Raw genomic sequence first — 115,343 nt, forward strand, 5'->3', positions numbered from 1 at the left:
TGCGGCGTGCATCGTTGCACTTTACAAGCCGCCGGGTAGACAACGAAGAACGGCTGCGCCACGAGCTGCGTGCGAGCGTGCCGGACATCGTCCTTTCAGATTTCAGCATGCCCCGCTTCAATGGCATCGACGCGCTGTCAGTGGTCAGGGAGATGTGCCCAGACGTTCCTTTCATCTTCGTATCTGGAACGATTGGAGAAGAGAACGCCATCAGCGCTCTCAAAAGCGGTGCAACGGACTACATCCTGAAGCATGACCTGGGGCGTCTTGCCCCGGCAATCCATCGCGCTCTCAACGATGCCGAGTTGGCGCGGGAGCAAAAACGCACCCAGGAAGCTTTGCGGCATAGCGAATTGCGGTTTCGTCTGGCGGCCTCCACGGGCGATGTCTGGGACTGGAATATCGACACGGGTATTGCACAGATTTCAGCGCAGTGGAAGTTTCGCCTGGGTTATGCGGACGAGGAAATCGAAAATACGGCAACGGCATGGCTCGGTCTATTGGAGCCCAACGATCGACAGATGGTCCTGAGCGCTTTTGCCGCCCACATCAAAAACCGTGCTCCGTACGATGTGGAATACCGGGCATTGGCCAAAGACGGCTCCTACCGCTGGTCACATGCCAAGGGCCAGGCGGTATGGGATGCCAATGGCTTGGCGACCTATATGGCCGGCTCTGTCGTTGACATCACCGAGCGAAAGAATGCAGAACTCAAAGTCAAGCGCCTCAACCGGATTTATGCGGTATTGAGTAGCATCAATTCTTTGATTGTAAGGACACAAGATCGCAAGGATTTATTTCAGGAGGCCTGTCAAATTGCTGTGAATGCCGGGGGCTTTTGCCTGGCATGGATTGGAATTATCGACATTGAGGTGCAAAAAATTACCGCTGTCGCATGGGCAGGTGCGGGAGAGGATTATATTGATCACATACCGATGGGAATCGATTCCGATCGGCAGGACTATGGGCTTATTGGCGAATGCATTGAAAATGCAAAAACCATTTTAGTTCAAGACATCAAGAGTGACACCAGGATTTTATTGCGACAGCAGGCAATCGCCCGAGGTTTTCAGAGTTTTGGCCTTTTTCCACTTTCTGTCAAAAAAAAACCTATCGGGCTCATGGCCCTATACGCCTCAGATCAGGATTTTTTTGATGAAGCCGAAATTCAGTTGCTCCAGGAACTCGCATCTGACATCGCCTTCTCCGTAGATCATCTCGAAAAATCAGAACGGCTCAACTATCTGGCTTACTATGATGCACTGACAGGACTTCCCAATCGAAGCCTGCTGCAGGATCGCTTTCACCAGCTGATTAAAAATACCATTCGAGAAGAAGATGACGGCTACATTGCATTGATATGGATGAATATCGAGAGATTCAAAAATATCAATGATACTTTGGGACGGCATGCCGGAGATGCGATGATTCAATCGGTCGCCAGGCGATTGATTGAAGCACTGGGCTCCAGCGACAAAATTGCACGAATGGGATCAGATCAGTTTGGAATCATCGCAACGTATCGGAGCGTTCCTGCAGAAATAGCCCACCTTCTGGCTGAAAAAATATTTCCCTTGATGGAGCGTCCTTTCATCTTTGAAGGGAAAGAGCTGTATTTGTCTTTCCGGACTGGGATATCCCTTTTTCCCGACGATGGAAAAGATGCAGACACATTGTTCGCACACGCTGAAGCGGCTTCGCGTGAGGCCGGTGCGGCCAGTGGCCGTTACCAGTTCTACACGCCGTCCATGAATTCCCAAGTGCACAATCAACTCAACATGGAGAGCAAGCTTCACAAGGCGCTCGAAAATGAAGAGTTCGTATTGCACTACCAACCTAAAGTTTCGCTTTGGGACGGAAAAATTACCGGAATGGAAGCGCTTATTCGATGGAACGATCCCGATGCCGGGCTTGTGTCGCCTGCGGTTTTCATCCCCATTCTGGAAAAAACCGGTTTGATCATCGACGTTGGGCAATGGGTTCTACAAAAAGCTATTCAGGACTATGAGAAATGGCGCAGCCAGGGTCTGGCCCCATCACGGATCGCTGTCAACGTTTCGGCAGTCCAGATACGCCGATCAGAATTCGCCAGTGTTTTGAAATCCTGCCTGAAAGGTTATCAAGGGTCGGAGGTGCCTCTTGATATTGAAATCACCGAAAGCCTTTTCATGGAGGATGTGGACATCAACATCCAGCGGCTCCACGACATCCGTGCAATGGGTGTCCGCTTGTCCATTGACGATTTTGGAACCGGTTATTCTTCACTCGCATATTTAAAACGATTTCCTATAGATTTTCTGAAAATCGACCAAAGTTTTGTGAGGGAAATAATCTACGATCCCGATGCGGCTGCAATTTGTAGCGCAATCATTGATCTTGCCCATAATCTCAAATTAAAAGTGATCGCAGAAGGTGTGGAAACTGAAGCGCAAATGAATTACTTGCACCGCAAGAATTGCGATGAAATTCAGGGGTATTTCTTTAGCAAGCCGATATCGGCTACGAATCTTGGTCAACTGCTTGCAGATGGGACTGCGCTGAAAATTGCAGTGCAGCCCTCTGCAGGTGCCAAGAGAATTTTGATCGTAGATGATGAACCAAGCATTCTTTCATCCATGCGACGACTATTGAGGCGCGATGGATATGAAATATTGACGGCCAACAGTGCAAAAGAAGGGTTCGAGATCCTAGCGCAGCATGAAGTTCAGGTCATCCTCTCGGACCAACGAATGCCTGAGATGTCAGGAACAGAGTTCCTCTCCAGGGCGCGCGAGCTTTATCCCGACACCATCCGAATAGTGCTTTCGGGATACACCGACCTGGAATCTATCTCAGATGCCATTAACAGGGGTGCAATCTATAAATTTCTGACAAAACCCTGGGATGATGAGTTGCTGCGGGACAATATTCGCGAAGCGTTTAGGCACCATGATGCAGCACAGCGCAAAAAGGCGTAATTTTCTAGCTGTGCGATTTCTTAGCCATCGGGTCCCAAGACTTCGCCATTGGGTCCCCACGTTACCTGGGTCAGCCCCGGTTCCAGCGCTTCCAGACGGCGGCGCTCTAGTTCCGTCGCATTCAGCTTCCCGAATTCATGGCGCCCGACGTCAGCCAGTTCGCTTTCATGGCGCAGTTGGTCCGCCCTTTCGAGGGCAGAGCGGACATGGCCAAGCAGGTCTTTTTCGTCCCAGGGTTTCAACAGATAACGGAAAACTTCGGCGTCATTGACTGCGCGCATCAGGTTCTCCGAATCGGAGGATGCACTTAAAACCATCCTGACGGCCTTGGGTTGAATGGCCCGGACCAAGCCCAGAAACTCCACGCCGGTCATGAGCGGCATTCGAAAGTCCGAGATCACCACATCAAAAGCAACCTCCCTCAGTCTGGCCAAAGCGACTTCTGGATCGGCGGTCTCTTCAATGCGAAGGTCGGAACCAAGTCCGGCACGAAGGCTCCGCTTGATCGCTGCCAGGACATGGTGTTCATCATCCAGTAAAAGAATTCTCTGCATGGACGGCTCCCTCCGTTACGGTTTTATCGGCAAGATCATTTCCACGTCGTCCCGTCCTTCGCGCAATCGCAGCCGCTTGATCAGTTCGGCAGTGAGCACGTGGTCGGCAGCCAGCAACACCGCACCTTCACTGGACAGCAGGTCTCGCGCCAAGACCATGCCGGGTCGAAGTTGCTCGGTGCGCAGCATGCGCGGCGGAGTTTCTGCTCCGGGCGCGGCCTTCAGAAGCATCTGCAGGAACACGTCCACCACCTCAGGATGAAACTGGGTTCCCCGGCCCCGGGCAATCATCGACCGGGCATCCGCAGCACTCAAGGGGGTGGAGCTGAGGTGACCGATTTGCAGATCGTCGTAGGTGTCTGCCACCGCGAGGATGCAGGCCCCCATGGGAATCATCTCGCCGACCAAGCCATCTGGATAACCCAGTCCATCGTGCCGCTCGTGGTGGCTTCGGATAATGTTGGAGACCGTCTGCATGTCGTCGAGGGCCATCAGTGCCTGCTCCCCCAACACGGCATGCCGTCGGTACTGCGCCGTTTCTTCTTCGGAAAGCTTGGGCACGGGCTTGGCCAGCAAGGTGTCGGGCAAGGCAATCTGCCCTATGTCATGCATGAGCCCTGCGATAAATGCGTCTTGCTGATCCGCCTCCGCCATGTTCATAGCCCGTGCGGTGCGGCGGGCCAGGTCCGCCACACGGCGTGAATGACCGGAGAGTTGCCCGCCTCGCCACTCCATGAGGTTTGAAAACACCTTGATGGAAGTGAGATAGTTCTTCTTGATTTTTTGACTGAGCTGGAGCAATTCGCTGGTGCGCGCCGCGACCTTTTCCTCCAGGGTTTCATTCAATTCCATCAAGGCCTGGTTTTTGGACCTGAGCAGTTCCTCCAACCGGGCCTTTTCGTCTTCCAGGGCATGGCGCTCAAAAATCTGGTGCGCCGTGGCAAGCACCTCACCGTCATCCCACGGCTTGGTGATGTACCGATAGACTTCCCCGCTGTTGATGGCCGCGATGGTTGAACCAATGTCCGCGTAGCCCGTGAGCAGTACGCGCGTCGTTTTGGGCCACCGCTCCCGTATCTGCTCCAGCAACTGGGCCCCGCTCATGCCGGGCATTCTCATGTCGGAAAAGACCAGGTCCACAGGCTCTTGCTCCAGGTGCGCAATGGCTTCTGCACCACTCGTGGCCGTTGCCACCTGGTATCCGCTGCCACGGAACAGCCGCCTGAGCGAAGCCACAATATTGGGCTCGTCGTCCACGCAGAGAATGCGCCAGACGCGCTGGCCACCGTCCTGCTTTAGGCTGGCGCCCTCCTCTTGCAAAGCCGCCCCTGACAAGGCGGTGACGTCGATAGGGGAATTCACACCTCAAGCCTCCTGCGGGTGACGAATCGGCAGCGTGACACGAAAACGTGTCCCAACCCCCTGCTCACTGAACACGTCAATGCTTCCAAGGTGCTTCTTGACGATCCCATAGGAAAGAGACAGTCCGAGACCTGTGCCTTTGCCCACCGCTTTGGTGGTGAAGAACGGATCAAAGATTCTTCCCAGATTTTCCTTGGCGATGCCCTCCCCTGTGTCCTGTATTTCCACCCACACCTGGTTGTCATCAGCGCCGGTGCGAATGGTGATAGTGCCTCGGTCTGCCTGGATGGCATGTGCGGCGTTGACCAGAAGGTTCATGAACACCTGGTTGAGTTCAGAGGGCAAGCACTCGATATCCGGGATTTCTCCATACGCCTTCACGACCTCTGCCTTGTATTTGATTTCGTTGTTGACGATGTTCAGCGTGGAATCGATGCCGTGGTGCAAATCGGCCAGAACCCACTTTTGCGAGGTGTCCACACGGGAGAAGTCCTTCAGGTTCTGGACAATATTGCGCACCCGGGTAATGCCGTCTTTGGACTCCGTCATCAACGAGGGAATGTCCTCTTTCAGGAAGTCGAGTTCAATCTTCTCGCGCAAGGCCTTCAAGCGTGCGGCTACGGGAGTGCCCGCCAAGGCGGACTCGGCCTCTTCGTAAGCGGCAAGCATCTGAAACAGATCGCCCAAATAGCGCTCAAGGGTTCCGAAATTTGAAAATATGAATCCAATCGGGTTGTTGATTTCATGGGCAACCCCTGCGGCCAATTGCCCGATGGAGGCCATTTTTTCAGATTGCATCAACTTGTCCTGCGCATCCGAAAGCTTGGCGTTGAGCTGCATCAGCTCTTCATTGGAGCGCAACAGCTCCTTGACCCTGTCCGCCGTGACATCGATGGCAGAGAGCGAGGATGTGGTGTTCATGGCATCAGCCAATAGTGGATCGTGAGAACTCATATCAACCCCTCTTCAGGCCAGCAATGCGTGGCAGACCACTTCGTGTTGTTCAGCCACCGCATCAAAAACTTCTGCATAGTCCTTGTCGCCCAGTGCCAGCCTGCCCCATGCATCCAGGGACAGCAGCGGCACCATATCGTCTTCCTTGTGCGAAAGATCGAGGCCGTGTGCAATGTTGTCGGCAACATGGACGAGGTCTGCGAGCCCCCTGTTGCGCGTGGAAGGCGGCCGGTGATGGCATGCGATGGCGGTGACGATCTCTGGGGCAAAGTGCCAATGCTCTGCAATAACACCACCGACCTCCGCGTGATCCACACCAAAATGGTGCCGCTCCGCGGCATGCATAAGACAGTCATGTTCTGCCCGGTAGGCAATGGCGTGGGCATATTCCTCCTCATAGGAACTGACCAGGACCAGGCGCCCGATGTCGTGTACCAGACCCAGCGTAAATGCAGCGTCCTCGTCCAGTCGGGTGCGCTGCGCCAGGGCTCGGCAGGTAAGCGCGGTACCGATCGAGTGGCGCCAGAACGCATCAAAGTCGAAACCTTGGCAGCGTGACTTGGAAAACCCGCCGACCAGGCCAGCGGCAGTTGCCACGCTGCGCAACGTGCGCAGTCCCAGGATCGCAGTTGCCTCGGCGATGGAGGTGACCTGACGCGGCAGGCCATAGAAAGACGAATTCGCAAGCCGAAGGGTTTTGGCGGCAATGGCCTGGTCGTGCGATATCTTCACGGCCAGTTGCTCGGCAGAAATATGGCTGTCGCCAAAGGACTGGATCAACTCCAACACCACCGCTGGCAGCGCCGGCAGTTCGTGGACGCTGCGCAGGATGGCATCCGTAGTGAGTTGCTTCATGGCCTCTCCCCGGACCGATACCTCAAGATGAGGTGCAGCAACGGGTTGAGTTGCCCGACCTGCATGGCGGGCCTGAACAGATGCAGCAAACGCTTTTCAGTCTGTGCCTGCTGAGCGGCAGGGTCCAGCGTCTCGCCCCGGTGTTCTACCTCTTCGGGGGCATTCACAAAGATGGTGTCGATTCCCCGGTGCTGCAAGCTGTTCAGAATCCCGCGCGTGACAGGCGTACCTGCTGGCAACAGAAGCTGTGCATGCGCATCCAGCACTGGCTGCGCCAGAAGCAGCCCCTCGGGGAGCAGTTCAGTCGTTGTGGCAAGAGCTTGCATGGGCGCCCATATGGTTCAGGCCACACTGCTGGGGACCAGGACCAGCAGACGACCTCGTGAATGATTCTCCCCTCCTACCGAGCGGCAAACAACGCGAAAAGTCCCTCCAGCCAGTTGCACGTCGTGATAGCTCTGGTCCGCGGCCCGCCACACATGGCGCAAATCGGCCGGTAATACCTCGTCAGCATCCTGTCCCAACAACGCCGTGTTTCTGCCAAACAGGACTTCAGCGTCTGCATTCACAAAGGCCACCATGCCTTCCAGGTCTACCCCGATGACCGCAGCAGGAATATGGTCCAAGACCTCCCGTGCAACACTCAGGCTACTCTCTTCGCGGTGAATTTGCTCCCGTTGATTCGTGAGCAACTGTTGCAAGCGGTCGTTCACGGCACTGAGTTCCTCGTTGGCACTGAGAACGGCATTCGCAAGGCGCCGATTGTCATCAGCCATCCCTTTTTGAGTGAATGCTTCGGCGACGTGGCCGCGAAGCCGTTCGTCATCCCACGGTTTCGTGAGGAACTTGTAGATGGCACCCTCATTGATCGCGTCGGTGATGGACTGCAATTCCGTGTAGCCAGACAGCACCATCCGCACGGTGTCCGGATACAGCTCCTTGGCCCGGCGCAGAAACTCCACCCCGGTCATACCGGGCATTCGCTGATCCGAAACAATCACATCCACCGAGTTTTCGGCCAGCCTTTGCAAACCTTGCGCTCCGCTGTTGGCCGTCACGATGTGATAACCATCCCTGCGCAGCAATCTGCGCAGCGCAGAAACAATGCTGTCTTCGTCATCAACCAGCAACAAGGTGCGTTGGTGGGTGCGGCGCAGCAGCAAGTGCTCTGGCAGCGCCTTGCTCTCACGCAATAGCCCCCCCATGGCATCGGCTGTGAGCAAGCCGCTGAAATAGTAGCCCTGCATCTGGTCGCAGCCGTTGGCGATGAGCAATGCCAGTTGCCCCTCAGTCTCCACGCCTTCCGCCAGCACCTTCATCTGAAGGCTGTGCGCCATGTTGATGATCGCGCGCGTGATGGACACATCCTGCGATGCCGCCGTGACGTCATGAACAAACGAGCGGTCCACTTTCACCACGTCAATGGGCAGGGTGCGAAGGTAGCTCAGGCTGGAATAGCCGGTACCAAAATCATCGAGCGAAATTTCAATGCCCAGCGCCTTGAGGTCGCCCAGAATGCGCGCTATGCGGGCACTTTCTCCCATCAGTGCACCCTCGGTAATCTCCAGCCCCAGCAGCCTGGGGTCCAGGCCGGTTTCAATAAGAATTTTCTGTATTTTCTGGGTCAGATCAGGCTGCTGAAGCTGGCGAGCCGACAGGTTGACGGCAACCCGGCACATGACATGGCCCGCGCGCTGCCACTCCAGGGCCTGGAGGCAAGCCGCACGCAAAACCCACTCGCCAATGGGTACGATCAGGCCCGTTTCTTCTGCAACCCGGATGTAGCTGGACCGGGGTATCAAGGTGCCATCGGGGGAATTCCATTCCAGGAACGCCTCGGCACCAATAACGGTGCCGCTGACCAATTCGAGCTTGGGCTGAAAATGCAGTTCGAACTCGTTGCGCTCCAGCGCCCGGCGCAACCCAGATTCCATGGCGAGCCTGGAGATCGCCTTCGAATGCATGCCCGAGCTGAAAACGCAGATCTGGTTCTTGCCCAGTTCGTGGGCACGATACATGGCCGCCTGAGCCTGCTGGAGCAGCTTTTCCGGGTCTTCCCCGTGCACGGGATAGATCGATATTCCGATATCGCACGTCACCTTGATCTCGTTGTCACCGATGGCGATCGGCAGAGACAGTGCGTCCACCCATGAGGCCGCGATGCCCCGAGCCAGGGTCTCGTCCACGGTCTCTTCCCGCGCCAGCACCAGCAAAAACTCGCCGCTGCCAAAATGCGCCAGCAAATCGTCCTGCGACACCTGGGGCTGCAGCCGTCTTCCTACCTCCATGAGCAACTGGTCCCCGGCTGCGTAGCCCAGTGATTCACTGACGAGCTTGAGTCGGTCGATCTCGACACTCAGGACCGCAATTTGCCGCCCTTGCCGCGCCGCCTCGCGCATTTTTGTATCCAGATACTCCGTCAGTGCGTTGCGGTTGGGCAGTCCGGTGATTTCGTCGGTGTTGGCGAGCTTGTCAAGTTTCTGTTCCGCCGCGCGCTGCAGCGTGATGTCCTGCAAAAGCGTAACCGTTCTGACTACTTTGCCATCTTCATCGGCTTCGGCCAGGACCCGGTGCAGTACCGTGCGCAAGCTGCCGTCGGCGTGAACAATGCGGTGCTGAAACTCGCAGACGTCATCGGGAGAAACGCCTTCGCTGATGGCCTGAACATACGGCCGCTCCACGGGGGGAACTTTGGCCAGCAGCCAGTCTTTGTCGGGGGGGTCCTCGGTTTGCGGGATGCCGAAGATGGCGTGCATGCCGGACGACAAGGTGACGGAGCCAGAAACCAGGTCCACCTCGGCAGAACCTATGCGAGCAAGCTCTTCGGCGTTGCGAAACAACTGGACGCGCTGCTGGGCGTAGCGTGTCGCCGCCTGGATGGCACTGACGTCATGCAGCGTGACCAGATCTGCAGCTTGCGCCGAGAGAAAAATTCGCGCCCCCCAGACCTGGGCGCCGAACCGTTCGCCATTCTTGCGCTGGCATTCGATCTCATAGGCTTTGCCAGGAACGCCCGCCACCCGCGCGCTGGCCTGCTCCCGCACCATGTCCCGATGCTCGGGCACGCACAGCAGCATGGGGTCCATGCCTCCCAGCATTTCTTCCTGCGTGTACCCAAACAGTTCCAGAAGCTTTGGATTCACAAAAAGGAATCGACCCTTTTGAATCACAAAGACGGCCGCTTGCACCTGCTCCACCAGCAGCCGATAGTCGGCTTCAGACAGCGCGATCTCCTGTTCAAACGACCGGTCTTCAGTATCGTGACTATCCATTGTGATAAGCCTTGGCTAACACGGAAATGATGCAACGAAGCCCATCGATGGCGGGGCTTCAGGCTTGCCTTGGGCCGCCTCTGCCTTCACCCCTGTGGCGCTGCGTTGCGAAGAATGGTGTCGATGGTTGCAGGGCTTTCCGTCGGCCAGTGGCCTCCTCCCGATTCATTTGCGCAGTTTGCCCGCCTGCCCTGGAGCGTCGAGTCTGCGGCCCACTGTACCTATCCAGTTGCCGGTTGTCACGACATTGCCGCGAGTGCGCATGGTGTCCCCTCCTGCAATGCCGGGATACCCGTGGTTCTCCCTCAATATGGGGCGCGCCGCTCCGTCGTAGCCGCACCACAAGACCAGTCCTGCTATAAACCTATTTACATTTTGAGCAACTGTCTGTGAGACTGTTGCAAAAAGAGAGGGTCGATATGCACACGAGTCTTTCAGTGGCACGCCTCGTCGCCCGAGGGCTGGCAATGGCGGTTATTGCTGTTGCGATGACCCTGCCCCAGGCCCAAGCCCTGGACAAACCCACGGGCACCGTGGTGCTCACCATCGATGGTGCGATCAGCCAGACGAACAACGGCTCACAAGCCCAGTTCGACATGGCGATGCTGGAGAAACTGCCCCAACACAGCTTTTCCACGCAGACCCCTTGGTACCCCAGCGCAGTCACTTTCACAGGCCCGCTGCTGCGTGATGTGCTGGCGGCCGTCGGTGCCAAGGGCAAGAACATCACGGCGGTGGCGCTCAATGATTACAAGACAGAAATTCCCATTGACGACGCCACACGCCACGACGTCATCGTTGCCCGGCTCATGAACAACCGCCCCATGCGTGTGCGCGAAAAAGGGCCGCTTTTCATCGTCTACCCGTTTGATACCAAGGCCGAGCTGCGCAGCGAGCTGTATTACAACCGCGCGGCCTGGCAACTGCACATCCTGCGGATCCGCTAGCCCACACGCACTCCTTACAGGCACTCCACCATGATCCGGGGCAAAAACGTTCTGCGACTGATCATTGCGGGCCTGGTGGTGGCGTATGTGGCCATTGCGGGAGTGCAATACCACCAATACCGCAGCGTGGAAGCGGTCATGCGCCGGGGCGACGTCAATGCCTTGTGGTCTTTCCTGCAGCTCAACGTGGAGTACGAGAAGCTGGACCACGCGCTTCACCAGTTCGAGATGGACCCGGCCAGCCTGCCCATGGACCGGCTGGAGCTGCGTTACGACCTGTTCCTGAGCCGCTTCAGTGCGCTCGAAAGTGGCACCGCCCGCACGCTGATGCAGGAGGAGCCAATCTACAGCACCGCCCTCGACGCGTTGCAGAAATTTGTTGCCGCAGGCGATGAGCATTTCGGGCAAAGCGTGGATACGGTGTCCAGCCGCATGAACATGCGGCTCCTGCGGGCCGAGCTGAACAAACTGCGCGACATCGTTCAGGAACTGTCGCTCCAGGCGTCGCGCATCTCCGCTCTGCTGGGCGACCGGCGCAACGAAGAGGTCAAGCACCAGACCCTGCTGACCACCGGGCTGACCGCCTTCCAGGCCATTCTGACCTTCCTGTTGGCCTTTGCGATGGCGCGCCAGTTTCTTCAGCGTGAAAAGGCCACCTCCCAGGCCATGGAGGCACAGGCCGAACTGGTGGATGCCCTCAAGCGCAGCGAAGAGGCCCTGGAGGCCCGGGTGGCCCAGCGCACTACAGAACTGCAGCAGGTCAACGCCGCACTGCGGGAACATGAGGACGAACTGGTGGTGGCCCAGGCTAAGGCCGAAGATGCCTCGCGCATGAAGTCGGACTTTCTGGCCAACATGAGCCACGAAATCCGCACGCCCATGAACGCCGTGATTGGCATGAGCCACCTGGCGCTGGCCACGGAGTTGACCGTGCGCCAGCGCGACTACATCCAAAAGATCCAGCGGTCCGGTCAGCACCTGCTGGGCCTGATCAACGACATCCTGGACTTCAGCAAGATCGAAGCGGGGAAGCTGGAAGTCGAGGTGGTCGATTTCGACCTGCACGGCGTGCTCGATAACGTGGCCAACCTGCTCGGCGAAAAGTGCGCCAGCAAAGGGCTGGAGCTGATGTTTGACGTGGACTCCCACCTGCCCGCCGACTTGCGCGGAGACCCCCTGCGGTTGGGGCAGATTTTGGTCAATTACGCCAACAACGCCGTCAAGTTCACGGACGAGGGCGAGATCATCGTGCGGGTCCGCGAAGCCGCGCGGGATGCGCAGGGCGTCCTGCTGCGTTTCGAGGTGCAAGACACCGGCATTGGCCTCACCGACGAACAGCAATCGCGGCTGTTTCGCTCGTTCGAGCAAGCTGACACCTCCACCACACGCAAGTACGGCGGCACCGGCCTGGGATTGGCCATTTCCAAAAAACTGGCCAGTCTGATGGGCGGGGACGTGGGTGTGCAAAGCGCGCCGGGCCGGGGCAGCACGTTCTGGTTCACGGCCCGGCTGGGCCTGGGCGCTTCCACACAGCGGCCGCTGTTGCCGGAGCCGGACCTGCGCGGCCGCCGCGTGCTGGTGGTAGACGACAGCGAACAGGCGCGGCAGATCCTGGCGGAGCTACTGTCCAGCATGAGCTTTTCGGTGACGCTGGCCAGCTCAGGAGCACAGGCCGTGGACCTGGCGCGAGCCGCCGATCAGGCCGGCCGGCCCTGCGAAATTGCCTTTCTGGACTGGAAGATGCCCGGCATGGACGGTTTTGAAACCGCCCGCCAGCTGGCCCAACTGCCCCACCCACCCCGCCCCGTCATCGTCACCGCGCATGGCCGCGACGACGTTCTGAACGAACTCACACGCTCAGGCATCGGGCTGATGCTGACCAAGCCTGTCAACCCATCGCAGCTTTTTGATGCTGCGATGCGTGCGTTGGGCGGGGCGCAGCGGGTGGACGATGGGCGGCGCCTGCCGGCCCCACCACGGGGTGCGGAGCTGGCGTCGATCCGGGGTGCGCGGGTGCTGCTGGTGGACGACAACGATCTGAACCAGCAAGTGGGCCGCGAACTGCTGGCCAGCGCCGGGCTGGTGGTGGACGTGGCCGACAATGGCCAGGCCGCGCTTGACATGCTGGCCCGTGGTACCTACGACATAGTGCTCATGGACATGCAGATGCCAGTGATGGATGGCCTTACCGCCACCCGCCACCTGCGCCAAAACCCCACCTGGGCGCGCCTGCCGGTGCTGGCGATGACGGCCAACGCGATGAGCAGCGACCGCGAGCAGTGCCTGGACGCGGGCATGAACGGGCACATCGCCAAACCCATTGACCCCGAGGCCCTGTTTGCCGCCCTGCTGCAGTGGATTGCGCTGCCGCACACCGGCACAGACTCCGGCGGCATGACCGCTGCAGCGCAGCCTGCGGTGGCTGACGCCCCTTCAGTGGCGACGCGGGGTACAGCAGACCCGCTTGCACACATCGAAGGCCTGAATGCGGCCATCGGGCTGCGGCGCGTGCTGGGCAAACGCGCCGCCTACGAAGGCCTGCTGCGCACGTTCGTCACCGGCCAGGCCAAAGCAGTGCAGGAAGCGCAGGCGCATCTGGCCTCAGGCCGGCCGCAGGCAGCGCAGCGGGCCATGCATACCTTGAAAGGCGCGGCAGGCACCATTGGCGCGCTGCGTCTGGCCGAACTGGCCAATGCTGCGGAGCAGGCCATTGCGCACAAGGCGGTGACCGAGGCCCTGGATGCCCTGCTGCAGCCTGTGGACGATGCCTGCCGGGCCCTGGTGGTTGCCCTGCAAGGAGCCTTGCCTCCCGAGCCTGACACACAGCACGCGGCGGGAGCTGCGGGAGCCCTGGTGGACGAGGCGCGCACCCGAGAGCTGGTAGCCCGCCTGGACGCCTTGCTGGCAGACAGTGATTCCGAAGCCGTAGAGCTGTTCAAGGACTCCGGCCCCAGCCTGAAGGCCCTGCTGGGCCCCGCCTACGTCGACATGAAACAGCGGCTGGACAACTACCTCTTTGCCGATGCGCTGGACGTGCTGCGCAAGGCGGGGAACAACAACACACAACACAAGGAGGACCCAGTTCATGAATAGTCCATTGGAATTGAGCGGCAAATGTACGGTGCTGGTGGTGGATGACACACCCGGCAATTTGTCGCTGATGAGCGACCTGCTGCGCCCCGACTACAAGGTCAAGCTGGCCCCCACCGGCGAGCGTGCGCTGCAAATCGTGGCGGCCGAAAAACCCGACCTGATCCTGCTCGACATCATGATGCCGGACATGGACGGCTACGAGGTGCTGCGGCGCCTGCAGTTCAACCCCGACACCGAGGACATCCCGGTGATCTTCCTGACGGCCATGAGTGCCACCGACGACGAAACCGTGGGGCTGGAGCTGGGCGCCGTGGACTACATCACAAAACCCGTCAACCCCGCCATCACCATGGCGCGGGTGCGCAACCACCTGCAGCTCAAGCGTGCCCGGGATCTGCTGGCCCACCACAACCACTTTCTGGAGCAGGAAGTGGCCAACCGCACGCGCGCCCTGGCCGAGCTGCAGGACGCCACCATCCGCGCCATGGCATCGCTGGCCGAAACGCGCGACAACGAGACGGGCAACCACATCCGTCGGACCCAGCACTATGTGGAGGCGCTGGCCCGCAAGCTGCAAGACCATCCGCGCTTTCGCGACGAACTCACGGAAGACGCCATCCAGGTGATCTTCAAGTCCGCCCCGCTGCACGATATTGGCAAGGTGGGCATCCCCGACCGCATCCTGCTCAAGCCGGGCAAGCTCACGGTGGAGGAGTTCGAGATCATGAAGACGCACACCACGCTGGGCCGGGACGCCATCGTGGCGGCAGAAACCGAAACCACGCAAAACAACCCGTTCTTTCGCTACGCCAAGGAGATCGCCTACAGCCACCAGGAAAAGTGGGACGGCTCAGGTTATCCCGAAGGGCTGGTGGGCAACACGATCCCTCTGTCGGCACGGCTCATGGCCGTGGCCGATGTGTACGACGCGCTGATCTCCGAGCGCGTGTACAAGCCCGCCTTCACCCACGAACACGCGGTCGATATCATCCGCGACGGCCGGGGCAGCCACTTCGACCCCGACATGGTGGACGCCTTCCTGGCACTGTCCGAAGAGTTCCGGCGCATCGCGCAGCGTTTTGCCGACGGGGAACATGCCCTGCAAGCGCAGCTCGACCGCATTGCCCAAGACCTCTCCACCGACAGTGCGGTCATCGGCGACAGCAGCGGCAACCATGGCAGCGGCGGTTAGCCGCAGGCGCCTGCGGCGCTTTCTACCGCCCCACCCTCCGAGGTGGTGGTGGTGCGGTGTCCGTTGAGGCCCAGCTTGGCCAGCAGTTGCAAGTCGGCTTCCACATCAGGGTTACCGGTCACCAGCAGCTTGTCACCATAAAAGATCGAATTGGCACCAGCCAGGAAACACAGCGCCTGCACCGCTTCACCCATCTGCTGGCGCCCGGCAGAGAGGCGTACCCGGGCCTTGGGCATGGTGATGCGGGCCACGGCAATCATGCGCACAAAGTCCAGCGGGTCGATGGGTTCGCTGTCAGCCAGCGGCGTGCCGGGCACCCGCACCAGGCTGTTGATGGGCACCGACTCGGGGTACGGCTGCAGGTTGGCCAGCTGGGCGATCAGGCCAGCGCGGTGCACTGGCGCCTCGCCCATGCCCACAATGCCGCCGCAGCACACGCTGATGCCCGCGCTGCGCACATGCTGCAGCGTGTCCAGCCGGTCCTGGTAGGCGCGGGTGCTGACCACATCGGTGTAGTACTCGGGGGCGGTGTCCAGGTTGTGGTTGTAGTAGTCCAGGCCCGCGTCCTTGAGCGCCTGCGCCTGGTGCGATTCGAGCATGCCCAGCGTGGCGCAGGTCTGCAGGCCCAGGCCCTTCACGGCGCCGATCAAGGCGCTGACTTTTTCGATGTCGCGGTCCTTGGGCGCACGCCAGGCGGCCCCCATGCAAAACCGTGTGGCACCGGCATCTTTGGCCGCCTGGGCGGCGCGCACCACTTCGTCCACCTCCATCAGCTTGTCGGCCTTCACGCCGGTGTCGAACTCGGCGGCTTGTGGGCAGTAGCCGCAGTTCTCTGGGCAGCCGCCGGTCTTCACGGACAGCAGCGTGGCCAGCTCGATGTCTCCTGCGGGCCAATGCTGGCGGTGCACCGTCTGCGCCTCAAAAAGCAGGTCCATCAGCGGCTTGTCCAGCAACGCCTGGATAGCGTTCACCGTCCAGGGGCCTTGCGGCGCGGGGACGGGTGTGGCGCGCCGGTGCAGGTGAAGGGGTTGCACAGGTTGCGCGGCGGGAGCGGCAAGGGTCGTGGAGGACATGGCGGTCAATTCCCTTCAAGGCGTCTGCCCCACAGTGGCACGGGGCCGCGAGGGAGCAAGAGGTTGGTTACACAGCGCGCACCGCCCGAAACGGGGTGGTCCCACACGGTACGCAGCGAGGTGGGCGGATTCTGGACGAGAAAAAGGCACAAACACACGCCACAGGGTCACAAAAGGTGCCAAGAAAAACGTGGTGCCAATAGCCGTCAAATTCAGAATTTTTTGAGCACAGAAGACGGTGATTTGGAGATATTTACCAGGTTTTCGTGCGTTGAATTTTTTGCCTGCATCAAAATTCCGGCAGCGGTCGTTATCTGTACCTAACAGGCGCGCGATCTGCCGGACATACGCCTGAAGATGGCCGACGTTCAGGCGTTTGCCTGCAGCCCTCCGTCAGCCCAGCGCAGCAATCACGTCGGCCGGGGCCTGGACCAGCTCGATCAGCACGCCCTCGCCCGCAATCGGAAACTCGTCATTGCTCTTGGGGTGCAAAAACGTGATGTCGTAACCCGCCGCGCCCTTGCGGATGCCGCCGGGCGCAAACCGCACCCCTTGTGCAGTGAGCCATTCCACAGCCCGGGGCAGATCGTCGATCCACAGGCCGATGTGGTTGAGCGGCGTGGCGTGCACGGCGGGTTTTTTTTCGATGTCGAGCGGCTGCATGATGTCCACCTCGACCTTGTGGACGCCCTGCCCCATGGCCAGGATGTCTTCGTCCACGTTCTCGCGCTCGCTCTGGAACGTGCCGGTCTGCGTCAGGCCCAGCATGTCCACCCACAGGGTTTTCATGCGCTGCTTGTCGGTGCCGCCAATGGCGACCTGCTGGATACCCAGGACTCGGAAGGGCCTGTGGGATGCGGTCATGCTGATTGCTCCTTGATTGATAGCTAAAAATAGAGTCCCATTAAGCGCCAGGGGCCAATTTCATTCAAAAAATGGTCGACTTGAGTGGCTTGCGACCTGCCGCCTACCCCTCGCGCAACACCCAACTGCTCAGCGTGGCGAAGTATTCGCGCAGCCAGGCGTTGTAGCGTGTGGCCAGGGGCGTGGGTGCTGCCACCGGCACCATGTGGGTAAAGCCGTGGCGCTGGGCAATGCGCAGGGCGCGCGGCAGGTGGAAGTCGCTGGTCACCAGCGCCAAGGGGGCCGTGACGGCCACACCGCGCGCCTGCAGCAAGGGGCGACTCCATGCCAGGTTCAGTTCGGTGCTGGTGCTTGCCTTTTCCAGCACCAGGCGTTCAGGTGAGATACCGTGGTGTTCTTGCAGGTAGCGCGCCATCACCTCGGCTTCCGTGTCCGTTGCGCCCCAGACCTGGCCACCACACACCGCGATCAGGGCGGCGGGCTGCAATCGCGCCAGCGCGGCCGCCGTGTCCAGCCGCGCTGCCAGCGCCGGGCGCGGTTGCCCGTTCTGGATGCCAGCCCCCAGCACCACAATGGCCTGCACCGGCGGCGCCTCCGCCGGAGACACGCCAGCATCCAGCAAAAAGGCCCAGAAAACCGCCACGCTGAGCATCCATGCCGCCAGACCACACCAGCCGGCATACCACCACTGCTGGCGCCGCCGGTCATGGTGCCGCCAGCGCGCCAGCGGAGCCCACCACACCGCCAAAGCCAGAAAAAGGGCTCCCAGCGCAACGGGCAGCATGGTGCCCAGGTTGAAGTGCCCCAGAACCATCAGCACCGCACCATCCAGCAACAGCGCGCCGCCAGCCAGCGCGAGCAGCATGCGCAAGCCCCTCGTCATTGCGGGAATGGACCCAGGTGACGGATTGTTCGGGCCGCAGCCGCAGTGCGTTGCCGCATCACTGGAACTCAATGATCACGTCGTCCACCGCCAGCGACTCGCCCTTGCCCGCCACCACCTTGCCCACCACGCCATCTTGCGCGGCAAAGAGGATGTTCTCCATCTTCATGGCTTCGATCACGGCCAGCTTCTCGCCAGCCTGCACCTTCTGGCCGGGCTGCACCGCCACATCCACCAGCAGGCCAGGCATGGGCGACAGCAGAAACTTGGACAGATCTGGCGGTGCCTTGAAAGGCATCAATTGGTGCAGGCGTGCGCCCAGCGGCGACAGCACGATGGTGTCGATCTGCGTGCCGTTGTGCGCAACGCGCAGGGCCAGTGGGTTCTTGCCAGCGCCCCGCTCCACCTGGGCGGTGAAACCCGCGCCATTGCACTGCCCCTGCACACGGATCTGGCCCAGCGTGGCGGCGCTGCTGATCTGGTAGCTCTTGTTGCCCACGGCCACCACACTGGAGCCCGACTTGTCCTGGAAGTCGGTGACCGACACCGCATGGTGCTCGTTCTGGCCCTCGGCCCCCAGCGTGACCACCACAAATTGCTCGCCCACCTTCACTTCGTGCCCTGCCAGCTGCCCGCTGATGCCCGAGGCGCGCGCGCGGTAGCGGCGGTTCATGAAGGCCGCCAGCGCCACCAGGAACAAAGGGTCCTCGTGGGGCACGTCTTCAGAGTGAAAGCCCTTGCCGTAGTGTTCGGCGATGAAGCCTGTGTTGAACTCGCCGGTCACAAATTTAGGGTGGGCCAACAGGGCCGCCTGGAACGGAATATTGCTGCTGATGCCGCGGATCACGAAGCCATTGAGCGCCGCGCGCATCTTGGCGATCGCATGGTTGCGGTCCGTGCCGTGCACGATGAGCTTGGCGATCATCGAGTCGTAGTACATGGGGATTTCGCCGCCTTCGTACACGCCAGTGTCAACACGCACACCGTGCTTCTTGTCGGTGTCGCCCTGGAACATGCTCTCCTCGGGTGGCTGAAAGCGCACGAGGCGACCCGTGGACGGCAAAAAGTTGCGGAACGGGTCTTCCGCATTGATGCGGCACTCGATGGCCCAGCCCTCGCGTTTCACGTCGGCTTGCGTGAGGGGCAGCTTCTCGCCCGCCGCCACGCGAATCATCAGCTCCACCAGGTCCAGGCCGGTGATGCATTCCGTCACCGGGTGCTCCACCTGCAGACGGGTGTTCATTTCGAGGAAGTAGAAGTCCTGGTCCTTGCCGACCACGAACTCCACCGTGCCCGCGCTCTGGTACTTCACGGCCTTGGCCAGTTGCACGGCCTGCTCACCCATGGCCTTGCGGGTGGCATCGCTGATGAAGGGCGATGGCGCCTCTTCAATCACCTTCTGGTGGCGGCGCTGGATGGAGCATTCGCGCTCGTTCAGGTAGATCACGTTGCCGTGGCTGTCGCCCAGCACCTGGATTTCGATGTGGCGCGGCTCCTGCACAAACTTCTCGATGAAGATGCGGTCATCGCCAAAGCTGTTGCGCGCCTCGTTCTGGCAGCTGGTGAAGCCCTCGAACGCTTCCTTGTCGTTGAACGCCACGCGCAGACCCTTGCCCCCGCCACCGGCCGAGGCCTTGATCATCACGGGGTAGCCAATGCCCTTGGCGATCTCCACCGCCTGCTCGGGGCCAGCGATGGCGTCGTTGTAGCCCGGGATGGTGTTGACCTTGGCTTCGTTGGCCAGCTTCTTGGACGCGATCTTGTCGCCCATGGCGGCAATCGAATGCGCCTTGGGGCCGATGAACGCAATGCCCTCGTCTTCGCAGCGCTTGGCAAAGGCCTCGTTCTCGGAGAGGAAGCCGTAGCCGGGGTGCACGGCCTGTGCGCCGGTTTGTTTGCAGGCGGCAATGATCTTGTCAGCCAGCAGGTACGACTCGCGCGAAGGCGCGGCGCCAATGTGCACGGCCTCGTCGGCCAGCTTGACGTGGCGGGCTTCCTTGTCGGCGTCGGAGTAGACGGCCACAGTCTTGATGCCCATCTTGCGGGCAGTAGCGATGACGCGGCAGGCGATTTCGCCACGGTTGGCGATCAGGATTTTCGTAAACATGTTCTTATGCTCCTTGTCCGCTCACAGTGGGATGTTGCCGTGCTTGCGCCACGGGTTCTCGAGCTTCTTGTCGCGCAGCATCACCAGCGAGCGGCAGATGCGCTTGCGTGTCTCGTGCGGCAGGATCACGTCGTCGATAAAGCCGCGAGCACCTGCCACAAATGGGTTGGCAAAACGCTGCTTGTATTCCGCCTCCCGGGCGGCCAGCTTCACCGGGTCGTTCTTGTCTTCGCGGAAGATGATCTCCACCGCGCCCTTGGCGCCCATCACCGCGATTTCGGCGTTGGGCCAGGCAAGATTGACGTCGCCGCGCAAATGCTTGGAGCTCATCACGTCGTACGCGCCGCCGTAGGCCTTGCGGGTGATGACGGTGATCTTGGGCACGGTGCACTCGGCGTACGCGTACAGCAGCTTGGCGCCGTGTTTGATGATGCCGCCGTACTCCTGGCTGGTGCCGGGCATGAAGCCGGGCACGTCCACAAACGTGACGACCGGGATGTTGAACGCATCGCAGAAGCGCACAAAGCGCGCGGCCTTGATGCTCGACTTGATGTCCAGGCAGCCCGCCAGCACCAGCGGCTGGTTGGCCACGATGCCCACAGTCTGGCCTTCCATGCGGGCAAAGCCGATCAGGATGTTCTTGGCGTACTCGGGCTGCAGCTCGAAGAAATCCCCGTCGTCCACGGTCTTGAGGATCAGCTCCTTCATGTCGTAGGGCTTGTTGGGGTTCTCGGGCACCAGGGTGTCCAGGCTCAGGTCCATGCGGTCGGCCGGGTCGTTGCTGGGGCGCACGGGGGCTTTTTCGCGGTTGTTGAGCGGCAGGTAGTTATACAGGCGGCGCAGCATCATCAGCGCCTCCACGTCGTTCTCAAACGCCATGTCGGCCACACCGCTCTTGGTGGTGTGGGTCACGGCGCCGCCCAGTTCCTCGGCGGTGACTTCTTCGTGCGTCACGGTCTTCACGACCTCGGGGCCGGTCACGAACATGTACGAGCTGTCTTTCACCATGAAGATGAAGTCCGTCATGGCGGGCGAGTACACGGCGCCACCGGCGCTCGGGCCCATGATCATGCTGATCTGCGGAATCACGCCGCTGGCCAGCACGTTCTTCTGGAACACATCAGCATAGCCGCCGAGGGACGCCACGCCTTCCTGGATGCGCGCGCCGCCCGAGTCGTTCAAGCCGATGACAGGCGCGCCGACCTTCATGGCCTGGTCCATCACCTTGCAGATCTTCTCGGCGTGGGTTTCGCTGAGTGCGCCGCCGAACACCGTGAAGTCCTGGCTGAAAACGAACACCAGGCGGCCATTGATCATGCCGTAGCCCGTCACCACACCGTCGCCGGGGATCTTGTTGTCCTCCATGCCAAAGTCGGTGCAGCGGTGCTCGACGAACATGTCCCATTCCTCGAACGTGCCGTCGTCCAGCAGCAGCTCGATGCGCTCGCGCGCCGTGAGCTTGCCCTTGGCGTGCTGCGCATCGATGCGCTTTTGCCCGCCGCCCAGGCGTGCCAGCGCACGCTTTTTCTCCAGTTGATCCAGGATGTCTTGCATGGTCGTCCTTTGGTGAATGGGTTTGTTTACTACTTATTTGATAGCTGCTTGCGCTTGATGGGATTGCGCCAACAGCAGATTTCGTGCTGCAGTCGATGCCGCGATGCGCCCGGCTGCCACATCGGCCTGCATCTGGGGCAGCAGCTCACGCACCTGCGGATGCTGGCGAAACGCGAGCTTGAGGCCCGCGTCGATGCGCTCCCACATCCAGGACAGCGCCTGCTTTTCGCGCCGCGTGGCCAGGCGGCCATTGGCGGATTGCAACTGGCGGAACTGCGTGACGGCGGCCCAGAAGCTGTCCACGCCCTGCCCCAGCAACGCGCTGATTTGCACTACTTTCGGGTGCCACAGCGTTTCGTCGTGGTGAGCGTTTTCCGGGTTGCCGTGTTGGCTGAGCAGGCGCAGGCTCGATGTGATCTGCGCCTCGGCGCGCGTGGCGGCATTCTTGTCGATGTCGGCCTTGTTAATGACCACCAGGTCCGCTATTTCCATCACGCCCTTCTTGATGGCCTGCAGGTCGTCGCCCGCGTTGGGCAGCTGCATCAGCACAAACATGTCCGTCATGCCTGCCACTGCAATCTCGCTCTGGCCCACGCCCACAGTCTCGACGATGACCACGTCGTAGCCTGCGGCCTCGCAGACCAGCATGGCCTCGCGGGTCTTCTCTGCGACTCCGCCCAGGGTGCCGCTCGACGGGCTGGGGCGGATGTAGGCTTTTTCGTGCACCGACAGGTGTTCCATGCGCGTCTTGTCGCCCAGGATGGAGCCGCCCGAGACGGTGCTGGAGGGGTCGATGGTGAGCACGGCCACGCGGTGGCCCTGGCCGATCAGGTACAGGCCCAGGGCTTCGATGAAGGTGGATTTGCCCACGCCGGGTACACCGCTGATGCCGAGGCGGAAGGCCTTGCCGGTGTGGGGGAGCAATTGGGTGAGTAGCTCATCGGCCTGCGCGCGATGGTCTGCCCGTGTGGACTCGAGCAGGGTGATGGCCTTGGACACGGCGCGACGCTGCGTGGGGCCGGGTTGACCGAGCACACCTGGGTAGAGGTTCATGCCAACACCTCCACTGCGGCCTTCTCGAACGCCGGGTTCCACAGGTATTCCAGGTCGAACTCTTGCTCCTCCACCAGCTGAAAGCCATGGCGCAGGTAAAAGCGGTTGGCATCGCTACCGCGCAAGGCGCTCAGGGTGATGTCACGTGCCTCTGCCCTGGCCTGTTCTTTCGCCCAATTCAGGGCCCACGCACCCGCACCGCAGCCCTGCTGACCCGGGCGGATGTAGAGGTGATGCAGCCGCGCCTGCGGCAGCGTCGCATTCGGTATGAGGGTGAGATAGCCAATGCGCTCGCCGCTGCGCACGATATGCCGCATGCAGGTAGGCACAAATGCGCTGCGCAAACGCTCTCGCACGCGCACCGGGTCAAACCGGCCGAGGCGCTCCAGGCTCTCTTGCAACGCCTGTGCGCGCAACTCAGCCATTGCCTCGAAGTCCGTGTCCTGGACGTCTTCAAAACTGAACATCAGGTTAGGCATTTTTCTGCGGCACGTGAGCAGAGAGCGGTGACCCACTGCCATCCTGAACCAGGATCGCGTGGCGCGTTGTCTCTGTGACTCCAACCAGCGTGCTGTTGCGCGGGAGGATGGTCGTGGTTGCATATTCCATTCGTGCTATTCGGCAGCCGCCAACATGATCCACACCGCTATGGCAACCCCGGCCAAGATGATGCAAACGCCGAGAAATCGCCAGCCGTTCCAAATCAACGTGGCGCCTATCCCGCCGATGCTGAGGCACTCCATGGCCGCCGACATTGCACGCCCCCCCGGGTTCGACTTCTTCATGCCACTCCTTCTGTGCGACGCAACAGCACTCGTACTGAACCTGCTTGATAGACGAAATTTGCACGAACTCAAGCAGCCACAGCCTTGCGAATCTGCTCCAGCACATCCTTCGCACTGGCCGGGATGGGCGTGCCGGGGCCGTATATGCCCTTCACACCCGCTTCGTACAGGTGCTCATAGTCCTGCGCCGGGATCACCCCGCCCACGAAGACGATGATGTCGTCCGCCCCCTGGTCCTTGAGCGACTGGATGATGGCGGGCACCAGCGTCTTGTGGCCTGCCGCCAGCGTGCTCACGCCCACGGCGTGCACGTCGTTCTCGATGGCCTGGCGCGCGCATTCTTCGGGCGTCTGGAACAGCGGGCCCATGTCCACGTCAAAGCCCAGGTCGGCAAACGCCGTGGCCACCACCTTAGCGCCGCGGTCGTGGCCGTCCTGGCCCAGCTTGGCGATCATGACGCGCGGGCGGCGGCCCTCGGTTTCGGCAAATGCGTTGATCTCGGTCTTGAGTTTGTCCCAGCCTTCGGCCGAGTCATAAGCGGCTGCGTACACACCGGTCACCTTTTGCGTATCGGCGCGGTGGCGCCCAAAAACCTTTTCGAGCGCGTCAGACACTTCGCCCACGGTGGCGCGCAAGCGCACCGCCTTGATGGCCAAGTCCAGCAGGTTGCCACTGCCGTCTTCTGCTGCAGAAGTGAGAGCATCCAGCGCTTGCTGCACAAGCGCGGAGTCGCGCTTTTCCCTGATATTTTTCAGGCGTTCGATCTGCCCGTCGCGCACCTTCACATTGTCGATCTGCAGGATGTCGACCGGGTCTTCCTTGGCCAGCTTGTATTTGTTGACGCCGACGATCACGTCCTTGCCGCTGTCGATGCGCGCCTGCTTCTCTGCCGCAGCAGCCTCGATCTTGAGCTTGGCCCAGCCGCTGTCCACGGCCTGGGTCATGCCACCCATGGCCTCGACCTCTTCGATGATCTTCCAGGCGGCATCCATCATGTCCTGGGTGAGCTTTTCCATCATGTAGCTGCCGGCCCAGGGGTCGACCACGTTGGTGATGTGCGTCTCTTCCTGGATGATGAGCTGGGTGTTGCGCGCGATGCGCGAGCTGAACTCGGTGGGCAGCGCGATGGCTTCGTCGAGCGCATTGGTGTGCAGGCTCTGCGTGCCGCCAAACACCGCGGCCATGGCCTCGATGGTGGTGCGCACGATGTTGTTGTAGGGGTCTTGCTCCGTCAGCGACCAGCCCGAGGTCTGGCAGTGCGTGCGCAGCATCAGGCTCTTGGGGTTCTTGGCGCCGGTCGCTTTCATGATGCGGCACCACAGCAGGCGCGCGGCGCGCATCTTGGCGACTTCGAGGTAGAAGTTCATGCCGATGGCCCAGAAGAAGCTCAGGCGCCCGGCGAACTCGTCCACGTCCAGGCCCGAGGCGATGGCAGTCTTCACGTATTCCTTGCCGTCAGCCAGGGTGAAGGCCAGCTCCAGCGCCTGGTTGGCGCCCGCCTCCTGCATGTGGTAGCCCGAGATCGAAATCGAGTTGAACTTGGGCATGTTCTTGGCCGTGTAGCCAATGATGTCGCCGATGATGCGCATGCTCGGCTTGGGCGGGTAGATGTAGGTGTTGCGCACCATGAACTCTTTCAGAATGTCGTTCTGAATGGTTCCCGAGAGCTGGTCTTGCGACACGCCCTGCTCTTCCGCCGCCACCACGTAGCCCGCCAGCACGGGCAGTACAGCGCCGTTCATGGTCATGGAGACCGACACTTTGTCCAGCGGTATCTGGTCGAACAGGATCTTCATGTCCTCCACCGAATCGATGGCGACGCCGGCCTTGCCCACGTCGCCGGTCACGCGCGGATGGTCGCTGTCGTAGCCACGGTGTGTAGCCAGGTCGAACGCCACGCTCACACCCTGCCCGCCTGCAGCCAGGGCCTTGCGGTAGAACGCGTTGGACTCTTCCGCAGTCGAAAAGCCAGCGTATTGGCGAATCGTCCAGGGCCGCACCGCGTACATCGTGGCCTGGGGGCCGCGCAGGTAGGGCTCGAAACCCGGCAGCGTGTTGGCGTACGGCAGGCCGGCGGTGTCTTCGGCTGTGTATAGCGGCTTGACGGTGATGCCGTCGGGTGTCACCCAGTTGAGCGCTTCGACATTGCCACCAGGGGCGGACTTGGCTGCGGCCTTGGCCCATGCCTCCAGCGAAGCGGCAGCGAACTCGGGAGCATTGTTGGGGGGCGTGTCACTCATGGCGAAGGCTTCTCCGAAGATGGCGTTGGTGCGTCAAGTTAGTGCGTCAAACACGACGCGCGGGCGGCTGCCGCCCACTTGCATTGATGTGGCGGCGAGTTTACATCATTCATAATTATTGATTCAAAATATTCCACACAGCTTACAATCCGCCCATGTCTGCCCTCACCCTCACGCCCCGTGCACTCTACGAAGAAGTGGCGGAGCAATTGCGCCAGCGCATCTTCCGCCGCGAACTGGAGCCCGGCAGCTGGATCGACGAATTGAAGATTGCCGAAGAATTCGGCATCAGCCGCACCCCCCTGCGCGAGGCGCTCAAGGTGCTGGCGGCCGAAGGCCTGGTCACGATGAAGGTGCGCCGTGGCGCCTATGTGACCGAAATGAGCGAAAAAGACCTGCGCGACGTGTACCACCTGCTCAGCCTGCTGGAGAGTGATGCAGCAGGCGTGGTGGCCACCACCGCCACACCGGCCCAGCTGCAAACGCTGCAAGACCTGCATGCTGAACTGGAGGCCGCCGCTGGCGAACGCGAGCGTTTTTTTGCGGTGAACGAGCGTTTTCACATGCTGCTGCTGGAGCTGGCCGACAACCGCTGGCGCAGCCAGATGGTGGCCGACCTGCGCAAGGTGATGAAGCTCAACCGCCACAACTCGCTGCTCAAGCAGGGGCGGATTGAAGACTCGCTGAACGAACACCGCACCATCCTGGCTGCGATGGTGGCACGCGATGCCAAGGGCACGGTGAAGGCCATGCAGGCGCATTTTGCGCAGGGGCTGGAAGCGGCGACCTGATTGAAAGCCACCAGCACAAGCCGGCTTGTCGCGGGCTTGTGCTGTATCGGCTCAGTTTTTGGCCGGCTCCACGCGGTTGCGCCCACCGGCCTTGGCGGCATAGAGCGCCTCGTCGGCGCGGCGCAGCAGGTCGTGAAAGCTGCGGTCCCCTTCGCCCGCCGCGGCCACCCCCAAGGAAATGGTCATGGGGATGAACACCCCGCCCGCATACAGAGGCTCCCCAGCCACCAGCGCGCGCAGGCGCTCGCCAGCCGTCAGGGCGGCAGCAGTGTCCAGCCCCTCCCACAGCACCACAAACTCCTCGCCACCGTGGCGTGCCGCCAGATCGCTGCCCCGGCATGCTGTGCGCAGGTGTACGGCCACATGCCGCAGCGCCACGTCCCCCACTTCATGTCCGTGGCAGTCGTTGATGGCCTTGAAGTGATCGATATCGATCACAGCCAGGGCCAGACCGCGTGCCTGTTGCGGCCTCTCGGCAAATCGCCGCTCCCCCACCGTGACCAGCGTGCGGCGGTTGGGAAGGCCCGTGAGGTAGTCGGTGGAGGCTGCCAGCTCCCACTGGCGGCCAATGCGTTCGGAGCACATGAGCAAAAAGGCCGTCGTCCCCACCACGGGCAGCAATGCGGTGATCATGGGGCTGGCCATGTTGATCCAGGCCCCATCGCCCGTGATGTCAAAGGACGGACTGATGCCACGCCCCAAAAAATAAGCCGCCCGAAACACTGTGAACCCCGCCACAAAGGCAAACAGGCTCGCCATCACGCGGCGGCTGTGCGCACCATCAGGTGATTTCTGCGACACCAGCAACACAAAGCTTGCCAGCAGCAAGAACACGCAGCAGGTCGAAAGAATGAACACACGCATGCGCGTGTCCGGCCGGAGCACCGCGAACCAGAGTATTCCCAGGATGCCCACCGCAGCCGGGGCCAACATCCAGCGCAGATCCGGCAGGCCATAAAACTGCCGCAGCGCACGCCAGTAGCCCGTGCACCCCAGCAGCACCAGCCCGTTGGCCAGCGGCGACGCCAGCCCCAGAGGCATATGGTCGCGCGACGCGTACATCACGGCACTGCCCGCCAGCAGCAGCGTAGCGATGCGCCAGGTTTCGGTGCAGGTGCGCAAGGCCACAGGGAAGCTCTTGCGCATCAGGCCCAGCACCCACCCGTTGGCCAGCATCATCAGCGTGGCAACAATGAAGATGGTGACGGGATCCATGGCGGCGGGAGCGAAATGGCAGTTTGCGGCGGGGTGGCGAACGACGAGGTGGCTTCCCCTTTTGATATCGGCGGAAAGTGGGACATTGTGGCTGACCCGGCTTGCAATCAGCCCGCGCATCGTGCGAATGCCCTTCGGCAGCCCGGCTCCGGGGGTCGACCGAACCCCTTGGCGTCACCCAACGCACTGCGGAGAAAGCGCAGCGACCCGCCCCACAGCGCGCCAAAGCACAGGCGCGGAGCATTCCGAAAATCGGAACGCACCATTTGCAACACAAGAGGTCTCGGCGCGGGCGTTTCCAGCAGGTTCGATCGGTATGATTCTGCGGGTTTTCACTGAGGCTGTGCGCCTTTGGCGCGCACAGCCTTCACCGCAGGTTCCATGTCTCCCATCCCCTCCGATATCGCCAGCGTCCACACGCTGCCCCAGCTCCTTGCCTACCGCGCTGCCTGCACCCCCAATGCCGAGGCGTACCGCGCCTTCGACCCCACCACCCAATCCTGGATGAGCCTGACCTGGGCGCAAGCTGCACAGCACGTCGGCACCTGGGCACAGGCCTTGGCGGCCATGCAGCTTCCGGCTGCGGCGCGCGTAGCCATCCTGCTGCCCAATGGGCTGAACGCCATGTGCGCCGACCAGTCTGCGCTGGCCACGGGCTGCGTGCCCGTGCCCCTGCATGCCATCGACAACCCCGGCAGCATCGCCTACATCCTGGCCGACTGCGAAGCATCGATGCTGATCGTGAGTCACGCCGAGCAGTGGGAAAAGATCCGCGCCGTGGGCACGCGGTTTCCGGCCTTGCGCGCGGTGGTGATCACCGATGACGACACGCCATCTTTCAAGGCCGCAGCCGGCTCTGGTGAAGACCCTGCGGTGGGCTCGCTCGCCCAGTGGCTGGCGGGCGCGGCACATGCAGACGGCGCTCCAGCACCCAAGGCCCCGGATGCGGACGACCTGGCTGCCATCGTCTACACGTCCGGCACCACCGGCAAACCCAAGGGCGTGATGCTGACGCATCACAATGTGGTCAGCGACGTGAAGGCCGTGCTCGACCGCATTGCACCCACGGTGGACGACGTGTTCCTGTCGTTCCTGCCGCTGTCGCACACCTTTGAACGCACGGGCGGCTATTACCTGCCGATTGCCGCCGGCAGCTGCGTGGCCTATGCCCGTTCAGTGCCCCAGTTGGCCGAAGACCTGAAGACCGTGCGCCCCACGGTGCTGGTGTCAGTACCACGCATTTACGAACGCATCCACGCCAAGCTGCTGGAAAAGCTATCGCCCATGCCCTGGAAGATGCAGTTGTATGAAGCCGCACAGCACAGGGGCTGGGCGCGTTTTTGCACCATGCAAGGGCTGCCCGCTCCTGCGGCCGAGGACGGCCGCGCCGCGGGCTGGATGGCCGCCCTGCCCTGGCCGGTGCTGCAGGCTTTGGTGGCAAAGCCGCTGCTGGCGCAGTTTGGCGGCCGCGTGCGCGTGGCGGTCAGCGGTGGCGCGCCGCTGTCACCCACCATTGCCAAGTGCTTCCTGGGCCTGGGCCTGCCGCTCATCCAGGGCTACGGCATGACCGAAACCGCGCCCGTGGTGTCGGTGAATTCTCTCGATGACAACGACCCGGCCTGCGTGGGCAAGGCCCTGCCGGGCGTGGACGTGCGCATCGGCGAGAACCACGAGCTGCAGGTGCGTGGCCCCATCGTGATGAAGGGCTACTGGAAGCGCCCCGAAGACACGGCCAAGATCCTGAGCCCCGACGGCTGGCTGGGCACGGGCGACCAGGCTGAGCTCGTGAACGGCCGCATCTATATCAAGGGCCGCATCAAGGAAATCATCGTCACATCCACCGGCGAAAAGATCCCTCCGGGCGACCTGGAGCTGGCACTGCTGGCCGACCCGCTGCTGGAGCAGGCCTTCGTGGTGGGCGAAAACCGCCCGTTCATCGCCTGCGTGGCGGTGCTCAATGCGGGTGAATGGCAGCGTCTGGCGGCGGACCTGGGCCTGTCTGCGCAAGATACCGACGGCCTGAACCACCCCAGCGTGCACCGCGCCGTGCTGGCCCGCATCGAGAAGAACACCGCCAGCTTTGCCCGCTATGCCGTGCCGCGCGCCGTGCACCTGACGCTGGACCCTTGGACGATTGAGAACACCTTCATGACGCCGACGCTCAAGCTCAAGCGCAACAACCTGATGGCGAACTTTGCGCAAGCGATTGACGGGATGTACCAGAAGCCGGGGCGCTGAACCCCGGGGTGTCAAGTCAAAGCACCAGCTCGCCCTCTCCCGCATACACCACCCCAAACCGGTTCGCCACAAAATCCGCCAGCCCCACCGCCTCCTGCCCCACAAACCCCTGCTGCGGCAACTGCCCCTGTGCCACCAGATCCAGCGCCGTGCAGATGCCCGCGGCCGTGGTGAGCTGGATGGCGCTCAGCGTGTGCCCCGCCACCTGGGTGCCCACGATATGGGCCGAATACGAGTCCTGCACCAGCCGCCCGCCCTTGAGGCCCGATGCGGTGGCAAACACCACGATCACGTCCTGGTCCGTGGTGGGGATGGCGGTTTCGAGAATGTCCTTGAGCAGATCGCGCCGGTCGCGCAGGCGCAGGTCGTTGAGCAGCAGCTTGAGGATGGCGTTGTGGCCCGGGTAGCGAATGGACTGGTAGTCCACCTGCCGCGCCTTGCCTGCCAACGTTTCTGTCAGCGTGCCCAGCCCGCCCGAGGTATTGAAGGCCTCGTATTCCACGCCGTCCAGGGCAAAGGTCTCCAGCCCCTCCAGCGCGGGCACCGTGGTGCGCACGCCGTCCACAATCGCCTCGCAGGGGTTGCAGTATTCATTGATGAGGCCTTCGGTGCTCCAGGTCAGGTTGTAGCGCAAGGCACCTTGTGGGTAGCGTGGGAGCGCCCCCACGCGCATGCGCAAAGTGTGCAGCGTGTCAAAACGGCGGGCCAGGTCATTGCCCACGATGCCGATGAAGCCCGGGGCGAGGCCACATTGCGGCATAAGCACGCTGCGGGCGTTGGCGGCCAGGGCGCGGATGGCCTGGGTGCTGGCCACGTCTTCGGTCAGGTCAAAGTAATGCACTCCCGCTGCGGCGCAAAGCGTCGCAACCGGCACAGCGCGGTGAAACGGCAGTGCATTGAGCACGGCAAAACGGCCGTCGATAGCGGCCTGCAGGCTCGCATCGTCGGTGGCCAACTGGGTAGATACGCCCAGAGCCGCCACTTCGGCCAGGCGTGCAGGGTCGCGGTCCACCACCAGGGTGTCGTAGTCGCCGGCCTGCTGCAGCAGCAATGCCATGGCAAAGCCGATGTGGCCTGCGCCCAGGATGGTGATGGCGCGGCGGACAGTCTTGTGGGATTGGGTGGAAAAGGTGGTCATGGCGGAGCTCCCGGTAGTGCTCACTGCGTGCAGCGGTGATAGGTGTTGTAGATGCCTTGATGCTAAGCAATGATGCTGTCAATGTGTAGCACCTATAACGTCGAAAACCGCTCTTTGTCTCGCCACAACGGCGAATATGATGGCCGTTATGACTTTTTGAGGAATTGCCCATGACCCAGGCCCTGGACGACACCGACCGCCAACTGCTGAGCCTGCTGCAGGCCAACGCCCGCGAGGGCACGGCACAGCTGGCGCGCAAGCTGGGACTGGCCCGCACCACCGTGGTGGCGCGCATCGCACGGCTGGAGCGCTCGGGCGTGGTCGCTGGATATGGGGTGCGGCTGGGCGCCCGGCTCGACGCCACCACCGTGCGCGCGTGGTGTTCCATCAGCGTGTTGCCCAAAACTGCGCCCGCCGTGCTGCGCGCGCTGGAGGCCATGGCCGAGGTCGAAGAGGTGTCTGCCGTGAGCGGGCCGTTTGACTACCTGGTGTTCTTGCGCTGCACGAGCCATGAGCAGCTTGATGCGCTGCTCGACAAGGTGGGGCAACTCGACGGCGTGCACCAGACCCAGACCAGCATCGTGCTCAGCCGCAAGATCGACCGGCGCAGTGTGGGCGCGTGAAACCGTCTGCCGCCAACGCATTCACTTCATTTTTCATAGCTGCTAGCGCTTTATAGATAAGCGCTAGAGCCCAATTTTATTGAAAACTTTGACTGACAAACTCAGGCCTCGAACTGCTTCGGGTTTTTCCCTTGGATCGGCGCATAAAACGCCTTGATGCGCACCATGTCGCCGTCCAGGTCGCCCGTGGGCTCGAACACCGGGCCCAGGCCGCCCACCTTGCGGCCGTAGTCCACAAAGGCCAGCACGATGGGCACGCCCGCCTGCTGGGCGATGAAATAGAAGCCCGTCTTCCAATGCCGCGTCTTGCCGCGTGTGCCTTCGGGCGGCACGATGAGCTGCATGGGCCCGTCCGCATCCCGCATGGCCTGGGCGGAGCTGGCCACCAGGTTGTTCGCCTGCTCCCGATTCACCGGAATGCCGCCCAGCCAGCGCATCACCCCGCCAAACGGCGCACGGAACAGGCTCTGCTTGCCCATCCAGTACACCCGCAGGCGCAGCGAAAACGCCAGCATCAGCGTGTACGGCAGGTCCCAGTTGCTGGTGTGCGGGGCGGCGATCAGCACGCTTTTGGCGGCGTGGGCGGGCAAGGTGCCTTCCACCGTCCAGCCCGTCAGGCGCAAGGTGGCGCGCGACAAGGCGCGCAGCAAGGTGTTGACAACCGGCGTGTCAAAAATCGTGTGGTGCATGGGGGATACAGCGGCAGACAGGGCCCGCAGGACGCGGCAGCACGACCGGCCACATCGGCATCGGGTCGCACATCAGAAAAGCGCCGCGAGTATCGCCGATGCCGCCTTGGCCCTGCCTTGCGGCAGGACAAGGGCTGGCGCCATTCCCAGAACGAGCACACTGCATTACTATTATTTTTATAGCTATCAGCGCTTATCCATCAAGCGAAATGGCCTATTTCCCCCATATCCACAGGCTGGCGCAGCTTGTGGGTCGATGGGATAATCGCGCCCTCCTCCCCCTGCAGCCTCGTGGCGGGCCCGACCAGGGCGCGCCGCTGCAGCCCGTACTTGTCTTTCGTTTGCCCCCTTTGCCTGCTGTGGAATCCCCCGTTTTGAGCCCCTGGCGCATGTCCGTCGCCCCGATGATGGACTGGACCGACCGCCACTGCCGCTATTTTCACCGGCTGCTGACCCGCCAGACCCTGCTGTACACCGAGATGGTGAACGCGGGTGCCATCATTCATGGCGGCACCGAACGGCACCTGCGTTTCAACGCCGAAGAGCATCCCGTGGCCCTGCAACTTGGCGGCAACGAGCCCGACAGGCTGGCCGAGGCCGCGCGCCTGGGTGCGCAGTGGGGCTACGGCGAGATCAATCTCAACTGCGGCTGCCCGAGCGACCGCGTGCAGCGTGGCGCGTTTGGTGCCAGCCTGATGAAGTCGCCCCAGTTGGTGGCCGACTGCGTGAAGGCCATGAAGGACGTGGTCGACGTGCCCGTCACAGTCAAGCACCGCATCGGCATCGACAAGGTGGAGGACTACGGCTTTGTGCGCGACTTCATCGGCACCGTGGCCGACGCTGGCTGCACCGTGTTCATCGTGCATGCGCGCAATGCCTGGCTGCAAGGTCTGAGCCCCAAGGAAAACCGCGACATCCCGCCGCTGCGGTATGAAGTGGTGCACCAGCTCAAGGCCGAGTTTCCGCAATTCACCATCGCCATCAATGGCGGTATCGCGACCGATGCCGTGGTGCAGGAGCAGCTGGAGCATCTCGACGGCGTGATGATCGGCCGCGAGGCGTACCACAACCCCTGGTGGCTGGCCCGCTGGGACCAGCTCTACTACGGCGGCGCCCCCTGCCCTCTGACCCGCGAGGAGGTGGAGCTGGCAATGGTCGAATACATGGAACGTGAGGCCGCCCAATACGGCACGCCCTGGCCCCACATTGCCCGCCATATGCTGGGCCTGCGCCACAGCCTGCCCGGCGCCCGCATCTGGCGCCAGGTCTGGAGCAACCATCTGCTCAAGGACCGCCCTGCGCGCGAGGTGCATGCGCTGGCGGTGCAGTCGTATGCCAGCGCTGCACCTGAGTCTGCGTCCGAGCAAACAGCCCAGGCCTTGCCGGTCTGACGCCGCCCTGCGGTGGCCACCGAGGTACAGAGCAAATGCACAAGCGCGAGAAGATGCGCGTAAAACCCCCCGTGCCTATCTCCCTGCGCGCCCCCGTGGCGGCCGATGAAGAGCGTTTTATCGCGCTGGCCCAGCGCAGCCGCGTGCTGCATGCGACCTGGACCTCGGCGCCATCAACCCCCGAGGCGTTTGCCGCCTACCTGGCGCAAATGGACGCGCCTGCGAACCAGGGGTTTTTGGTGTGCCTGCCGGACAAGGATGGCGGTGGGGATCAGATCGCGGGAGCCTTCCATCTCTCACAGATCGTGATGGGCAACTTTCGCAGCGCCTACCTGGGCTACTACGTCTTTGCAGGCTACGAGCGCCAAGGTGTGATGCGTGCAGGCTTGCAACAGCTGCTGCGCCACGCCTTTGGACCATTGAAGCTGCACCGGCTGGAGGCGAACATCCAGCCCGGCAACGAAGCGTCCATCGCGCTGGTTCGAGCCTGTGGGTTTCTACAAGAAGGCTTTTCGCGCCGTTATCTCAAGATCAACGGCCGCTGGCGCGACCATGAGCGCTGGGCCATCGTGGCCGATGGGGCCACTTCGCACATCTGATCGCACGGTGTAGCCCCTCATTCAGCGCGCTCTGCGGCTCAGGGTGGTGGGGTCAATCGCCCCAGCCATACCGCCAGCGGCTCCGGCCGACCGAACAGGTAGCCCTGCAGGCATTCGCACTGGCTCTCCACCAAAAAATCCGCCTGGGCGCGTGTCTCCACGCCCTCTGCCACCACACGCAGGTGCAGATGGCGGGCCACCGAGATGATGGACTGCACGATGGCGGTGTCGCTCGGGTCGTCGGGGGTGTCATCCACAAAGCTCTTGTCGATCTTGAGCTCGTACAGTGGCAGCCGCTTGAGGTAGGCCAGGCTCGAATAGCCGGTGCCAAAGTCATCGATGGAAAACCGCACGCCCAGGCCCACGATCTCGGTCATGCGGGCAATGGTGTCGTCCAGGTTTTCGATCAGCAGGCTTTCGGTCACTTCCAGGATCAGGTTGGCAGGATGGGCGCCGGTGTGGGCCAGCACATGGCGCACGCGCTCGACAAAATCGTCCTGGCGGAACTGCCGTTCGCTGACGTTGACCGACAGCGACAGCTCGCGCCCCGCAGCCTGCAAGCGCGCCAGGGTTTCGCAGGCCTGTTGGATCATCCAGTCGCCCATGCGCAGGATCAGGCCCGAGGCCTCGGCGATGGGGATGAAGCGGCTGGGCGGCACGTTGCCGCGCACGGGGTGGTCCCAGCGCATCAACAGCTCGCCGCCCACCACGGTGCCCGCAGCGTCCACCTGGTTTTGCACAAAGGCGGCCAACTGGCCCAGGGCGTGGGCTTTCTTCAGGTCCTGCTCCAGCGCCAGGCGCTCCTGCACGTCGGCCTGCATGGCCGCTTCATAAAAGCGGATGCGGTTGCGGCCCAGGTCCTTGGCGCGGTACATGGCGGTGTCGGCCTCGCGCAGCAGGTCTTCCACACCCTCGCCGCGCTTGGGGAACAGCGTGATGCCAATGCTGCCCGTGGTGCTGTAGAGGTGGGTGTCGATGGTGTACGGGGCCTCCAGCGCGGTACGGATCTCCTCGGCCACCAGCAAGGCCTGGCGCCCAGCGGCCTCCATGTCGGACGCCACGTTGTGCGCCAGCACCACAAACTCGTCCCCGCCCAGGCGGGCCACGGTGTCGCCGGGGCGCAATTGCTGCGTGAGGCGGTGCGCCACCTGCATGAGCAGCGTGTCGCCCAGCGTATGCCCACGCGCGTCGTTGATCTGCTTGAAGTTGTCGAGGTCGATGTACAGCACGGCGCCGACCTGCGCCGTTTGCTGGGCGCTGAACAAAGCGTGCTCCATGCGGTCGAGCAGCATGCGCCGGTTGGGCAGGCCAGTGAGCGCGTCGAAATAGGCCAGCTGGTGCGTGCGCGCCTCGGCCCGCTTGCGCTCGGTGATGTCGCGCGAGAGCGCGATGAACCGGGGGGCGTCGCCGGGCGCAGCGCTTTCCTTGCGGGCAATGGACAGCTCGAACCAGTGTGTGGCGCCATGGAGTTCCAGCCGGTACTGGTGGCCTGCCGAATAGCCCGTGCGGTGCGCGGCCTCCAGCGCTGCATGGCAACCGGCGGCGGCTTCGGGGGGCACAACGTCTCGCAGCAGCCGTCCGAGAAGCATGTCGGGGGGCACGGCCAGCTCTTCAGAGCGTGCCGATCGGTAGTGGTGAATGCGTCCGTCCAGGCCCAGCTCAAAGAGCAGGTCGGGGATGGCGTTGAGCGTGCTTTCCAGATCATCGCGCGTGGCGCGCAGCTCCGCCGTCATGTCGCGCGCCAGCGCCACAGCCCGCTCGCGCCCGGTGGCAAGCAGCCAGGTGAACCAGGCCAGCAGCAGGCTCAGCACCGATCCCATCAGGGCCACGGGGTGGTGGCCTTCGTCCTGGAAGCGTTCGGCAAACGCTGGCTGGGGCGACATGTGCAGTACCCAGCGCCGGCCGCCCAGCTCCAGCACACGCCGGGCCTGCAAAGCCTGGATGGCGGTTTCAGTGCCCTCAGCCGGCCGCGCAACGTTGGTGAAAAGCAGGGTCTCGGCGGCGCCAGCTTGGGTGCCGTCAGAGATCCGGAAACCGATGTCGGCATCGAACTCGCGCGACATGCCGCGGACCACGTCTTCCAGCCGAAACGGCGCCGATACCCAACCGGCCAGCCCGGTGCGCCGGCCCTCCACCGTGCGCGCATCGGTGCCCGCGCCATACAGCGGCATGTACATCACCAAGCCTGGGCTGTTGTCCTGCAGAAGTGTCAGCTGGCCGGACAACGCCAGCATCCCGGTGTCGCGGGCGCGGTCCAGCGCTTCCTTGGCGGGGGGAAGGGTCAGCACATCAAACCCCAGCGCCTTCAGGTTGTTGCCCTCCAGGGGCTCGATGTGGGTGATGGGGGCCAGCACCTCGCGTGCGCCTTCGGGGCGCACGGTGTATTGGGCGTACCCACGTTGGCGCATGTCATCCAGGTGCGCAGCCAGCGCGGACGCAGGCAACTGCAGGATGAGTGAAACGCCCTGCAGGCCCGGGCGCGTTTCCCGCAATTGCAGGGCGCCCACATAGGCCTGGAACTCGGCCCGGTCGATGCGCTCGGACCCTTCAAAGTACCCCTTGACCCCACGAAGCACCACCTCGTAGGTGGCCATTCGGTCCTTGAGGTTGTAGGCGATCTGGTCGGCCGCGGCCTGAAAGTTCTGCTCCCGCTTGGCGCGGGCGCCGCCTTCTTCGCTTTGCCAATAAAGAAAGGTCAATCCCAGGGTGAGCAGCCCCACCAGGGGCGGCAGCAACACGGGCAGCCACCGATGGTTGGTGGCCCCACTCCATCCATCCGGGGACGGTACGGCTGGCGCCGACTCAGCGGCTACCTCGGTCCCTTGGTGAGAATGTTGCGTCATGGCGTTCTTGGGGGTGATTCCGCTGCGGTCAGCGAAAGCCGCCACCGTGGGCGAACTCCACCATTATGAGCACCTGTCCCGCACAAAAAAGCAGTATTTGCGCACACACTTTTCACCCAGGCGCAGCGCATGGTCGGCATTGTTGGATATGCTTCCTTCGCACCGTCGCCAATACTTTCCAGGAGCCTGAGCACAGCTCCCCCCAACCACCCTCGCACACCAAAGACCTGGCATGCCATCGCTTGATTTCGACCTGGAGGAATCCCATTTCCGTGCGTTCTACGCGCAGCAGTCTGTGGCGCTGGACGCGGCCTGCGCCGCCCTCACCGACATGGTCGCCGCCGTGGTCACGCGTGCGGGCGGCGTGGAAGTCGCCAAGGTGGAGGGCCGCGTCAAGGATGCGGACGAGTGCATCCGCAAGTTTGTGCGCAAGTACCGCCCGGCGCTGGAGGAAAACAACACGCCCTACGAGATCCAGAGCTACATCACCGACCTGGTCGGCGTGCGGGTGGTGTGCCTGTACGAGGACGAGCTGGAGAAGATCGCGGCCATCGTGCGCGGGCACTTTGCCGTGATCGATGTCACCGACAAGGTGACGGCGGTGGAGAGCACCGAGGCCTCGTTTGGCTACAAGGGCCTGCACCTGGACCTCAAGCTCAGCACCACGGAGCGCACCCAGCCCGAGCACGCCGCCTATGCCCACCTGCCCTTCGAGCTGCAGGTGCGCACCATCATCCAGGACTCCTGGAGCGTGCTGGACCACCGGATCAAATACAAGAAGTCGATTCCCGGCGAACTCAAGCGGCGCATCAACGTGCTGTCTGCCCTGTTCGAGCTGGCCGACCGCGAGTTTCGCCAGATCCGCGACGCCACGGCCGCTGAATTGCTGCAGGCACCCGACGAAACCGCAGAGCCGCTGCCCGACCCCGCTGCCGTCGACAACCCCCAGGCCCCCAGCAAGGCGCAGGCTCCCAGCAGCGAGCTCAATGCGTTCACCTTCCTCAAGATTGCGACGCACTTCTTCAAGGATTTTGAGTTCGAGCCTTCCAAGGTGGACGGTTTTGTGGACGACATCCAGGCGTGGTCGCGTGGCATGACGCGGGCACGCTTCAATGCGCTGATGCGCGAGACCGTGGGCGTGGTCAAGCGCTACAAGCAGCACTTTGAAGAACACAACCCCCAGGCCAGCTTCAATCCGTACACCGTGATCCGCCACTGCTTGTACCTGAGTAACAAGGCTGCGTTCCGCCCCGCGTTGCGCAACTCGGCCCGGGAGTCTTTCGAGGCATGGCTGCAGGAGCAGACCGAACCAAAGCTTCAGTAATTTGCTTTTAGAAGGGCTTTCCGCTTATCTGGATTGAATTTAATGCTATTTATTTTATAGCAATTCAATTTCCCCCTTTTGTGGAGCAAGGCACCTGCCGACTACACCAATTTGTCGCATAGGTGACTAGGGACTGGTGGTTTTCCTCCATGCGCTTGTTACCAAGTGCTGCTATATTGCACTGCAACATAACGGAGTTTCGCCCATGCTGTATCACATTTACGAAACCCAGCGCTCCCTGATGGAGCCATTTACCGATTTCGCACAGGCTGCTGCCAAGCTGTTCAGCAACCCGATGTCGCCCTTCAGCGAAAGCCCCCTGGCGCAGCGCATGTCTGCGGGCTACGAACTGCTGTACCGCCTGGGCAAGGACTACGAAAAGCCAGCCTTCGAGATCCATTCGGTGGATGTGGACGGTGTCGGTGTGGCAGTGCACGAACGCATCGAGGTCGACAAGCCGTTTTGCGAACTGCGCCGCTTCAAGCGGTTCTCGGACGACACCGCCACCCTGACCAAGCTCAAGGAACAGCCCGTGGTACTGATCGTGGCCCCCTTGTCGGGCCACTACGCCACCTTGCTGCGCGACACCGTGCGCACCATGCTCAAGGACCACAAGGTCTACATCACCGACTGGAAGAACGCACGGCTGGTGCCCCTGGCCGATGGCGAGTTCCACCTGGACGACTACGTGAACTATGTGCAAGAGTTCATCCGCCACCTGCAAGGCATCTACGGCAACTGCCACGTCATCAGCGTGTGCCAGCCCACGGTGCCCGTATTGGCAGCCGTGTCCCTGATGGCGAGCCGGGGCGAAACCACACCGCTGACCATGACCATGATGGGCGGCCCCATCGACGCCCGCAAATCACCCACGTCGGTGAACAACCTGGCCACGAATCGCAGCTTCGAGTGGTTCGAGAACAATGTGATCTACCGCGTGCCCGAGAACTTTCCGGGCGCGGGGCGGCGCGTGTACCCCGGTTTCCTGCAGTACACCGGCTTTGTGGCCATGAACCCTGACCGCCACGCCAGCAGCCACTACGACTACTTCAAGGACCTGATCAAAGGCGACGATGCCAGCGTCGAGGCCCACCGCAAGTTCTACGACGAATACAACGCCGTGCTCGACATGGACGCGGACTACTACCTGGAAACCATCGAGACCGTGTTCCAGGAGTACAAGCTGGTCCACGGCACCTGGGATGTGCGCTCCCCCGACGGCAAGATCGAGCGCGTACGCCCACAGGACATCACCACCACCGCACTGTTCACGGTGGAAGGCGAACTCGACGACATCTCCGGCTCGGGCCAGACTGAAGCCGCGCATGACCTGTGCAGCGGCATCGTGCGCAAGGAGCAGCGCCACCTGGAGGCCAAGGGCGCGGGCCACTACGGCATCTTCAGCGGCCGGCGCTGGCGCGAAGTGGTCTACCCCCAGGTACGCTCCTTCATCCTGCAGCACGAAAAGCCGCAGACGAAGGCGGCAGCACCTGTGATGGACACCCCGGACGACAACCCGCCTCTGCGCGCAGTCCCAAAAGCCGCAGCCCCCGCCCCCAAGGCTGTGGCCAAGCCCGTCGCAAAACCCGTGGCCAAAGCAGCAGCCGTCAAACCGGAAGCTAAAACGGTCGCCAAAGTGGCCGCCAAGCCCCCAACCAAGGCGACGGCGGCTGTGGCCACCCGCTGGGTGACTCCAACACCAGCCACCACCGGCAAAAAGCCCACCACCGGGGCTGCCGCGCCCGCCGAGGTGGTAGCGGCCACGCCTGCGAAGGCCACGACGGTGACCGCAGCAGCCACATCCCGCACCCGCCGCAGTGCGGCGCGCAAGGCTTGACCGAGCTCCAGCCGCCGGTTTCCACGCCATCCGCCGCCGTGTCCACGCTTGCGGCGCGGATTGACGCAGCCTTGCCCCAAACGCAGTGCACGCGCTGCGGCTACCCGGACTGCTCCGCGTACGCCCGGGCCATTGCCAAGGACGGCGTGCCCATTAACCAGTGCCCTCCAGGAGGCGCCGAGGGCATTGCCCGCCTTGCCGCCATCACGGGGCAGGCGCCGCTGCCGCTGAGCGCTGAGCACGGCCTGGAAGCACCGCGCGCCGTGGCCTACATCGACGAAGCATGGTGTATTGGCTGCACGCTGTGCATCAAGGCCTGCCCGACCGATGCCATCGTGGGTTCCCACAAGAAGATGCACACCGTCATCGAGCCGTATTGCACCGGCTGTGAACTGTGCATCCCGGTGTGCCCCGTGGATTGCATTGAGCTTGAGAACGTCAGCGGCAACGCCACCGGCTGGGCCGCATGGTCCGCCCCATTGGCGCTGCAGTCCCAATTGCGCTACCAAGCGCACCGTGGGCGCCTGCCGCTGGAGGCCGCCGCGGACGGAGATGATGAAACCTCTCAAACAGCCATCGATGCACCGGCCTCCGCTGGTGACGGCTCCGCGCCCATGGGCCCCGCCGATCCCACAGCCGCTCATGCCACCCGCCAGGCCACCATTGCAGCGGCTCTGGAGCGGGCCCGTCAGCGCCGATCCCAAGCACCGCGCTAGGCGTGGCTTCTTGGAGGTTTGACTCCCGGCCCACGCCCCTCAGAGACCAGGAGACCCTGAGGCCAAGCCCTCAGGTGCAAGTTCAGAGAAGACAAACACCTCAAAATCGAGCACATTGGTGCAAATTTTCACATTCAGCCCATGTGCCCTACATGCGGACCTCCGGGCAAGTTAATGTGCAATGCTTCAATAAGTGCCTTCCCAGAAGACAATCCTGCATGGATCTTCTCAACAATGCGCATCGCGCAATAGCCCAGTGTGGACGACCGCCCGTGCCGAAGAAAAAAATACTGCCGCACCGAGAGTTTCACAAGGGATGTGCAATCAATGCAATCTAGCCTTCCCTTCACATTGTGGCGCCACCGCAGTTTGGTCTTTGAATTGGTCAAACGCGAATTTTCCAGCAAATATCGGGGTTCTTTGGGTGGAGTCTTCTGGTCACTGGCCCACCCCCTCTTTCTGCTAGGCATCTATACCATCGCATTTGGGGTAATTCTCCAGTCCCGCTGGAACAACTCGGGCAGTGCGGTGGACTATGCGTTGATGCTGTTCGCTGGCCTGATCGTGTTCAACGCATTTTCTGAGGTCCTGAGCAAATCGCCGCTCTTGATCACCGGCAACCCCAATTTTGTGAAAAAAGTGGTTTTTCCACTGGAGCTTTTGCCCATCGTCACGGTGGCCGCTGCCTACCTGCAGGCGTTATTGGGCACGGGGATTTTGCTGGCGGGGTATGTGATCTTCGTGGGAATGCCCCGGCCCACGGTATTTCTTTTCCCGCTCGTCCTGCTGTGCTTTGCGCCCGTACTGCTCGGACTCGCATGGCTTCTCTCGGCCATTGGTGTCGCGGTGAAAGACATCGGTCAACTCACAGGCATGCTCAGCCACAGCCTTCTCTTCTTGACCCCCATTTTCTACAGCATGGATTCCGCCCCTGACATGATCAAGAATTTGCTGATGCTGAATCCCCTGACTTTCATTGTGGAGCAGTTTCGCCTCGTACTTCTGGCGGGAGGCATGCCCTCCTTCTTGGGACTTGCCGTCTATATCGGTCTCGCCAGTGTTTTCTCATGGGCATCGCTGACACTCTTCAGGCGCCTGCGCACCACATTTGCGGATATGGTTTGAGCAATGTCGGATATTGTCATTTCCGTCAAAAACGTCAGTAAATGCTATCGGATATTCGACGATCAGCGCTCACGATTCTTGCACGCACTGTCCCCCAGACACACCCGAGGAATGCAGGAAGTATGGGCCCTGAAGGACATTAACATTGAAGTCGCTCGAGGAGAATCGCTGGGCGTGATCGGTCGCAACGGCAGCGGGAAAAGCACATTACTGGAAATAGTGACCCAGACCCTCACGCCGACAACCGGCGAAGTGCAGGTGAATGGCCGTGTGGCGGCATTGCTGGAACTGGGTAGCGGTTTCAACCCAGAGTACACAGGACGGGAGAACGTCCTCCTGAATGGCCTGCTGATGGGTTTGACGCGGGAAGAGGTAGAGCACCGATTCGACGATATTGCTGCGTTTGCAGACATTGGCGATGTGCTGGATCGGCAAGTCAAAACCTACTCCAGTGGCATGCTCGTACGCTTGGCCTTTGCTGTGCAGGTGGCACTGACACCCGACATATTGATCGTCGACGAGGCATTGAGCGTGGGAGACTATTTTTTCCAGCAAAAGTGCTTTGGGCACCTTCGCAAGATGCGGGAGGACGGCTTGACCCTGCTTTTTGTGTCGCACGACATGGGCACGGTGCGCGATCTCTGCAAGAGAGCCATTTATTTACGCCACGGCTCGGCTGAATTCACTGGGGACAGCGGGTCTGCAATACGGCATTATTTCAACGAGGATGCACCATCCCAGCCCGCCAATACAGCAGAAATACCCGCACCCCTCTCTTACGTCCCGGAGTCTTCTGATGTTCGATTCGCTGCAATTTTCAGTGATGCGCTGTGGTCTAGACCTCAAAACCATCCGGGCCGTCTGATTGCAGTGAGCATCCAGGATCAGAATAATAATAAAACTGAACGCACTCAAATGGGTTCTGATATATACATCAAAGTATATTATCAAAGCCTTGTAGGCGATGTGGGAACGACAGTTGCATTGGCCATTAAAAATAGGTTTGATCAAGTCATCTTTGTAACCAATGCGCGCCGTCTTGGCATAGAAAACTGCGACACAGAAGACGGGCGCAACGCGGTCTTTGTGTTCAAGGTAACATTAAATATCGAGGCGGGACTTTATTCCTTGAAAATCGGAATTCATCAACCCACCGAAATCAACAAAGGTCGAGAACTTGATACCACCGGCTGGTTTGGGCCATTTCGAATTGACTGGAGCTATGAGACGGAATCAGCCCCATTTTTGGGCATGTTTGGACTTCCGGCAAGCGGCGAATTCATAGCAAACTGCGGTGAGCAGGAACTTTATCCATAGCGACATTCACCAATACATAGAAGTCCTCACCGCACCCGATGGAAATTAAAATAATTTTAGCAAACCGTCAATTCCCCCAGGATAAAACTGAAATCCGCAAAAATAATGATAACAATTAAAATCTACCATCGTGTGCTTGGGGCTTGTCGCGCAATTTTGCATATCGCCTCGTCAGCATTTGGGTCTCCAAACCCCATTGTTCGATATATCATGACCCCCTTCATGCCGAGACTGGGCAATCTCAACCAGTATCCACCGAGGCCAATGATGCATTTTAAATTGTACCAAAATGCAAAGCAACTTCCAGCTGCACCAAAAATTTCATTGATTACACCCTCATTCAAGCAAGGTACTTTTATTGAAAAAACAATAACCAGTATTCTTGATCAGAAATATTCAAATTTGGAATACTTCATTCAAGATGGCGGATCTCCAGATGAAACCGTTTCCATCCTGGAAAAATTCGAAGGAAAAATATCTGGATGGGTATCAGAAAAAGACACAGGGCAGTCGCAAGCGATCAACAGAGGGTTTGCCCGGACTGAGGGTGAGATCATGGCCTGGCTTAATTCTGACGACCTGCTTTTGCCGGGCGCATTGAATACGGTCGCGGATTACTTCGTGCGCCATCCAGAGGTAGATGTGGTTTATGGTGACCGACTGCTCATCGACCGGAATGGGATGGAGATTGGCCGTTGGATCATGCCTGGGCATGACAGTGTCGTGCTGTCATGGGCAGACTATATTCCGCAGGAGACACTCTTCTGGCGACGACGTATCTGGGACAAGGCTGGAGGCCAAGTCGACGAATCATTCAGGTTCGCGATGGATTGGGACTTGCTGATACGCTTTCGAGACGCTGGAGCGAAGTTTGCTCACATACCCCTTTTTCTGGGGGCCTTTCGGGTTCATGAGCACCAAAAAACCTCTGCCAATATCAACGATATCGGCCAGCAGGAAATGAATCGGATACGCGAGAAAATTCTTGGCAGAGTTCCTGACTATAAGGAGATACGAAGTGCGGTGCTTCCTTATCTGTCAAGGCACATGCTTCGAGATTTGGCGTTCCGCATACGCCAACCTCTCAAGCGGGTGCGCTGATCTGGGTGCCCATCAAAATGGCAGTGTTTGTTCCAGTCGTTGCAGGACATCAACGCAGTGATAGGCGAATTGGACGGAGTCCAAGACCAAGGAATTGGAAATGAGAAGTGAAGCAAATTGGAAGATGACTGGACTGCTCCAATCTGGAGAAGAAGCACCGGGGTCCGGCCTATGAACGCGATCAAGTTAAGCCCAACGACCCGGTCCGAGAGGGTATATGTGGCCGGCCACTCCGGCATGGTCGGTTCAGCCATCGTGCGGGCGCTGAAGCAACGGGGCAATGTCGAGATCATCACACGCACCCATGCCGAACTCGATCTGACCTGTCAGGCCGATGTGCGTTCCTTTTTCCAGGCTGAAGCACCCGCCCATGTCTATCTTGCGGCGGCCAAGGTGGGGGGCATACATGCCAACAATACCTATCCCGCAGAATTCATTTACCAAAACTTAATGATTGAGGCCAATGTCGTGCATGAGGCATGGCGTGCGGGTATTCAACGCCTGATGTTCCTGGGGTCCAGTTGCATCTATCCCAGGCTTGCGTCCCAGCCTATGGCTGAAGAGGCGCTGCTGACCGGTACTTTGGAGCCGACCAACGAACCCTACGCCGTCGCCAAGATTGCAGGCATCAAGCTGTGTGAGTCCTACAACCGGCAATATGGCACCGATTATCGCAGCGTGATGCCCACCAATCTCTATGGCCCGGGCGACAACTACCATCCAGAAAACAGCCATGTCATACCGGCACTTATCCGTCGTTTTCACGAGGCAAAATTAGCCCGATCCTCTAGTGTTGTGATCTGGGGAACTGGTGCGCCGCGACGCGAATTTCTTTATGTCGACGACATGGCAGCAGCCTGCATCCATGTCATGAATCTGGATCAATCGGTTTATAACGCCTGCACACAACCCCGGTTGTCCCACATCAATTTAGGGACTGGCGAAGACCTGCCCATTCGAGAGCTTGCCCAGTTGATCGGCGAAGTGGTGGGATACACAGGGAAGATCGAATTTGACGCCACCAAGCCGGATGGCGCGCCGCGAAAGCTCCTGAATGTGAGCCGCTTGCAAGGATTGGGCTGGCGTGCCCAGGTTGGGCTACAGCACGGGTTGACCATGGTCTATCAGGACTACGTTTCAACGCTGCAACGTGCCAATGGATGATCCTGTGGATAAGCCTTTGGTGACGGTAGCCGTGCCCTCCTATAACCAGGGGCGCTACCTGAATGCGGCGCTGGAGTCCATATTTGCGCAAAACGTCCCGGTCGAGGTCTATGTCGCAGATGGCGGTTCCACCGACGAATCGATCGAGGTCATCCGCCGTTGGGAAACACAACTTGCGGGTTGGCGAAGTTGCAAGGATATGGGGCAATCATCGGCCATCAATGAGGCAATTGCAAAAGGAAGCGCGCCTTTTGTGTGCTGGCTCAATAGCGACGATTGGTTATTGCCAGGTGCTCTGAAAAATCTGGTCGAAGCGTTGCAATTGAACCCTGCCGCTCCAATGGTCTATGGGCGGGTGTGGAACTATGCGGAAAGCACCGGAAAAACCCGCCCTGTGCTGGTCCGACCTTTTAGCGAGTGGTGGATGGCTCAATTTTGTATTGTTTCGCAACCCGGGGCATTGATTCGCCGAACGGCATGGAATGCCGTTGAAGGCGTGGACGAGTCATTGCATATGACCATGGACTACGACCTTTGGTGGCGCCTCTACAAAATATTGGGGCCATTGAAATTTGTGGACTCCTTTGTCGCAACCAACCGTGAGCACGATGCCACAAAGACCAGCACTCGGCGCAAGGAGCATTATCGGGAGGCCATGGGCGTAGTGCGTCGACATTATGGTCGATTGCCCCTAAAGTGGTGGATCGCCCAACCATACTCGGTTTGGTATCGATCCATGATGAAACACTGATTTCAAATTAGTTTCGGCACCATAAAATGGCATCTCATCGAATTCTGGTCGATTCTGGAAACTATTTTTCCAACAATGACAATTTGGGAGACAGGGCAATCTACCAAGTCATTTTTCAGCGCTTGCGGTATCTCTGGCCTGATTGTCAAATCCATTGGATAACTCGCAATGCTGCCTTGCTCAAGAAGGACTGTCCCGAGGTCATGGTATTGGAGCTGACCGAGGAACGCGCCCCCCTGTCACTGATCAGCCTCGATGCGAATTCACAGAACCCGGAAACCCAAGCATCCTCTGACACCGCGCGCATTGTGTCCGCCTTGATGGACTGCGACATGGTGATAGCGACGGGGGGCGGATATTTCAGTGATGATTTTTCCAACCAGGCAGAAGCCATTTTGCATACGCTGGAAGCGGGTATCCAGCTTGGCAAGCCGGCAATTATTCTGAGCTGTGGATTTGAACCTCTCAGCGTTCGCAGCCTTTCTCAGAAGATGGTGGGCGTATTTCCTCTTCTGAGTCTGGTCGTGTGCCGAGAATCCCAGCAAAGTCCGATGGTGGCGAGATCCCACGGTGTTCCAGAACAACGCTTGATCGTGGCCGCAGACGAGGCGATTGAGCTGGCGTTTGACTTGCGCCCTTCCATGTTGGGCGAATCTCTGGGCATTAATGTCCGCCAAGCGGACTACGCTGGTGTTGATGCCAGTACCCTTTTGCGTCTGCGCGAAGGGTTGGGCCTTGCCATTGCACGCCTGGGTGTGCCCGTTACCGGTGTGCCCATTTCGCTTTCCGGGCCTTCAGACCCTGACGCCATTGCCTCTCTCCTCCAGGGCATTGCAGGTATCCAATACGTCCCCAGCCTCGTCTCGACGCCGCAGGACGTGGTGCGGGAGATCGGTGCATGCCGAATGGTCATTACCGGCAGTTACCACGCAGCGGTGTTCGCGCTATCGCAAGGCGTTTCGGTGATCGCGCTGGTGGCGTCTCCGCACTACCGGTCGAAAATGCAAGGGCTTCAAGCCCAGTTTGGCGCCGCCTGCCGCATCGTATTTCTGGATCGGGAGGACACTGCTGCGCACCTGGCCACCGCCATACAGGATGTGTGGGGTGCAGCCGTGTCCGAACGGCCGCGATTGCTGGAAGCGGCGCGGCAGCAGGTCAGTGTGGGGCGGGCCGCCTACGCGCGATTGGCCGAGCTGATGGAGCGCGCTCCTGCCAACCAGCACGACAGCGCGACGCCGCAATTGACTGACATTTCTACGCAAGCACCCATGAACAAAGACACCGCTGAAGTCTCTTTCTCTTTGTCTCCCGAAGAAATTGAGCAATTCCGGACACAGGGCTATGTGGGGCCGTTCACGGCATTCACGCCCCACGAAATGGAACAATTCCGCAAAACGGTGTCTGAGCGGGTGTTGCCGACACCTACGCCCTATTGCCCGTTTGGCCTGCGTGTGCGGCACCTCGACAGCAAGGCGGTCTATGCAATGTGCTCGGCTCCGGCCATTGTGGAGCGCATGGCTTCTCTCTATGGGCCGGATCTCGTTCTGTGGAATTCCAACCTGTTCAACAAGCCGCCTGCCCGGCCAGAACAGCAAGAGGAATACCCGTGGCACCAGGATCACTACAACTGGAACATGGAACCCATCCTGAACATTTCAGCCTGGCTGGCGATTACGCCGGCAACGCTGGAAAATGGGTGTGTGGAAATCATCCCGGGTTCGCACCGGCAGATCATCCCTCCGGCCGTCGATACCGATCCTGCCAAAAGCCTTCGGTTCGGAGGCATCGCTTCAGACCCTGACTACGTGGACGAGACCAGCAAGTTGGCCATGGTGCTGGAACCCGGTCAGTTTTTTCTCTTCAACGAACGGCTGCTACATCACTCCAACCCCAACCGGACTACGGAACACAGGCTTGGATTGGCTGTCCGAGTCACGGTCCCCATCGCAAAGGTCAGCGAACCTTTTCCCTGCGTCATGTTGCGGGGCGAAGACCGCATGGGCTTCAACCGGTACCTTCAAGCGCCCTTGGACGAACCCGATTCCCATTGGCTCGATTCATTGCCACCAGGGCACGACTACCTCTTTGACCGCCCCATCCCTGGAAGGGGCTGGCATGTGCGCGAGGCCGAGGGGCAACGCCACTTCGCTTGGACAGGTCTGGAGCCCGAGGCGTGGATTGACTTCCGCCCCACGGCTGGCGGCGATCATCGGCTGCGGCTAGAGGTCATTCACATGCTGACGATGGCGGCCGTCAGCGAGCTTCAGTTGATGGTGAATGGGCAAGCGATTGCCCTCAGGCACGAACAGGTGGGTGATACGCTCGTCCTGGAGGCACACGTTCCTGACGCGGTCTTGCGAAGCCGTACCGACCGGGTGCGGGTGGCACTCCTGGGTTCATCCCTGGTACGACCCTGCGATCTGAATCCGGAGAGCACGGACAAGCGCTCCCTTGGATTGGGAATTCACCGAATAGCGCTCATGCCCATTGATACACCCCAAGTGGCTCCTGAGGTGCCCAGCGCAACAAACCCTGTACCACCACCTGCAGCCTGGTATCGCAGGCTGCTTGGGTGAATTTGTCTGTGCCAAAGACCCGGCAACTCAGCGTGCCGCAAGTGCCTTGTACACCCCGCATCCCACATACAGATCGCCTGCGCGGCTGACATAAGACATCTTCGTCTGCACCACGCCCGTGGAGGGATTGGTGATGTCGTATTCCACCCATCCCGGCTCACGGTCCGCCTGGGAAACAATGTCACTCACGAGCCGGTCGCCCGCAATGCCGGGGATGTCCTGCACACGCGTCCCCACCTTGGCGGTGTTGCCCCCAAAGGCAAGGTAGGTACCTGCCGTGTCGAGCACAAACACGTACATATCCCGGTCGTGGTACGGCTGGTTCTTGTCAGTGATGCTGCGCAGGAACTGATCCCGCGAGGTGCTCTTGTGCAATGCCACGGCCCTGCCCACCAACACCACGGCCTCCTCGGCCGTGCCCTGCTGCAAACGGAATGCGGAGACCGCACGCGACAAGGTGGATGCGCGATTTTCGAGGGCCTCGGCCTGTTGCACGGCATGGCCCACCATCTGGGCGTTGTGCTGGGTGATCTGGTCCAGTTGCTGCACCGCAGCACTTACCTCGCGCAGCCCCGTGCTTTGCTCGGCGCTCGATCCGGAGATCTCGCTCATGCTGGCCGCAACGCTGCGAATGCCCCCGGCCATGTCGGAGATGCCCTCCCCGGCCGACCGGATCAGGCCCGCACTGGTTTCGACCTGGCTGACCGAGGCACCAATCAACTCGCGGATTTCGTGCGCCGCGTCACTGGATCGTTTGGCCAGCGTGCGCACCTCTGCCGCCACCACGGCAAAACCACGGCCCTGCTCTCCTGCGCGCGCAGCCTCGACTGCAGCGTTCAAGGCAAGGATATTGGTCTGAAACGCAATGCTGTCGATCACGCCGATGATTTCGGTCATGCGGCGCGCGCCTTGCTGAATGGCCTCGACCGACTGCACAGCCCGCGCCATGGCCTGGGCGCCCACGTCGGCCGCGTCGCGCACCTGCGCGGCCCGTGCATCCGCACTGTGGGCGGTCTGGGCGTTGTTCTGCACCGCAGATGACAGTTGCTCCACACTGGCTGCGGTCTGCTCCAGGTTGGCAGCCTGTTGCTCGGTGCGGTCAGCCAGCGAGCGGTTGCCCTCGGCCAGGCTCTGCCCAGCATGGGCGACCAGCGCTGCATTGCTGCGGATATCGGCCACCATCGACGAAAGGGTGATCACCATGCGCTCAAGCGACTGCGCCATATCGCCCACCTCGTCTTGCCCGTAGTCTCGGCGGTGCTGCGCACGCAGATCTCCGACCTGGGTCAACTCAATGGTTTGTGCCAAGCCTGCGAGGTCTGTCGAAAGGCTGATGTAAAGCACCAGCAGCGCATACGCCACAACGAGCCCCCCCAGCGCAAGCAACCACCAGGGTGCCCCAAACGCAGCAATGGCCAACGCAGCCCCTACCAGGAGGCTCAACGAGAGCAGCTTGCCAGGCAAATGCCACCTGCGCATCCACCAGAGCCCCGGACGCAGCGGTAGGAATCCTGACATCGTGTCTCCTCTTATCGTTCTTGCCAAATGGCACGAATCCTAGGTGCATGCACTTACGGCGGATTGACAGACCACAAGGTGTATCGCTGCTGCGGGGGTTCCTGTCGGCCAGCCCAGGCAGGCCACACCCGCTCCAGCACCGGACTGATCGGGGGACCATCGCCCATAATGGCGCCCCATGAATCCCCTGCTTTCCCATCTCCAGCCCTACCCTTTCGAGCGGCTGCGACAGCTCTTTGCGGGGGTCACGCCCCCGGCCGCCTACAGCCCCATCAGTCTGGGCATGGGCGAGCCACGCCATCCTACACCGCAGTTCATCAAGGATGCACTCAGTAACAACCTCAGTGGACTGGCGAGCTACCCCGCCACGGCAGGTGAACTGGGGTTGCGCGAGGCCTTCACCCGCTGGCTGGATCTGCGGTATGCCATTGCGCTGGACCCAGCCACCCAGGTGCTGCCCGTGAATGGTTCACGCGAAGCGCTTTTCTCCTTTGCCCAGACCGTCATCGACCCTTCGCGGAGCCGACCACTGGTGGTCTGCCCCAATCCGTTCTACCAGATCTATGAAGGCGCAGCCTTGCTGGCGGGCGCCGAACCCTACTACGCGGCCAGCGATCCGGAACGCAACTTCGCCGTGGACTGGGACGCAGTGCCGGAGACGGTGTGGCAGCGGACCCAGCTGCTCTTCGTGTGTTCGCCCGGCAATCCTACCGGCGCCGTCATGCCGCTGAGTGAATGGAAGAAGCTGTTTGAACTGAGCGACCGCTATGGCTTTGTCATCGCTTCGGACGAGTGCTACAGCGAAATCTACTTCCGCGATGAACCACCGCTGGGGGGCCTGCAGGCTGCAGACCAGCTCGGCCGCAGCGACTACAAAAACCTGATCTCCTTCACCAGCCTCTCCAAACGCAGCAACGTTCCCGGCATGCGCAGCGGTTTTGTGGCAGGCGACGCTGCGTTGATCAAGTCCTTTCTGCTGTATCGCACGTACCACGGCAGCGCGATGAGCCCCATCGTGCAGGCAGCCAGCATTGCCGCGTGGGGTGATGAGCAGCATGTGGTGGAAAACCGCATGCGCTACCGCAAGAAGTTCGCCCAGGTCACCCCCCTGCTGGCGGGCGTGATGGAAGTCGCCCTTCCGGATGCCGGCTTCTACCTGTGGGCCAAGGTTCCCGACGCGCTGGGCATGGATGACGCCGAGTTCGCGCGAGCCCTTCTGGCTCAATACAATGTCACGGTGCTCCCTGGCAGCTACCTGGCCCGCGAGGCCCAGGGCAGCAACCCTGGTGCCCAACGCATTCGCATGGCCCTCGTGGCAGAAACCGAAGAATGCGCGGAAGCCGCGCTGCGCATCGTGCAATTCATCCAATCCCGTACTGCCTGACCGACAGACCTAGAGACTGACTGACAACAACATGACCCAACAACTGCAAACCCTTATCGACAACGCCTGGGACAACCGTGCCAGCCTCTCGCCCGCCGCCGCCCCCAAGGAGATCCAGGACGCTGTCGAGCATGTGATCGCCGAGCTGAACAACGGCACCCTGCGCGTGGCCACGCGCGAGGGCGTGGGCCAATGGACAGTGCACCAGTGGATCAAGAAGGCCGTGCTGCTGTCGTTCCGCCTCAAGGACAACGAAGTGGTCAAGGCCGGTGACCTGGGCTTCTACGACAAGGTGCAGACCAAGTTCGCCCACCTGACCGAAGAAGAAATGAAGGCCACTGGCGTGCGTGTGGTGCCACCCGCCGTGGCCCGCCGTGGCAGCTTCATCGCCAAGGGCGCGATCCTGATGCCGTCTTACGTGAACATCGGCGCCTATGTGGGCGAAGGCACCATGGTCGATACATGGGCCACTGTGGGCTCGTGCGCACAGATCGGCTCCAACGTGCACCTGTCGGGTGGTGTGGGCATTGGCGGCGTGCTGGAGCCCCTGCAGGCCGGCCCCACCATCATTGAAGACAACTGCTTCATCGGGGCCCGCTCCGAAGTGGTCGAAGGCGTGGTCGTCGAAGAAAACTCGGTGCTGGGCATGGGCGTATACCTGGGCCAGAGCACCCCCATCTTCAACCGCGCCACAGGCGAAATCAGCTATGGCCGCGTGCCATCGGGTTCGGTGGTGGTCAGCGGAAACCTGCCCAAGACCGCTGCCAACGGCACGCCGTACAGCATGTACGCTGCCATCATTGTCAAGCAGGTGGACGCGCAAACCCGCTCCAAGACCAGCATCAACGACCTGCTGCGCGACTGACAGCGCACCCTGGGGGCAGGCCCTCCCGCCTGCCCGCCGACAGATACCGACAACAAGAGGGAAACACCATGAGCACGATGGAGCGGATTCTTCGCCTGATGAGCGAAAAGAAGGCATCAGACGTCTACCTGTCGGCCAATGCCCCGGCGCTGATCAAGATCAACGGCGAGTGCGTGCCGATCAACAACCAGATCCTGCCGCCCGACGCGCCGCGCAACCTGCTCTCCGAGGTGGTTCCCCCGGACCGCATTGAGGAGCTGGAAGAAACCGGCGAACTCAACATGGGGGTGCCGCTCAGTGGTGTGGGCCGCTTCCGGGTGAGCGCCATGCGCCAACGTGGCAGCTATGCGGTGGTGATCCGTTTCATCTCGCAGCAGATTCCCGAATTCGACTCCCTGGGCCTGCCGCCCGTGCTGCGCGAACTGATCCTCGAAAAACGTGGCCTGATCCTGATGGTCGGCGCCACGGGCTCGGGCAAGAGCACCTCGCTGGCGTCGATGATCGACACCCGCAACGAAGCGCTCACGGGCCACATCCTCACCATTGAAGACCCGGTCGAATACCAGTTCAGGAACAAGAAGTCCATCGTCAACCAGCGCGAAATCGGCAGCGACACCCAGTCGCTGCAGACCGCCCTGAAGAACGCGCTGCGCCAGGCGCCCGACGTGATCCTGATCGGCGAAATCCGCGACCGCGAAACCATGTCGGCCGCCATTGCCTACGCCCAGTCGGGTCACCTGTGCCTGGCCACGCTGCACGGCAACAACAGCTACCACGCGCTCAACCGGATCTTGTCGTTCTATCCTGTCGAAGTCCGCCCCACCATGTTGGGTGACCTGGCATCCGCCATGAAGGCCATCATCTCCCAGCGGCTGGTGCGCACCATCGACGGGAGCCGCGCACCTGCGGTGGAGGTCATGCTCAACACCAAGCTCGTTTCCGACCTGATCGAAAAAGGCGATTTCTCCGGCGTGAAGGAAGCCATGGAAAAATCCATGGCGGAAGGCTCGCAGACCTTTGAGGAAGCGCTGGCCCGACTCATCATGGATGCCAAGATCGACCGCAAGGAAGGTATGTCGTATGCCGATTCGCCCACCAACCTGATGTGGCGCCTGCAAAACGACTTCTCCCTGGCCGCCAACGCTGCCAAGGCCCAGAAGGAAGCGCGGGACACACCCGACGATGCACCTTCGTTCACCGAGATCGTGCTGGATGTCAAGCCCGCAGCGTGACTCCCTGAGTCGCCTTCGGCACCCTCCCTCCCCTTTTTCGACGCCTCTGATGTCCCGCACCCTGCACCTCGCCGAACAGCTCATCTCCCTGCCCTCCATCACCCCAGAGGATGCGGGTTGCCTCGACCTGCTGGCAGCGCGACTGGTGCCACTGGGTTTTGTGTGTGAACGGCTGGACAGTGGCCCGGCAGACTTCCGGGTCAGCAATTTATGGGCAAAAAGGCCCGTAGCGCTTGATGGGAAAGCGCAAACAGCTATCAAAAACATAGTATTTGCAGGCCACACCGATGTGGTCCCCACAGGCCCCCTGACCCAATGGAGCAGCGACCCGTTCATCCCCACCCACAAAGACGGCAAGCTCTATGGCCGGGGCGCCAGCGACATGAAAACCTCCATCGCTGCCTTCGTCGTGGCCGTGGAGGAGTTTTTGGCGGCCACGCCCGATCCGCAGATCGAGCTGGCCTTCCTTCTGACCAGTGACGAGGAAGGACCCTCGGTGGATGGCACCAAGGTCGTGATCGAGCAGCTCAAGGCACGCGGCGAAAAGCTCGACTACTGCATCGTGGGGGAACCCACCTCTGTCGAAAAAACCGGCGACATGATCAAGAACGGACGGCGCGGCACGCTCAGCGGCAAGCTCACCGTGCGCGGCATCCAGGGGCACATCGCCTACCCGCAACTGGCGCGCAACCCCATCCACCAGGCCCTGCCCGCCTTGGCGGAGTTGGCGGCTACCGTGTGGGACCAAGGCAACGCGTTTTTCCCGCCCACCAGTTGGCAGATCAGCAACATACATGGCGGTACCGGCGCCACCAATGTGATTCCAGGCGATGTGGTGGTGGACTTCAACTTCCGCTTCTCCACCGAATCCACGGCGGAAGGCCTGCAGCAGCGTGTACACGCATTGCTGGACCGCCATAGTCTCGAATACGACCTGCGCTGGACGCTGGGCGGCCAACCCTTCCTGACCACCCCGGGCGAGCTGGTCACGGCCGTGCAGCAAGCCATCACGGCAGAGACCGGTCTGACCACCGAACTCTCGACCACCGGCGGCACCAGCGACGGCCGCTTCATTGCCCAGGTGTGCCCCCAGGTGATTGAGCTCGGCCCCCCCAACGCCAGCATCCACAAGATCGACGAGCACATCGTCGTGGCCGACATCGAACCGCTCAAGAACATCTACCGCCGCACGCTAGAGAACCTGCAGGCCCAGGCCCTTGCATTGGGCAAGGTGTCGGCATGAGTGTGCAGCAGCAACCCCTCATTCCGGCGGGCAATACCGTGGGTGCCCTGGTGGAATCCGGTGCGCAATGCCTGGTGGCAGCAGGCGTCTCCTTCGGCCATGGCACAACCAACGCGCACGACGAAGCCGCCTGGCTCGTCTTGTGGCGCCTGGGCCTGCCGCTGGACAGTGACCTGTCAGACGCCCCTGATTCCATCAAAAATCAGCCCGTAGCGCCCGCCGATCAAGCGCGAGTAGCTATACTTTTTGAAGAGCGCATCCGCACCCGCAAACCCGCCGCCTACCTCACGCAGGAGGCCTGGCTGCAAGGCGTGCCCTTTTACGTCGATGAACGCGCCATTGTCCCGCGCAGCTTCATCGCAGAGTTGCTGGTCGATGGTGGTGCGGACGAGTACCTGAGCGACCACACCCACCGGGTGTTGGACCTTTGCACCGGCAACGGCAGCCTGGCCGTGCTGGCGGCCATGGCCTGGCCGGAGGTTCAGGTGACGGGCGCTGACATTTCAGCCGATGCGCTGGCCGTGGCACGCATCAATGTGGACAGACACAGCCTGCAAGACCGCATCCAGCTGCAACTCTCCGATGGTCTCACTGCACTGCCGGGGCCCTGGGACCTGATCCTGTGCAATCCGCCCTACGTGAACGCGGCCAGCATGGCGGCGTTGCCTGCGGAATACCGCGCAGAACCCGAGCTGGCCCTGGCCGGTGGCAACGATGGCATGGATTTCGTGCGCCAGCTGTTCGCTGCGGCTCCGGCCTGCATGAGCGAGGATGCGGTGATCATTCTGGAGATCGGCAACGAGCGGGCCTACTTCGAAGCCGCGTTCCCCCAACTGCCTGTTTTCTGGCTCGATACCAGTGCTGGCGAAGACCAGGTTTTACTGGTGACCCGGCAGGCTTTGACCGCCCAATCCCGGCTCACGGCACAATAGAGGGTTGCGCGCCACCGCCTTTTGCATCGGTTGCACCGTTTGCAACGGCCCTGGCCCCCTGCTTTTTCATGCCACCCGCCCAGCGCGGGTGCGCTTTTTTCTGAGCTCCGGATGATCACCCTTAAGAACGTTACCTTGCGACGCGGCGCCAAAGTCGTGCTCGACAGCGTTTCCGCCACCATCAACCCTGGCGAAAACGTTGGACTTGTGGGCCGCAATGGCGCGGGCAAGTCCAGCCTTTTCGCCTTGCTCAGCGGCAAGCTGCACGAAGACGGGGGGGATTTCTACATCCCCACCAGCTGGCGCATGGCCGAGGTTGCGCAGAACATGCCCGAAACCGACCAGCCGGCCACCGAGTTTGTGCTGGAGGGGGACACGCGCCTGGCCGAGGTGCAACGCCAACTGGTAGAAGCCGAGGCCAGCGACGACGGCATGGCCATCGCCCACGCCTACTCGGACCTGCACGATGCCGGCGCGCACGATGCGGTCGCACGCGCACAGGCGCTGATCCTGGGCCTGGGCTTTCGGGTCAGCGAGCTGGACCAGCCGGTCAACAGCTTCTCTGGCGGCTGGCGGATGCGCCTGCAGCTGGCACGCGCGCTGATGTGCCCCAGCGACCTGCTGCTGCTGGATGAACCCACCAATCACTTGGACTTGGATGCCCTGGTCTGGCTCGAAGCCTGGCTCAAGCGCTACGCAGGCACCATGATCGTGATCAGCCATGACCGCGAGTTTCTGGATGCCATCACCAACGTCACCCTGCAGATCCAGCAAGGCGAATTGAACCGCTACGGCGGCAACTACAGCAAATTCGAAGAATTGCGCGCGCAGCAACTTGAACTGCAACAGGCCAGCTTCTCCAAGCAGCAGGAGAAGATGGCCCACCTGCAGAAGTTCATCGACCGCTTCAAGGCCAAGGCCAGCAAGGCCAAGCAGGCGCAAAGCCGCGTCAAGCAGCTCGAACGCATGGAGAAGATTGGACCGGTGCTGGCCGAGGCCGACTTCACGTTCGAATTCAAGGAACCGGCCAACCTGCCCAACCCGATGCTGGCCATCAGCGATGCATCGTTCGGCTATGTGGACGACGAAGGCACGCCCACCACCATCCTCACGGGCGTCAACCGCTCGGTGCTGGCCGGCCAGCGCATCGGCATCCTGGGGGCCAACGGCCAGGGCAAGTCCACCCTGGTCAAAACCATCGCCCGCACCATGAAAGCCCTGGGCGGCAGCGTGACCGAGGGCAAGGGACTGAACATCGGCTACTTTGCGCAGCAGGAACTCGACGTGCTGCGCCCTGCAGAAAATCCGCTGGAGCACATGATCCGCCTCGCCAAGGAGCTAGGCCCCGACCTCAAACAGCCGAGCCGCGAACAGGACCTGCGCAGCTATCTGGGCACGTTCAATTTCACGGGCGACATGGTCAAGCAGGCCGTGGGCACCATGAGCGGTGGCGAAAAGGCCCGCCTGGTGTTGGCCATGATCGTCTGGCAGCGCCCCAACCTGCTGCTGCTCGACGAGCCTACCAACCACTTGGATCTGGCCACCCGCGAGGCGTTGGCCATGGCGCTCAACGACTTCGACGGCACCGTCATGCTGGTCAGCCACGACCGCTCGCTGCTGCGCTCGGTCTGCGAGGACTTCTGGATGGTGGGACGAGGTGTTGTAGGCCCCTTCGATGGCGATCTGGACGACTACCAGCGCTACCTGCTCGAAGAGTCCAAGCGCCTGCGCGAAGAGGCACGCCTGGCCGAGCAGGCACAGACCTCGGTGGCGAGTTCTGCGCCTCCATTGGCCGCTGCACCTTCACCTACTGCCAATCCAGTCCCTGTCGCCGCACCGGTGCCTGCGCCAGCTCCGACCGCATTACCGTCACGGGATGGACGAGAGCAGCGCAAGCTCGATGCCCAGGCGCGCCAACAGCAGGCAGAAGTAACCCGGCCCCTCAAAAAAGAGCTGGAACACATCGACAAGCGCCTGATTGCCTTGGCGGCTGAGCGCACCGCTTTGGAGCACAAGCTCACCCAAGCCCTTGCCCCTGCCGAGATCGCAGAATGTGGCCGCGCCCTCAAGGCGGGAAATGACGAGACGGCCCAACTGGAGGAGCGGTGGCTGGAAATTTCTTCTGCACTGGAAGAAATTTCTGCGTCGGTTGCAGGATAAAAATGTAATTTGATGTAATTGAAAGGGCCACATTTTGTGGCCCTTTCGCTTATGCAGAAACAATTTTATGCTTCTTTTTTGGTAGCAAACTACATTCTCAATGTGCGGGCACTTGCGGTTGCATTTTTTTGCGAAGCGCTGTCAACGGACTGTGGATTGACCGCGTTGTTGGTACATCACAGGAGTTTTTCAGCATGAATACCACCGCAATCTTGTCCGCTTGGCCCGAAGACGAACGCGATCGCAAGCGCGCTCCAGCCCGCTTCTGAAGGCGTGGCAGCCAATTCTCGAAATTCGTAGGCCAACCCAATGCCCGCCACCAAAGTGAAGCACAAAACGTACCAAGGCACGGTATGTGTTTCCACCGAATGGCCCATTTCATAGGCCCATCGAAGCAAGATACCCGGCAGCCCCTTCCCTCTTGCTCCTTTCAACAAAAAACCCCGCAATGCGGGGTTTTTGTTTTTCTGAAGCCTCAGGGCATCAACCCATGTGCAGACCGCCGTTGACCGAGAAATCGGCACCGGTCGCGTAGCCACCTTCTTCCGAAGCCAGCCACGCAATGATCGAAGCGATTTCGCTGGGTTCACCCAGGCGCTTGACAGGAACAGTGGCCACGATCTTTTCGAGCACGTCAGGACGGATCGCCTTGACCATGTCAGTGCCGATGTAGCCAGGGCTCACCGTATTGACCGTCACACCCTTCGTGGCCAGTTCTTGTGCCAGGGCCATCGAGAAGCCATGCATACCGGCCTTGGCTGCCGAGTAGTTGGTCTGGCCCGCCTGGCCCTTTTCGCCATTCACCGAGCTGATGTTGACGATGCGGCCCCAGCCCTTTTCCACCATGTCGGCCACGACCTGCTTGGTGACGTTGAACATGCTGTTGAGGTTGGTTTCAATCACTGCATCCCAGTCTTCGCGCGACATCTTGAGGAACATGCGATCACGGGTGATGCCAGCATTGTTCACCAGCACGTCGATGGTGCCGTGCTCGGCCTTGGTCTTGCCGAAAGCCTCCACCGTGGAGTCCCAGTCGCCCACATTGCCCACCGACGCATAGAAGGTGTAGCCCAGGGCTTTTTGCTCCGCCAGCCATTTGGCATGGTCACGGGTAGGGCCACAACCTGCGATGACCTTGAAGCCCTCCTTGTGCAGGCGCTGGCAAATGGCAGTCCCGATGCCGCCCATGCCGCCGGTGACGTATGCAACTTTCTGGCTCATGTGATTTCTCCTTGTTGGTGATTTGCTCAGCAGCCACTCTACCGAAGAAATTCACCACTGCCGTGAAGGAAAACACTGAAGCCCTTTTCTTTTTGGCATATCGCCATGCGTCGCACACCTGACGTACTAGGCCTCTTTTCCAATCACGGTTTTGGTGCAGGCTGCAGCCTGCAGTTCATCGGACAGAAAAGAGAAACATCTTGCGACAACGTTCTCCCCTGAAGTTGGGGCTGCCGCCACCGGGAACAAAAAAGCCGCGTCGCAACGCGGCTTTGATTTTGGCCTTGCACCCGAGAAACAGCTAAACCACAGGTGCGAAAAGGCGCGTGTTAACGCTCCAAGGCCAGTGACACACCCATGCCGCCACCAATACACAGCGCCGCCAGACCCTTCTTGGCATCGCGGCGCTGCATTTCGTGCAACAGCGTCACCAAGATACGGCAACCCGAGGCGCCGATGGGGTGACCGATGGCGATGGCACCACCATTCACATTGACCTTGGCCGGATCAATCGCCAGCTCCTTGTTCACGGCGCAGGCTTGCGCAGCAAAGGCTTCATTCAGTTCGAAAAGATCCACATCTGCAGCGTTCCAGCCCGCGCGTTGCAAGGCCTTGCGCGATGCGGGCACGGGGCCCATGCCCATGGTGGCGGGGTCCAGGCCGCTGGTGCCAAAGGCTGCGATGCGGGCCAGAGGCTTGAGGCCCAGGGCGGCAGCCTTCTTCGCGCTCATCACCACCACGGCGGCTGCGCCATCGTTCAGGCCCGATGCGTTGCCAGCAGTCACGCTGCCCGCCTTGTCAAACGCGGGACGCAGGCCTGCCAGCGCTTCAGCGTTGGTCTTGCGGTTCAGGTATTCATCCGCGTTGAACAGGATGGGGTCGCCCTTCTTCTGCGCCAGGCTCACACCCACGATTTCATCCACGAACTTGCCGGCGTCTTGCGCGGCTGCGGCCTTTTGCTGGCTGCCCAATGCCAGGGCGTCCTGCATTTCGCGCGTGATGCCATGGGCCTTGGCCACGTTTTCAGCCGTGATGCCCATGTGGTACTGGTTGTACACGTCCCACAGGCCGTCCACGATCATGGTGTCGATCAGCTTCCAGTCGCCCATGCGCTGCCCGTCACGCGAGCCCGGCAGCACGTGCGGTGCCAGGCTCATGCTTTCCTGGCCACCGGCCACCACAATTTCGCTGTCGCCCCAGGCCACGGCCTGGGCGGCGAGCATCACGGCCTTGAGGCCGGAGCCGCACACCGCGTTGATCGTGAGCGCCGGGGTTTCCTTGGCCACACCGGCCTTCATCGAGGCCTGGCGTGCAGGGTTCTGGCCCACGCCAGCCGCCAGCACCTGGCCCATGATGACCTCACCAATCTGGTCGGACGAGAGGCCCGCGCGCGCGATGGCTTCGCGGATCACGATGGCGCCCAGTTCGGTCGCAGGCGTCTTGGCCAGCGCACCACCAAACTTGCCCACAGCGGTGCGGGCGGCCGAAACGATGACGATGTCTTCCATGGAATGTCCTTGTGGTTGGAGGTTGTTGGTTGCTTGGTAATTCTCGCAGTGCTGAAAGTCAGGACTTTTGCGTATCAGGATTTCTGCTTCACATAGCTGCCAGGTGCGGGCTCGATGGCCTTGAATTTGGTGCCCTTGCCATAGCCCTTGGGCGCTGCAATCTGCTTGCCCGCATGGCCTTTGAGCCAGCCGGCCCAGTCGGTCCACCAGCTGCCGGGGTGCTCGGTGGCGCCGTCCAGCCATTGGTCGAGCGTGGCGGGCAGCTTGCCATCGGCGCGGATCCAGTGGCTGCGCTTGCCTTTGGCGGGTGGGTTGATGACGCCCGCGATGTGGCCCGAGGCCCCCATCACGAAACGCTTCTTGCCGGGCAGCACCTGGGTGGAGGCATAGGCGGCATTGATGGGCACGATGTGGTCCTCGCGCGAGCCGTAGATGTAGACGGGCAGCGTGAGGTTGCCAAGGTCCATCTTCTCGCCGCACACCGTGAGCTTGCCGGGTTTTACCAGGCTGTTTTCCAGGTAGAAATTGCGCAGGTACCACGCATAGAACGGGCCCGGCAGGTTGGTGCTGTCGCTGTTCCAGTACAGCAGGTCGAACGGGGGTGGCGTTTCGCCCTTGAGGTAGTTGCCCACCACGTAGTTCCACACCAGGTCATTGGGCCGCAGAAAGCTGAAGGTCGAGGCCAGGTCCTGCCCCTTCATGAGGCCGCCTTTGCCCATCTGCATCTCACGGAACTTCACGAAAGCCTCGTCGATGAACACGTCGAGGATGCCGGTGTCGGTGAAGTCGATCAGCGTGGTCAAGAACGTTGCGCTGGCCACGGGCTCATCGCCACGCGCTGCCAGCACGGCCAGCGCATTGCTCAGAATGGTGCCGCCCACGCAAAAGCCCAGCGCGTTGATCTGATCGGCGCCCGTGATGTTCTGCACCACGTCGATGGCGGCCATGGCGCCGTCCTCCACGTAATCGTCCCAGGTCTTGTGGGCCAGGCTGTCGTCGGGGTTTCGCCAGCTCACCACAAAGGTGCGGTGGCCCTGGTCGACGGCGTAGCGAATCAGCGAGTTCTCGGGCTGCAGGTCGAGGATGTAGAACTTGTTGATGCACGGCGGCACCAGCAGAAACGGGCGCTCGTAGACCTTGGCGGTGAGAGGCTTGTATTCGAGCAGCTGGAACAATTCGTTCTCGAACACCACGGCACCTTCGGTGGTGGCCACGTTGCGGCCCACCTCGAACAGGCTTTCGTCGGTCATCGACACGTGGCCCTGGGTGATGTCGTGCAGCAGGTTCTGCATGCCCTTGGCAATGCTTTCACCCTTGGTTTCGATGGCTTTCTTCTGCGCTTCGGCGTTGAAGGCCAGGAAGTTGCTGGGTGCCATGGCGGCCATCCACTGCTCCACGCCAAAGCGGATGCGGGCCTTGGTTTTTTCATCGGACTCCACCGCATCGGCCAGACCCATGAGGGTGCGGGCATTGAGCAGGTAGGCTGCCGCCGAGAACGCGGCAACGGGGTTGCTGGCCCAGCCCTCACCGGAGAAGCGGCGGTCCTTGACTTCAGGAGCGCCCTGCAGGCCCTGGGCCCAGAGTTCCTGCGCGTCTTTCAGATACTGCTGCTGCAGGGACTGCAGCTTGGTGGGTGAAAATTTCAGGGGTGGTGCTGCAGGTACCTGGGTACCCATGTCCAGCTTCTGGAACGACTGCAGCGCCTGCGACCAGCTTTGCCCGAAAATCTTCTGGAACTGCTCGGCGCTCTCGGCCCAGGGTGATTCAGAATTCATGCTCTTTCCTCAGTGATTGGTCGCTCGCAGCGGCAAAGCTTCTGGTTTTTTATCTCTCGGGTTCATTGTTGCCGAGCCCTTTGCACATGGCAACGGATTCAACCCTTCCAGTGAACACAAACCAATGTACCTCATCGTCATCGCCTGGACGTACGTCACCCTCATGATGGCGGTGGCCGAAGCCACCAGCCCCAACGGCACGGTGCTGGGCGCCGTGATCACCTTTGCGCTATATGGCCTGCTGCCCATGGGCATTCTGGTGTACATCCTTGGCACACCTTCCCGCAAGCGGGCGATCAAGGCACGTGAGGCTGCGGAACAAGCGGCCTACGATGCCGGGCAGGCCGCCGCTGCTGCCGCAGCCAGCCCTGAATTACTTGGTTCAGCTGCGCCAGATGCAGGCGGCGAAGCGCCCGCTGCCGCCGAGGGCAGCGCTGTCGCGGCGGTGCGAAAAGAACCGTGAGGCGTTGGTCACGGTGCACCAGGATGATGTGCCGTCGTTGCCATGGATGTGGGTGATTCCCAGGGCCTGCAGCCGCAGCCGTGCCAGTCCGGCCAGGTCGCACAGGTATTTGCCCCGGACATCGCCGCTCGGCATAAAACACGTCTCTGAAACCGGATTCGCCTCGCAAAATGCTGCGCGCACTTCGGGCCCCACTTCGAAGGCCTGGGGGCCAATGCAGGGCCCCAGCCAGACCAGCGTGTCCTGGGCGAGCGTTGGGGCAAGATTGATTGCTCCATTTTTAATAGCACCCAGCGCTTTTCCATCCAGCGCCAGGGCCTCAAAACGCTTGAAAACTGCTTCCAGCACACCCTGCCCGCCCACCCCAGCAAGCCCGCGCCACCCTGCATGCGCTGCCGCCACCATCTGGCCAGAGCGGTGGGCCCACAGCACCGGCAGGCAGTCGGCCACCATGATGGTGCAGGCCACTCCGGGCGCAGTGGCCACGCAGGCATCGGCGTCGATGCCGTCAGGCGTGCTGCCATCCAGGTGCACCACGCCATCGCCGTGCACCTGGTTCAGAAACACTGGCCGTGCGCTCGTCGGCGCAGCGCCCACCGTGGATTGCAGCCGCAGGCGGTTGGTGTGTACCGCAGCGGGGTTGTCCCCCACATGGGTACCCAGGTTCAGGCTGTCATAGGGCGGCAGGCTCACTCCACCCGCACGGGTGGTGCACAGTGCGCGCACGCCCGGGGGTGCAGGCCAGTCGGGCACCAGGCAGTCGGCCGCCGCCAGAGGGGCTTCGTGCGGGGTCAAGCTTCGTGGTCCGGGCAGGCGGACGGCTGGGCCTTCTGGAATGCGGGCAACGCCATGCAGGCGTCGAACGCCCCCATCGTGAGTGGCAGGCCACCGAGGTCCACGTTGAAACGCTGGCCGTTGAAGATTTGCGGCACCAGGCAGCAGTCGGCCAGCGTGGGGGTGTCGCCCCAGCACAGCACGGAGGGAGGCAGGCCCTGGGTTTCGCGCTCTTGCGCCAACAGTGCCAGCTGGCGCTCAAAGGCCTCCAGCCCGCTGCGCACCCAGTGGTGGTACCACGCATTCTTGGCCCCCTCGTCCACCTTCAGCTCGCGCACCAGGTACTTGAGAACGCGCAGGTTGTTGATGGGATGGATTTCGCACGCCACCATCTGCGCCAGCGCACGCACGTGTGCCCGCGCCAGGGGCGTGGCAGGCAGCAGCGCGGGCGTAGGGTGGGTTTCCTCCAGGTATTCGATGATGGCCATCGACTGGGACAGCGCCGCTCCGTCATCGATCACCAGCGTGGGTACCAGCGCATCGCCGATGCGGCTGGCGTACGCGGGGGCCTTGTGCTCACCCTTGACGAGGTGCACGGGGATGTAGTCATAAGACAGGCCCTTGATCTGCAGCGCAATGCGCACGCGGAACGAGGCGGAAGAACGGAAGTAGTTGTAGAGCTGCATGCAAGAAATCCGTTGTTGAATGGAAGGGTCAAAAACGTGGCGGGCGGGGCACCGCAGCTACAGCTGGCGCGCAGTACGCTGGCCTTGGCGCCGCCCCGCGCGTGGTCCGTCAGGCGCCCGACGCTCCCGCAGGGTCCTGGTGGTTGTAGACAACCTTGGACAGGATGGACATCAGATCGACGCGCTCCTGCGCATTGAGCGGAGCCATCAACCGCTCCTGCACGCGCTGGGCGGCATCACGCATCTGCAGCGCGGCCACTTCGCCCTCCGGGGTGATCCACAGCAGCTTGCGGCGGCGGTCGCCGGTATCAGGCTCTCGGCGAATCCAGCCGCGCTTTTCAAGCCGCCCGATCACCGAACCCGACGTGGCCGCATCAAACGCCACGCGGGACGCCAGCGTGACCTGGTCTTCACCGGGCCGGGCCAGCAATTCATGCAGGATGGCGAACTGCACCGGCGTCACGTCAAACCCCGCAGTTTCTTCCATGAAAAGCGCCACGGTTCGCTGGTGGGCACGGCGCACCAGGTGGCCTGGCGTGTTGTGGAAATCGAAGCTCTTTGCCATGGGCGCGAGTGTAGCGCCCCACAGCAGACGGCCCGCGCCCATGGCACACTGCCACACCGAGGCCGCGCCGGGTCCAACCCGGGGTTTTTGCGACACAGTCCATGCCCTGGCATCCGCTCCGTCGGGCAATCATTCATTTCCATTGAACCCAGAAATTCGAGAGGCTGACATGAGCTACGTGTTTTCTCCCGCCCCCGTGGCCAGCGTGCCCGTGGTGGGCAGCGGCGACCGCTTTCCCGTGCACCGCATTTATTGCGTGGGCCGCAACTACGAAGAGCATGCCAAGGAAATGGGCTTCACCGGCCGCGAGCCACCCTTCTTCTTCATGAAGCCCGCCGATGCCATTGTGGTGGTCAACGCGGGCGAAACCGGCCAGCTGCCCTACCCCAGCCTGACGGCCAACCTGCACCACGAGATCGAACTGGTCGTGGCCATCGGCAAGGGTGGCAAAAACATCGCTGCCGCCGATGCGTTCACACACATCTATGGCTACGCCGTGGGCCTGGACATGACGCGCCGCGACCTGCAGAACGACATGAAGAAACAGGGCCGCCCCTGGTGCATCGGCAAGGGCTTTGACGCCAGCGCGCCCATTGGCCCCATCACCCCTGCGACGCAGGCTGGCGACGTGGCCAAGGCGGCCATCTGGCTGCAGGTCAACGGAGCGGACAAGCAACGCAGCACCGTGGCGCAGCTGATCTGGAACATTGCCGAAACCATCGAGCACCTTTCGGCCGCGTGGGAGCTGCAGCCCGGCGACCTGATCTACACAGGCACCCCCGAAGGCGTGGGCGCCGTGGTGCGCGGCGATGTACTGGAGGGTGGCGTCGAGGGCCTGGGCACGTTGCGGCTGAGCGTGGTGTGACGCCCCCGGCCAGGGCGCCGCGCGACCCTGGCCTGGGTGCGCAGCCCCTACACTATGCTTTTCATAGCTGCTAGCGCTTATACGACAAGCGCTAGCAGCCTATTTGATCCAGAAAATCCTCCGATGACCTTCCGCAGCCCCATCAAACACTGCCGCGCCTGTGGCACCGCCGTGGTCTACCGCCTGCCGGACGATGGCGACACCAAGCAGCGCGCGGTGTGTCCCGTCTGCAACACGGTGCACTACGAGAACCCGCTCAACGTGGTGGGCACGGTGCCCGCGCTGCCCGATGGCCGCATCCTGCTGTGCAAGCGCAACATCGAGCCGCGCTGGGGCAAATGGACGCTGCCCGCAGGCTTCATGGAGCTGGACGAAACCACGGCCCAGGGCGCCGCGCGCGAGACCGATGAAGAGGCTGGCGCACAGATTGAAATGGGCCCGCTGTTCAGCCTGCTCAACGTGCGCCGCGTGGGCCAGGTGCACCTGTTCTACCGCGCCACGCTGCTGAGCGACCAGTTCAACCCCGGCTACGAAACCATCGAGGCCCGGCTGTTTGCCGAAGACGAGGTACCGTGGGACGAACTCGCGTTTCGCACCGTGAAGGAAACGCTGGAGTGTTACTTTGCCGACCGCAAGGCGGGCACCATGGGTATGCACTTCATTGATATCGAATAGGCCGCGCCATGACTGTCTTCACAGCGCCTGCATCGCCCGCCCCGTCCAGTACACCACCGGACGGCCTGCCCGTCTACCGCCTGCTCACCGGCCCCGACGACGCCAGCTTTTGCCGCCGCGTCAGCGATGCGCTGGCCCTGGGCTATCGCTTGTACGGGTCTCCAGCCGCCACGTTCAATGGCCAGTCCGTGATCGTGGCGCAGGCCATCGTCTGGTCTGGCACGGTGGCCTGACTTCGGCCGTTCAGCAGATCGGCTGTTGCGGCGCCGTGAGCAGCCGCACGCAGATCGTCAAGGCTTGGCGGGTATCACGATGACCGTGCTGCCGTCGCCCGAGGTGCCGGTATTCCCGGTGTTGCCCTTGCTTCCGGTGTTGCCCGTATTGCCCTTGGCACCCGTGGCGCCTGTGTCCCCCTGGTAGCCCGTCGCGCCCTGCATGCCCGTGGCACCGGTGCTGCCCTGCCCGCCAGTGGCCCCTGTGGACCCCATGCTGCCTGTGGCACCGGTGTAGCCCGTGTTGCCCGTAGCTCCTGTGTCACCGGTCTTGCCGGTATACCCCGTGTTGCCGGTATTGCCCTGTGCTCCCGGGGGGCCCATAGGGCCCGTGCAGGCGCCTAGGGTGAGGGTGGCCAGCACAAGCAAGGTGGTGGTAATCGTTTTCATGGTGAGTCCTTTGGCGTTGCATGCAGCCCAACAACGGCTGCATGGACCAATGTGCGGGACGCACCCTGGAGGGTCTGTTCGGTTGCGCGCATAAGCCAGGCGGCGCCCGCACTGTGCAATGACTGGCGACGCCGTCCTACAACGTCGAGGTCTGCTCAAGATCGGCCCGCAGCGCGCAACGTCTCTGTGGCGGCGGTGTGCGGAGGTTCGTCCGCCGCCCACCCGCCGGTTCGGACTTACCCGCCCACCCGCTCCTCGGGCGGCACAGGCGGCCTCGATGAACCGGCTGGGTCTGTCGTCACCGGTGGCAGGCCATCGCTGCCGGGCCGGGGCGGAGTACCAGGCCAGGGTGCCGGAACAGGCGGGGATTGCGGATTGCCCCCGAACAGCCCTCGGATCCAGTCGCGCATGGCACCCAGCGATCCATCGGCGGGGGGTGGTGGGGCATCCACAAACTCGTCCACAAAACGGTCGTTGCCGTTGATCACCTTGGCACGGATCGCCTGCTGCATGAATTCGCCCACCATGGGCAGCGCACTGCGGGCGCCCTGCCCCCAGTGGTCGCTGCGCAGCGTGATGCGGCCGTCGTTGAAGCCCGCCCAGGCACCGGCCACAACGCGCGCATGCATCAGGATGAACCAGCCATCGGTGTTGTCCTGCGTGGTGCCGGTCTTGCCTGCCACATCGGCCTGGATGCCGTAGCGGCTGCGGATCGCGGTGGCCGTGCCTTTGTCGATGGCGCCGCGCATGGCGTTGCGCAGGGTCTGCGCTGCGCGCGGCTCGAAAACTTCTTCAGGGGCTGAGGGGGCAAACGTCTCCAGCACCTTGCCGTGGCGGTCCTCGATGCGGGTGATCAACACCGGCTCCACATAGCGGCCCAGGTTGGCGATGGAGCTGTAGGCCGTCACCATTTCTTTCAGGGTGACCGGGCTGGTGCCCAGCGCCAGGGACGGCACCTCTTCCAGCGGCGACTGGCGCACCCCCAGGGCCCGCGCCACCTCGGCCACACGGGCGGGGCCCACCTGCTGCATGACCTGCGCGGTGATGGTGTTCTTGGAGAATGCCAGGCCATCGCCCAGCGTCATGGGCTGGTCGCTGGGCGCACCCCCATCGGTGGGGCGCCACACGCGGCCCCCGCCCAGGGGGATTTCCACGGCCGCGTCCATCAGCGTGTCGTCGGGCGACGCGCCGCTGGCAAACGCCGCGCCATACACAAAGGGCTTGAACGTGGAGCCGGGCTGGCGCCGCGCCGCCTGCACATGGTCAAACGGGTCTTGCGCAAAATCGCGGCTGCCCACCCAGGCCAGCACATGGCCGGTGACCGGGTCCTGCGCCAGGAACCCGGCCTGCACGCGCGTCTTCTCGGCGCGCAGCTTTTGCAGGAAGGTGGTGTCATCCAGCAGCGCCTGCAACGCTTCTTCGGGGGCCTGGCCCTTGTCCACGGCGGCGCGGTATTCGGCGCTTTCGCGCACCAGCGTCTGCACCAGTTCGCTCTTCGGGCCCCAGCCATTGCGCTGGGACCAGGCGGTGTCGGCCACCCCCTGCAGCTGGCGCCCCTGGCGCGCTACCGCCTGGTTGGCGATGGCCTGCAGGCGCGAGTCGATGGTGGTGCGGATCACCAGGCCATCGGAGTACAGGTTGTAGCCGTTGCTGTCGGCCCAGGCGATGAGCTGCTTGCGCAGTTGCATCGCAAAGTGCGGTGCGGGGCCCATGACCTCGGTCTGCCGCTCGAAATTGACGCGCAGCGGGCGTTTTTGCAGCGCCTCCAGCTGCTTTTCCTCCAGTTTGCCGCGCTTGACCATTTGCGACAGCACGGTGTTGCGCCGTGCTTGGGCACGCTCAGGGTTGAGCACGGGGTTGTAGTAGGCCGTGCCTTTGAGCATGCCAATCAGCGTGGCGCTTTCCAGCACATTGAGCTTGTCGGCCGATTTGTCGAAATAGGTGCGTGCCGCCATCTCGATGCCGAACGCGTTGTACAGGAACGGCACGGTATTGAGGTAGGTCTCCAGGATCTCCTCCTTGGTGTACGAAACCTCGATCTTGACCGCCGTGATCGCCTCCTTGAGCTTGCGCGTGAGGGCCTGCGGGAACACGCGCGAGCGCCCGATTTCCTCTGGGAACAGGTTGCGCGCCAGCTGCTGCGTGATGGTGGAGCCGCCCTGTGGGTCGCCGCGCAGCGTGTGCACCACCGACGACGCCGTGCGCCGCCAGTCGAGCCCGAAGTGGTCGTAGAAACGGTGGTCTTCGGTGGCGATGAGCGCATTCACCACGTTGGGAGATATCTGGTTGAGTTCCACCCATTCACGGTTGGCCCAGCGGTATTCGGCCAGCAGCTTGCCATCCACCGACATGAGCTGCGCGGGCAGCTCGCTCTTGGCCTTGCGGATGTCGCTGATGGAGGGGGTGAACGGGATCAACGCCAGTGTGTACACCAGCACGGTGGCGGGCAGCGCCAGGGCGCCCCACATCAGCGCGCGGCGCAGCGGGCGGGGCATCCAGGCAAACAGGCCGGCCAGCCAGCGGAACAGGGCCGCGGCGCGGGCCTGGAAGGAAAGCAGCAATGTGCGCATCAAAAACTCAGAGAAAGGGGAGAGTGCCTCAGGCGCCCGTGCCCGACAGCAATGCCAGCATGCCGGCTTCGTCCAGCACGGGCACGCCGAGCTCTTCGGCTTTGGCCAGCTTGCTGCCGGCTTCTTCGCCCGCCACCACGTAGCTGGTCTTCTTGCTGACCGAACCGGCCACCTTGGCGCCGGCAGCTTCGAGCATGTCCTTGGCCGCGTCGCGGCTCAAGGTCGGCAGGGTGCCGGTCAGCACCACGGTCTTGCCCGCGAGGATCTGCGGGGCGCGTTCGGCCACAGGGCCTTCGGGCCAGGTCACGCCGCAGGCGCGCAGTTGTTCGACCACCTCGCGGTTGTGCGGCTGCTGGAAGAAGGTGTGCAGGCTCTGTGCCACCACGGGGCCCACATCGTTCACCTCCAGCAACTGCTCCACGCTCGCATCCATGATGGCGTCCAGCGTGCCAAAGTGCCGTGCGAGGTCCTTGGCCGTGGCCTCGCCCACATGGCGCAGCCCCAGGCCGAACAGAAAACGTGGCAAGGTGGTCTGCTTGGATTTTTCGAGCGCCGCCAGCACGTTCTGGGCCGATTTCTCGGCCATGCGCTCCAGCGCGATGAGGGAGGTCAGGCCCAGCCGGTACAGGTCGGGCAGCGTACGGATCACGTTGGCGTCCACCAGCTGGTCCACCAGCTTGTCCCCCAGGCCTTCGATGTCCATGGCGCGGCGCGCGGCAAAGTGCAGGATGGCCTCCTTGCGCTGCGCGGCGCAGAACAGGCCACCCGTGCAGCGGTGGTTGGCCTCGCCTTTTTCGCGCACCACGTCGCTGCCGCACACCGGGCAGGCCTTGGGCATCTGGAAGTTGGGCACATAGCCCATGCGGTTGCCAGGCATCACGCCCACCACCTCAGGAATCACATCGCCCGCACGGCGCACGATGACGGTGTCGCCCACGCGCACACCCTTCTTGCGGATCTCGAACAGGTTGTGCAACGTAGCATTGGTAACGGTGACGCCCCCTACAAACACGGGCGCGAGGCGCGCGACTGGCGTGATCTTGCCGGTGCGGCCCACCTGCACATCGATGCCTTCGATCTTGGTGGCCATTTCCTGCGCGGGGTACTTGTGCGCCACGGCCCAGCGGGGTTCGCGGGTCTTGAAGCCCAGGTCGCGCTGCAGCTGCAGCGAGTTGACCTTGTAGACGACGCCGTCAATGTCGTACGGCAACGCATCGCGGCTGGCACCCACCTGCTGATGAAATGCTACCAATTCAGTAGCACCCACCGCAATTTGTACCTGCGTTGCGACCGGAAAACCCCAGGACTTCAGCGTCTGAAGCATCTCGTAGTGCGTGCGGAACACCGGCCCGCCATCGCCGGGCGGCGTGATGGCGCCCAGGCCATAGGCAAAAAAGCTCAAGGGGCGCTGGGCGGTGATGTTGGAGTCGAGCTGGCGCACCGCACCCGCAGCCGCATTGCGCGGGTTCACAAAGGTCTTGCCGCCCTGCTCCCGCTGGCGCTCATTGAGCGCGTCGAAGTCCGCACGGCGCATGTAAACCTCGCCACGCACTTCGAGGATGGGTGGCACCCCGTCGGGCAACGTGAGCGGAATCTGCCGGATGGTGCGGATGTTGTGCGTCACGTCCTCGCCCACTTCACCATCACCCCGCGTGGCGGCCTGCACCAGGCGGCCGTTTTCATAGCGCAGGCTCATGGCCAGGCCATCGAACTTGGGTTCGGCCACGTATTCGATGGCGGGATCGGCGTCCGACAGGCCCAGCTCGCGCCGCACGCGGGCATCAAACGCCTGCGCGCCCGTGGCCTCGGTGTCGGTCTCGGTGTGGATGCTGAGCATGGGCACCGCGTGGCGCACCGAGGCCAGGCCCTCCATCACCGCGCCAATCACGCGCTGCGTGGGTGAATCGGGGGTAACCAGATCAGGGTGCGCGGCCTCCAGCCCCTGCAGTTCGCGGAACACGCGGTCGTATTCAGCGTCGGGCACCGTGGGTTCGTCCAGCACGTAGTACTGGTGCGCCCACTGGTTGAGCTGGTCGCGCAGCGCTTTGATTTTGATAGCTGGTTGCGCTTGATCTGCGGGCGCTGGGGCCGAAAAAAGGTCCAGACTGTCGGTCATGACCGCACCAACGCTCAACTGAAGAGGCGCCGCGCCAATACAGAACCCGCCGACAGATCGCGTCCATCCAGCTGGTCATACAGCAGCTCCAGGTCCGCAGCAATCGGGTCCATGGCCATCGCGGGCAGCGGCTGGCCGTTCTGGTCGCAGAGCACCCCGTCCATGGCCTCGCACAGCGCGGCCCCTACGTCGCGCAGGCGCGCAAAAGGCTGTTCGGTGCGGTGCACCTGGGCCACGTCCAGGCTCAGGGTGATGTCGCGGATGGCGGACTGGTCGGGGTCTTCGGCCAGCGCGGCTTGGGTGTCGTAGCCCAGCGTGAGCAGCGGTGGCAGGCCCTGTGCGCTGGCGGGCAACACCAACCGACCGGGCATGGCACCGGGCACAAAACCCAAGCGGGCGGCGTTCTGCTGCACGTAGCCGGGGCTCCAGGCGGCCTGGCGGGCGCGCAGCATGAACATGAGCTGAGCGTCGTGGTCGCTGGCGAACTGGTCCAGCTCACGCGCGCGGGCCACTTCCTGCAGCATGTCGGGGAAGTCGGGCGCGGCGTTCACGGTGTCGGCAAACGCCTGGGCCTTGACGACAAACTCCGAAAACTCGATCTCGTTGAGCGCCCCCATGCGGTTGGCCAGTTGCACGCCGGCCTGGAAGCTCTGGTAGCGCTGGCCAGGTGCAGGGGTTTCCCACTGCTGGGTCGCTTCGTTGAGCCCTTCGATGGCAAACGGCTTGCTGCCTGCGCGGCGCGTGGGCGGCAGCGCAGCCAGGGCAGCGTCGCCCGAGACCACATGCTCAGGCTGCAGTGATGCAATCACATCAATGAGCGGATCGAGCCCGGGGCGGCGCTCCAGCGAGAACGGCGGCACGGGCAGCTGCAAGGCCTCGTCAGCGTCCACGGCGTGCTCCGACGGATCGGGGCCACGGTCCAGGCCGTGGTATTCACCCGGCGGCATGGCCACGGCAGCCCCCGCGTCGAAGCCGGGCTCCTGGCGCTGGGCCGGTTCAGCGGCGGGGTCCACGGGGTCTTGCGGCAGGGCGCGCTTGGGCGCATTGCGACGCGAGGTCCAGGTGTTGTAGGCCACGATGAGGGCCAGCACCAGACCGCCGATGATGGCCAGACTCAGTTGCAATGTGCTCATGGTTGGGTGGGTTGTTTCAAGCGTCTGCCATGGAGAGGGCCGATTCCATATCGACGGCCACGATGCGCGACACGCCCTGCTCCTGCATGGTCACGCCGATCAGTTGTTCGGCCATTTCCATCGCGATCTTGTTGTGGCTGATGAACAAGAACTGCGTGCCCTTGCTCATGCTGGAGACCAGCTTGGCATAGCGTTCGGTGTTGGCATCGTCCAGCGGCGCGTCCACCTCGTCCAGCAGACAGAACGGCGCGGGGTTGAGCTGGAAGATGGCGAACACCAGCGCGATGGCCGTGAGCGCCTTCTCGCCGCCCGACAGCAGGTGGATGGTCTGGTTCTTCTTGCCCGGGGGCTGGGCCATCACCTGCACGCCGGAATCGAGGATTTCGTCGCCCGTGATGATGAGCTTGGCCTGGCCACCGCCGAACAGTTCGGGGAACATGCGCCCAAAGTGGCCGTTGACGGTGTCAAAGGTGCCCGAGAGCAGCTGGCGCGTTTCGCCGTCGATCTTGCGGATCGCGTCTTCCAACGTGTTCATGGCCTCGGTCAGGTCGGCTGTCTGCGCATCGAGGAAGATCTTGCGCTCGCTGGCGAGCTTGAGTTCGTCCAGTGCTGCCAGGTTCACGGCGCCCAGGGCGGCGATTTCGCGGTGCAGGCGGTCGATTTCACTTTGCAAGCCACCCACGCGCACATTGCCGTCGGTGATCGACTGGGCCACGGCTTCGAGGTCGGCCTGGGCGTCGGCCAGCAAGGTGGTGTATTGCTCCAGGCCCAGGCGCGCGGCCTGTTCCTTGAGCTGGAATTCGGTGATTCGCGCGCGCAGCGGGTCCAGCGCGCGTTCGAGCTGCATGCGGCGTTCATCGCTGGCGCGCAGCTTCGTCGTAAGGTCGTCGTATTCGCTGCGCTGGGCGCCGAGCGCTTTTTCGCGCTCCATCTTTACTTCCAGTGCGGCCTGCAGGCCACCTTGCGCGGCGGCGTCGGACAGGCGGGCCAGCTCGTCGCGCGCGCGCTGCTCTTCATCGGCCAGGGCCTTGGCCTGCTGCGTGGCGGTTTCGATGGAGCGGTTGAGTTCGGCGCGGCGCGCTTCCAGGCTGCGCTGGGAGAACGTGGCCTCTTGCGCCTGGCGCTCCAGCGTGCGCTGCTGTTCGCGGCAGGCGGTGAGCTTGCGCTCAGCCTCGATGACCTTGTCGCCCAGTTGCGCCTCGCGCTCCTGGCTGTCGGCCAGCTGCATGTCCAGTTCTTCAAAACGCGCTTCGGCCGCCACGCGGCGTTCCTGCAGGTCGGCCAGCTGGGCCTCCACTTCGGCCAGGTCGCCGTCGATTTGCTGGCTGCGCGCGCGGGTCTGTTCGGCCAACTGCGTGAGGCGCAGGGTTTCGACCTGCAGCTCGTGGGCACGGCTCTGGGTTTCGGTGGCTTCGCGGCGGGCGGCCACCAAGCGCTGGGAGGCATCGGCATACGCGGCCTCGGCGCGGACCAGGGCGGTGCGCGATTCTTCGGCGATGAGCGCCTGCGCGCGCAATTCTTTTTCGAGGTGCTCGATCTCCTGCGCGCGGGCCAGCATGCCGGACTGCTCGGAGTCCTGCGCGTAAAAGCTCACGCTGTGGGCGCTGACGGCATGGCCCGTGGGCACAAACACCACTTCGCCTGGCTGCAGCGTGCTGCGGCGGGCCAAAGCGTCGTCCAGGGTGGGCGCGGTGTAGCAGCCTTGCAGCCAGTCCACCAACACGGCCCGCAGGCCCGCATCGTTCAGGCGCAGCAGGTCCGAAAGGCGGGCGTGGGGGGACGATGTTTCGGGGTGGCCTGCTGCGGGGGCGCTGTAGAAGGCCAGCCGAGCTGGGGGCGCGTCGTTGCCGCCGGAGCCGAGGAAGCCACGCACCATGTCCAGGCGCCCTACTTCCAGCGCGGCCAGGCGCTCGCGCAATGCAGCTTCCAGCGCGTTTTCCCAGCCGGGTTCGATGTGGATGCGGCTCCACAGGCCTTGCAAGCCATCGAGGCCATGTTTGGCCAGCCAGGGGCGCAGCTTGCCGTCGGTCTTGACCTTTTCCTGTAGCGCCTTGAGCGCCTCCATGCGGGCCGACAGCTCGGCCTGGCGGGCGCTTTCGGTGTTGACGGCCTGCTGGCGGGTGCGGCGGTCGTCGTCGAGCTGGGGCACGGACTCCTGCAGTTCGTGCAGGCGGGCCTCGGTGGTTTCGGCGATCTCTTGCGCTTCTTCGAGCTGCTCGCGCAGGTTCGTCAGGCGGGCTTCATCGGGCGCGGCCAGCGCATTGCGGTCGGTGCGCAGGCGCTCGAAGCGGCTGTCGAGCTGGCGGCTTTGTTCGTCGATGCTGCGCTGCTCGGCGGCCAGCACGCCAATCTGCTGCTGCACCTGCACCACGCTGCTGCGCTGTTCGGCCGTGCGGCTTTGGGCCTGGCGCAGGGCTTCTTCCAGGTCGGGCAGCTGCATGGCCTGCTCTTCGACCTGGGCGGCCAGCATCTCGGCGCGTTCTTCGGCGTCCACACCGGCACCGGCCAGGTTTTCGAGTTCGATGTCGGCCTCTTCCTTGCGGGCCTGCCACTGGGCGATCTGCTCGGCCAGCGTGAGCAAGCGCTGCTCCACGCGCTGGCGGCCTTCGATCACGTAGCGGATCTCTGCTTCGAGCTTGCCGACCTCGGCCGTGGCTTCATAAAGCTTGCCCTGGGCCTGGTTCACTTGGTCGCCCGCCGCATAGTGGGCCTGCCGGATGGTTTCGAGATCGGACTCGACGGCGCGCAGGTCGGCCATGCGCGATTCAAGGTCGTTGACGGCTTGCAGGCCGTCCAGGCGCACCTTGTTCTGCTGCTCTTCGGCCTCGGCGCGCTTCAAAAACCACTGCTGGTGCTGCTTGAGCGTGGCGTCGGCCTGCAGCGTGTTGTATTTGGCGGCCACCTCGGCCTGCTTTTCGAGTTTTTCGAGGTTGGCGTTCAGCTCGCGCAGGATGTCTTCGACCCGCGTGAGGTTCTCGCGCGTGTCCGACAGGCGGTTTTCCGTCTCGCGGCGGCGCTCTTTGTACTTGGAGACACCGGCGGCCTCTTCGAGAAACAGGCGCAGCTCTTCGGGGCGCGATTCGATGATGCGGCTGATGGTGCCCTGGCCAATGATGGCGTAGGCCCGCGGCCCCAGGCCCGTCCCCAGGAAGACGTCCTGCACGTCACGGCGGCGCACCGGCTGGTTGTTCAGGTAGTAGCTGCTGGTGCCGTCGCGCGTGAGCACGCGGCGCACCGCGACCTCGCCGTACTGGCCCCACTGGCCGCCTGCGCGGTGGTCGGAGTTGTCGAACACCAACTCCACACTGGCGCGGCTGGCCTGCTTGCGGGTGGTGGTGCCGCTGAAGATCACGTCCTGCATGGACTCGCCACGCAGCTCGCTGGCCTTGCTCTCGCCCAGCACCCAGCGCACCGCGTCCATGATGTTGGACTTGCCGCAGCCGTTCGGCCCCACCACGCCCACCAGTTGCCCGGGCAGCATGAAGTTGGTGGGTTCAGCGAACGACTTGAAACCGGAAAGCTTGATCGAGGTGAGACGCACGGGTCAGGGGGCGGGCAAAAATAGGATGGAGGCAGGGATGCAAAGTGGCGCCGGATGGACGTTCCGGGCCGGAACACGCAGGTCGCACAAGGGCGGAATGATACCGCGCCGCCTGACAGCCACCGGTCCTCGGCGGCACGGTAGCGCCCCACAGCCAGGGCACAACGGAAACATTTGGAAAAAATGGGGGCTGCCGCTTATCCAGCAACGATTTATTGCTACCAATATTGATACTCCCCGCAGTACCAGCAAGGCCCGGGGCCGGATTGGAGCAGCGTTCCCGGGCTACGCATCCTGTGCGTCTTGCGCGTCCACCCCATTGGTTTTGCGCACCAGCGCCTCGAACTCCGCCACCGGCACGGGCGGGCTGAAGAGGTAACCCTGCCAGGCGTGGCAGTTGTGGCGCTCCAGAAACTCGCGCTGGGCCTCGGTTTCCACCCCTTCGGCAATCACGCGCAGGCCCAGGCTGGTGCCCAGCGCCACCACGGTGCGGGCGATGGCGGCGTCGTTGGGGTCGGTAAGCACGTCGCGCACGAAGCTCTGGTCGATCTTGAGCTGGTCCAGCGGCAGGCGCTTGAGATAGGCCAGCGACGAATATCCGGTGCCAAAGTCGTCCAGCGAGAAGCCCACGCCATACCCCTTGAGCTGGCCCATCTTCTCGATCGTGTCTTCCACGTCCTGCAGCAGCAGGCCTTCGGTCATCTCCAGCTTGAGCTGGGGCCCCTGCGCCCCCGAGCTGGCCAGTGCCGCCAGCACCTGGGCCACAAAACCGCTCTGGTGGAACTGGCGCGGGCTCACGTTCACGGCCATGCCCAGCACAGCCAGGTCGGGGTGTTGCGCCCAACGCGCCAGCTGTGCGCAGGCCGCCTGCAACACCCACTCACCCAGCGGGAGGATGAGGCCGGTCTCCTCCGCCAGCGGGATGAAATGTGCGGGCGAGACAAACCCATCGCGCGGGTGGCGCCAGCGCAGCAATGCCTCGGCCCCAGTGATGCGGCCCCGGTCGATCTGTGGCTGGTAGTACAGCTCGAACTGGCCCTGCGCCAGGCCAATGCGCATGTCCAGCTCCAGTGCGGCGCGCGCGCTGACGGCCGCCTGCATCTGGGGGTCGTAAAAGCGCAAGGTGTCACGGCCCGCATTCTTGGCCTGGTAGAGGGCCAGGTCGGCCCGCTTGAGCAGCTCGTCCACCGTCTCGCGCATGCCGCTGAAAATGGTGACCCCCATGCTCAGCGAGCTGTGGTGCGCGGCGCCATTGAGCAGGTAGGGCTCCCGCAGTGCAGTCAGGATGCGCTGGCCGACTTCTTCGCTGCGGGCTGCGGCGTCCTCCGGGTTGTCACCCAGGTCTTCCAGCACCACCACAAACTCGTCACCCCCCTGGCGGGCCACGGTGTCGTCTTCGTGCACACAGCTGCGCAGCCGGTGCGCCACCTGCAGCAGCAGGTTGTCGCCGCTGTCGTGGCCCCGGGTTTCGTTGAGTGTCTTGAAATTGTCCAGATCCAGCAGCAGCAAGGCGCCACTGCGCTGGTGGCGGGCACTCGTGGCCAGCGCCTGCTGCAGGCGGTCCATGAGCAGGCGGCGGTTGGGCAGGCGGGTGAGCGGGTCGTAGTAGGCCAGGTAGTTGATCTCTTCCTCGGCCGCCTTGCGCTGGCTCAGGTCCTGCATGGTCACAAGGTGCCCGCCCTCCACCACCACGCCGGACACCTCGACCGGGCGCCGCGTGCCATCGGCGCAGCGGATGGTGTATTCGCTGGCGGCTATCACCCCGTCACCCGCCAGCGCCTGCTGCGCGGCCCTGCGCCAGGCCCCGTGGACAGCGGCGCGTTCGGCTTCGTCGGGGTAAGCGCGCTGCCACCAGGTTTCCACGTCCGGCACGTCTTCCGCCGTGTAGCCACAGATCTGGACATAACGCGCGTTGCGAAAACTGATGCGCCCGTCGGGCTGGACTAGGCACAGCCCCATGGGCAGGTGCTCCAGGATGCCGCGCAGCCGGTGCTCGTTGCTGCGCAGGGTGTCTTCCATGCGCTTGCGCGCCGTGATGTCCTGCACCACCGCGATGTGGTGGTCGGGCTTGGCCCCCGGCACCCACATGGGCGACACCGTGAGGTCTACCCACACCACCTGCCCGTTCTTGTGGAGGTAGCGCTTTTCCAGCCGGTATTCGGGCACATCCCCCTTCTTCAGGCGCTCCAGATGCTGCGCGTCTGTCTCCAGGTCGTCTGGGTGGATGAGGGCCTGGACCTGGAGCGCCCGCATTTCCTCGGGGCTGTAGCCCACGATGTCGCAATAGCGCTGGTTGGCGCGCAGAAATTGGCCGGTGGAGGTATCGAGCAGCGCCACGCCCACGCTGGCCTGGTTGAACAGGGCATGAAAGCGTTCTTCGCTCTCGTGCCGGGCTTCGTCGGACGCCTGGGCCCGCGCAAGGGCCAGCGTGCGCTGGCGCATCAGCAGGCCCACGGTAGATGCCAGCAGCAGCGAGACCAGGGCGCCGCCCAGGCCGACCAGCACGGGCAGCCGCGCCTCGGACGGCGACAGGAACGAGCGCGAAGGGTGGAAGGTGAGGCGCCAGCGCCGGTCATGCACCTGCAACTCGCGCACAAAGGGCGACGCGCCCGGCAGCGCCGCGGAAGACTGCGCGAGCAAGGGCCGCACCGTGGTGTCGATGGAGCCCGCCCGGACCGAGCCGTAGTCTTCCATGGACACCACAATCCCATTGAGCAACCCCTGGCTGCCCAGCGCCTGTACCAGGTCGAACACCCGGATGGTCGATGCCACGGCACCGATGAAACGCGGCTCTGGCGTGCCCGCCGTGTAATCGAACACCGGCACGCGGATCACGAAACCGGGGCGGTGGGTTTCCTCCTGCAGCAAATCGAACGGCGCCGAGGCCACCGTGTGGCCACTGTCCCGGCTGTACTGCATGGCGGCCAGGTTGGTGGGCTGGGCGCTGATGTCCAGGCCCAGCACACTTTCGTTGCCGGCCATGGGCCACAGGTATTCCGCCACAAAATACTCAGCCCGCTCGCCCGGCGGCCGGATGGCAAAGTTGGGGTAGCCCTGGGTCGTCAGCGATGTGTCGGCGCGCACGCGGGTTTCATAGGCCGCCCGTTCGGCCCCGGGCACCCAGCGGGTGAACGACAGATTGCGCACACCGGGATACCGCTGGCCCACCTCCAGGTCGCTGGCTGCACGCTCAAACTCCAGGCGCGTGAGGTGGGGATTGGCTGTGAACAGGCCACGCAGGCCGTTGACGACTTCGGTATGGCCTTCGATGCGCTGGCTCAGCGCATCGGCAAACGCGCGCGCCTCCTGCATGAACCGCGCCCGTCCGACCTGGGCCACGGAATCGGCCTGCTGCCATGCCAGCCAGAGGCTCATCGTCACCCCGAGCACGGCCACGCTCAATCCGGCCATCCAGTGCCGGTATCGACCGTTTTGCGTCAGAGGGGCCATGGCGTGGGGCGGGTTGGCATTCGGTATCAGAACAGAGCCTGGGCAGTGGTACTGGCGTTATGGGTATACGCGGCGGCAGCCGCACCAGGACGCCGGGCAAAACGCAGGATAGCGGCAATCCACCAGGCTTTGGAGCAACCTTCGGTATAACAACTGGTTACCAACCAGTTATTTGGTGGAAAGTGCCGTCAGCGCAACAGCCCCATGCGTCTTCAGCTATGAATTGATGAGTGATTTTTATAGTCTGGGTCAAGACGGCCTCGGTGCGTGGCTCACGGCCACCGGATACGGCGCGAACCGGCTGCGGTTCTCGTTCACATCCAGCGCCCGCCCGATGGGCGGGAAGGCTCGCTGCGGGCAGGCGTCCCGCTCGCACACCTTGCAGCCCATGCCAATCGGCACGGCGGCCTCGGGGTTGGCCAGGTCCAGCCCACGGGAATACACCAGCTGCGGTGCATGCCGGATGTCGCAGCCCAGTGCCACCGAGAACTCCTTGCCGGGCACGCCCCACCCGCCCCCGCTGCGCGACACCGCGCGGGCCACCCACAGGTAGGCGCGGCCATCAGGCATGCGCGCCACCTGCGGCACGGTGCGGCCTGGCTGGGCGAAGGCCTCGTACACATTCCAAAGTGGGCAGGTGCCGCCGATCTTGCTGAAGTGAAAGTGCGTGGCCGACTGCCGCTTGCTGATGTTGCCCGCGCGGTCCACGCGGATGAAGAAGAACGGCACGCCGCGCGCGCTGGGGCGTTGCAAGGTGGACAGGCGGTGGCACACCGTCTCGAAGCCCACGCCAAACTGGTGGCCCAGCCGGTCGATGTCGTAGCGCGCCGCTTCGGCCGCCCGCAAAAAGGCCGTGTAGGGCAGCACCAGCGCCCCCGCAAAGTAGTTGGCCAGGCCAATGCGTGCCAGCGCCCGGGCCTGGTCGCTCGACAGCGCGGCGCCGTCGGCAATGCGCTGCAGCGCGTCACCCTGCTCCAGAAACGCCAGCTGCGTCGCCATCTGGAAGGCACGCTGCCCCCGTTCGAGACCGGCCGCCAGTTGCAGCACCCCCGTGTCGGCATGGAATACGCGCTGCGCCTGCCCTGGCAGGTCGGTCACGTCCACCACACGCACTCCGTGGGCCACGAGCAGGCGTTGGGCCAGCGCCTCGTCGGCTCGCCCGGGCAGCAGGCCCCATTCGGCGGCACAGCGTTCGGCAGCATCGTCCAGCTCGGCAATGTGGTTCTGGCGTGCAAAGAAGAAGTCGCGCACCTCTTCATAGGCCATGGGCGGGTGGCTGGGCAGTGGGGCCACCCCACTGCGGTCGTCACCCAGGCTGCCCAGCGCCTCCAGCCGTTCCAGCGCCTGGCGGTGCCGCTGGTGTAGCGCCAGCAGCGTGCGCGCCACAGCGGGCATGCCGGCGGCCAGCTCGCGGATCTCGGCCAGGGACACGGCATCGCCCGCGCCCTCCCTGCCCACACCGGCAGGCAGGTCCGCCAGCACCTCGCGCAGGCCGGTGATGAGGCGCGCCTCGTCGTCGTCCGAAAAGCGCTGCACGTCCACGCCGAACACAGCATTGATCTTGAGCAGCACAGGCACCGTGAGCGGGCGCTGGTTCTGCTCCAGCTGGTTGAGGTAGCTAGCGGACAGGTCCAGCGCCCGCGCCAGCGCAATCTGGGTCATGCCGCGCTCTTCGCGCAGGCGGCGCAGGCGCACACCCATGAAGGTTTTTTTCATTCCATCTTTCTCAGTGGCGCTTAGCAGTACCTTCACCATCATTCGCAATATTTGCAAATTGATGGTTTTGCATTCGCAATCATTCACCAATTCAGGACTTACAGAGGGATGCCATTGTGCGTAAATTGCGAAGCATGACAACCCCCACTGGCACCGTCGAGCTGACGGAGATCGTGTTCCCCACCCTGGCCAACCACTACGGCACGCTGTTTGGCGGCAACGCCCTGCAACTCATGGCCAAGGCGGCGTTTCTGGCAGCGCGCGGCGCCGCACTGCGCGATGTGGTGATGGCGGGCGTGACCGATGTGCGTTTTCTGGCCCCCGTGCCCGTGGGCCATGTGCTCACGCTGCGCGCCTGGGTCACCCGCGTCGGCCGCAGCTCGCTCACCGTGTGCGTGACCGGTCTGGCCGCCACGCTGGGCTCGCCCCAGGACGAAGTGCTGAAGGGAATTTTTGAAATGGTGGCGGTGGATGGCAAAGGCCGCCCCGCTGCCATCACCAACACATATGTAAACCAGGAGACCGCATGACTACCACCGTTGAAACCCCGGGCGTCAAGCCCAAGAAGTCCGTCGCGCTCTCGGGCGTGACGGCGGGCAACACCGCCCTGTGCACCGTAGGCCGCACGGGCAACGATCTGCACTACCGGGGCTACGACATCCTCGACATTGCCGAGGTCTGCGAGTTTGAAGAAATCGCCCACCTGCTGGTGCATGGCAAGCTGCCCACGCGCGCCGAACTGCGCGCCTACAAGGCCAAGCTCAAGGCCCTGCGCGGCCTGCCGATGAGTGTGAAGCAGGCGCTGGAGCAACTGCCCGCCGCCAGCCACCCCATGGACGTGATGCGCACGGGCGTCTCGGCCCTGGGCTGTGCGCTGCCCGAAAAGGATGACCACAACCTGCCCGGTGCGCGCGACATTGCCGACCGGCTCATGGCATCTCTCGGTTCGATGCTGCTCTACTGGCACCACTGGGCCAGTTCGGGCCGTCGCATCGAGGTGGAGACCGATGACGACTCCATCGGTGCGCACTTCTTGCACCTGCTGCATGGCACCAAGCCCAGCGCCGCCTGGGAGCGTGCGATGCACACCTCACTCAATCTCTATGCAGAACACGAGTTCAACGCCAGCACCTTCACCGCCCGCGTGGTGGCGGGCACGGGCAGCGACATGTACTCGTGCATCACCGGCGCCATCGGCGCACTGCGCGGCCCCAAGCACGGCGGCGCGAACGAGGTGGCGTTCGAGATCCAGAAACGCTACGACAGCCCCAATGAGGCCGAAGCCGACATCCGCCGCCGCGTGGAGGCCAAGGAAGTCGTGATCGGCTTCGGCCACCCGGTCTACACCGTGAGCGACCCGCGCAATGTGGTCATCAAAGGCGTTGCGCACAACTTGTCGCAAGAGGCTGGCAGCACCAAGATGTATGACATTGCCGAGCGGCTGGAGACCGTGATGTGGGAGGTGAAAAAGATGTTCCCCAACCTCGACTGGTTCAGCGCCGTGAGCTACCACATGATGGGTGTGCCCACCGCCATGTTCACGCCGCTGTTCGTCATCGCACGCACCAGCGGCTGGGCAGCGCACATCATCGAGCAGCGGCAGGACAACAAGATCATCCGGCCGAGTGCGAACTACACCGGACCCGAAGACCTGGCGTTCGTACCAATCCAGGACCGCAAGTAAAACCAAACGGCCGCAGCTCCCTGCCCCACGCTCATGAACACTCTGTATCGCAAGAAGCTGCCCGGCACGCAGCTCGACTACTTTGATGCCCGCGAGGCTGTCGAATCTCTGCAACCGGGCGCCTGGGCCACCCTGCCCTACACCGCCCGGGTCCACGCCGAAAACATTGTGCGCCGCGCCGATCCGGCCACCATCAACGACTGCCTGCGCCAGCTCGTCGAACGGCGCAGCGACCGCGACTTCCCCTGGTACCCGGCGCGCGTGGTGTGCCACGACATCCTGGGCCAGACGGCCCTGGTGGACCTGGCGGGCCTGCGCGATGCGATTGCCAAAGAAGGCGGCGATCCGGCTCAGGTGAACCCTGTGGTGCCGGTACAGCTCATCGTGGACCATTCCCTGGCTGTGGAATGTGGCGGGCTCGACCCCGATGCCTTCGCCAAGAACCGCGCCATCGAAGACCGCCGCAACGAGGACCGCTTTCACTTCATCGAGTGGACGAAAAAAGCCTTTGCCAATGTGGATGTGATCCCGGCGGGGAACGGGATCATGCACCAGATCAATCTGGAAAAAATGTCACCCGTGGTCCATGCCGACCGGGGCGTGGCCTACCCCGACACCTGCGTGGGCACCGACAGCCACACCCCCCATGTGGATGCCCTGGGCGTGATCGCCATTGGCGTGGGCGGCCTGGAGGCCGAGAACGTGATGTTGGGGCGTGCATCGATGATGCGGCTGCCCGAGATCGTGGGCGTGGAGCTGACCGGCCATCGCCAGGACGGCATCACCGCCACTGACGTGGTGCTGGCGCTCACCGAGTTTTTGCGCAAGGCCAAGGTGGTGGGTGCGTACCTGGAGTTCTTTGGCGACGGTGCAGCCAAGCTCACGATTGGCGACCGCGCCACCATCTCGAACATGGCGCCCGAATACGGCGCCACGGCGGCCCTGTTCAGCATCGACGAACAGACGTTGGAGTATCTGACGCTGACGGGCCGCGAGGCGGAGCAAGTGAAGCTGGTCGCGACCTATGCCAAGGCAGCGGGATTGTGGTCCGACACCCTCAAAGATGCGGTCTACGCGCGCAACCTGGTGTTCGACTTGTCGAGCGTGGTGCGCAACCTGGCCGGCCCCTCCAACCCGCATGCGCGCGTTGCCACGTCCGACCTGGCGACCCAAGGCATCGCAGGCCCCTGGGCCATGCCCGCACCACAGGACGGCACGATGCCCGATGGCGCCGTGGTCATTGCCGCCATCACCAGCTGCACCAACACCAGCAATCCGCGCAACGTGATCGCCGCCGCGCTGCTGGCGCGCAACGCCAACCGGCTGGGCCTCACGCGCAAGCCCTGGGTCAAGACCTCGCTGGCGCCCGGCTCCAAGGCGGTGGAGCTGTATTTGAAGGAAGCGGGTTTGCTGGCCGACCTGGAAAAGCTCGGCTTTGGCATCGTAGCCTTTGCCTGCACCACCTGCAACGGGATGAGTGGCGCGCTGGACCCTGCCATTCAGCAGGAGATCATCGACCGCGACCTGTACGCCACCGCCGTGCTCTCGGGCAACCGCAATTTCGACGGGCGCATCCACCCCTATGCCAAGCAGGCGTTTTTGGCCTCGCCCCCGCTGGTGGTGGCCTATGCGATGGCGGGCACGGTGCGTTTTGACATTGAAAAAGACGTGCTGGCGGTGGTGCACGGGAGGGAAGTTCGCCTCAAAGACCTGTGGCCCAGTGACGCAGAAATCGACGCCGTAGTGAAGACTGCCGTGAAGCCCGCGCAGTACCGCGCCGTGTACGAGCCCATGTTCGCCATCCGACACGACGATGGCCAGCGCGTGTCGCCGCAGTACGAGTGGCGCCCGCAGTCCACCTACATCCGCCGCCCGCCCTACTGGGACACCGAGGGCATCGGCGCGCTGGCCGCCCACCCGCGGACTTTGACGGGCATGCGCCCGCTAGCCATCCTGCCTGACAACATCACCACCGACCACCTGTCACCCTCGAACGCCATCCTGCGGGACAGCGCAGCGGGCGAATACCTAGCCCACATGGGCGTGCCCGAGGAGGACTTCAACTCCTACGCCACGCACCGGGGCGACCACCTCACCGCCATGCGCGCCACGTTTGCCAACCCGCAGCTCGTCAACGAGATGGCCGTGGTGGATGGCAAAGTGAAAAAGGGATCGCTCGCCCGCGTGGAGCCCGAAGGCCAGGTCATGCGCATGTGGGAGGCCATGGAAACCTATCTGAACCGCCGCCAGCCACTCATCATCATTGCCGGTGCCGACTACGGCCAGGGGTCCAGCCGCGACTGGGCCGCCAAGGGCGTCCGGCTGGCGGGTGTGGAGGTGGTGGTGGCCGAGGGCTTCGAGCGCATCCACCGCACCAACCTGATTGGCATGGGGGTGTTGCCGCTGGAGTTTGAGGCGGGGGTCAACCGAACCACGCTGGGGCTGGATGGGACGGAGACCTACGACGTGGAAGGCCACCGCGCGCCAGGCGCCTGCCTCACGCTGGTCATCCGCCGTCAAAATGGGGGATGCGCCAAAGTACCTGTGACTTGCCGCCTGGATACGGCCGAAGAGGTTTCCATCTACGAAGCCGGTGGCGTCCTGCAGCGCTTTGCGCAGGACTTCCTGGCCGCCAGCCATGCGGAGCGAGGCACAGGCCATGAAAGGCCCCCGATTGATCTTCGTGGCCAAGCCATCGCCTGAAGTGGCCGCAGCGATGTGGAGGGCCGTTGCACGCAATGGGCTGGACAGCAGCACACTGTCCCCCAGGACAACTGGCACCAGACCCTGTCAGACCGCTATGGGGACACCCCGGAGGTGCGCCAGAAAATGCTGCGCGCGGGCGCACGCGTGAGGGCGCAGGCCTGCACGCTGGTGCTCAACCGGATCCGCGACGGGGTGCACAAAGAACAGGGCAAAAACACAATCCACTGGTCCTTTAGGGCTCGTGGAAGGCCGCACTGCTTCGATGCTTTGCTTGTTGCCGTCCGACAAGCGTTGTACGAAGAAGGACTGGCAACGGAAACGGGCCACACACCACACAGCACGATCAGCTACTGGGCGCCAACCCGCCTGGGCCCCACCCGGATGGACCCGATTGCCTGGACCCTCGATGAACTTCTGCTGGTCGTGGGCGGCAACGGCAAAAGCTACAGCTACGAAACCATTGGCCGCTGGCCATTGCAGCCCGTACCGCCAGATCCCTCCAACACACAACTGCGGCTGTTTTGAACCGCCGTCACCCACCATCCGGCTGCACCGGCCTGCTCCTTCTTGCCCCCAATGCTTCCATCTCCTCAAATTCGAGTCCCCGCCACCTACCTGCGTGGCGGCACCAGCAAAGGCGTGTTCTTCCAACTGCAGGACCTGCCCGCCCCTGCCCAACAACCCGGACCCGCCCGCGACGCCTTGCTGCTGCGCGTGCTGGGCAGCCCGGACCCGTATGGCAAGCAAATCGACGGAATGGGCAATGCCTCGTCGAGCACCAGCAAGGCCGTGATCCTGAGCCGCAGCACACGCCCAGGCCATGACGTGGACTACCTTTTCGGCCAGGTGTCCATCGACAAGCCCTTTGTGGACTGGAGCGGCAATTGCGGCAACCTCTCGGCCGCCGTGGGGCCGTGCGCCATCCACATGGGGCTGATCGATGCCGCACGCATTCCGCTGAATGGCAACCTCACCGTGCGGATCTGGCAGGCCAACATTGGCAAGACCATCGTGGCGCACGTGCCGATCACCCACGGGCAGGTGCAGGAGACGGGCGACTTTGAGCTGGACGGCGTGACCTTTGCAGCCGCCGAGGTGGCGCTGGAGTTCCTGGACCCTGCCGACGAAGGAGACGCGGGCGGATCGATGTTCCCGACCGGCAACGTGGTGGATACGCTGGAGGTTCCCGGCGTAGGCAGTTTTGCCGCCACGCTGATCCATGCGGGCATCCCTACCATCTTCCTGAATGCCCAGGACACTGGCTACGCAGGCACCGAACTGCAAGGCGACCTCAACGAGGACAAGGTGGCGCTTGCACGCTTTGAAGCCATCCGCGCCCACGGAGCCCTGCGCATGGGCCTGATCCAGAACCTGGGCGAAGCCGCCACCCGCCAGCACACCCCCAAGATCGCCTTTGTGGCACCCCCGGCTGGCTACACCGCCTCCAGCGGCAAACGCATCGAGGCGCAAGACATCGACCTGCTGGTGCGCGCGCTCTCCATGGGCAAGCTGCACCACGCGATGATGGGCACGGCAGCCGTGGCCATTGGCACTGCCGCTGCCATACCAGGCACGCTGGTCAACCTGGCGGCGGGCGGTGGCGTGCGAAGCAGCGTGCGATTTGGCCACCCCTCGGGCACCTTGCGCGTGGGGGCCGAGGCCCGGCAGAACGACGCCGGCGATTGGCAAGTCACCAAAGCCCTCATGAGCCGCAGCGCCCGCATCCTCATGGAAGGCTGGATCAGAGTGCCATCCCCCTGAGCGGCTGCGCCGCTTCCCCCTTCTCTCGCCTCGCTGCGCGATGCGGGAAGGGGGACGGCGCCAGCGCGGCGGGGCGGCCCTTGCGCGGCGCCCGCTGGCTTGGGCCGCGCCAGTTTCAGCAACACGAGCCACACCCGCTCAGTGCATCAAACCACAAGGAAACGCCATGCAAACCACCAGACAACAACTCAAAGCCCTGGCCCACGCCCGCCGGGGCGTCATCGTGCCCGGCGCGTTCAACGCCCTCTCCGCCCGCGTGGTGGCCGACCTGGGCTTTGAAGCGATTTACATCACCGGCGCAGGCGTCACCAACATGTGGTTCGGTCTGCCCGACCAGGCCTTCATGGGCCTGACCGACATTGCAGACCACACGGCCCGCATCCGCGACGCCGTGGAGTTGCCGCTCATCGTGGACGCCGACACCGGCTTTGGCAACGCCCTCAACACCTACCACGCCGTGCGCACGCTGGAGCGCGCCGGGGCCGACTGCATCCAGCTCGAAGACCAGGTCAGCCCCAAGCGCTGCGGGCATTTCAACGGCAAGGAGGTGATCGGCACCGACGAGATGCTGGGCAAGATCAAGGCTGCCGTGGACGCGCGCCGCGATACAGGCACCCTCATCCTGGCCCGCACCGATGCCTGCGCCACCCAGGGCTTCGAGGCCGCCGTGGAGCGCGCCCAGCGCTTTCAGGAAGCGGGCGCCGACATCCTGTTTGTCGAGGCCGTCACCTCGCTGGAAGAGATACGCGCCCTGCCCCAGCGGCTGGCGGCGCCGCAACTGATGAACATGGTGATCGGCGGCAAGACGCCCATCACCAGTGCCGAAGAACTGGCGGGGCTGGGCTATGGCCTGGTGCTGTACGCCAACGCGGCGCTGCAGGGCGCGGTGGCCGGCATGCAAAAGGCACTGACCGTGCTGCGCGACACCCAACGCATCGATGAGGACCCGGCCCTGGTGGCGCCGTTCGCGGAGCGCCAACGGCTGGTGCGCAAGAGCGCCTGGGACGGGCTGGAAGAAAAATACAGATAAAAAGTGCCACCAGCGCATTAACTGCAAACGCCAATAGCTATCAATTACATAGCAATCAGCATATCTCTCCGGGATAGCCCTTGGATTGCGGCCTGCATCCGTGCCGCACAAGAACGGAGCACACGGCACAATGGGTCTTCCCAGCACCTTGTGCGCGCTACCCCCCATGCAAAGCATTCCTTCCCAGAACGTGGTGGACCTGCTGCTCGACGCGGTCTGCGTCGTCCATGTGGACAGCACCATTGAGTTTGTGAGCCCGGCGTTCGAGCGCATCTTTGGCTACGCGCCCCAGGAAGTCATCGGCAAGCGCATGCTCGACATGGTGCACCCCGAAGATCTGGCGATCACCCAGCGCCAGGCACAGCGCGTGATGGAAGGCCACCTGCAGCTGCAGTTTGAAAACCGCTATGTGCGCAAGGACGGCTCCATCGCCCACATTCGCTGGACAGCGCGCTGGCTGCCCGACAAGCAGCTGCGGCTGGCCGTGGCGCACGACATCACCGAGCGCAAGTTCACCGAGTCCATGCAGGCGGTGATCTATGCGATTTCCGAGGCTGCCCACACCACCCAGAATCTTCAGGCACTGTTCCAGCACATCCACCAGATCATCGGACGGCTTTTGCCTGCCACCGACTTCGCGGTCGCGCTCTACGACGCCTGCAGTGATTCGTTGAGTTTTCCGTACCACGTCAACGAACCGGGGCCCGCCCCCACGCCGACGACCCTGGTGCAGGATGCGCTGTGTGCCGAGGTGATCCGCAGCGGCCGCACCCTGCTGCTGACCCCCGACAACCCCCCGCCCTCCGACACCGCCGGAACCCTGGAGGCGCTGCTCCATCAGCAGCTGCCACACGAACGCGCGCCGCTGTACTGGCTGGGCGTGCCGTTGCAAACGCAGAAAGGTGCCATTGGTGCGCTGGTGCTGCAAAGCTACAACGAGCAGGGCCGCTACACCGAAAAAGACAAGGAACTGCTGCAGTTTGTCTCCACCCAGGTCGCAGCCGCCATCGAGCGCAAGCAGATGCACGAGCGCCTGGAGCACATGGCGCAGTACGACCAGCTCACGCACCTACCCAACCGCCAGCTGTTTCTGGACCGCCTCAAGACGGCGCTGGCCCGCGCGCGGCGCGATCAAAGCCTGTTGTCACTGCTCTTCCTCGACCTGGACAGATTCAAGCAAGTCAACGACACGCTGGGCCATGCCATGGGCGACCTGCTGCTGCAGCGTGTGGCCCAGCGGCTGCTGGAATGCGTGCGTGGCTCCGACACCGTGGCCCGCCTGGGCGGCGACGAATTTGTGGTGCTGCTCGAAAGCGGCCATGCCCGTGAGCACGCTGCGGCCGCCGCCGAGAAGATCCTGGCGGCCTTTGGCCAGCCCTTTGACCTGGAAGGCATCCACCTGACCATCCAGCCCAGCATCGGCGTGTCCATCTACCCTGAGCATGGGGGCGAGGAACACCACCTGCTGGGGCATGCGGACGAGGCGATGTACCTGTCCAAGAAAAACGGTGGCAACCAGGTGCGGGTGGCTTCGCCCCAGGGCGGACTGCCACCATGACGCAACCCGCAGCCCCAGCCAATCACACCTCCCCCCCACAAACGCCCCCGCAAAGCACCACACCACGCGGGCACGGGCTGCGCATGCTGGCCACCAGCCCGGGCGTCACGGCGCTGGCCTTGCCGTTGGCGTTCATGGTGACGGTACTGCTGCACCCTTTCTGGTCCTGGCTGGAAACCACGACGGGCCTGGAGAGCATGGGCCGCCATGGCCCGGCCAGCTGGTGTTATGGGACCATCTGGGGGTTGATCGTGCTGGCTGTGTTCCTGCCCGTTGGCCTGCGCAGGGCGCGCACCCTGTTCGCTCCCGCAAAAAATTGCCCTGGCAAGCGCCTTTCCTGACCCCTCAGTGCTCCATCCCATTCCATCCATGTCCTCCTCGTTCTCCAGCACCATGTTCTACAACGCACTCCAGCTCGCCCATGTCCTGTCCGTCATCGTGTGGATCGGCGGCATGGTGTTTGCCCATTTCTTCCTGCGCCCTGCAGCACAGTCGCTGGAGCCGCCGCTGCGTGTGCGGCTCATGCACGATGTGTTGCAGCGTTTTCTGGCTGCGGTGAGTGTGGCGGTGGTGGTGGTACTGGGCAGCGGGCTGTGGATGATCGGCCGCGTGGCCAAACAGACCGTGCAGGCAGGCGGCAGCTTTGCCATGCCGCTGGACTGGACCATCATGGCCACGCTGGGCCTGGCCATGATGGCCATCTTCGGCCACATCCGGTTTGCACTGTTCAAGCGCCTGCAGCGGGCGGTGGCTGCGTCGGACTGGCCCGCCGGGGGCAAGGCCCTGGGCAGCATCCGCAGCTGGGTGGGTGTGAACCTGGCGCTGGGCGTGGTGATTGTGGTCGTCACCGTGCTGCTGTAGCGCGGCGCCACGCCGAATCGGCCGACGGCAGGGCGTTGCAGCCCCCTACCTGTGCCGCGTCAATGCACGATGGCCAACTTGCCAAAATGCCGCCCGCCCGCGCTGAGTTCGGCATACGCGGCCTGCGTTTCATCGATGCCGAACACGCGGTCGATGGCGGGCACGATGCGGTGCGCCGCAATGGCCTGCGTGGCTTGCGCCAGGTCGGCCACCGACCCCGTGTTGTTGCCCACGATGCGCAAGGCTTTCACGATGACAGGCAGCATGTCGATGGAAGCCACCGATCCCGTGACGAAGCCCACCGTGAACACCGTGCCGCCGAACGCAGCCGCCTGCAGCGAGCGTGCCAGGGTAGCGGCGCCCACGGTTTCCACCACCAGGTCGGCACCGCGCCCGTTGGTGAGCCGCAGCACCTCTTCGTCCCAAGCGGGGGTGGCGCGGTAGTTGATCAGGTGGTCCGCGCCAAGCTGGCGCGCACGCTCCAGCTTGTCATCGGACGATGAAGCCAGGATCACTTTGGCACCGCTCGCCTTGGCGAACTGCAGCGCAAAAATGCTGACGCCGCCTGTGCCCAGCAGCACCACGACGGACCCTGGACGCACCGATGCCGACCGCACCGCATTCCAGGCGGTGGTGGCCGCAATCGGCAGCGCCGCACCGTGCACAAAATCCAGGTGCGGCGGCAAGGCCACGAGGCTGGCAGCCGGCACGGCCACGTATTCGGCCAGCGAACCCGGCAGGGTCACGCCCCGCAACGCCGCCACATGGCCAGGGGTGATGGCGCCAGCCAGCCAACCCGGCATGAAATGCGGAATCACCCGGTCGCCCACCGCGACGCCCGCCACCCCCTCGCCCAGGGCAGCCACCTCGCCCGCGCCGTCGGCCACCGGCACCATCGGAAAGCCCGCCACCGGGAACCCCCCCGTGGCGATGGCCACATCCAGGTAGTTGAGAGAGGCAGCCCGCAGCCGCACCACCACCTCGCCCCTGGCGGGCTCGGGGTCTGGGAGCTGAGTGGTTCGGAACGCGGTGAGCGAGGGCGCGGTGAGTTCAACGGCTTTCATGGGCGGCAGGTCCTTGTGATGTGGGAAAGAAAAGAAAACGGATGGGGTGCCGCCCCGCCGGGGCAACACCTGCCGCGCCAGTGTGATTCACCATCATTGACAGATAAACTTCGATTCACTGCAATCATTTAAAATCAGGAGTTGCAAATGGACATGCTGGACAGCATGAAGGTCTATGTGCTGACCGTGGAACAAGGCAGCCTCAGTGCCGCCGCCGTGGCCACCGGCATCTCGGCCACCATGGCGGGCAACCACCTGCGCACGCTGGAGAAGCGGCTGGGCACGCAGCTGCTGCACCGCACCACCCGGCGCCAGCACCTCACGGCCTTTGGCGAGGATTACTACGCGCGCTGCAAGGAAATCCTGCGCCTGGTGGCCGAGACCGATGCCCTGGCGCAGAACCAGCAGTTGGCCCCGGCAGGCAAGCTGCGCATCAGCGCACCGGTCACCTTTGGTGCCGAGGCGCTGATGCCCGCCCTGTCCACCTACCTTGACCGCTACCCCGACGTCAGCGTGGACATCGCGCTGAATGACCGCGTCGTGGACCTGCTGGAAGAAGGCTTTGAAGCCGCGATCCGCATCGGCCACCTGCCGGACTCCGCACTGATCGCCAGGCCCCTGGCGCCTTACCGGCTGATGGTCTGCGCATCTCCCGCCTACCTCGCGCGGCTTGGCACCCCCCAAAGGCCGGGCGACCTCACCGGCCACGAATGCCTGTCGTTCAGCCCTTCCGCCCTGATGCAATGGAGCCTCACAGGCGACGATGGTGTGTGCCGCGTGCCCGTGTCGGGGCGGCTGCAGGTCAACAACGGGCAGGCGCTGCGGGTGGCGGCGCTGCACGGCCTGGGCATCGTCCTGCAGCCGGCCATCCTGCTCGAAGCCGATGTGCGCGCGGGCCGCCTGGTGCAGCTGTTTGCAAGCTATGAACTCCCGAGCCGCCCCATGAGCGTGGTGTACCCGCCAGACCGTTACCGCTCGCCCAAGCTGCGCAGCTTCGTGGATTTTTTGCTGGAACAGTTTTCGTAGCACGCGGCTGCAGCGCGCATAAAAATGCGCTCGCTGCTGGTGGTCCCGCGGTTCACCTACAGAAGTCGCGGACAAGCCCTCTGCTGACAGCACCCCAGCGCGCAGAGCCTCTACCATCGGGCACAGAGGAGCCTTGCTACGTGTTCAAGTATTTCGAAAGCCGCCTTCCCCCCTATCCCCCCGCCGAACCCCATTTGCCCCCGAAGGACTTCATGGCCTTTGTGTGGGATGGCACGCGTGGCCTGCGCGGCTACGTGGTGGCCATGGCCGGTCTGTCTGCGGCCATCGCCTTCTACGAAGCGTTGCTGTTTGCCGTGCTGGGCTACGTGGTGGACTGGATATCCAACACGGCCCCGGGCGCACTGTGGGCCGAGCGCAAAGGTGCGCTGATCGGCATCGCCGCGCTGCTGCTGGCTTCGGTGGCACTGGTGGCGGTGCAGACCAGCATCAAGCACCAGGTGCTGGCCATCAACTTCCCGCTGCGCCTGCGCTGGAACTTTCACCGGTTGATGCTGGGCCAGAGCATGGCCTTTTATGCCGACGAGTTTGCAGGCCGCATCACCACCAAGGTCATGCAGACCGCGCTGGCCGTGCGCGACATGATCTTCACGACGACCGACGTGGTGATTGGCATGGGCATTTACATCGCCACCATCCTGGTGCTGCTCGCGGGGTTCGATGCGCGGTTGATCGTGCCGTTTGCGGTATGGATCGTCGCCTACGGCCTGGCCTGCTGGTACTTTGTGCCGCGCCTGGGCAAGGTGGGCAAGGCGCAGGCCGATGCGCGCTCGGTGATGACCGGGCGCATCACCGACGCCTACACCAACATAGCCACCGTCAAGCTGTTCTCGCACACCCGGCGCGAATCTGAATTTGCCCGTGCCGCCATGGATGCGTTCAAGCTCACCGGCTACGCGCAGATGCGGCTGGTGAGCCGGTTCGAGATCGTGAACCACATCCTGGTGGTGGCGATGATTCTGGGCGCCTGCGGGACCGCGCTGTGGTTGTGGTCGGCGGGCGAAGTGGGCGCCGGGGCCGTGGCCGCCGTCACCGCCATGACGCTGCGCGTGTCGGGCCACGCCCACTGGGTGATGTGGGAGATGACCACCCTGTTCGAGAGCGTGGGCACCATCCAGGACGGCATCAACACGCTGACCAAGCCCCACACCGTGGTCGATGCGCCCGGCGCGACGCCTCTCAGCGTGACCCAGGGCGAGGTGCGTTTTGACAACATGAGCTTTGCCTACGGCAGCGGCCCCGGTGCCCGCCCGGTCATCGACCGGCTCAACCTGACCATTCGTCCGGGCGAGAAGATCGGGCTCATCGGCCGCTCGGGCGCAGGCAAGTCCACCCTGGTCAACCTGCTGCTGCGTTTTCACGACGTGCAGTCGGGCCGCATCCTTATCGATGGGCAGGACATCGCCCAGGTCACGCAGGACAGCCTGCGCCGCAACATCGGCATGGTCACGCAAGACACCTCGCTCTTGCACCGCTCCATGCGCGACAACATCCTGTACGGCCGCCCCGACGCGAGCGAAGCCGACCTGCACCAGGCCGCCGAGCGCGCGGAAGCGGCGGACTTCATCACCACGCTGACGGATCTGCAGGGCCGCGCAGGCTACGAGGCGCATGTCGGTGAGCGCGGCGTGAAACTCTCGGGGGGCCAGCGCCAGCGCGTGGCCATTGCGCGCGTGATGCTCAAGGACGCGCCCATCCTGCTGCTGGACGAGGCCACCAGCGCGCTCGACTCCGAGGTGGAAGCCGCCATCCAGCAAAGCCTGGACGGCCTCATGCAAGGCAAGACCGTGATCGCGATTGCCCACCGCCTGTCCACGATTGCCGCCATGGACCGCCTCATCGTGATGGACGCGGGCCGCATCGTCGAAGAAGGCACCCATGCGCAACTGCTGGCGCAGGGTGGCGTGTACGCACGGCTGTGGGGTCACCAGAGTGGTGGATTCCTGGGTGAATCGGAAGAGGATTGATCTGACAGGGATCGGCACCAAGCCGCCTGGGCGACAGGCTGTCGCGCAAGCGGCTGTGCAGCCGACGCGTTGCCCCTACGGTGGCGGTTTTCAACACGTGATGGAAAGGCTTCGATGATCAAAGTCACCGCCCTGTACCGCTGGCGCGAAGACGCCACCTTCAACCATGACTACTACCACGGCGAACACATGCGCATCGCCCGTTCGGCCCTGCAGCCACTGGGCCTGGTGCGGCTGGAGAGCGACCGCGTGCTCTACCCCGGCGAGCCCCGCCCCGGCCAGGTGGTGGCGCTGACCAATGCTTTTTTCAGCGACCTGAAGCAGGCACAAATCGCCGCCAAACAGACGGCGGCGGCGCTGATGGCCGACATTCCCAACTACACCAACATCGAGCCCGAGTCGTACTTTGCGCAGATGCTGGCACATGAGGTCACTGCCTGAGCGCACAGGCTAGCGCGTGAATTGCAATTCAGCGCTCGCGCACGGCCTTGAACAACAGGCCCAGGCTCACGGCCATGCCCAGCATGGGAATCCCTGCCAGAAGTGCCACCACGGCGCGTGTGACGGGTGACCAGTCGAAATCCCGCGCAGTGCGCCACGCACCATAGGCTGCCACACACCCCAGGATGAGCATTCCCATGCGGAAGCTCGCGCCAGGCTTGAAGAACGCAATCAGCAGCACCGCGTTGGCCACGCCAATGGCCAGGGCCACATGGCCCAGATGCAGGGAGAAGGCGGACCGCGCACCACGGCTGTGCTCCCCCTCCTCGTCATCGTCCACCCCGCTGCGTGAGCGGCTGGGCGCCGGAACCTGGGACGGCTGGGCACGCGCGGGCGCTGGCGCGGCTGTGTCGGCCCGGCCCCACTCCGATGCGGACAGTCCGGCCGCCACCACACCGGCCGCCGCGGCAGGGGCGGACACCGACCGAGCCTCTGCGCTGGGGGCAAGCCCCCGCTCCTGCAGCACGGCACGCAGACGGCCTGGCGCGCGCAGGGTCGTGACCAATGCACGCACGGGGCCCTGCTCGGCCGGAGAGACTCGCAAGTTTTCGACCCTCAGGGTGCTGCCGCGCACATGGGCCAGCATGAAAAGCGCCTTGCCCACCAGGGCGTCCTTGGGTCCACCCCTACCCTCCTCGACGAAGAGGGCCAGGTTGTAGGTCGCGTCGGCATGGCCCGCCTCGGCCGCCTGGGCATACCACGCGCGGGCCTGGGCCAGGTTCACGGGTCCCCCGTCGCGGCCATGTTGGTCTGATGTGCCCAGGCTGAACGCCGCATGGGGGTCGCCTTCGCGCGCGAACCAGCCCACCAGGTCGCGCGTGACCGAGCCGGTCCACACGACGGGTGCAGAGGAAGACGAGGACGAAGGTGCAGGGGCCATGGGTGCCAGGCTGAGGCCGCCCGGTGAGTCGGACTCTTCCTGGCGTTGCTGCATCTTTTGCGCCTGCTGCCGCTGCGCTTGCGCCGCAGCATTCCATTTGGCGGCCTCTTCCTTGTCCACGGGGCCGCCCCAGCCACGCTCGTGCATCAACGCCAGCAAGCGCTTGGCGGGTTCGTAGTCCCAGTCGGCGGCCCGGTGGCACCAGTAGCGGGCGCTCTCGTAATTGGGCTGTTCCCAGCCGATCACCGTCTCCAGCGCATGCTGAAACGCCGCCACCTCATGGCCCTGCGCAGCCACTGCCATCACGGTGTCGGCGGCTTCGATGCGTTTGCGCGTGAAGAGCGCCATTTGCTCGGCATGCACAAAGGCATCGTCCACGGCCTTGCGCTCGTCGTCCACGATCTTGAGCAGCTGCTCACCCGACGCAGAGTTCAGGCGCGCGGACAGCGTCTGCACACGCGCTTTCGCCTCCGCCGGAAAGCGTTCGTAAAAGCCCTTGGCATCCAGTTGGGTCTGGGCATCGTGCGCACCCATTGTCTGCAGCACGGCTGCCAGGTCGAAGTGCCGACGCTGGCCCATCGTGCCAAAGCGCAACGCGCGGCCCATGGCGTAGAGGGCGTGTTTGTTGCCGAGCGCCGCCCAGCGCCGGTACTCGGCCCAGGCCGTGGCGTCGTCACCCGCCTTGCGGGCGCTGACCGCATGCCGCACCTGCAGATCCGGCTCTTCGGGCACATCGCCGTTGGCCAGGTAGTGCAGGCCGTTCTGGGGGTCATACAGGTTCAGGCCCAGCCTATGGGCCTGCTCGCAGGCATGGTCAAACGGCGGGCCCCAGTCCGACATGCGGGTGTTCAGACCGAAGCCAAACGTGGGCTCGGTGTCTTCTGGGCCGCCCAGCCAGATGTCCCAGGCCTCGGGGAACCGATCTTCCACCACCCGGGCCCACGCCACGAACTTGGGGTTCAGCGGGCCCCTGGGGCCATCAGCCGCGCGCTCGAACTGTGCTTCGGCCTCCGCCTTGGTGGTGGGCCAGGGCCAATCGGCAGGTTTTTCCCAGAGCTGCAGCGTGTAACTCATTCCATCCCCTCCCGGCGCGGCGTTACTACTTGGTGTGGTTCGCGGATTTTAGGGGGCCCTTTATCCTTGCCACGGCAGCCAGGTGTTGATGCAGCGTGCCCTGCAACGTGGCGGCGATCTGCTAATTTTGGGTAAAAATAGGCCCTACCGCTTGTTCACATTGCATTTGTAGCTATAAATTTAATAGCAAACAACTTTCAAACCGCCTACCCATGTCCACCACCACACCCATTCCGCTCGACATGCCCACCCCCACGGGCGACCAGCTCAAGGCAGCGCGCATTGCCGCAGGGCTCAGCCAGGCGCAGGCGGCGGAGCTGATGGGTTACCCGCTGCAGACGGGCAGCCGAGGCGGTGTGCAGTCGCGCACCTGGCAGGCACTGGAGAGCTCCAGCGACGAGCGCAACATGCAAGGGCCGGTGTTTGCGATGTTTCTGCTGCTCACGGGCCAGCATCCTGCGTTTTGCCTGACCGAAAGATCCGGAGCGAACGGTGGTGTGCACGCCCCCGTGGGCGTCTGAACCCAACCGGGCGCATGCAGAAGGCGCCCTGCGCGACCCAGAACCCTAGCGGGAAACTGGGGCTCTGGGTTCACTGGGTCGGCCTCAATAGCCCGGAGCTTCGTTCGCGTACTCAGGCGATGTTGACGGTGAGGCTCCCCGCGTAGCCGCTCGCCACACTCCCACTGATGGCCACCATCTCCGTGCTGGTGCCGTCACTGAACACGTTGTCGGCGGCGAAGCTCGCCACCGAGTTGTTCTGGCCCTTGGCGCTGTACAGCGTGCTGTTGTAGACCGCCGTCGTCACATCCTGCGGAAAGGCCAGTTGGGTGGTGGCCGTGGCGGTGACGCTCAGGTTGTCGTTCAGATAGACCTGGGCGTGGATGTGCGTGATGCGGCCTGCGTACCAGCCGGGGTAGATGGTGGTGAAGGTGACCTGGCCACTGCTGTTGGTCACCTGGATACCGCGCAGATACGTCAGCCCCGCCTGGCCCGCATTGGTGCCGGTGCTGTAACCCGAGTAGAGGCCATCCTTGTCGCAGTGCCAGATGTAGACCGCTGCACCGGACACAGGTGTACAGCCATTGCTCACATCCTGCACCGTCAGCGTCACCGTCAGCGGTACGCCGGTTTTGCCCTCGGTGATGTTGCTGCGCACCATGGCCGAGTTCGACAGGATTGCCAGCAGTGGATAGGGCCCCTGGGTCTCGGTGGCCGTGAGTGTGCAGGTGCCCGTGGCGGCGCGTGTGGCCACCACCGTGTAGGTGCGCGCCGTGACGCCATCTGCAGCCGTCACCACGATGCTCAGTGTGTTGCGCCCCACCGCCAGGGTGATGGCGGATGACGCCGATCCGCTGGCCACCGTGCTGCCGTTGACCGTGACCTTGGCGCCACTGCTTGCAGTGGTCGGCGTAAGGGTCACTGAGGTCACGGTGTTGGAGATGGCCGCCGTGTAGGACGTTGTGGCCGCCGCAAAGGATGGTGACAGGCTGCCGGACGACAGGACCAGCGCAGACAGGCTCGCATCCGTGGACACGGAGGCTGCGGCCCGCGTCACGACCACGGTGGTGCTGCTGCTGGTGCCGCCGTCCTGCGCGGTCACGACGATCTTGATCGTGTTGCTGCCCACCGCCAGCGCGATGGCGCCGGAATTGCTGCCGTTGCCCACCACCACGCCGTTCACCAAAACCGTGGCCGCCGCGCTGGTGGCCGTGGGCGTCACAGTGACCGACGTCACGCTGTTGGCGACCGTGGCGGTGTAGCTGCTGGTGGCGGAAGCGAAGGCCGGCGTGAGCGCCCCAGCCGACAGCACGAGTGCCTTGAGCGAGGCATCGCTGGACACCGTGGTGGCGGCCCGCGTGACAACGATGGTGTAGCTGCGCGTGGTGACCTTGTCCTGGGCGGTGACGCGCACGGTGAGCGTGGTGGTGCCCACGGCCAGCGAGATGGCTGCCGACGCGCTGCCGCTGGTCACGGCCACGCCATTGATACGGATGCTTGCGGCGCTGCTGGTGGCCGTGGGCGTGAGCGTGACCATCGAGACGGCATTGGCCACCGCCACCGTGTAGGCCGTGGTGCCCGCCGCGAACGTGGGCGACAGCTCGCCCGACGACAGCGTGAGTGCGCGCAGCCACGCATCTGGGGACGCACTGGCCGGCGCCCGCGTGACCCGCACCGTGTAAGTGCGCGCGGTGCTGCCATCAGCCGCAGTGACGACGACCGACAGCGTGTTCGCTCCCTCGGCGAGGGCCACCGTCGCCGTGCTGCTGCCGCTGGCCACCGTGGTGCCGTTGACCTGGACGCTGGCATCGGCGCCCGCAGTCGTTGGCACCAGCTTCAGCGACGCAACGGTGTTGGCCACCGCCAGGTCGTAGCTGGTGGTGGCCGCATCAAACGCCGGGCTCAACCCTTCTTCTGACACGCTCAGCCCGGAGAGCGCCGCATTGCTCGACGTGCTGGAACTGCTGCTGCCGCCACCTCCGCACGCGCTCAAGGTCAGCGCCGTGAGCGCGCCCACGGTGCCCAGTGCATTGCGACGCCGAGTGAGAAGAGGATGGGTTGCGTGTGTCATACGGGGGCCTTCAGAAGATTGGGGATAGGGAGTCAAACCATGCAAATGGCAGATGCGCCACCCGCGTTTCTGCCTGCCAATTGGGGAGACAAATGGGAGACGCCGCCCAGCGTTGTCTCACTGCGGCGGCGCCCGATCCGTTGCACCCTTCCCAGCCATGCCCCTGCTTTTCGTCCGCACCCGTTGCAAGCCTGTTGCAACGACGGGCAAAAAAAAGGGATGGCCCGCTAAGGCCATCCCGCACCCTGCCCAGCAAGGGCAGACCAACGGATTGCTCGCTCAATCCACCTTGATATTCGCCGCCTTGATGACCTGCGCCCACTTTTCGACTTCAGCCTTCTGGAAGGCGGCAATCTGCGTCACGTTCAGGTCGGCCGGCTCCATGCCAAACCCCTTCAGGCGGTTTTGCATGTCGGGCTGGGCGAGGATCTTGCGGATCTCGTCGTGCAAGCGCGTGACAACGGGTGTGGGGGTGCCGACGGGCACAAAAATCGCCTGCCACGACTGCACCTGGAAGTCGGCCAGGCCATTCACGCCCGATTCGGCCACGGTGGGCACATCGGGCATGGAGGCCAGGCGTTTGGGCGAGGTGACGGCAATGGCGCGCAGCTTGCCGCTCTGGATGTGCGGTGCAGCGACTACCGTGGTGTCGAACATCATGTCCACCTGGCCGCTGATCACGTCCTGGATGGCGGGGCCGCTGCCCTTGTACGGGATGTGCGTGAACTTCACGCCCGACTTGTAGGCCAGCAGTTCCACAGCCAGGTGCTGCGAGCTGCCGGTGCCGGCGGAGGCCGACGACAGGCCGCCCTCCTTGGCTTTGGCGGCGGCCAGCACGTCCTTGAGCGTCTTGTGTGGGCTGTTGGCGGCCACGACCAGCACCACGGGGTTGGTACCGATCAGCGTGACGGGGCTGAATGACTTGATGGGGTCATAGCCCAGCTTCGGGTACAGGCTGATGTTGATGGCGTGGGAGCTGACGGTGCCACCCAGCAGGGTGTAGCCGTCGGGTGCGGCGCGCGCTGCGGCTTCCGAACCAATGCTACCGGCCGCGCCACCCTTGTTCTCGACCACCACGGTGGTCCCCAGGGCGGTGCCCAACTGCTGGCCGATCAGGCGGCCGAGCGTGTCGGTGGTGCCGCCAGCGGCAAACGGCACCACGTAGCTGATCGGCTTGCCCGTGGGCCAGGTGCCCTGGGCGGCGGCGGGCAGGCCGATGAAGCCCACGGCCGCGGCAAGGGCCGCTGTGTGGATGAGGGTTCTGCGTTGCATGAAAAGTCTCCTGGTTTATGGATGGTGGATGGATGGACCGAATGGAGGAACCGCTCTGGCGTTTCTACGGTTCAGGCCGTCTCAAGGCAGGTCAACGATCTCGACCCAGTTGGGGTTCTTGCCCGCAGGCACACGCGTTGGGGTGCCCGGGATGCCGGTGGTGGGGTCGATGGGATGCAGCGAAACCTGGTGGGACTCCTGCCCCGCCGCGATCAGGAACCGGCCCGACGAATCCACCGCAAAGCCGCGCGGGGTTTTTTCGGTGGGCACCTGGCCCAGCGGTTGCAGCTGGCCCGTGGCCGCGTCGATGCGGAAGCTGCTGAGCGTGCTCGAGGTACGTTCCGACGCATACAGCGTACGGCCATCGGGCGACAGGTGAATGTCGGCCGCCCAGGGCTTGCCGGTAAAGCCGGCCGGCAGCGCTGTGGTGCGCTGCACCGCGCGCAGCGTGCCGCGCGTGGCGTCGTAGGCCATCACATGGACGGAGGCGTCCAGTTCATTCAGCAAATAGACAAAGCGCTGCCCCTTGTCCCACACGAAGTGGCGCGGGCCCGCTTTTTCAGGGGTCACCGTGGTGACTGCCGGCTCGTTGGCGGTGAGCTTGCCGGTCTCGGCATCGAAGCGCCAGGCCGAGAGGTTGTCGCCGCCCAGGCTGGTGGCAAACACATGGCGATTGGCGGCATCGGCATGGATGGCGTGCGCATTGGGCGCCGTGGGGATGAGCTGCTGCACAGCGCCCACCGCCCCATCCTTGCCAATGCTGTTGACCGTGATCTTGTGGCCCGGGTAGGACGCCGCAAACAGCCAGCGCCCCGTGGCATCGGTATCGATATTGGCCATGCTGTCGGCCAGCGGGGCCTCGCCCAGCTTGCGCAGCTTGCCACTGGCGGGGTCGATCGCCAGGCTCACCACCCGAAACGGTTGCGAGCGCAGCGCCACGTACAGCACCTTCTTGTCCGGGCTCACAGCCATGGGCATCGCCATGCCACCCAGCGCCATGGTGTCCACCGGCTTGAGCGCTGCGGCGCTTCGGTCCAGCTCGAACACCGACACATCCTGGCTGTCTGCGTTGGAGACATAGACCCAGGTGACCGCCCAGGCGCCGGGCGTGGCCAGGCAGGTAGCGGCAGCCAGTGCCAGTTGCGCCGCCCGGGTGCGGATGCGAAGTACAGCGGTCATTGCCATCTCCTGAAGTGATCGGCGCGGTGGTCGCAGCCACCGCTTGCCATGTGGGTGTTCATCCGCCAGCCACTGACCGGGACTCGGTGTGGTCGGCGGAGTGTCTTGGGTTTTGTCATACGTTATATGTTGTCGTACAACAAGAGTTGTATTGTCGCTATAACTTCCAACTCTTCATGCAGGGATTACCCCAATTTTGAAGACTGCCGCTCGCGGGATTTTTCCGGCGATACCATAGGGAAATTCACGCAAAAATGCTGGTAGAAACCCTGATTTTTCACCTAAAAAGATCCCAATCCCCACCATTCCTATTGCCATTTTGCAATCTTAGTTGTACGATGACTAACAACTTAATTCACGGAGACATTCCATGACCCTGCGTCGTAGAGCCGCCTTTCTGGCGTGTATCGCCACCCTTGCTGCGGCCTCTGCCACCGCACAGACCGCCGAATGGCCTGCCAAGACCCTGCGCATCGTGGTGCCCTACCCTCCAGGCGGCAGCTCGGACATCATTGCGCGCTCCATCAGCCAAGTGCTGTCCGAATCGCTCAAGCAGACGGTGATCGTCGAGAACAAGCCCGGCGCCAACGGCAACCTGGGTGCCGACTTTGTGACCAAGGCCGAACCCGATGGCTACACCCTGCTGCTGTGCGACGTGGGTGCGCTGGCCATCAGCCCCTCGGTTTACACCAAGCTGTCGTTCGACCCCTCCAAGGACCTGCGTGGCGTGACCATGCTGGCGTACTCGCCCCACCTGTTGGTGGTGCACCCTTCGGTGCCCGTCAACAACTTCAAGGAGTTGGTGGCGTATTCGAAAAAGAACGACCTGAACTTTGCCGTGACGGCCACCGGCAGCGCGCCGCACGTAGCGGGCGTGGCGCTGGAGCGCGCCAGCGGTGCAAAGTGGCAATACATCCCCTACAAGGGGGGCGTTACCGCCATTCAAGACACCGTGGCTGGCCAAACCCAGATCCTGATGAACGGCATGCTCGCCACCCTGCCCCAAGTGCAGAACGGCAAGCTCAAGGTGCTGGGCGTTTCCAAAGCCACGCGCATGCCGCTGATTGGCGATGTGCCCACCCTCGCCGAACAAGGCGTGGCTGGTTTCGAATCGGGCACATGGCAAGGCATTCTCGTGCCGCGCGGCACCCCGGATGCCATCGTGCAAAAGCTCAACAAGGCACTCATCACGGCCATCCGCGCCCCCGAGATCCGCTCGCGCCTGGCCGGCCAGGGTGCTGAAGTGGTGACCATGACCCCCGCCGAGCAAGACCAGTTCTTCACCAAGGAACGCGCCCGCTGGGCCACCGTGGTGAAGGCCGCCAACATCAAGCTCGACTGATTTCCACTTCGAAGCTCCAAGGCTTTCAAGGTTTTTCTCACCAGACCCACCATCACCATGAACCCGCAAGAACTCAAATCCATCATGGGCTCCGGCCTGCTTTCGTTCCCCGTCACGGACTTCGATGCCCAGGGCGACTTCAACGCCAAGGGCTACGCCGCGCGCCTGGAATGGCTGGCCCCCTATGGCGCCACCGCCCTGTTCGCCGCCGGCGGCACGGGTGAGTATTTCTCGCTGTCGGGCCCCGAGTACAGCGAGGTCGTCAAGACCGCCGTGGACACCTGCCGCGGCAAGGTGCCCATCATTGCCGGTGCCGGCGGCCCCACCCGCACCGCCATCGCCCATGCCCAGGAGGCCGAGCGCCTGGGCGCCCACGGCATCCTGCTCTTGCCCCACTACCTGACCGAAGCCGGCCAAGAGGGTTTGATCGAGCATGTGGCGGCGGTCTGCAAGAGCGTGAAGTTCGGGGTCATCGTCTACAACCGTGACCGCACCAAGCTGACGGCCGATTCCCTGGCCATCCTGGCCGATCGCTGCCCGAACCTGGTGGGCTTCAAGGATGGCGTGGGCAATATCGAGACCATGTCTTCCATCTTCATGAAGATGGGCGACCGCTTCTCGTACCTGGGCGGCCTGCCCACGGCCGAGGTGTATGCAGCGGCCTACAAGGCGCTGGGCACGCCGGTGTACTCGTCGGCGGTGTTCAATTTCATCCCCAAGACGGCGATGGAGTTCTACAAGGCCGTGGCCAGCGACGACATCGCCACGCAGCACAAGTTGCTCAAGGAGTTCTTCATGCCTTACCTGGCGATTCGCAACCGGGTGGAAGGCTATGGCGTGAGCATCATCAAGGCGGGCGCCAAGATTGTGGGCCACGACGGTGGCCCGGTGCGGGCTCCGCTGACGGACTTGAAGCCCGGCGAGATGGAAGAGCTCAAGGCGCTCATCGACAAGCTCGGCCCGCAGTAAGCAACCCGAAAGTGAGTCAAGGGCCTGGTTTTCCAGGCCCTTTTTTCCAGCGATTTCCATACACCTCACACCACGCGCCTGGCCGTGCACGGGCGCGTGGTGCCCGCACGGCACGCCAATACAACACCATTACGGAGACACACCACATGCTCAAGACTCTCATCCTCGCCGCAGCCGGCGCCCTGGCCCTTGTCACGCTGAGCGGCTGCGCCACCCACGCGACGACCACCGCATCTGCCGGGTCCGAGCAGGCCGTGGCCGCTGCTGCCGAACGCCTGCGCCTGGCCATGATCGACCCCACACCCGCCGCGCTGGCCCCCCTGGTGGCAGACGACCTGAGCTACGGGCACTCCGGCGGCCGTGTGGACACCAAGGACAGCTTCATCGGCGACCTGGTCGCAGGCAAGTCCGACTTCGTGACCATCGCCATCTCCGACCAGACCATCAAGGTCGTGGGCCACACCGCCATCGTGCGCCACACCCTCACGGCCGACACCAACGACTCGGGCAAGCCCGGCAAGGTGCAGATCAAGATCTTGGGCGTGTGGCAGCAACAAAGCGGGCAGTGGAAGCTCCTGGCCCGCCAGGCCGTGCGCACGGCGGCATGATGTAACCCGCAGGGCCGCCGCGTGCGGCCCTTTGTTTTTGCACTTCAGCTCAACGAAGCCCATGACAGAAAATTCCCAGCCCCGCATTCTGCAAATCGGCCGCCTGCCCCTTCCCGCGCTGGAGGCCGAACTGGCAACCCGGTACCACGTCGCCTGTCTGGCCGACCAGCCCGATCCGGCATCCTTTCTGGCCGCACAGGGCGCGGAATTCACCGGGGTGGTGACGACGGCATCCATCGGCCTCAAGGCCGAGGTCATTGCCGCCCTGCCGCGTTTGCAGGTCATCAGCAGTTTCGGCGTAGGTTTTGACGCGTTGGACATCGGTGCTGCCAAGGCGCGTGGCGTGCAGGTGGGCTACACACCCGGCGTGCTCAACGACTGCGTGGCCGACATGGCGTTTGCGCTGATGCTGGATGTGTCGCGCGGCATTGCAGCCAGTGACCGTTTTGTGCGCCGCGGCGAATGGCCCCAGGCCCGCTTCGCACTGGGAACCCGGGTGTCGGGCAAGCGCCTGGGCATTGTGGGCATGGGCCGCATCGGCCAGGCGGTGGCTGAGCGCGCCAGCGGTTTCCGCATGGAGGTGGGCTACCACAACCGACGCCCGGCCGAAGGTTGCTTACTGTCCTATTTCGAGTCGTTGACTGCGCTTGCGCAGTGGGCCGACTACCTCGTGCTGACCGTCGCCGGTGGCACTGGCACGCGCCACCTCGTCAACCGCGATGTGCTCAACGCCCTGGGCCCGAACGGCTACCTCATCAATGTGGCGCGCGGCAGTGTGGTGGATGAGGCCGCGTTGATCGAAGCGCTGACCGAACGCCGCATCGCCGGTGCCGGGCTCGACGTGTTTGAGAACGAACCCAGCGTGCCCGACGCACTGATAGCGCTGGACAACGTGGTGCTGACCCCGCACACCGCCAGCGCCACCCACGAAACCCGCCGTGCCATGGCAGACCTGGTGCTGGAGAACCTGGAATCCTTCTACGCCAGGGGTTCCGTGCGCGTACCCGTACCGGTCGCCTGATGTAAAAAAGCCCTCGCCGGCATGCGTCGGCGAGGGCCTAGAAACGCGCGCGCCAGGGGCGCGCCGTCCCGGTTACTTCAACACACCCTTGGAGATGTCCATCACCATGCGCGTGGCCAGGTACAGGCGCGGCACGATGGTGTTGATCTGCACGTACTCGGCGTCGTTGGAGTGCGCGCCGTAGCCCGACAGGCCCATGCCCTCCACCACGGCACCCTTGGTCTTGAGCGCCGCAAATGCTGCATCGGTACCACCGCCCGTCGCCTTTTCGACCACGTTGAGCGGCAGGCCCAGCTCCTGGTAGATCACCTTGCCGTAACCCGCCACGCGGCGCGATGCTTCGCTGGCTTCCAGTGGCGGGCGGCGCACCTCGAACTTCACGTCCACCTTAGATGCGGGCAGCAGCCGGGTCTTGATCTTCTCTTGCAGCGACTTCTCCAGCCCGTCAAAGTCCGCCACCTTCAGGGCACGCGCATCGGCCTGGGCGGTGGCCTCGGCGGGAATCACATTGCGGTTGGTGCCGGACTTGGAGACCGTCCAGTTGAGCTTGAGGCCTTCGTCGTTTTTCGACAGGTCCTTCATCTGCAGCAGCTGGTGCGACAACTCGTACAGCGCGTTCACACCATCTTCGGGCTTGGCCCCGGCGTGCGAAGCCTTGCCCTGCACCGTGAGGTAGGCAGCCCCAATGCCGCTGGTGGCCAGGCGCAGCGTGCCATCGGTACCGCCGCCTTCGAACGACAACACCACATCCTGCTCGGCTGCCACGCGGGTGATGGTGCTGCGCCAGCCGGGCGAGCTGATTTCCTCGTCGCCGTTGATCAGCACGGTGAGCGTGCCGTAGTCCTTGAAGTTGAGCTTTTGCAGCAAGGCCACGGTGTGGATGATGAGCGCGATGCCCTGCTTGTCGTCCGAAATGCCCAGGCCATAGGCCTTGTCGCCATCGATGCGGAACGGCTGGCCTTTGAGCATGCCTTTCAGGTACACCGTGTCCATGTGCGCGATGAGCATGATCTTCTTGCTGCCCGTGCCCTTGAACACGGCCTGCACGGCAGGGCCCACCTTCTCGGGGGTGTCGTCGAGGCGGTAGATGTCGCTGGTTTGCAGCACATCCACCGTGCCGCCCAATTGCTTGAGCTGGCTGGCAATGCGTTCGGCGATCTGGTTCAGGCCTTCGATGTCCTTGCTGCCCGACTCGATGTGCACCAGGTCACGCAGGGTGTCGAGCAGCGGCTGCTGCTCCTTCTGGGCCAGCGCATGGACCTCAGCCACAGGTGCAGCGTGGGCCAGGGTGGCGGCAAACGCCAGCGCGAGAGAGGCCATCAAGGGGCGGATAAATGAAGGGGCTGAGTGCGGGTGGTGCATGGTGCGACGGCTCTGCGGTGAGATGAAGAAAGGCGATTATGGAGTCTTGCAACGCCAATTTCAAACACTTCGCAATCTTGCAATTTGTCAATCAACCTCGGTGAGCGATGTTCAACCGACGGGCGCAAACACCTCTGGGCCGAGCCGGGACTTTCGGGCACCCAGTTCGAACAGCCACATGCCGTACAGCGGCAAGGATTCCGCGAGCCGCAGAGGCGCCACCAGCGCGGCCGCCCCGCCCAGCAAAGCAGGATGTGGCACGACGGCAAGCAGGTCGGACTGCGCCATCAGATGCAGCATGCTGGCAAAGTCGGGGCAGCGCGCCGCCATCCTTGGGGCAGGCATTCGCCGCACGCGGTGCGCTTCCGTCAAGACATCCACGGGCCCGCTGACACTGGGCCCCACACACGCCCACGCAGCGCCCTGCAGTTGCGCCAGCGACTGGGCCCGGACCAATGGGTGGCCTTTGCGCGCATAGACCTGGGGATGCAACTCGTACAGGGGGCGCTCCGTCACATCGGGATGCGCAAACTTGCGCGGCTTGGGGGCAATGACCGCATCAAAGCGCCGCTGTAGCAGGCCTTCCAGCAGACTGCCTTCATCGGCCGTCGCCATCTCCAGCGAGCGCCGGGCGTTGGGCAGGCACCAGCTGGCATACAGCAGCGGTCCACAGACCAGCGCCGCAGAAGACGTCAGCCCCACCCGCAGCAGGTATCGGTCTGCCGCAACCACTGACGCGCGGGGCAGCGCCTCCACCCCTCGTGCCAGGGGCAGGGCCTGCGCGGCTACGGCCCGGGCCAGGTCGGTGGGCACATGGCGGCGCCCCTCTCGCACCAGCAAGGGCTGCGCGAAGTGGGCTTGCAGCGCCTTCATGCCATGGCTGATCGCAGGCTGCGACACGCCGCAGGCCTTGGCCGCCAAGGCGAACGAGCCCTGTTCGATGACCGCATGGAGGTATTGCAGGTAGCGCAGATACATAAACATCTTTTATGTATAAGCCGCCATTGTCTCTTGTCGTGCGGCGCGGAGTTGGCGAAGCTACGCACTCCACTCCACTCCACGCCCTTTGCATCGCCACGTATGAGCCATACCCCCATCGACACCGTCCGCACCTACCTCTCCCACCTGCACGCCAGCCATACCGACGGGCTGATCGCCTGCTTTGAAGACGAGGGCGTGGTGCACTCGCCCTTTCTGGGCACCATGCGCGCGAGCGACTTTTTCCAAAAGCTCGCCCAGGCCTCCAGCCGCAGCGTGATCACCGTGCTGGATCTTTTTGTCTCCGCCCAGCCAGACAACGGCGGCGCCGTGCGGGTCGCCGCCTATTTCCGCTACGACTGGACCTTGAACGATGGCCGCGAGGTGACTTTCACCTGCGTGGATGTGTTCACCTTCGACGCGGGCAGCACCCGCATCCGCGACATGAACATCGTCTACGACACCCACCCGCTGCGCGAGGAGGTGGGCGACAAGTACGCGCCTGATCCGGTCACAACAGCTCCACGCCCTTGAGCGTCACAAAACTCGTCTCGCGCGTCACCTGCACAAAGTCCTGCAGGTACGGCTTGGCCGACAGGCTGGGCAGGCAGGCGGCGTGCAACTCGCCGCGCAGGCCTTTGTCGCCAGGTCCTGCCGCAATGGGCCGCGCCGTCACATAGCCCCGGTCCAGGTAGCTCTGCACCGCCCACAGCGGCAGCGCCGCCACGCCGCGCCCGCTGGCCACCAGCTGCAGCATGGCCACCGTCAGCTCGGTGGTGCGGCGCGGGGGGCGCACACCGGCGGGCTCCAGCACCTGGCGGATCAGGTCCAGCATCTCGTCGGGCACGGGGTAGGTGATGATGGTCTGGTCGGCAAAGTCCTGCGCCACCAGGTGCGGCTTGGCCACCAGCGGGTGCGTGTTGGCCAGCAGCGCGCGGATCTCGAAGCCAAACAGCGCGTGGTAGTCCACGCCCGCCTCGTCGGCATCCACCTCGGACACGATGGCCACATCGGCCCGGCCCTGGTGCAGCAGGCCCACGGGGTCGGCATGGAAGCCGCTCACGATGTCCAGTTCCACCTCGGGCCAGCGGGTGCGAAACGCATCCATCGCGGGCATCAGCCAGTCAAAGCAGGTGTGGCATTCCACAGCAATGCGCATCTGCCCACCCTGCCCCAGCACCAGGCGGGCAATGTCGCGCTCGGCCCCTTCCACCTGCGGCAGCACGGCATCGGCCAGCGCCAGCAGGCGTTCACCCACGGCGGTGAACTGCGGCGGCACCGATTTGCGCTCGAACAGCGGCTGGCCGTAGCGGTCTTCCAGCAGCTTGATCTGGTGCGACAGCGCCGACTGCGTGAGGTTGAGCAACTGCGCGGCCCGCACCAGGCTGCCGCTGTCACGCAAGGCCACCAGCGTGCGCAGGTGGCGCACTTCCAGGATCGACTGGTTCATTATTAATTTTCAAGTTGATCGACTAAAACTTTCTTTTGAATAATAAACGAGCCCGCGCGACCATCGGTGCCTTCATTGCATTGCTCCATTCAGAAGAAGGAAATCACCATGTCGCTCGCCGCTCCAACCACCCGCCGCCCCGTGCGCACGCACACCCTGGGCTTTCCGCGCATGGGGGCGCAGCGTGCGCTGAAATTCGCGCTCGAATCCTTCTGGCGGTGCGACAGCACCGAGGCCGAGCTGCAGGCCACCGCTGCCCAACTGCGCCGGTTGCACTGGCAGGCGCAGGCCGACGCAGGCCTGGGTTGTGTGACCGTGGGCGACTTTGCGCTGTACGACCATGTGGCCAACCACATCCAGTTGCTGGGCTGCGAGCCTGCGCGTTTTGGCTTTGACGCCCACACGCCCGAGCTGGCGCGCTACTTTGCTATGGCCCGGGGCGTGTCGGCCCAAGCTGAAAACCACCAAGGCTGCAGCGCCGGTTGCACAGCCCAGCACCACACCCCCGGCCAACCCGCGCTGGAGATGACCAAGTGGTTCGACACCAACTACCACTACCTCGTGCCCGAGTTCAGCGCCCACACCCAGTTCCACCTGGCCAGCGAGCGCCTGTTTGCCGAGGTGGCCGAGGCCCAGGCGCTGGGCCACCGCGTCAAGGCCGTGCTGCTGGGGCCGCTGAGCTTTTTGTGGCTGGGCAAATCCAAGGCGGCGGGCTTTGACCGCTTCAGCCTGCTGGAGCAACTGCTGCCCGTGTACGAAGCCGTGCTGGTGCGCCTGAAGGCCCAGGGTGTGGAATGGGTGCAGATCGACGAGCCCATCCTGGGCCTGGACCTGCCCGATGCGTGGCGCCATGCCTTTGAGGCCAGCTACTGGCAACTGGCCCGCAGCGCGCCCAAGCTGCTACTGGCCACCTACTTCTCGCCCCTGGCCGAGAACCTGCGCCTGGCCTGCCAGCTGCCCGTGGCCGGCCTGCATGTGGATGCCGTGCGCGCGCCCGACGAGCTGGTGGGCGTGGCCGACTGGTTGCCGTCGCACAAAGTGCTGTCGGTGGGCATTGTGGATGGCCGCAACATCTGGCGCACCGACCTGGATGCGGCGCTGCAAAAGCTGCGGCCCGTGGCCGACAAGCACCAGGGCGAGCTGTGGCTGGCACCTTCGTGCTCGCTGCTGCATGTGCCGTTCAGCTTAGAGGCCGAAACACAGCTGGACGCCGAGGTGAAGTCGTGGCTGGCGTTTGCGGTGGAAAAACTGGACGAGCTGCGCGTGCTGTCCACCGCATTGGCACAAGACGAGGCGGCGGTGGACGACGAACTGCACGCCGCCCGCACCGCCCTGGCCGCCCGCCGCGCCAGCCCGCGTGTGCACCGCGCCACCGTGGCGGCCCGCCTTGCTGCGGCCGCGCCAGGGGCCGACCAACGCGCCAGCGCCTTCCCTGCCCGGCAAAAAGCCCAGCGTGCGCGACTGAAGCTGCCGCTGTTGCCCACCACCACGATTGGCTCGTTCCCGCAGACGGCGGAGATCCGCGCGGCCCGTGCCGCCTTCAAGCGCGGGGCACTCGATGCAGCCCATTACCAACAAAAGATGGAAGCTGAAATTGCCTTGGCCGTGCGCAAGCAGGAAACCTTGGGGCTGGACGTGCTGGTGCACGGCGAGGCCGAGCGAAACGACATGGTCGAATACTTTGGCGAGCAGCTCGACGGCTTTGCCTTCACCGCCAACGGCTGGGTGCAAAGCTATGGCTCGCGCTGCGTGAAGCCACCCATCATCTACGGCGACGTGGCCCGCCCCACGCCCATGACCGTGGCCTGGACCCAGTACGCTCAGAGCCTGACGGCCAAGCCCATGAAGGGCATGCTCACCGGCCCCATCACCATCCTGCAATGGAGCTTTGTGCGCGACGACCAGCCGCGCGCCACCACGGCCGACCAGATCGCCTGGGCGATCCGCGACGAGGTGTGCGACCTCGAAGCCGCAGGCATTGCCATCATCCAGATCGACGAGCCCGCCATCCGCGAAGGGCTGCCGCTGCGCCGCGCGGGGTGGAAGAGCTATTTGGAGCGCGCCACCCGCGCCTTCCGCATCAGCGCCAGCGGCGTGCGCAACGACACGCAGATCCACACCCATATGTGCTACAGCGAGTTCAACGACATCCTGCCCGCCATCGCGTCCATGGATGCGGATGTGATCACGATTGAAACGAGCCGGTCGGATATGGAACTACTGCAGGGCTTTGGCGACTTCAAGTACCCCAACGAGATCGGCCCCGGCGTGTACGACATCCACTCGCCCCGCGTGCCCGGCGTGCAGGAGATGGCCGCGCTGCTGGAAAAGGCCGCCGAGGTCGTGCCCGTGGAGCACCTGTGGGTGAACCCCGACTGCGGCCTCAAAACCCGGGGCTGGCCCGAGACCGAAGCCGCCCTGCGCCACATGGTGCAGGCCGCGCAGGAAGTGCGCGAGCGGTTGCTGGAAGAGGCTGCGTTGGCCTGACGGCCCCCCGGTTCAGCCAGCAGCGCGCTTCATCTCGGCCAACTTGACCAGCACCTGCAGCGCGTGGTTCAGCGGCGTCGGCACGCCCAAGGCGGCGCCGCGCTTGACCACGTAGCCATTCAGGTGGTCGATCTCGGTGGGTTTGCCACGCGCCAGATCCTGCGCGGTGGACGAATACTGCCCGGGCATGGTGCTGGCAATGCCGCGCACCGCCGCCTGCACATCGCCCGGAATCGCCACTCCGTCAGCAGCAGCCACGGCCAGGCACTCGGCCACGATGTCGGCAATCACCTGCGTCACGCCGGGCACCTGCACCAGCGGGCCGTAGGGCTGCTGCGACAGGGCCGACAGCGCGTTGTAGGCGCTGTTGAGCACCAGCTTGGCCCAGAGCGCCCCGCGCACGTTGTCTGACACCTGGGTGGGAATGCCCGCAGCCGTCAGCTGGCGGGCCACCTCGTCGCTGCGCGGCGATGGCGCAATCACCAGCTCGCCCCGGCCATGGTGCACCACATGCCCGGGGCCGCCCATGGCGGTGGCCACGTAGACCACGGCGGCCGCCACCGGGGTGTTGGCATCGAGAACAGCGCGCACGCGCTCGTCGTTGTCCACACCGTTCTGCAAGGTCAGCACCAGCGCGCCAGGCGCCAGGTGGGGACGAATCTGCTGCGCGGCGTCTTCCGAGTCGGACGACTTCACGCAGAACAGCACCACGTCTGCGCCGTGCACCGCGCTGGCCTCGGTGCTGGCCGCCAGAGGCACATGCACATCCATCGCCTCCGTCTGCAGCCGCAGCCCGTGGTCACGCACGGCCAGCACATGGGCGGGCCGCCCGATGAGCGTGACGGCATGGCCCGCGCGGGCGAGCAAGGCACCGAAGTAGCAGCCCACGGCGCCAGCGCCCATCACGGCAAAACGCAAGGGTGCGGTGGCAGCAGGGGCGGAAGCGGGTGTGGTGGTGGCAGTCATGGGGCGGCTGGCGGCTATTCGGCGATGAGCAGGAAGGAAGGGGGTGGAAGGCAAGGCATGGTACCGCCCGAAGCCCAGGTCGCCCCCACGCGCATTGCCAATTCACCCTGATTGGCGCAAAATGCGCCAATCAGGAGATCGCCATGTCCGCCACCGCCTTTTCTTCCGTCAAGCTCCCCGCCCACCTGGTGGAGCAGGCCCGCCAGGCCGCGCAGCCCATGCGCCGCTCGGTGGCCAGCCAGATCGAATACTGGGCCACGCTGGGCCAGATCGTGGAACACACGGGCCTGAGCGTGCAAGAGGCCCGCAGCGCCATCGAGCAGTATGAAGCCGCTGCCGCGCGCCCCGCCACCCTGGCAGCCCCCGCGTCGGTGAACGCACTCACTGCCCGCCTGCTGGCAGCCCAAACGCGCGGCACGCTGGCGCAGCGGGTGCGTGAAGTGGTGCGGGAGAACCAGGCCAAAGCCGCCGCCCCCGTCGTCTGACCTTGCATGGTGGCCCCCGCCCAGCAGCCCTCCCCGCCGCCCCGCCACAACACGCCACCTCGCTGGTTCCACCTGCTGGCAGGCCCGAACGGCGCGGGCAAATCCACGCTGTACCGCGCCCTGGTGCGCGAAGGCATCCTGGGCCCGCCGCTGGAGTTTGTGAACGCCGATCTGTACGAACAGGCGCACCTGCAGCACATTGCTGACCCCGAAGCCCGGTCCGAAGCGGCGCGCCACTGGGCCGATGCACGCCGCGCTGCCTTGATGAGCAAAGGCGCAGACTTCG

91 protein-coding genes (2 of these 91 running past the window's edge) are annotated in these 115,343 nt (G+C 63.4%); 49 read left to right on the forward strand and 42 right to left on the reverse strand.

Annotation, left to right across the window (positions count from 1 at the left end):
• On the forward strand, nt 1-2,957 hold the 3' portion of the coding sequence (locus ASE52_RS05790; RefSeq protein WP_140426142.1) for an EAL domain-containing protein. Its footprint begins 73 nt before the window's first position; only the last 2,957 of its 3,030 coding nucleotides appear in the window; its start codon lies off the left edge, out of view; it ends in the stop codon at nt 2,955-2,957.
• A 20-nt stretch (nt 2,958-2,977) separates the two neighbouring features.
• Here the strand turns inward: ASE52_RS05790 and ASE52_RS05795 are convergent, their stop codons facing one another.
• From ASE52_RS05795 to ASE52_RS05820, 6 genes are read right to left on the reverse strand one after another with little or no spacing between them, the layout of a single operon-like run.
• On the reverse strand, nt 2,978-3,511 hold the full coding sequence (locus tag ASE52_RS05795) for a response regulator (RefSeq protein WP_057224466.1): 534 nt from the start codon (nt 3,509-3,511) through the stop codon (nt 2,978-2,980).
• A gap of 15 nt (nt 3,512-3,526) precedes the next feature.
• Entirely contained in the window at nt 3,527-4,873 is a 1,347-nt protein-coding gene (locus tag ASE52_RS05800) for an HD domain-containing phosphohydrolase (protein WP_082606769.1), read from the reverse strand.
• 3 nt (nt 4,874-4,876) lie between these two features.
• A complete protein-coding gene (locus tag ASE52_RS05805; RefSeq protein ID WP_050812431.1) occupies nt 4,877-5,794 on the reverse strand; it encodes an ATP-binding protein in 918 nt (305 codons plus the stop codon).
• 45 nt (nt 5,795-5,839) lie between these two features.
• Nucleotides 5,840-6,682 (reverse strand): HDOD domain-containing protein, encoded by an 843-nt coding sequence (locus ASE52_RS05810; protein WP_010458856.1) that lies wholly within the window; start codon nt 6,680-6,682, stop codon nt 5,840-5,842.
• On the reverse strand, nt 6,679-7,008 hold the full coding sequence (locus ASE52_RS05815; protein ID WP_010458857.1) for a hypothetical protein: 330 nt from the start codon (nt 7,006-7,008) through the stop codon (nt 6,679-6,681). The genes ASE52_RS05810 and ASE52_RS05815 overlap by 4 nt, the downstream gene beginning before the upstream one ends.
• A gap of 15 nt (nt 7,009-7,023) precedes the next feature.
• Nucleotides 7,024-9,954, reverse strand: a complete 2,931-nt coding sequence (locus tag ASE52_RS05820; RefSeq protein WP_057224468.1) for an EAL domain-containing protein — start codon at nt 9,952-9,954, stop codon at nt 7,024-7,026.
• Between the two features lie 488 nt (nt 9,955-10,442).
• Here ASE52_RS05820 and ASE52_RS05825 point away from each other — a divergent pair, with 488 nt between their 5' ends.
• The 3 genes from ASE52_RS05825 to ASE52_RS05835 are packed head-to-tail and all read left to right on the forward strand — an operon-like array spanning nt 10,443 to nt 15,186.
• Nucleotides 10,443-10,901 (forward strand): molybdopterin-dependent oxidoreductase, encoded by a 459-nt coding sequence (locus ASE52_RS05825; protein WP_010458859.1) that lies wholly within the window; start codon nt 10,443-10,445, stop codon nt 10,899-10,901.
• Nucleotides 10,902-10,931: 30 nt separating this feature from the next.
• Nucleotides 10,932-13,994: a response regulator gene (locus ASE52_RS05830; RefSeq protein ID WP_057224470.1), complete on the forward strand. Its 3,063-nt coding sequence runs from the start codon at nt 10,932-10,934 to the stop codon at nt 13,992-13,994.
• Nucleotides 13,987-15,186 (forward strand): two-component system response regulator, encoded by a 1,200-nt coding sequence (locus ASE52_RS05835; RefSeq protein ID WP_057224472.1) that lies wholly within the window; start codon nt 13,987-13,989, stop codon nt 15,184-15,186. Before ASE52_RS05830 ends, ASE52_RS05835 begins: the two co-directional genes overlap by 8 nt.
• On the opposite strand, the gene bioB is transcribed toward ASE52_RS05835, so the two are convergent.
• The 9 genes from bioB to scpA all read right to left on the reverse strand — a co-directional run bounded on the left by bioB (nt 15,183) and on the right by scpA (nt 25,745).
• Nucleotides 15,183-16,268, reverse strand: a complete 1,086-nt coding sequence (bioB, locus tag ASE52_RS05840) for a biotin synthase BioB (RefSeq protein WP_057224474.1) — start codon at nt 16,266-16,268, stop codon at nt 15,183-15,185. The two genes, ASE52_RS05835 and bioB, sit on opposite strands and share 4 nt — an antisense overlap.
• 384 nt (nt 16,269-16,652) lie before the next feature.
• Nucleotides 16,653-17,123, reverse strand: coding sequence for a VOC family protein (locus ASE52_RS05845; RefSeq protein ID WP_057224476.1), 471 nt, complete (start codon nt 17,121-17,123; stop codon nt 16,653-16,655).
• Between the two features lie 103 nt (nt 17,124-17,226).
• Nucleotides 17,227-17,988 (reverse strand): YdcF family protein, encoded by a 762-nt coding sequence (locus ASE52_RS05850; protein ID WP_082606770.1) that lies wholly within the window; start codon nt 17,986-17,988, stop codon nt 17,227-17,229.
• 76 nt (nt 17,989-18,064) lie between these two features.
• Nucleotides 18,065-20,113 carry an acetyl/propionyl/methylcrotonyl-CoA carboxylase subunit alpha gene (locus tag ASE52_RS05855; RefSeq protein ID WP_057224480.1) on the reverse strand — a complete coding sequence of 683 codons (2,049 nt, stop codon included), beginning with the start codon at nt 20,111-20,113 and terminating at the stop codon, nt 18,065-18,067.
• A 21-nt stretch (nt 20,114-20,134) separates the two neighbouring features.
• Nucleotides 20,135-21,667, reverse strand: a complete 1,533-nt coding sequence (locus ASE52_RS05860) for an acyl-CoA carboxylase subunit beta (RefSeq protein WP_056062687.1) — start codon at nt 21,665-21,667, stop codon at nt 20,135-20,137.
• A 33-nt stretch (nt 21,668-21,700) separates the two neighbouring features.
• Nucleotides 21,701-22,720: a methylmalonyl Co-A mutase-associated GTPase MeaB gene (meaB, locus tag ASE52_RS05865; protein WP_057224482.1), complete on the reverse strand. Its 1,020-nt coding sequence runs from the start codon at nt 22,718-22,720 to the stop codon at nt 21,701-21,703.
• On the reverse strand, nt 22,717-23,199 hold the full coding sequence (locus ASE52_RS05870) for a GNAT family N-acetyltransferase (RefSeq protein ID WP_057224484.1): 483 nt from the start codon (nt 23,197-23,199) through the stop codon (nt 22,717-22,719). The genes meaB and ASE52_RS05870 overlap by 4 nt, the downstream gene beginning before the upstream one ends.
• 135 nt (nt 23,200-23,334) lie before the next feature.
• A complete protein-coding gene (locus ASE52_RS25910; RefSeq protein ID WP_158004144.1) occupies nt 23,335-23,505 on the reverse strand; it encodes a hypothetical protein in 171 nt (56 codons plus the stop codon).
• A gap of 68 nt (nt 23,506-23,573) precedes the next feature.
• Complete coding sequence (gene scpA, locus ASE52_RS05875; protein WP_057224486.1) at nt 23,574-25,745, reverse strand: methylmalonyl-CoA mutase; 2,172 nt, start codon at nt 25,743-25,745, stop codon at nt 23,574-23,576.
• Nucleotides 25,746-25,900: 155 nt separating this feature from the next.
• On the opposite strand from scpA, the gene ASE52_RS05880 reads away from it, so the two are divergent.
• Nucleotides 25,901-26,536, forward strand: coding sequence for a GntR family transcriptional regulator (locus ASE52_RS05880; protein WP_010458874.1), 636 nt, complete (start codon nt 25,901-25,903; stop codon nt 26,534-26,536).
• Nucleotides 26,537-26,587: 51 nt separating this feature from the next.
• On the opposite strand, the gene ASE52_RS05885 is transcribed toward ASE52_RS05880, so the two are convergent.
• On the reverse strand, nt 26,588-27,751 hold the full coding sequence (locus ASE52_RS05885; RefSeq protein WP_010458875.1) for a sensor domain-containing diguanylate cyclase: 1,164 nt from the start codon (nt 27,749-27,751) through the stop codon (nt 26,588-26,590).
• A gap of 381 nt (nt 27,752-28,132) precedes the next feature.
• On the opposite strand from ASE52_RS05885, the gene ASE52_RS05890 reads away from it, so the two are divergent.
• Nucleotides 28,133-29,989: a long-chain fatty acid--CoA ligase gene (locus ASE52_RS05890; protein ID WP_057225261.1), complete on the forward strand. Its 1,857-nt coding sequence runs from the start codon at nt 28,133-28,135 to the stop codon at nt 29,987-29,989.
• 16 nt (nt 29,990-30,005) lie between these two features.
• Here ASE52_RS05890 and ASE52_RS05895 read toward each other — a convergent pair whose 3' ends face one another.
• Nucleotides 30,006-31,127, reverse strand: a complete 1,122-nt coding sequence (locus ASE52_RS05895) for a saccharopine dehydrogenase NADP-binding domain-containing protein (RefSeq protein ID WP_010458878.1) — start codon at nt 31,125-31,127, stop codon at nt 30,006-30,008.
• Between the two features lie 170 nt (nt 31,128-31,297).
• On the opposite strand from ASE52_RS05895, the gene ASE52_RS05900 reads away from it, so the two are divergent.
• Entirely contained in the window at nt 31,298-31,750 is a 453-nt protein-coding gene (locus ASE52_RS05900; protein ID WP_010458880.1) for an Lrp/AsnC family transcriptional regulator, read from the forward strand.
• A 101-nt stretch (nt 31,751-31,851) separates the two neighbouring features.
• Here ASE52_RS05900 and ASE52_RS05905 read toward each other — a convergent pair whose 3' ends face one another.
• Entirely contained in the window at nt 31,852-32,439 is a 588-nt protein-coding gene (locus ASE52_RS05905; RefSeq protein WP_057224488.1) for a lysophospholipid acyltransferase family protein, read from the reverse strand.
• 374 nt (nt 32,440-32,813) lie between these two features.
• On the opposite strand from ASE52_RS05905, the gene dusA reads away from it, so the two are divergent.
• Together dusA and ASE52_RS05915 are read left to right on the forward strand one after the other, a co-directional pair.
• A complete protein-coding gene (gene dusA, locus ASE52_RS05910; RefSeq protein WP_277814402.1) occupies nt 32,814-33,830 on the forward strand; it encodes a tRNA dihydrouridine(20/20a) synthase DusA in 1,017 nt (338 codons plus the stop codon).
• A gap of 35 nt (nt 33,831-33,865) precedes the next feature.
• Nucleotides 33,866-34,429 carry a GNAT family protein gene (locus tag ASE52_RS05915; RefSeq protein WP_057224492.1) on the forward strand — a complete coding sequence of 188 codons (564 nt, stop codon included), beginning with the start codon at nt 33,866-33,868 and terminating at the stop codon, nt 34,427-34,429.
• A 38-nt stretch (nt 34,430-34,467) separates the two neighbouring features.
• On the opposite strand, the gene ASE52_RS05920 is transcribed toward ASE52_RS05915, so the two are convergent.
• Nucleotides 34,468-37,272, reverse strand: coding sequence for an EAL domain-containing protein (locus ASE52_RS05920; RefSeq protein ID WP_057224494.1), 2,805 nt, complete (start codon nt 37,270-37,272; stop codon nt 34,468-34,470).
• Nucleotides 37,273-37,504: 232 nt separating this feature from the next.
• On the opposite strand from ASE52_RS05920, the gene ASE52_RS05925 reads away from it, so the two are divergent.
• The 9 genes from ASE52_RS05925 (at nt 37,505) to ASE52_RS05965 (ending at nt 49,183) form a co-directional block, all read left to right on the forward strand.
• Nucleotides 37,505-38,596, forward strand: a complete 1,092-nt coding sequence (locus tag ASE52_RS05925; protein ID WP_057224496.1) for a RelA/SpoT domain-containing protein — start codon at nt 37,505-37,507, stop codon at nt 38,594-38,596.
• Nucleotides 38,597-38,801: 205 nt separating this feature from the next.
• Complete coding sequence (phaZ, locus tag ASE52_RS05930) at nt 38,802-40,433, forward strand: polyhydroxyalkanoate depolymerase (RefSeq protein WP_057224498.1); 1,632 nt, start codon at nt 38,802-38,804, stop codon at nt 40,431-40,433.
• 38 nt (nt 40,434-40,471) lie between these two features.
• The gene (locus ASE52_RS05935) at nt 40,472-41,149 is read left to right on the forward strand and encodes an RnfABCDGE type electron transport complex subunit B (RefSeq protein ID WP_198928063.1); all 678 of its coding nucleotides are present in this window, start codon (nt 40,472-40,474) and stop codon (nt 41,147-41,149) included.
• A gap of 327 nt (nt 41,150-41,476) precedes the next feature.
• Complete coding sequence (locus ASE52_RS05940; RefSeq protein WP_057224502.1) at nt 41,477-42,274, forward strand: ABC transporter permease; 798 nt, start codon at nt 41,477-41,479, stop codon at nt 42,272-42,274.
• Nucleotides 42,275-42,277: 3 nt separating this feature from the next.
• The gene (locus tag ASE52_RS25915) at nt 42,278-43,591 is read left to right on the forward strand and encodes an ABC transporter ATP-binding protein (protein ID WP_158004145.1); all 1,314 of its coding nucleotides are present in this window, start codon (nt 42,278-42,280) and stop codon (nt 43,589-43,591) included.
• Between the two features lie 210 nt (nt 43,592-43,801).
• Nucleotides 43,802-44,692 carry a glycosyltransferase family 2 protein gene (locus ASE52_RS05950; protein WP_241776928.1) on the forward strand — a complete coding sequence of 297 codons (891 nt, stop codon included), beginning with the start codon at nt 43,802-43,804 and terminating at the stop codon, nt 44,690-44,692.
• 171 nt (nt 44,693-44,863) lie between these two features.
• Nucleotides 44,864-45,856 carry a GDP-L-fucose synthase gene (locus tag ASE52_RS05955; RefSeq protein WP_057224506.1) on the forward strand — a complete coding sequence of 331 codons (993 nt, stop codon included), beginning with the start codon at nt 44,864-44,866 and terminating at the stop codon, nt 45,854-45,856.
• Nucleotides 45,849-46,607 carry a glycosyltransferase gene (locus ASE52_RS05960; RefSeq protein WP_057224508.1) on the forward strand — a complete coding sequence of 253 codons (759 nt, stop codon included), beginning with the start codon at nt 45,849-45,851 and terminating at the stop codon, nt 46,605-46,607. Before ASE52_RS05955 ends, ASE52_RS05960 begins: the two co-directional genes overlap by 8 nt.
• Nucleotides 46,608-46,633: 26 nt before the next feature.
• Entirely contained in the window at nt 46,634-49,183 is a 2,550-nt protein-coding gene (locus tag ASE52_RS05965; RefSeq protein ID WP_082606773.1) for a phytanoyl-CoA dioxygenase family protein, read from the forward strand.
• A 27-nt stretch (nt 49,184-49,210) separates the two neighbouring features.
• Here the strand turns inward: ASE52_RS05965 and ASE52_RS05970 are convergent, their stop codons facing one another.
• Nucleotides 49,211-50,701 carry a methyl-accepting chemotaxis protein gene (locus ASE52_RS05970; protein WP_057224512.1) on the reverse strand — a complete coding sequence of 497 codons (1,491 nt, stop codon included), beginning with the start codon at nt 50,699-50,701 and terminating at the stop codon, nt 49,211-49,213.
• A gap of 178 nt (nt 50,702-50,879) precedes the next feature.
• Here ASE52_RS05970 and dapC point away from each other — a divergent pair, with 178 nt between their 5' ends.
• From dapC to ASE52_RS06000, 6 genes are all read left to right on the forward strand, one after another.
• Entirely contained in the window at nt 50,880-52,085 is a 1,206-nt protein-coding gene (dapC, locus tag ASE52_RS05975; protein WP_057224514.1) for a succinyldiaminopimelate transaminase, read from the forward strand.
• A gap of 31 nt (nt 52,086-52,116) precedes the next feature.
• Nucleotides 52,117-52,950, forward strand: coding sequence for a 2,3,4,5-tetrahydropyridine-2,6-dicarboxylate N-succinyltransferase (gene dapD / locus ASE52_RS05980; protein WP_010458910.1), 834 nt, complete (start codon nt 52,117-52,119; stop codon nt 52,948-52,950).
• 68 nt (nt 52,951-53,018) lie between these two features.
• Entirely contained in the window at nt 53,019-54,182 is a 1,164-nt protein-coding gene (locus ASE52_RS05985; protein WP_010458912.1) for a PilT/PilU family type 4a pilus ATPase, read from the forward strand.
• 49 nt (nt 54,183-54,231) lie between these two features.
• On the forward strand, nt 54,232-55,425 hold the full coding sequence (dapE, locus tag ASE52_RS05990) for a succinyl-diaminopimelate desuccinylase (RefSeq protein ID WP_057224515.1): 1,194 nt from the start codon (nt 54,232-54,234) through the stop codon (nt 55,423-55,425).
• Nucleotides 55,422-56,357: a 50S ribosomal protein L3 N(5)-glutamine methyltransferase gene (gene prmB, locus ASE52_RS05995; RefSeq protein WP_010458916.1), complete on the forward strand. Its 936-nt coding sequence runs from the start codon at nt 55,422-55,424 to the stop codon at nt 56,355-56,357. The genes dapE and prmB overlap by 4 nt, the downstream gene beginning before the upstream one ends.
• 111 nt (nt 56,358-56,468) lie before the next feature.
• Nucleotides 56,469-58,517 carry an ATP-binding cassette domain-containing protein gene (locus ASE52_RS06000; RefSeq protein ID WP_057224517.1) on the forward strand — a complete coding sequence of 683 codons (2,049 nt, stop codon included), beginning with the start codon at nt 56,469-56,471 and terminating at the stop codon, nt 58,515-58,517.
• A 483-nt stretch (nt 58,518-59,000) separates the two neighbouring features.
• Here ASE52_RS06000 and phbB read toward each other — a convergent pair whose 3' ends face one another.
• The 3 genes from phbB to phaC form a co-directional block, all read right to left on the reverse strand.
• Nucleotides 59,001-59,738 carry an acetoacetyl-CoA reductase gene (phbB, locus tag ASE52_RS06005; RefSeq protein ID WP_010458920.1) on the reverse strand — a complete coding sequence of 246 codons (738 nt, stop codon included), beginning with the start codon at nt 59,736-59,738 and terminating at the stop codon, nt 59,001-59,003.
• A 329-nt stretch (nt 59,739-60,067) separates the two neighbouring features.
• A complete protein-coding gene (locus ASE52_RS06010) occupies nt 60,068-61,246 on the reverse strand; it encodes an acetyl-CoA C-acetyltransferase (RefSeq protein WP_010458922.1) in 1,179 nt (392 codons plus the stop codon).
• A 74-nt stretch (nt 61,247-61,320) separates the two neighbouring features.
• Nucleotides 61,321-63,021 (reverse strand): class I poly(R)-hydroxyalkanoic acid synthase, encoded by a 1,701-nt coding sequence (gene phaC, locus ASE52_RS06015; RefSeq protein ID WP_057224519.1) that lies wholly within the window; start codon nt 63,019-63,021, stop codon nt 61,321-61,323.
• A 124-nt stretch (nt 63,022-63,145) separates the two neighbouring features.
• Between phaC and ASE52_RS06020 the strand changes: the two genes are divergently transcribed.
• Nucleotides 63,146-63,484, forward strand: a complete 339-nt coding sequence (locus tag ASE52_RS06020) for a hypothetical protein (protein WP_057224521.1) — start codon at nt 63,146-63,148, stop codon at nt 63,482-63,484.
• Here ASE52_RS06020 and ASE52_RS06025 read toward each other — a convergent pair.
• The 3 genes from ASE52_RS06025 to ASE52_RS06035 form a co-directional block, all read right to left on the reverse strand.
• Entirely contained in the window at nt 63,404-64,279 is an 876-nt protein-coding gene (locus ASE52_RS06025) for a laccase domain-containing protein (protein ID WP_057224523.1), read from the reverse strand. The two genes, ASE52_RS06020 and ASE52_RS06025, sit on opposite strands and share 81 nt — an antisense overlap.
• Complete coding sequence (maiA, locus tag ASE52_RS06030; RefSeq protein ID WP_057224524.1) at nt 64,276-64,944, reverse strand: maleylacetoacetate isomerase; 669 nt, start codon at nt 64,942-64,944, stop codon at nt 64,276-64,278. Before maiA ends, ASE52_RS06025 begins: the two co-directional genes overlap by 4 nt.
• 109 nt (nt 64,945-65,053) lie before the next feature.
• Entirely contained in the window at nt 65,054-65,509 is a 456-nt protein-coding gene (locus ASE52_RS06035) for a MarR family transcriptional regulator (RefSeq protein ID WP_029413102.1), read from the reverse strand.
• A 169-nt stretch (nt 65,510-65,678) separates the two neighbouring features.
• Between ASE52_RS06035 and ASE52_RS06040 the strand changes: the two genes are divergently transcribed.
• The 3 genes from ASE52_RS06040 to ASE52_RS06050 all read left to right on the forward strand — a co-directional run bounded on the left by ASE52_RS06040 (nt 65,679) and on the right by ASE52_RS06050 (nt 67,282).
• A complete protein-coding gene (locus ASE52_RS06040) occupies nt 65,679-66,374 on the forward strand; it encodes a fumarylacetoacetate hydrolase family protein (RefSeq protein WP_057224526.1) in 696 nt (231 codons plus the stop codon).
• Nucleotides 66,375-66,497: 123 nt separating this feature from the next.
• Nucleotides 66,498-67,049, forward strand: coding sequence for an NUDIX hydrolase (locus ASE52_RS06045; protein WP_057224528.1), 552 nt, complete (start codon nt 66,498-66,500; stop codon nt 67,047-67,049).
• An 8-nt stretch (nt 67,050-67,057) separates the two neighbouring features.
• Nucleotides 67,058-67,282 (forward strand): DUF1737 domain-containing protein, encoded by a 225-nt coding sequence (locus ASE52_RS06050; RefSeq protein WP_010458935.1) that lies wholly within the window; start codon nt 67,058-67,060, stop codon nt 67,280-67,282.
• 57 nt (nt 67,283-67,339) lie between these two features.
• Here the strand turns inward: ASE52_RS06050 and ASE52_RS06055 are convergent, their stop codons facing one another.
• From ASE52_RS06055 to ASE52_RS06085, 7 genes are all read right to left on the reverse strand, one after another.
• Nucleotides 67,340-67,711 (reverse strand): collagen-like protein, encoded by a 372-nt coding sequence (locus ASE52_RS06055; protein ID WP_010458936.1) that lies wholly within the window; start codon nt 67,709-67,711, stop codon nt 67,340-67,342.
• Between the two features lie 236 nt (nt 67,712-67,947).
• Nucleotides 67,948-70,281, reverse strand: coding sequence for a transglycosylase domain-containing protein (locus ASE52_RS06060; RefSeq protein ID WP_057224529.1), 2,334 nt, complete (start codon nt 70,279-70,281; stop codon nt 67,948-67,950).
• A 28-nt stretch (nt 70,282-70,309) separates the two neighbouring features.
• Complete coding sequence (gene ligA / locus ASE52_RS06065; RefSeq protein ID WP_057224531.1) at nt 70,310-72,397, reverse strand: NAD-dependent DNA ligase LigA; 2,088 nt, start codon at nt 72,395-72,397, stop codon at nt 70,310-70,312.
• Nucleotides 72,398-72,411: 14 nt separating this feature from the next.
• Nucleotides 72,412-73,530 carry a hypothetical protein gene (locus ASE52_RS06070; protein ID WP_057224532.1) on the reverse strand — a complete coding sequence of 373 codons (1,119 nt, stop codon included), beginning with the start codon at nt 73,528-73,530 and terminating at the stop codon, nt 72,412-72,414.
• Nucleotides 73,531-73,546: 16 nt separating this feature from the next.
• Nucleotides 73,547-77,071, reverse strand: coding sequence for a chromosome segregation protein SMC (gene smc, locus ASE52_RS06075; protein ID WP_057224534.1), 3,525 nt, complete (start codon nt 77,069-77,071; stop codon nt 73,547-73,549).
• Between the two features lie 285 nt (nt 77,072-77,356).
• Nucleotides 77,357-80,521, reverse strand: coding sequence for an EAL domain-containing protein (locus ASE52_RS06080; RefSeq protein WP_057224536.1), 3,165 nt, complete (start codon nt 80,519-80,521; stop codon nt 77,357-77,359).
• Nucleotides 80,522-80,770: 249 nt separating this feature from the next.
• The gene (locus tag ASE52_RS06085; protein WP_057225265.1) at nt 80,771-82,237 is read right to left on the reverse strand and encodes a short-chain fatty acyl-CoA regulator family protein; all 1,467 of its coding nucleotides are present in this window, start codon (nt 82,235-82,237) and stop codon (nt 80,771-80,773) included.
• Between the two features lie 134 nt (nt 82,238-82,371).
• Here ASE52_RS06085 and ASE52_RS06090 point away from each other — a divergent pair, with 134 nt between their 5' ends.
• The 9 genes from ASE52_RS06090 (at nt 82,372) to ASE52_RS06130 (ending at nt 91,837) form a co-directional block, all read left to right on the forward strand.
• Nucleotides 82,372-82,767: a hotdog domain-containing protein gene (locus tag ASE52_RS06090; RefSeq protein ID WP_057224538.1), complete on the forward strand. Its 396-nt coding sequence runs from the start codon at nt 82,372-82,374 to the stop codon at nt 82,765-82,767.
• Entirely contained in the window at nt 82,764-83,921 is a 1,158-nt protein-coding gene (gene prpC / locus ASE52_RS06095) for a 2-methylcitrate synthase (protein ID WP_057224540.1), read from the forward strand. Before ASE52_RS06090 ends, prpC begins: the two co-directional genes overlap by 4 nt.
• Before the next feature lie 33 nt (nt 83,922-83,954).
• Nucleotides 83,955-86,624, forward strand: a complete 2,670-nt coding sequence (acnD, locus tag ASE52_RS06100) for a Fe/S-dependent 2-methylisocitrate dehydratase AcnD (protein WP_057224542.1) — start codon at nt 83,955-83,957, stop codon at nt 86,622-86,624.
• Nucleotides 86,625-86,750: 126 nt separating this feature from the next.
• The gene (locus ASE52_RS24950) at nt 86,751-87,152 is read left to right on the forward strand and encodes a hypothetical protein (protein ID WP_198928064.1); all 402 of its coding nucleotides are present in this window, start codon (nt 86,751-86,753) and stop codon (nt 87,150-87,152) included.
• 51 nt (nt 87,153-87,203) lie between these two features.
• The gene (prpF, locus tag ASE52_RS06110; protein WP_057224544.1) at nt 87,204-88,388 is read left to right on the forward strand and encodes a 2-methylaconitate cis-trans isomerase PrpF; all 1,185 of its coding nucleotides are present in this window, start codon (nt 87,204-87,206) and stop codon (nt 88,386-88,388) included.
• 166 nt (nt 88,389-88,554) lie between these two features.
• Entirely contained in the window at nt 88,555-89,418 is an 864-nt protein-coding gene (locus ASE52_RS06115; protein WP_057224545.1) for an isocitrate lyase/PEP mutase family protein, read from the forward strand.
• Between the two features lie 166 nt (nt 89,419-89,584).
• Nucleotides 89,585-90,976 carry a diguanylate cyclase gene (locus ASE52_RS06120; RefSeq protein WP_057224547.1) on the forward strand — a complete coding sequence of 464 codons (1,392 nt, stop codon included), beginning with the start codon at nt 89,585-89,587 and terminating at the stop codon, nt 90,974-90,976.
• Entirely contained in the window at nt 90,973-91,317 is a 345-nt protein-coding gene (locus tag ASE52_RS06125; RefSeq protein WP_140426145.1) for a hypothetical protein, read from the forward strand. The genes ASE52_RS06120 and ASE52_RS06125 overlap by 4 nt, the downstream gene beginning before the upstream one ends.
• 52 nt (nt 91,318-91,369) lie before the next feature.
• Nucleotides 91,370-91,837 (forward strand): CopD family protein, encoded by a 468-nt coding sequence (locus ASE52_RS06130; protein ID WP_082606812.1) that lies wholly within the window; start codon nt 91,370-91,372, stop codon nt 91,835-91,837.
• A 59-nt stretch (nt 91,838-91,896) separates the two neighbouring features.
• Here the strand turns inward: ASE52_RS06130 and ASE52_RS06135 are convergent, their stop codons facing one another.
• Nucleotides 91,897-92,901 (reverse strand): NAD(P)-dependent alcohol dehydrogenase, encoded by a 1,005-nt coding sequence (locus tag ASE52_RS06135; protein WP_057224554.1) that lies wholly within the window; start codon nt 92,899-92,901, stop codon nt 91,897-91,899.
• Between the two features lie 147 nt (nt 92,902-93,048).
• On the opposite strand from ASE52_RS06135, the gene ASE52_RS06140 reads away from it, so the two are divergent.
• The 3 genes from ASE52_RS06140 to ASE52_RS06150 all read left to right on the forward strand — a co-directional run bounded on the left by ASE52_RS06140 (nt 93,049) and on the right by ASE52_RS06150 (nt 96,353).
• On the forward strand, nt 93,049-93,927 hold the full coding sequence (locus ASE52_RS06140) for a LysR family transcriptional regulator (RefSeq protein WP_010458970.1): 879 nt from the start codon (nt 93,049-93,051) through the stop codon (nt 93,925-93,927).
• A 140-nt stretch (nt 93,928-94,067) separates the two neighbouring features.
• Nucleotides 94,068-95,912 (forward strand): ABC transporter ATP-binding protein, encoded by a 1,845-nt coding sequence (locus ASE52_RS06145; protein WP_057224556.1) that lies wholly within the window; start codon nt 94,068-94,070, stop codon nt 95,910-95,912.
• A 114-nt stretch (nt 95,913-96,026) separates the two neighbouring features.
• The gene (locus tag ASE52_RS06150; RefSeq protein WP_057224558.1) at nt 96,027-96,353 is read left to right on the forward strand and encodes an EthD family reductase; all 327 of its coding nucleotides are present in this window, start codon (nt 96,027-96,029) and stop codon (nt 96,351-96,353) included.
• Between the two features lie 28 nt (nt 96,354-96,381).
• Here ASE52_RS06150 and ASE52_RS06155 read toward each other — a convergent pair whose 3' ends face one another.
• Nucleotides 96,382-98,367, reverse strand: coding sequence for an SEL1-like repeat protein (locus ASE52_RS06155; protein ID WP_057224559.1), 1,986 nt, complete (start codon nt 98,365-98,367; stop codon nt 96,382-96,384).
• A 212-nt stretch (nt 98,368-98,579) separates the two neighbouring features.
• On the opposite strand from ASE52_RS06155, the gene ASE52_RS06160 reads away from it, so the two are divergent.
• Nucleotides 98,580-98,888 carry a helix-turn-helix transcriptional regulator gene (locus ASE52_RS06160; RefSeq protein WP_057224561.1) on the forward strand — a complete coding sequence of 103 codons (309 nt, stop codon included), beginning with the start codon at nt 98,580-98,582 and terminating at the stop codon, nt 98,886-98,888.
• A 112-nt stretch (nt 98,889-99,000) separates the two neighbouring features.
• Here the strand turns inward: ASE52_RS06160 and ASE52_RS24955 are convergent, their stop codons facing one another.
• From ASE52_RS24955 to ASE52_RS06175, 3 genes are all read right to left on the reverse strand, one after another.
• Nucleotides 99,001-100,938: a cadherin-like beta sandwich domain-containing protein gene (locus tag ASE52_RS24955; RefSeq protein WP_082606775.1), complete on the reverse strand. Its 1,938-nt coding sequence runs from the start codon at nt 100,936-100,938 to the stop codon at nt 99,001-99,003.
• A 279-nt stretch (nt 100,939-101,217) separates the two neighbouring features.
• Nucleotides 101,218-102,210 carry a tripartite tricarboxylate transporter substrate binding protein gene (locus ASE52_RS06170; RefSeq protein ID WP_057224564.1) on the reverse strand — a complete coding sequence of 331 codons (993 nt, stop codon included), beginning with the start codon at nt 102,208-102,210 and terminating at the stop codon, nt 101,218-101,220.
• An 81-nt stretch (nt 102,211-102,291) separates the two neighbouring features.
• A complete protein-coding gene (locus ASE52_RS06175) occupies nt 102,292-103,389 on the reverse strand; it encodes a beta-propeller fold lactonase family protein (protein WP_057224566.1) in 1,098 nt (365 codons plus the stop codon).
• A gap of 370 nt (nt 103,390-103,759) precedes the next feature.
• Between ASE52_RS06175 and ASE52_RS06180 the strand changes: the two genes are divergently transcribed.
• The 4 genes from ASE52_RS06180 (at nt 103,760) to ASE52_RS06195 (ending at nt 107,329) form a co-directional block, all read left to right on the forward strand.
• The gene (locus tag ASE52_RS06180) at nt 103,760-104,731 is read left to right on the forward strand and encodes a tripartite tricarboxylate transporter substrate binding protein (RefSeq protein ID WP_010458985.1); all 972 of its coding nucleotides are present in this window, start codon (nt 103,760-103,762) and stop codon (nt 104,729-104,731) included.
• A gap of 57 nt (nt 104,732-104,788) precedes the next feature.
• Nucleotides 104,789-105,700 carry a 5-dehydro-4-deoxyglucarate dehydratase gene (kdgD, locus tag ASE52_RS06185; RefSeq protein WP_057224568.1) on the forward strand — a complete coding sequence of 304 codons (912 nt, stop codon included), beginning with the start codon at nt 104,789-104,791 and terminating at the stop codon, nt 105,698-105,700.
• Between the two features lie 146 nt (nt 105,701-105,846).
• A complete protein-coding gene (locus tag ASE52_RS06190; protein ID WP_010458989.1) occupies nt 105,847-106,308 on the forward strand; it encodes a nuclear transport factor 2 family protein in 462 nt (153 codons plus the stop codon).
• A gap of 61 nt (nt 106,309-106,369) precedes the next feature.
• Nucleotides 106,370-107,329, forward strand: a complete 960-nt coding sequence (locus ASE52_RS06195; RefSeq protein ID WP_057224570.1) for a 2-hydroxyacid dehydrogenase — start codon at nt 106,370-106,372, stop codon at nt 107,327-107,329.
• Nucleotides 107,330-107,401: 72 nt separating this feature from the next.
• On the opposite strand, the gene ASE52_RS06200 is transcribed toward ASE52_RS06195, so the two are convergent.
• A complete protein-coding gene (locus ASE52_RS06200) occupies nt 107,402-108,691 on the reverse strand; it encodes a M20/M25/M40 family metallo-hydrolase (protein WP_057224572.1) in 1,290 nt (429 codons plus the stop codon).
• A gap of 111 nt (nt 108,692-108,802) precedes the next feature.
• Nucleotides 108,803-109,669 (reverse strand): LysR family transcriptional regulator, encoded by an 867-nt coding sequence (locus ASE52_RS06205; protein WP_057224573.1) that lies wholly within the window; start codon nt 109,667-109,669, stop codon nt 108,803-108,805.
• 102 nt (nt 109,670-109,771) lie between these two features.
• Between ASE52_RS06205 and ASE52_RS06210 the strand changes: the two genes are divergently transcribed.
• A complete protein-coding gene (locus ASE52_RS06210; RefSeq protein ID WP_057224575.1) occupies nt 109,772-110,203 on the forward strand; it encodes a nuclear transport factor 2 family protein in 432 nt (143 codons plus the stop codon).
• On the opposite strand, the gene ASE52_RS06215 is transcribed toward ASE52_RS06210, so the two are convergent.
• Nucleotides 110,181-111,119 (reverse strand): LysR family transcriptional regulator, encoded by a 939-nt coding sequence (locus ASE52_RS06215; protein WP_057224576.1) that lies wholly within the window; start codon nt 111,117-111,119, stop codon nt 110,181-110,183. The two genes, ASE52_RS06210 and ASE52_RS06215, sit on opposite strands and share 23 nt — an antisense overlap.
• A 108-nt stretch (nt 111,120-111,227) precedes the next feature.
• Here ASE52_RS06215 and metE point away from each other — a divergent pair, with 108 nt between their 5' ends.
• Complete coding sequence (gene metE, locus ASE52_RS06220; protein WP_057224578.1) at nt 111,228-113,606, forward strand: 5-methyltetrahydropteroyltriglutamate--homocysteine S-methyltransferase; 2,379 nt, start codon at nt 111,228-111,230, stop codon at nt 113,604-113,606.
• A gap of 12 nt (nt 113,607-113,618) precedes the next feature.
• On the opposite strand, the gene ASE52_RS06225 is transcribed toward metE, so the two are convergent.
• Nucleotides 113,619-114,572, reverse strand: coding sequence for a ketopantoate reductase family protein (locus tag ASE52_RS06225; protein ID WP_057224579.1), 954 nt, complete (start codon nt 114,570-114,572; stop codon nt 113,619-113,621).
• Nucleotides 114,573-114,715: 143 nt separating this feature from the next.
• Here ASE52_RS06225 and ASE52_RS06230 point away from each other — a divergent pair, with 143 nt between their 5' ends.
• Nucleotides 114,716-115,057, forward strand: a complete 342-nt coding sequence (locus ASE52_RS06230; protein WP_057224581.1) for a hypothetical protein — start codon at nt 114,716-114,718, stop codon at nt 115,055-115,057.
• Between the two features lie 6 nt (nt 115,058-115,063).
• Nucleotides 115,064-115,343: the start of a zeta toxin family protein gene (locus tag ASE52_RS06235; protein WP_057224582.1), read on the forward strand. Its footprint extends 362 nt past the window's final position; only the first 280 of its 642 coding nucleotides appear in the window; the start codon lies at nt 115,064-115,066; its stop codon lies off the right edge, out of view.

The organism is Acidovorax sp. Root275 (genome assembly GCF_001428965.1).
In the GTDB taxonomy this organism is placed as follows: domain Bacteria; phylum Pseudomonadota; class Gammaproteobacteria; order Burkholderiales; family Burkholderiaceae_C; genus Acidovorax; species Acidovorax radicis.

Bases quoted from the DNA above. Each gene is read 5' to 3' on its own strand.
- ASE52_RS06085 (WP_057225265.1), bottom strand. From the start codon at position 82,237: ATGAAAAAAACCTTCATGGGTGTGCGCCTGCGCCGCCTGCGCGAAGAG.
- ASE52_RS05985 (WP_010458912.1), top strand. From the start codon at position 53,019: ATGAGCACGATGGAGCGGATTCTTCGCCTGATGAGCGAAAAGAAGGCA.
- ASE52_RS06020 (WP_057224521.1), top strand. From the start codon at position 63,146: ATGTACCTCATCGTCATCGCCTGGACGTACGTCACCCTCATGATGGCG.
- ASE52_RS05955 (WP_057224506.1), top strand. From the start codon at position 44,864: ATGAACGCGATCAAGTTAAGCCCAACGACCCGGTCCGAGAGGGTATAT.
- scpA (WP_057224486.1), bottom strand. From the start codon at position 25,745: ATGAGTGACACGCCCCCCAACAATGCTCCCGAGTTCGCTGCCGCTTCG.
- ASE52_RS06195 (WP_057224570.1), top strand. From the start codon at position 106,370: ATGACAGAAAATTCCCAGCCCCGCATTCTGCAAATCGGCCGCCTGCCC.
- ASE52_RS06225 (WP_057224579.1), bottom strand. From the start codon at position 114,572: ATGACTGCCACCACCACACCCGCTTCCGCCCCTGCTGCCACCGCACCC.
- ASE52_RS06010 (WP_010458922.1), bottom strand. From the start codon at position 61,246: ATGGAAGACATCGTCATCGTTTCGGCCGCCCGCACCGCTGTGGGCAAG.
- metE (WP_057224578.1), top strand. From the start codon at position 111,228: ATGTCGCTCGCCGCTCCAACCACCCGCCGCCCCGTGCGCACGCACACC.
- maiA (WP_057224524.1), bottom strand. From the start codon at position 64,944: ATGCAGCTCTACAACTACTTCCGTTCTTCCGCCTCGTTCCGCGTGCGC.
- ASE52_RS05920 (WP_057224494.1), bottom strand. From the start codon at position 37,272: ATGACGCAACATTCTCACCAAGGGACCGAGGTAGCCGCTGAGTCGGCG.
- ASE52_RS05960 (WP_057224508.1), top strand. From the start codon at position 45,849: ATGGATGATCCTGTGGATAAGCCTTTGGTGACGGTAGCCGTGCCCTCC.
- kdgD (WP_057224568.1), top strand. From the start codon at position 104,789: ATGAACCCGCAAGAACTCAAATCCATCATGGGCTCCGGCCTGCTTTCG.
- ASE52_RS05940 (WP_057224502.1), top strand. From the start codon at position 41,477: ATGCAATCTAGCCTTCCCTTCACATTGTGGCGCCACCGCAGTTTGGTC.
- ASE52_RS05830 (WP_057224470.1), top strand. From the start codon at position 10,932: ATGATCCGGGGCAAAAACGTTCTGCGACTGATCATTGCGGGCCTGGTG.
- ASE52_RS06055 (WP_010458936.1), bottom strand. From the start codon at position 67,711: ATGAAAACGATTACCACCACCTTGCTTGTGCTGGCCACCCTCACCCTA.
- ASE52_RS05895 (WP_010458878.1), bottom strand. From the start codon at position 31,127: ATGACCACCTTTTCCACCCAATCCCACAAGACTGTCCGCCGCGCCATC.
- ASE52_RS25910 (WP_158004144.1), bottom strand. From the start codon at position 23,505: ATGAAGAAGTCGAACCCGGGGGGGCGTGCAATGTCGGCGGCCATGGAG.
- phaZ (WP_057224498.1), top strand. From the start codon at position 38,802: ATGCTGTATCACATTTACGAAACCCAGCGCTCCCTGATGGAGCCATTT.
- ASE52_RS24950 (WP_198928064.1), top strand. From the start codon at position 86,751: ATGCTGCGCGCGGGCGCACGCGTGAGGGCGCAGGCCTGCACGCTGGTG.
- dapE (WP_057224515.1), top strand. From the start codon at position 54,232: ATGTCCCGCACCCTGCACCTCGCCGAACAGCTCATCTCCCTGCCCTCC.
- dapC (WP_057224514.1), top strand. From the start codon at position 50,880: ATGAATCCCCTGCTTTCCCATCTCCAGCCCTACCCTTTCGAGCGGCTG.
- ASE52_RS06205 (WP_057224573.1), bottom strand. From the start codon at position 109,669: ATGTATCTGCGCTACCTGCAATACCTCCATGCGGTCATCGAACAGGGC.
- ASE52_RS06150 (WP_057224558.1), top strand. From the start codon at position 96,027: ATGATCAAAGTCACCGCCCTGTACCGCTGGCGCGAAGACGCCACCTTC.
- ASE52_RS06210 (WP_057224575.1), top strand. From the start codon at position 109,772: ATGAGCCATACCCCCATCGACACCGTCCGCACCTACCTCTCCCACCTG.
- ASE52_RS05815 (WP_010458857.1), bottom strand. From the start codon at position 7,008: ATGCAAGCTCTTGCCACAACGACTGAACTGCTCCCCGAGGGGCTGCTT.
- ASE52_RS05905 (WP_057224488.1), bottom strand. From the start codon at position 32,439: ATGCACCACACGATTTTTGACACGCCGGTTGTCAACACCTTGCTGCGC.
- ASE52_RS06045 (WP_057224528.1), top strand. From the start codon at position 66,498: ATGACCTTCCGCAGCCCCATCAAACACTGCCGCGCCTGTGGCACCGCC.
- ASE52_RS05950 (WP_241776928.1), top strand. From the start codon at position 43,802: ATGACCCCCTTCATGCCGAGACTGGGCAATCTCAACCAGTATCCACCG.
- ASE52_RS06200 (WP_057224572.1), bottom strand. From the start codon at position 108,691: ATGCACCACCCGCACTCAGCCCCTTCATTTATCCGCCCCTTGATGGCC.
- ASE52_RS05900 (WP_010458880.1), top strand. From the start codon at position 31,298: ATGACCCAGGCCCTGGACGACACCGACCGCCAACTGCTGAGCCTGCTG.
- ASE52_RS05870 (WP_057224484.1), bottom strand. From the start codon at position 23,199: ATGCCTAACCTGATGTTCAGTTTTGAAGACGTCCAGGACACGGACTTC.
- prpF (WP_057224544.1), top strand. From the start codon at position 87,204: ATGCTTCCATCTCCTCAAATTCGAGTCCCCGCCACCTACCTGCGTGGC.
- ASE52_RS06135 (WP_057224554.1), bottom strand. From the start codon at position 92,901: ATGAAAGCCGTTGAACTCACCGCGCCCTCGCTCACCGCGTTCCGAACC.
- ASE52_RS05845 (WP_057224476.1), bottom strand. From the start codon at position 17,123: ATGACCGCATCCCACAGGCCCTTCCGAGTCCTGGGTATCCAGCAGGTC.
- ASE52_RS05880 (WP_010458874.1), top strand. From the start codon at position 25,901: ATGTCTGCCCTCACCCTCACGCCCCGTGCACTCTACGAAGAAGTGGCG.
- ASE52_RS06120 (WP_057224547.1), top strand. From the start codon at position 89,585: ATGCAAAGCATTCCTTCCCAGAACGTGGTGGACCTGCTGCTCGACGCG.
- ASE52_RS05925 (WP_057224496.1), top strand. From the start codon at position 37,505: ATGCCATCGCTTGATTTCGACCTGGAGGAATCCCATTTCCGTGCGTTC.
- ASE52_RS05850 (WP_082606770.1), bottom strand. From the start codon at position 17,988: ATGCTGCTCGCGCTGGCTGGCGGCGCGCTGTTGCTGGATGGTGCGGTG.
- ASE52_RS05825 (WP_010458859.1), top strand. From the start codon at position 10,443: ATGACCCTGCCCCAGGCCCAAGCCCTGGACAAACCCACGGGCACCGTG.
- ASE52_RS25915 (WP_158004145.1), top strand. From the start codon at position 42,278: ATGTCGGATATTGTCATTTCCGTCAAAAACGTCAGTAAATGCTATCGG.
- ASE52_RS06050 (WP_010458935.1), top strand. From the start codon at position 67,058: ATGACTGTCTTCACAGCGCCTGCATCGCCCGCCCCGTCCAGTACACCA.
- ASE52_RS05795 (WP_057224466.1), bottom strand. From the start codon at position 3,511: ATGCAGAGAATTCTTTTACTGGATGATGAACACCATGTCCTGGCAGCG.
- ASE52_RS05860 (WP_056062687.1), bottom strand. From the start codon at position 21,667: ATGCAAGACATCCTGGATCAACTGGAGAAAAAGCGTGCGCTGGCACGC.
- ASE52_RS06180 (WP_010458985.1), top strand. From the start codon at position 103,760: ATGACCCTGCGTCGTAGAGCCGCCTTTCTGGCGTGTATCGCCACCCTT.
- ASE52_RS06000 (WP_057224517.1), top strand. From the start codon at position 56,469: ATGATCACCCTTAAGAACGTTACCTTGCGACGCGGCGCCAAAGTCGTG.
- ASE52_RS06175 (WP_057224566.1), bottom strand. From the start codon at position 103,389: ATGACCGCTGTACTTCGCATCCGCACCCGGGCGGCGCAACTGGCACTG.
- ASE52_RS06070 (WP_057224532.1), bottom strand. From the start codon at position 73,530: ATGAGCACATTGCAACTGAGTCTGGCCATCATCGGCGGTCTGGTGCTG.
- ASE52_RS05855 (WP_057224480.1), bottom strand. From the start codon at position 20,113: ATGTTTACGAAAATCCTGATCGCCAACCGTGGCGAAATCGCCTGCCGC.
- ASE52_RS06090 (WP_057224538.1), top strand. From the start codon at position 82,372: ATGACAACCCCCACTGGCACCGTCGAGCTGACGGAGATCGTGTTCCCC.
- phaC (WP_057224519.1), bottom strand. From the start codon at position 63,021: ATGAATTCTGAATCACCCTGGGCCGAGAGCGCCGAGCAGTTCCAGAAG.
- phbB (WP_010458920.1), bottom strand. From the start codon at position 59,738: ATGAGCCAGAAAGTTGCATACGTCACCGGCGGCATGGGCGGCATCGGG.
- ASE52_RS05805 (WP_050812431.1), bottom strand. From the start codon at position 5,794: ATGAACACCACATCCTCGCTCTCTGCCATCGATGTCACGGCGGACAGG.
- ASE52_RS06125 (WP_140426145.1), top strand. From the start codon at position 90,973: ATGACGCAACCCGCAGCCCCAGCCAATCACACCTCCCCCCCACAAACG.
- dapD (WP_010458910.1), top strand. From the start codon at position 52,117: ATGACCCAACAACTGCAAACCCTTATCGACAACGCCTGGGACAACCGT.
- ASE52_RS06190 (WP_010458989.1), top strand. From the start codon at position 105,847: ATGCTCAAGACTCTCATCCTCGCCGCAGCCGGCGCCCTGGCCCTTGTC.
- ASE52_RS05885 (WP_010458875.1), bottom strand. From the start codon at position 27,751: ATGGATCCCGTCACCATCTTCATTGTTGCCACGCTGATGATGCTGGCC.
- ASE52_RS06060 (WP_057224529.1), bottom strand. From the start codon at position 70,281: ATGCGCACATTGCTGCTTTCCTTCCAGGCCCGCGCCGCGGCCCTGTTC.
- ligA (WP_057224531.1), bottom strand. From the start codon at position 72,397: ATGACCGACAGTCTGGACCTTTTTTCGGCCCCAGCGCCCGCAGATCAA.
- ASE52_RS06170 (WP_057224564.1), bottom strand. From the start codon at position 102,210: ATGCAACGCAGAACCCTCATCCACACAGCGGCCCTTGCCGCGGCCGTG.
- ASE52_RS06115 (WP_057224545.1), top strand. From the start codon at position 88,555: ATGCAAACCACCAGACAACAACTCAAAGCCCTGGCCCACGCCCGCCGG.
- ASE52_RS05810 (WP_010458856.1), bottom strand. From the start codon at position 6,682: ATGAAGCAACTCACTACGGATGCCATCCTGCGCAGCGTCCACGAACTG.
- ASE52_RS06130 (WP_082606812.1), top strand. From the start codon at position 91,370: ATGTTCTACAACGCACTCCAGCTCGCCCATGTCCTGTCCGTCATCGTG.
- ASE52_RS06155 (WP_057224559.1), bottom strand. From the start codon at position 98,367: ATGAGTTACACGCTGCAGCTCTGGGAAAAACCTGCCGATTGGCCCTGG.
- ASE52_RS06160 (WP_057224561.1), top strand. From the start codon at position 98,580: ATGTCCACCACCACACCCATTCCGCTCGACATGCCCACCCCCACGGGC.
- ASE52_RS06040 (WP_057224526.1), top strand. From the start codon at position 65,679: ATGAGCTACGTGTTTTCTCCCGCCCCCGTGGCCAGCGTGCCCGTGGTG.
- ASE52_RS05965 (WP_082606773.1), top strand. From the start codon at position 46,634: ATGGCATCTCATCGAATTCTGGTCGATTCTGGAAACTATTTTTCCAAC.
- ASE52_RS05970 (WP_057224512.1), bottom strand. From the start codon at position 50,701: ATGTCAGGATTCCTACCGCTGCGTCCGGGGCTCTGGTGGATGCGCAGG.
- ASE52_RS06230 (WP_057224581.1), top strand. From the start codon at position 114,716: ATGTCCGCCACCGCCTTTTCTTCCGTCAAGCTCCCCGCCCACCTGGTG.
- ASE52_RS05890 (WP_057225261.1), top strand. From the start codon at position 28,133: ATGTCTCCCATCCCCTCCGATATCGCCAGCGTCCACACGCTGCCCCAG.
- acnD (WP_057224542.1), top strand. From the start codon at position 83,955: ATGAACACTCTGTATCGCAAGAAGCTGCCCGGCACGCAGCTCGACTAC.
- ASE52_RS06140 (WP_010458970.1), top strand. From the start codon at position 93,049: ATGGACATGCTGGACAGCATGAAGGTCTATGTGCTGACCGTGGAACAA.
- prpC (WP_057224540.1), top strand. From the start codon at position 82,764: ATGACTACCACCGTTGAAACCCCGGGCGTCAAGCCCAAGAAGTCCGTC.
- ASE52_RS05835 (WP_057224472.1), top strand. From the start codon at position 13,987: ATGAATAGTCCATTGGAATTGAGCGGCAAATGTACGGTGCTGGTGGTG.
- meaB (WP_057224482.1), bottom strand. From the start codon at position 22,720: ATGAACCTCTACCCAGGTGTGCTCGGTCAACCCGGCCCCACGCAGCGT.
- ASE52_RS06215 (WP_057224576.1), bottom strand. From the start codon at position 111,119: ATGAACCAGTCGATCCTGGAAGTGCGCCACCTGCGCACGCTGGTGGCC.
- ASE52_RS06080 (WP_057224536.1), bottom strand. From the start codon at position 80,521: ATGGCCCCTCTGACGCAAAACGGTCGATACCGGCACTGGATGGCCGGA.
- ASE52_RS05915 (WP_057224492.1), top strand. From the start codon at position 33,866: ATGCACAAGCGCGAGAAGATGCGCGTAAAACCCCCCGTGCCTATCTCC.
- ASE52_RS06035 (WP_029413102.1), bottom strand. From the start codon at position 65,509: ATGGCAAAGAGCTTCGATTTCCACAACACGCCAGGCCACCTGGTGCGC.
- prmB (WP_010458916.1), top strand. From the start codon at position 55,422: ATGAGTGTGCAGCAGCAACCCCTCATTCCGGCGGGCAATACCGTGGGT.
- ASE52_RS05820 (WP_057224468.1), bottom strand. From the start codon at position 9,954: ATGGATAGTCACGATACTGAAGACCGGTCGTTTGAACAGGAGATCGCG.
- ASE52_RS24955 (WP_082606775.1), bottom strand. From the start codon at position 100,938: ATGACACACGCAACCCATCCTCTTCTCACTCGGCGTCGCAATGCACTG.